Annotated in this window: 104 protein-coding genes, 5 tRNA genes and 12 pseudogenes (2 of these 121 running past the window's edge); 80 read left to right on the forward strand and 41 right to left on the reverse strand. The window is 63.3% G+C overall.

From position 1 onward, the window contains the following. Both HK436_RS14550 and HK436_RS14555 read left to right on the forward strand, forming a co-directional pair. Nucleotides 1-1,418, forward strand: partial view of a DUF3971 domain-containing protein gene (locus HK436_RS14550; RefSeq protein WP_173190867.1) — the 3' portion only. Its footprint begins 604 nt before the window's first position; 1,418 of the gene's 2,022 nt are visible here — the last part of the coding sequence; the start codon falls outside the window, past its left edge; the stop codon is at nucleotides 1,416-1,418. Continuing rightward, nucleotides 1,327-2,565, forward strand: coding sequence for an AsmA family protein (locus tag HK436_RS14555; RefSeq protein WP_173190869.1), 1,239 nt, complete (start codon nucleotides 1,327-1,329; stop codon nucleotides 2,563-2,565). The genes HK436_RS14550 and HK436_RS14555 overlap by 92 nt, the downstream gene beginning before the upstream one ends. Before the next feature lie 15 nt (nucleotides 2,566-2,580). Here HK436_RS14555 and tyrS read toward each other — a convergent pair. Then, nucleotides 2,581-3,836: pseudogene (gene tyrS / locus HK436_RS14560) on the reverse strand (tyrosine--tRNA ligase). A 104-nt stretch (nucleotides 3,837-3,940) separates the two neighbouring features. On the opposite strand from tyrS, the gene HK436_RS14565 reads away from it, so the two are divergent. Further along, a complete protein-coding gene (locus HK436_RS14565) occupies nucleotides 3,941-5,053 on the forward strand; it encodes an anhydro-N-acetylmuramic acid kinase (RefSeq protein WP_173190871.1) in 1,113 nt (370 codons plus the stop codon). A gap of 8 nt (nucleotides 5,054-5,061) precedes the next feature. Here the strand turns inward: HK436_RS14565 and radC are convergent, their stop codons facing one another. The 4 genes and pseudogenes from radC to HK436_RS14585 all read right to left on the reverse strand — a co-directional run bounded on the left by radC (nucleotide 5,062) and on the right by HK436_RS14585 (nucleotide 9,373). Next, the gene (gene radC / locus HK436_RS14570) at nucleotides 5,062-5,820 is read right to left on the reverse strand and encodes a RadC family protein (RefSeq protein ID WP_173190873.1); all 759 of its coding nucleotides are present in this window, start codon (nucleotides 5,818-5,820) and stop codon (nucleotides 5,062-5,064) included. A gap of 48 nt (nucleotides 5,821-5,868) precedes the next feature. Then, a complete protein-coding gene (map, locus tag HK436_RS14575) occupies nucleotides 5,869-6,696 on the reverse strand; it encodes a type I methionyl aminopeptidase (RefSeq protein ID WP_173190875.1) in 828 nt (275 codons plus the stop codon). A 54-nt stretch (nucleotides 6,697-6,750) separates the two neighbouring features. Further along, nucleotides 6,751-7,689 carry a 2-keto-4-pentenoate hydratase gene (locus tag HK436_RS14580; RefSeq protein WP_244648976.1) on the reverse strand — a complete coding sequence of 313 codons (939 nt, stop codon included), beginning with the start codon at nucleotides 7,687-7,689 and terminating at the stop codon, nucleotides 6,751-6,753. A 237-nt stretch (nucleotides 7,690-7,926) separates the two neighbouring features. Next, a pseudogene (locus tag HK436_RS14585) lies at nucleotides 7,927-9,373 on the reverse strand (aldehyde dehydrogenase family protein). A 216-nt stretch (nucleotides 9,374-9,589) separates the two neighbouring features. On the opposite strand from HK436_RS14585, the gene HK436_RS14590 reads away from it, so the two are divergent. Beyond that, a complete protein-coding gene (locus HK436_RS14590) occupies nucleotides 9,590-9,790 on the forward strand; it encodes a hypothetical protein (RefSeq protein WP_173190877.1) in 201 nt (66 codons plus the stop codon). A gap of 115 nt (nucleotides 9,791-9,905) precedes the next feature. Here the strand turns inward: HK436_RS14590 and HK436_RS14595 are convergent, their stop codons facing one another. The 5 genes from HK436_RS14595 to HK436_RS14615 form a co-directional block, all read right to left on the reverse strand. Next, nucleotides 9,906-10,274, reverse strand: a complete 369-nt coding sequence (locus HK436_RS14595) for a hypothetical protein (protein WP_173190879.1) — start codon at nucleotides 10,272-10,274, stop codon at nucleotides 9,906-9,908. 589 nt (nucleotides 10,275-10,863) lie between these two features. After that, nucleotides 10,864-10,939: transfer RNA gene (locus tag HK436_RS14600), tRNA-Glu, on the reverse strand. Between the two features lie 92 nt (nucleotides 10,940-11,031). After that, nucleotides 11,032-11,841 carry a YcbK family protein gene (locus tag HK436_RS14605; RefSeq protein ID WP_173190880.1) on the reverse strand — a complete coding sequence of 270 codons (810 nt, stop codon included), beginning with the start codon at nucleotides 11,839-11,841 and terminating at the stop codon, nucleotides 11,032-11,034. Between the two features lie 80 nt (nucleotides 11,842-11,921). Further along, nucleotides 11,922-12,227: a hypothetical protein gene (locus HK436_RS14610; protein ID WP_173190882.1), complete on the reverse strand. Its 306-nt coding sequence runs from the start codon at nucleotides 12,225-12,227 to the stop codon at nucleotides 11,922-11,924. A gap of 205 nt (nucleotides 12,228-12,432) precedes the next feature. Further along, nucleotides 12,433-13,107: an alpha/beta hydrolase gene (locus tag HK436_RS14615; protein ID WP_173190884.1), complete on the reverse strand. Its 675-nt coding sequence runs from the start codon at nucleotides 13,105-13,107 to the stop codon at nucleotides 12,433-12,435. 245 nt (nucleotides 13,108-13,352) lie between these two features. Here HK436_RS14615 and HK436_RS14620 point away from each other — a divergent pair, with 245 nt between their 5' ends. From HK436_RS14620 to sufA, 9 genes are all read left to right on the forward strand, one after another. Then, a complete protein-coding gene (locus tag HK436_RS14620; protein ID WP_173190886.1) occupies nucleotides 13,353-14,516 on the forward strand; it encodes a cysteine desulfurase family protein in 1,164 nt (387 codons plus the stop codon). 186 nt (nucleotides 14,517-14,702) lie between these two features. Next, nucleotides 14,703-16,214: a Fe-S cluster assembly protein SufB gene (gene sufB / locus HK436_RS14625; RefSeq protein WP_173190888.1), complete on the forward strand. Its 1,512-nt coding sequence runs from the start codon at nucleotides 14,703-14,705 to the stop codon at nucleotides 16,212-16,214. After that, on the forward strand, nucleotides 16,211-16,531 hold the full coding sequence (locus HK436_RS31450) for an antibiotic biosynthesis monooxygenase (protein ID WP_173190889.1): 321 nt from the start codon (nucleotides 16,211-16,213) through the stop codon (nucleotides 16,529-16,531). The genes sufB and HK436_RS31450 overlap by 4 nt, the downstream gene beginning before the upstream one ends. A gap of 12 nt (nucleotides 16,532-16,543) precedes the next feature. Further along, a complete protein-coding gene (gene sufC / locus HK436_RS14635) occupies nucleotides 16,544-17,299 on the forward strand; it encodes a Fe-S cluster assembly ATPase SufC (RefSeq protein WP_173190892.1) in 756 nt (251 codons plus the stop codon). An 8-nt stretch (nucleotides 17,300-17,307) separates the two neighbouring features. Beyond that, nucleotides 17,308-18,573: a Fe-S cluster assembly protein SufD gene (gene sufD, locus HK436_RS14640; protein WP_173193487.1), complete on the forward strand. Its 1,266-nt coding sequence runs from the start codon at nucleotides 17,308-17,310 to the stop codon at nucleotides 18,571-18,573. A gap of 191 nt (nucleotides 18,574-18,764) precedes the next feature. Next, nucleotides 18,765-20,006 (forward strand): cysteine desulfurase, encoded by a 1,242-nt coding sequence (locus HK436_RS14645; RefSeq protein WP_173190894.1) that lies wholly within the window; start codon nucleotides 18,765-18,767, stop codon nucleotides 20,004-20,006. 5 nt (nucleotides 20,007-20,011) lie between these two features. Further along, a complete protein-coding gene (locus tag HK436_RS14650) occupies nucleotides 20,012-20,404 on the forward strand; it encodes an SUF system Fe-S cluster assembly protein (RefSeq protein WP_173190896.1) in 393 nt (130 codons plus the stop codon). A 16-nt stretch (nucleotides 20,405-20,420) separates the two neighbouring features. After that, nucleotides 20,421-20,768 (forward strand): DMP19 family protein, encoded by a 348-nt coding sequence (locus HK436_RS14655; RefSeq protein WP_173190898.1) that lies wholly within the window; start codon nucleotides 20,421-20,423, stop codon nucleotides 20,766-20,768. A gap of 316 nt (nucleotides 20,769-21,084) precedes the next feature. Next, nucleotides 21,085-21,474, forward strand: a complete 390-nt coding sequence (sufA, locus tag HK436_RS14660) for a Fe-S cluster assembly scaffold SufA (protein ID WP_173190900.1) — start codon at nucleotides 21,085-21,087, stop codon at nucleotides 21,472-21,474. Nucleotides 21,475-21,482: 8 nt separating this feature from the next. On the opposite strand, the gene HK436_RS14665 is transcribed toward sufA, so the two are convergent. Further along, entirely contained in the window at nucleotides 21,483-21,920 is a 438-nt protein-coding gene (locus tag HK436_RS14665) for an Lrp/AsnC family transcriptional regulator (RefSeq protein ID WP_173190902.1), read from the reverse strand. 133 nt (nucleotides 21,921-22,053) lie between these two features. Here HK436_RS14665 and HK436_RS14670 point away from each other — a divergent pair, with 133 nt between their 5' ends. Next, entirely contained in the window at nucleotides 22,054-23,061 is a 1,008-nt protein-coding gene (locus HK436_RS14670) for a DMT family transporter (protein WP_173190904.1), read from the forward strand. Here the strand turns inward: HK436_RS14670 and HK436_RS14675 are convergent. Continuing rightward, nucleotides 23,002-23,499, reverse strand: a complete 498-nt coding sequence (locus HK436_RS14675; protein WP_173190906.1) for a GFA family protein — start codon at nucleotides 23,497-23,499, stop codon at nucleotides 23,002-23,004. The two genes, HK436_RS14670 and HK436_RS14675, sit on opposite strands and share 60 nt — an antisense overlap. Nucleotides 23,500-23,580: 81 nt before the next feature. Between HK436_RS14675 and HK436_RS14680 the strand changes: the two genes are divergently transcribed. Then, complete coding sequence (locus tag HK436_RS14680) at nucleotides 23,581-23,916, forward strand: TfoX/Sxy family protein (RefSeq protein WP_173190908.1); 336 nt, start codon at nucleotides 23,581-23,583, stop codon at nucleotides 23,914-23,916. A 204-nt stretch (nucleotides 23,917-24,120) separates the two neighbouring features. On the opposite strand, the pseudogene HK436_RS14685 reads toward HK436_RS14680, so the two are convergent. Beyond that, nucleotides 24,121-25,667: pseudogene (locus HK436_RS14685) on the reverse strand (DEAD/DEAH box helicase). 214 nt (nucleotides 25,668-25,881) lie between these two features. Then, a complete protein-coding gene (locus HK436_RS14690) occupies nucleotides 25,882-26,655 on the reverse strand; it encodes an NAD kinase (RefSeq protein ID WP_173190910.1) in 774 nt (257 codons plus the stop codon). 157 nt (nucleotides 26,656-26,812) lie between these two features. On the opposite strand from HK436_RS14690, the gene HK436_RS14695 reads away from it, so the two are divergent. Further along, nucleotides 26,813-26,887 (forward strand) — tRNA-Thr (locus HK436_RS14695). Between the two features lie 176 nt (nucleotides 26,888-27,063). Here the strand turns inward: HK436_RS14695 and HK436_RS14700 are convergent. From HK436_RS14700 to bcsN, 7 genes are all read right to left on the reverse strand, one after another. After that, nucleotides 27,064-29,796 carry a S8 family serine peptidase gene (locus tag HK436_RS14700; RefSeq protein WP_173190911.1) on the reverse strand — a complete coding sequence of 911 codons (2,733 nt, stop codon included), beginning with the start codon at nucleotides 29,794-29,796 and terminating at the stop codon, nucleotides 27,064-27,066. Between the two features lie 617 nt (nucleotides 29,797-30,413). Continuing rightward, on the reverse strand, nucleotides 30,414-31,727 hold the full coding sequence (locus tag HK436_RS31455) for a tetratricopeptide repeat protein (RefSeq protein WP_244648979.1): 1,314 nt from the start codon (nucleotides 31,725-31,727) through the stop codon (nucleotides 30,414-30,416). A 780-nt stretch (nucleotides 31,728-32,507) separates the two neighbouring features. Then, a complete protein-coding gene (locus tag HK436_RS14710; protein ID WP_244648981.1) occupies nucleotides 32,508-33,503 on the reverse strand; it encodes a family 8 glycosyl hydrolase in 996 nt (331 codons plus the stop codon). 47 nt (nucleotides 33,504-33,550) lie between these two features. Continuing rightward, nucleotides 33,551-35,419, reverse strand: a complete 1,869-nt coding sequence (locus HK436_RS14715; protein WP_173190921.1) for a cellulose biosynthesis cyclic di-GMP-binding regulatory protein BcsB — start codon at nucleotides 35,417-35,419, stop codon at nucleotides 33,551-33,553. Then, on the reverse strand, nucleotides 35,416-35,694 hold the full coding sequence (locus HK436_RS32430) for a cellulose biosynthesis cyclic di-GMP-binding regulatory protein BcsB (RefSeq protein ID WP_173190922.1): 279 nt from the start codon (nucleotides 35,692-35,694) through the stop codon (nucleotides 35,416-35,418). The genes HK436_RS14715 and HK436_RS32430 overlap by 4 nt, the downstream gene beginning before the upstream one ends. A 199-nt stretch (nucleotides 35,695-35,893) precedes the next feature. Further along, nucleotides 35,894-38,089 carry a UDP-forming cellulose synthase catalytic subunit gene (gene bcsA / locus HK436_RS14725; protein WP_173190924.1) on the reverse strand — a complete coding sequence of 732 codons (2,196 nt, stop codon included), beginning with the start codon at nucleotides 38,087-38,089 and terminating at the stop codon, nucleotides 35,894-35,896. A gap of 181 nt (nucleotides 38,090-38,270) precedes the next feature. Continuing rightward, nucleotides 38,271-39,122: a cellulose biosynthesis protein BcsN gene (bcsN, locus tag HK436_RS14730; protein ID WP_173190926.1), complete on the reverse strand. Its 852-nt coding sequence runs from the start codon at nucleotides 39,120-39,122 to the stop codon at nucleotides 38,271-38,273. 351 nt (nucleotides 39,123-39,473) lie between these two features. On the opposite strand from bcsN, the gene HK436_RS14735 reads away from it, so the two are divergent. Then, entirely contained in the window at nucleotides 39,474-40,082 is a 609-nt protein-coding gene (locus HK436_RS14735) for a glutathione S-transferase family protein (RefSeq protein ID WP_173190928.1), read from the forward strand. A 293-nt stretch (nucleotides 40,083-40,375) separates the two neighbouring features. Beyond that, nucleotides 40,376-40,552, forward strand: a complete 177-nt coding sequence (locus tag HK436_RS14740) for a hypothetical protein (RefSeq protein WP_173190930.1) — start codon at nucleotides 40,376-40,378, stop codon at nucleotides 40,550-40,552. Here the strand turns inward: HK436_RS14740 and HK436_RS14745 are convergent. After that, nucleotides 40,549-40,794: a hypothetical protein gene (locus HK436_RS14745; RefSeq protein ID WP_173190932.1), complete on the reverse strand. Its 246-nt coding sequence runs from the start codon at nucleotides 40,792-40,794 to the stop codon at nucleotides 40,549-40,551. The genes HK436_RS14740 and HK436_RS14745 overlap by 4 nt on opposite strands. Before the next feature lie 130 nt (nucleotides 40,795-40,924). Here HK436_RS14745 and otnI point away from each other — a divergent pair, with 130 nt between their 5' ends. Then, a complete protein-coding gene (otnI, locus tag HK436_RS14750; RefSeq protein ID WP_173190940.1) occupies nucleotides 40,925-41,734 on the forward strand; it encodes a 2-oxo-tetronate isomerase in 810 nt (269 codons plus the stop codon). Between the two features lie 6 nt (nucleotides 41,735-41,740). Here otnI and HK436_RS14755 read toward each other — a convergent pair whose 3' ends face one another. After that, nucleotides 41,741-42,556, reverse strand: coding sequence for a TrmH family RNA methyltransferase (locus HK436_RS14755; protein ID WP_173190942.1), 816 nt, complete (start codon nucleotides 42,554-42,556; stop codon nucleotides 41,741-41,743). A gap of 196 nt (nucleotides 42,557-42,752) precedes the next feature. Here HK436_RS14755 and HK436_RS14760 point away from each other — a divergent pair. Continuing rightward, nucleotides 42,753-42,837 (forward strand) — tRNA-Tyr (locus HK436_RS14760). A gap of 24 nt (nucleotides 42,838-42,861) precedes the next feature. Then, nucleotides 42,862-42,935: transfer RNA gene (locus HK436_RS14765), tRNA-Gly, on the forward strand. Nucleotides 42,936-42,990: 55 nt separating this feature from the next. Here the strand turns inward: HK436_RS14765 and HK436_RS14770 are convergent. From HK436_RS14770 to HK436_RS14780, 3 genes are all read right to left on the reverse strand, one after another. Continuing rightward, nucleotides 42,991-43,227 carry a DUF2188 domain-containing protein gene (locus tag HK436_RS14770; protein ID WP_376769165.1) on the reverse strand — a complete coding sequence of 79 codons (237 nt, stop codon included), beginning with the start codon at nucleotides 43,225-43,227 and terminating at the stop codon, nucleotides 42,991-42,993. Continuing rightward, nucleotides 43,227-43,388 (reverse strand): Thivi_2564 family membrane protein, encoded by a 162-nt coding sequence (locus HK436_RS14775; protein WP_173190944.1) that lies wholly within the window; start codon nucleotides 43,386-43,388, stop codon nucleotides 43,227-43,229. Before HK436_RS14775 ends, HK436_RS14770 begins: the two co-directional genes overlap by 1 nt. A 141-nt stretch (nucleotides 43,389-43,529) precedes the next feature. Beyond that, nucleotides 43,530-44,510 carry an AraC family transcriptional regulator gene (locus tag HK436_RS14780; RefSeq protein WP_244648982.1) on the reverse strand — a complete coding sequence of 327 codons (981 nt, stop codon included), beginning with the start codon at nucleotides 44,508-44,510 and terminating at the stop codon, nucleotides 43,530-43,532. 99 nt (nucleotides 44,511-44,609) lie between these two features. Between HK436_RS14780 and HK436_RS14785 the strand changes: the two genes are divergently transcribed. From HK436_RS14785 to HK436_RS14840, 12 genes and pseudogenes are all read left to right on the forward strand, one after another. Further along, a complete protein-coding gene (locus tag HK436_RS14785) occupies nucleotides 44,610-45,812 on the forward strand; it encodes an MFS transporter (RefSeq protein ID WP_173190947.1) in 1,203 nt (400 codons plus the stop codon). A 151-nt stretch (nucleotides 45,813-45,963) separates the two neighbouring features. Then, on the forward strand, nucleotides 45,964-47,139 hold the full coding sequence (tuf, locus tag HK436_RS14790) for an elongation factor Tu (RefSeq protein ID WP_173190949.1): 1,176 nt from the start codon (nucleotides 45,964-45,966) through the stop codon (nucleotides 47,137-47,139). Nucleotides 47,140-47,343: 204 nt separating this feature from the next. Next, nucleotides 47,344-47,419: transfer RNA gene (locus HK436_RS14795), tRNA-Trp, on the forward strand. Nucleotides 47,420-47,677: 258 nt separating this feature from the next. Further along, nucleotides 47,678-47,881, forward strand: a complete 204-nt coding sequence (gene secE / locus HK436_RS14800; RefSeq protein WP_173190951.1) for a preprotein translocase subunit SecE — start codon at nucleotides 47,678-47,680, stop codon at nucleotides 47,879-47,881. Nucleotides 47,882-47,908: 27 nt separating this feature from the next. Further along, nucleotides 47,909-48,449 (forward strand): annotated as a pseudogene (gene nusG / locus HK436_RS14805) (transcription termination/antitermination protein NusG). Nucleotides 48,450-48,613: 164 nt separating this feature from the next. Then, the gene (gene rplK / locus HK436_RS14810; protein ID WP_173190953.1) at nucleotides 48,614-49,042 is read left to right on the forward strand and encodes a 50S ribosomal protein L11; all 429 of its coding nucleotides are present in this window, start codon (nucleotides 48,614-48,616) and stop codon (nucleotides 49,040-49,042) included. Between the two features lie 4 nt (nucleotides 49,043-49,046). Then, the gene (gene rplA, locus HK436_RS14815) at nucleotides 49,047-49,745 is read left to right on the forward strand and encodes a 50S ribosomal protein L1 (RefSeq protein WP_173190955.1); all 699 of its coding nucleotides are present in this window, start codon (nucleotides 49,047-49,049) and stop codon (nucleotides 49,743-49,745) included. Between the two features lie 371 nt (nucleotides 49,746-50,116). Further along, nucleotides 50,117-50,635, forward strand: a complete 519-nt coding sequence (gene rplJ, locus HK436_RS14820) for a 50S ribosomal protein L10 (protein ID WP_173190957.1) — start codon at nucleotides 50,117-50,119, stop codon at nucleotides 50,633-50,635. Between the two features lie 56 nt (nucleotides 50,636-50,691). Then, complete coding sequence (gene rplL, locus HK436_RS14825) at nucleotides 50,692-51,075, forward strand: 50S ribosomal protein L7/L12 (protein ID WP_173190959.1); 384 nt, start codon at nucleotides 50,692-50,694, stop codon at nucleotides 51,073-51,075. A 202-nt stretch (nucleotides 51,076-51,277) separates the two neighbouring features. Next, nucleotides 51,278-55,411: pseudogene (gene rpoB / locus HK436_RS14830) on the forward strand (DNA-directed RNA polymerase subunit beta). Between the two features lie 121 nt (nucleotides 55,412-55,532). Further along, nucleotides 55,533-59,732 carry a DNA-directed RNA polymerase subunit beta' gene (rpoC, locus tag HK436_RS14835; RefSeq protein ID WP_173190961.1) on the forward strand — a complete coding sequence of 1,400 codons (4,200 nt, stop codon included), beginning with the start codon at nucleotides 55,533-55,535 and terminating at the stop codon, nucleotides 59,730-59,732. 436 nt (nucleotides 59,733-60,168) lie between these two features. Continuing rightward, complete coding sequence (locus tag HK436_RS14840) at nucleotides 60,169-61,167, forward strand: helix-turn-helix transcriptional regulator (RefSeq protein WP_173190963.1); 999 nt, start codon at nucleotides 60,169-60,171, stop codon at nucleotides 61,165-61,167. A 213-nt stretch (nucleotides 61,168-61,380) separates the two neighbouring features. On the opposite strand, the gene HK436_RS14845 is transcribed toward HK436_RS14840, so the two are convergent. Further along, nucleotides 61,381-61,662 (reverse strand): transcriptional regulator, encoded by a 282-nt coding sequence (locus HK436_RS14845; protein ID WP_173190965.1) that lies wholly within the window; start codon nucleotides 61,660-61,662, stop codon nucleotides 61,381-61,383. 465 nt (nucleotides 61,663-62,127) lie between these two features. On the opposite strand from HK436_RS14845, the gene rpsL reads away from it, so the two are divergent. The 38 genes and pseudogenes from rpsL (at nucleotide 62,128) to HK436_RS15035 (ending at nucleotide 87,855) form a co-directional block, all read left to right on the forward strand. Next, nucleotides 62,128-62,499 carry a 30S ribosomal protein S12 gene (gene rpsL / locus HK436_RS14850; protein WP_024585419.1) on the forward strand — a complete coding sequence of 124 codons (372 nt, stop codon included), beginning with the start codon at nucleotides 62,128-62,130 and terminating at the stop codon, nucleotides 62,497-62,499. Nucleotides 62,500-62,563: 64 nt separating this feature from the next. Continuing rightward, on the forward strand, nucleotides 62,564-63,034 hold the full coding sequence (gene rpsG / locus HK436_RS14855; protein WP_173190972.1) for a 30S ribosomal protein S7: 471 nt from the start codon (nucleotides 62,564-62,566) through the stop codon (nucleotides 63,032-63,034). Between the two features lie 31 nt (nucleotides 63,035-63,065). Next, nucleotides 63,066-65,155, forward strand: a pseudogene (gene fusA / locus HK436_RS14860) (elongation factor G). A 66-nt stretch (nucleotides 65,156-65,221) separates the two neighbouring features. Beyond that, nucleotides 65,222-66,397 carry an elongation factor Tu gene (gene tuf / locus HK436_RS14865; RefSeq protein WP_173190949.1) on the forward strand — a complete coding sequence of 392 codons (1,176 nt, stop codon included), beginning with the start codon at nucleotides 65,222-65,224 and terminating at the stop codon, nucleotides 66,395-66,397. A gap of 71 nt (nucleotides 66,398-66,468) precedes the next feature. Next, complete coding sequence (gene rpsJ / locus HK436_RS14870) at nucleotides 66,469-66,777, forward strand: 30S ribosomal protein S10 (protein WP_007066362.1); 309 nt, start codon at nucleotides 66,469-66,471, stop codon at nucleotides 66,775-66,777. Between the two features lie 103 nt (nucleotides 66,778-66,880). After that, on the forward strand, nucleotides 66,881-67,612 hold the full coding sequence (gene rplC / locus HK436_RS14875; protein WP_173190974.1) for a 50S ribosomal protein L3: 732 nt from the start codon (nucleotides 66,881-66,883) through the stop codon (nucleotides 67,610-67,612). Then, nucleotides 67,612-68,232, forward strand: coding sequence for a 50S ribosomal protein L4 (gene rplD / locus HK436_RS14880; RefSeq protein WP_173193493.1), 621 nt, complete (start codon nucleotides 67,612-67,614; stop codon nucleotides 68,230-68,232). Before rplC ends, rplD begins: the two co-directional genes overlap by 1 nt. Further along, the gene (locus HK436_RS14885; protein ID WP_173190976.1) at nucleotides 68,229-68,522 is read left to right on the forward strand and encodes a 50S ribosomal protein L23; all 294 of its coding nucleotides are present in this window, start codon (nucleotides 68,229-68,231) and stop codon (nucleotides 68,520-68,522) included. Before rplD ends, HK436_RS14885 begins: the two co-directional genes overlap by 4 nt. A gap of 10 nt (nucleotides 68,523-68,532) precedes the next feature. Then, nucleotides 68,533-69,365: pseudogene (gene rplB / locus HK436_RS14890) on the forward strand (50S ribosomal protein L2). Nucleotides 69,366-69,381: 16 nt separating this feature from the next. After that, complete coding sequence (rpsS, locus tag HK436_RS14895) at nucleotides 69,382-69,660, forward strand: 30S ribosomal protein S19 (RefSeq protein ID WP_173190978.1); 279 nt, start codon at nucleotides 69,382-69,384, stop codon at nucleotides 69,658-69,660. 2 nt (nucleotides 69,661-69,662) lie between these two features. Then, entirely contained in the window at nucleotides 69,663-70,052 is a 390-nt protein-coding gene (rplV, locus tag HK436_RS14900; protein ID WP_173190981.1) for a 50S ribosomal protein L22, read from the forward strand. Continuing rightward, a complete protein-coding gene (gene rpsC / locus HK436_RS14905; protein ID WP_173190983.1) occupies nucleotides 70,052-70,759 on the forward strand; it encodes a 30S ribosomal protein S3 in 708 nt (235 codons plus the stop codon). Before rplV ends, rpsC begins: the two co-directional genes overlap by 1 nt. Nucleotides 70,760-70,786: 27 nt before the next feature. Further along, nucleotides 70,787-71,200, forward strand: coding sequence for a 50S ribosomal protein L16 (gene rplP, locus HK436_RS14910; protein WP_148913241.1), 414 nt, complete (start codon nucleotides 70,787-70,789; stop codon nucleotides 71,198-71,200). A 13-nt stretch (nucleotides 71,201-71,213) separates the two neighbouring features. Next, nucleotides 71,214-71,414, forward strand: a complete 201-nt coding sequence (rpmC, locus tag HK436_RS14915) for a 50S ribosomal protein L29 (protein WP_173190985.1) — start codon at nucleotides 71,214-71,216, stop codon at nucleotides 71,412-71,414. A gap of 11 nt (nucleotides 71,415-71,425) precedes the next feature. Then, nucleotides 71,426-71,686 (forward strand): 30S ribosomal protein S17, encoded by a 261-nt coding sequence (gene rpsQ / locus HK436_RS14920; RefSeq protein WP_173190987.1) that lies wholly within the window; start codon nucleotides 71,426-71,428, stop codon nucleotides 71,684-71,686. Nucleotides 71,687-71,758: 72 nt separating this feature from the next. Then, a complete protein-coding gene (gene rplN / locus HK436_RS14925) occupies nucleotides 71,759-72,127 on the forward strand; it encodes a 50S ribosomal protein L14 (RefSeq protein ID WP_173190989.1) in 369 nt (122 codons plus the stop codon). A 13-nt stretch (nucleotides 72,128-72,140) separates the two neighbouring features. Further along, on the forward strand, nucleotides 72,141-72,455 hold the full coding sequence (gene rplX, locus HK436_RS14930) for a 50S ribosomal protein L24 (RefSeq protein ID WP_173190991.1): 315 nt from the start codon (nucleotides 72,141-72,143) through the stop codon (nucleotides 72,453-72,455). Further along, entirely contained in the window at nucleotides 72,448-73,002 is a 555-nt protein-coding gene (rplE, locus tag HK436_RS14935) for a 50S ribosomal protein L5 (protein WP_173190992.1), read from the forward strand. The genes rplX and rplE overlap by 8 nt, the downstream gene beginning before the upstream one ends. Before the next feature lie 24 nt (nucleotides 73,003-73,026). Beyond that, nucleotides 73,027-73,332 carry a 30S ribosomal protein S14 gene (gene rpsN / locus HK436_RS14940; protein WP_173191000.1) on the forward strand — a complete coding sequence of 102 codons (306 nt, stop codon included), beginning with the start codon at nucleotides 73,027-73,029 and terminating at the stop codon, nucleotides 73,330-73,332. 12 nt (nucleotides 73,333-73,344) lie between these two features. Beyond that, on the forward strand, nucleotides 73,345-73,743 hold the full coding sequence (rpsH, locus tag HK436_RS14945) for a 30S ribosomal protein S8 (protein WP_173191002.1): 399 nt from the start codon (nucleotides 73,345-73,347) through the stop codon (nucleotides 73,741-73,743). A 43-nt stretch (nucleotides 73,744-73,786) separates the two neighbouring features. After that, on the forward strand, nucleotides 73,787-74,320 hold the full coding sequence (gene rplF, locus HK436_RS14950; RefSeq protein WP_173191004.1) for a 50S ribosomal protein L6: 534 nt from the start codon (nucleotides 73,787-73,789) through the stop codon (nucleotides 74,318-74,320). An 86-nt stretch (nucleotides 74,321-74,406) separates the two neighbouring features. Continuing rightward, a complete protein-coding gene (gene rplR, locus HK436_RS14955) occupies nucleotides 74,407-74,766 on the forward strand; it encodes a 50S ribosomal protein L18 (protein ID WP_173191006.1) in 360 nt (119 codons plus the stop codon). Between the two features lie 79 nt (nucleotides 74,767-74,845). Beyond that, nucleotides 74,846-75,412, forward strand: a complete 567-nt coding sequence (gene rpsE / locus HK436_RS14960) for a 30S ribosomal protein S5 (RefSeq protein WP_173191008.1) — start codon at nucleotides 74,846-74,848, stop codon at nucleotides 75,410-75,412. Nucleotides 75,413-75,429: 17 nt separating this feature from the next. Further along, nucleotides 75,430-75,627: a 50S ribosomal protein L30 gene (gene rpmD / locus HK436_RS14965; protein ID WP_173191010.1), complete on the forward strand. Its 198-nt coding sequence runs from the start codon at nucleotides 75,430-75,432 to the stop codon at nucleotides 75,625-75,627. Nucleotides 75,628-75,646: 19 nt separating this feature from the next. Then, a complete protein-coding gene (gene rplO / locus HK436_RS14970; RefSeq protein ID WP_173191012.1) occupies nucleotides 75,647-76,120 on the forward strand; it encodes a 50S ribosomal protein L15 in 474 nt (157 codons plus the stop codon). Nucleotides 76,121-76,298: 178 nt separating this feature from the next. Next, nucleotides 76,299-77,639, forward strand: coding sequence for a preprotein translocase subunit SecY (gene secY, locus HK436_RS14975; RefSeq protein WP_173191014.1), 1,341 nt, complete (start codon nucleotides 76,299-76,301; stop codon nucleotides 77,637-77,639). Beyond that, nucleotides 77,636-78,235, forward strand: a complete 600-nt coding sequence (locus HK436_RS14980) for an adenylate kinase (RefSeq protein WP_173191016.1) — start codon at nucleotides 77,636-77,638, stop codon at nucleotides 78,233-78,235. Before secY ends, HK436_RS14980 begins: the two co-directional genes overlap by 4 nt. A gap of 197 nt (nucleotides 78,236-78,432) precedes the next feature. Continuing rightward, nucleotides 78,433-78,801: a 30S ribosomal protein S13 gene (rpsM, locus tag HK436_RS14985; RefSeq protein ID WP_173191018.1), complete on the forward strand. Its 369-nt coding sequence runs from the start codon at nucleotides 78,433-78,435 to the stop codon at nucleotides 78,799-78,801. A gap of 146 nt (nucleotides 78,802-78,947) precedes the next feature. Continuing rightward, nucleotides 78,948-79,337 (forward strand): 30S ribosomal protein S11, encoded by a 390-nt coding sequence (gene rpsK / locus HK436_RS14990; protein ID WP_173191020.1) that lies wholly within the window; start codon nucleotides 78,948-78,950, stop codon nucleotides 79,335-79,337. Between the two features lie 105 nt (nucleotides 79,338-79,442). Beyond that, nucleotides 79,443-80,453: a DNA-directed RNA polymerase subunit alpha gene (locus HK436_RS14995; RefSeq protein WP_173191022.1), complete on the forward strand. Its 1,011-nt coding sequence runs from the start codon at nucleotides 79,443-79,445 to the stop codon at nucleotides 80,451-80,453. A 35-nt stretch (nucleotides 80,454-80,488) separates the two neighbouring features. Beyond that, complete coding sequence (gene rplQ, locus HK436_RS15000) at nucleotides 80,489-80,920, forward strand: 50S ribosomal protein L17 (RefSeq protein WP_173191024.1); 432 nt, start codon at nucleotides 80,489-80,491, stop codon at nucleotides 80,918-80,920. A gap of 167 nt (nucleotides 80,921-81,087) precedes the next feature. Then, a complete protein-coding gene (locus HK436_RS15005; protein ID WP_244648984.1) occupies nucleotides 81,088-81,660 on the forward strand; it encodes an ankyrin repeat domain-containing protein in 573 nt (190 codons plus the stop codon). Between the two features lie 77 nt (nucleotides 81,661-81,737). Further along, entirely contained in the window at nucleotides 81,738-83,213 is a 1,476-nt protein-coding gene (locus tag HK436_RS15010) for a DegQ family serine endoprotease (RefSeq protein ID WP_173191026.1), read from the forward strand. Between the two features lie 6 nt (nucleotides 83,214-83,219). Then, nucleotides 83,220-84,530, forward strand: a complete 1,311-nt coding sequence (locus tag HK436_RS15015) for a replication-associated recombination protein A (protein WP_173191028.1) — start codon at nucleotides 83,220-83,222, stop codon at nucleotides 84,528-84,530. 187 nt (nucleotides 84,531-84,717) lie between these two features. Further along, nucleotides 84,718-85,095: a fluoride efflux transporter CrcB gene (crcB, locus tag HK436_RS15020; RefSeq protein WP_173191030.1), complete on the forward strand. Its 378-nt coding sequence runs from the start codon at nucleotides 84,718-84,720 to the stop codon at nucleotides 85,093-85,095. A gap of 37 nt (nucleotides 85,096-85,132) precedes the next feature. Then, nucleotides 85,133-86,118, forward strand: a pseudogene (locus tag HK436_RS15025) (RluA family pseudouridine synthase). Further along, nucleotides 86,115-87,035, forward strand: a complete 921-nt coding sequence (locus HK436_RS15030) for a DMT family transporter (RefSeq protein WP_376769166.1) — start codon at nucleotides 86,115-86,117, stop codon at nucleotides 87,033-87,035. The pseudogene HK436_RS15025 and the gene HK436_RS15030 overlap by 4 nt, the downstream one beginning before the upstream one ends. 28 nt (nucleotides 87,036-87,063) lie before the next feature. Next, the gene (locus HK436_RS15035) at nucleotides 87,064-87,855 is read left to right on the forward strand and encodes an ATP12 family chaperone protein (protein WP_173191032.1); all 792 of its coding nucleotides are present in this window, start codon (nucleotides 87,064-87,066) and stop codon (nucleotides 87,853-87,855) included. A 27-nt stretch (nucleotides 87,856-87,882) separates the two neighbouring features. On the opposite strand, the gene HK436_RS15040 is transcribed toward HK436_RS15035, so the two are convergent. From HK436_RS15040 to HK436_RS15050, 3 genes are all read right to left on the reverse strand, one after another. After that, nucleotides 87,883-88,242 carry a YggT family protein gene (locus HK436_RS15040; RefSeq protein ID WP_206680531.1) on the reverse strand — a complete coding sequence of 120 codons (360 nt, stop codon included), beginning with the start codon at nucleotides 88,240-88,242 and terminating at the stop codon, nucleotides 87,883-87,885. A 62-nt stretch (nucleotides 88,243-88,304) separates the two neighbouring features. Next, entirely contained in the window at nucleotides 88,305-90,122 is a 1,818-nt protein-coding gene (locus HK436_RS15045) for a sodium:solute symporter family protein (RefSeq protein WP_173191033.1), read from the reverse strand. A 9-nt stretch (nucleotides 90,123-90,131) separates the two neighbouring features. Next, nucleotides 90,132-90,392 carry a DUF4212 domain-containing protein gene (locus HK436_RS15050; protein ID WP_173191035.1) on the reverse strand — a complete coding sequence of 87 codons (261 nt, stop codon included), beginning with the start codon at nucleotides 90,390-90,392 and terminating at the stop codon, nucleotides 90,132-90,134. A 166-nt stretch (nucleotides 90,393-90,558) separates the two neighbouring features. Between HK436_RS15050 and HK436_RS15055 the strand changes: the two genes are divergently transcribed. Next, the gene (locus HK436_RS15055; protein ID WP_173191038.1) at nucleotides 90,559-91,230 is read left to right on the forward strand and encodes a hypothetical protein; all 672 of its coding nucleotides are present in this window, start codon (nucleotides 90,559-90,561) and stop codon (nucleotides 91,228-91,230) included. 88 nt (nucleotides 91,231-91,318) lie between these two features. On the opposite strand, the gene glnA is transcribed toward HK436_RS15055, so the two are convergent. After that, the gene (gene glnA / locus HK436_RS15060) at nucleotides 91,319-92,728 is read right to left on the reverse strand and encodes a type I glutamate--ammonia ligase (RefSeq protein ID WP_173191047.1); all 1,410 of its coding nucleotides are present in this window, start codon (nucleotides 92,726-92,728) and stop codon (nucleotides 91,319-91,321) included. 48 nt (nucleotides 92,729-92,776) lie between these two features. Next, nucleotides 92,777-93,115 carry a P-II family nitrogen regulator gene (locus HK436_RS15065; protein WP_173193501.1) on the reverse strand — a complete coding sequence of 113 codons (339 nt, stop codon included), beginning with the start codon at nucleotides 93,113-93,115 and terminating at the stop codon, nucleotides 92,777-92,779. 240 nt (nucleotides 93,116-93,355) lie between these two features. Between HK436_RS15065 and HK436_RS15070 the strand changes: the two genes are divergently transcribed. Further along, nucleotides 93,356-94,843 (forward strand): NAD(P)H-hydrate dehydratase, encoded by a 1,488-nt coding sequence (locus HK436_RS15070; RefSeq protein ID WP_173191049.1) that lies wholly within the window; start codon nucleotides 93,356-93,358, stop codon nucleotides 94,841-94,843. On the opposite strand, the pseudogene HK436_RS15075 reads toward HK436_RS15070, so the two are convergent. The 5 genes and pseudogenes from HK436_RS15075 to uvrA form a co-directional block, all read right to left on the reverse strand. Then, a pseudogene (locus HK436_RS15075) lies at nucleotides 94,838-95,655 on the reverse strand (DUF72 domain-containing protein). The gene HK436_RS15070 and the pseudogene HK436_RS15075 sit on opposite strands and share 6 nt — an antisense overlap. A 232-nt stretch (nucleotides 95,656-95,887) precedes the next feature. Beyond that, a complete protein-coding gene (locus HK436_RS15080; protein ID WP_173191051.1) occupies nucleotides 95,888-96,727 on the reverse strand; it encodes a hypothetical protein in 840 nt (279 codons plus the stop codon). A 135-nt stretch (nucleotides 96,728-96,862) separates the two neighbouring features. After that, nucleotides 96,863-97,639 carry a hypothetical protein gene (locus HK436_RS15085; RefSeq protein WP_173191053.1) on the reverse strand — a complete coding sequence of 259 codons (777 nt, stop codon included), beginning with the start codon at nucleotides 97,637-97,639 and terminating at the stop codon, nucleotides 96,863-96,865. Between the two features lie 247 nt (nucleotides 97,640-97,886). Continuing rightward, nucleotides 97,887-100,190, reverse strand: coding sequence for a hypothetical protein (locus HK436_RS15090; protein ID WP_173191055.1), 2,304 nt, complete (start codon nucleotides 100,188-100,190; stop codon nucleotides 97,887-97,889). A 693-nt stretch (nucleotides 100,191-100,883) separates the two neighbouring features. Then, nucleotides 100,884-103,807, reverse strand: a pseudogene (uvrA, locus tag HK436_RS15095) (excinuclease ABC subunit UvrA). 990 nt (nucleotides 103,808-104,797) lie between these two features. Between uvrA and HK436_RS15100 the strand changes: the two are divergent. The 4 genes from HK436_RS15100 (at nucleotide 104,798) to HK436_RS15115 (ending at nucleotide 106,603) form a co-directional block, all read left to right on the forward strand. Next, nucleotides 104,798-105,307, forward strand: a complete 510-nt coding sequence (locus HK436_RS15100; protein WP_173191057.1) for a single-stranded DNA-binding protein — start codon at nucleotides 104,798-104,800, stop codon at nucleotides 105,305-105,307. A gap of 9 nt (nucleotides 105,308-105,316) precedes the next feature. Continuing rightward, entirely contained in the window at nucleotides 105,317-105,919 is a 603-nt protein-coding gene (locus HK436_RS15105) for a GyrI-like domain-containing protein (RefSeq protein ID WP_173191059.1), read from the forward strand. 241 nt (nucleotides 105,920-106,160) lie between these two features. Beyond that, nucleotides 106,161-106,337 (forward strand): hypothetical protein, encoded by a 177-nt coding sequence (locus HK436_RS15110; protein WP_173191061.1) that lies wholly within the window; start codon nucleotides 106,161-106,163, stop codon nucleotides 106,335-106,337. After that, nucleotides 106,319-106,603 (forward strand): DUF4168 domain-containing protein, encoded by a 285-nt coding sequence (locus HK436_RS15115; RefSeq protein WP_173191063.1) that lies wholly within the window; start codon nucleotides 106,319-106,321, stop codon nucleotides 106,601-106,603. Before HK436_RS15110 ends, HK436_RS15115 begins: the two co-directional genes overlap by 19 nt. 75 nt (nucleotides 106,604-106,678) lie before the next feature. On the opposite strand, the pseudogene HK436_RS15120 reads toward HK436_RS15115, so the two are convergent. The 3 genes and pseudogenes from HK436_RS15120 to HK436_RS15130 form a co-directional block, all read right to left on the reverse strand. After that, nucleotides 106,679-107,214 (reverse strand): annotated as a pseudogene (locus HK436_RS15120) (AAA family ATPase). Nucleotides 107,215-107,327: 113 nt separating this feature from the next. Continuing rightward, nucleotides 107,328-107,957 (reverse strand): MarC family protein, encoded by a 630-nt coding sequence (locus HK436_RS15125; RefSeq protein ID WP_173191065.1) that lies wholly within the window; start codon nucleotides 107,955-107,957, stop codon nucleotides 107,328-107,330. Nucleotides 107,958-108,028: 71 nt separating this feature from the next. After that, nucleotides 108,029-108,979 (reverse strand): CPBP family intramembrane glutamic endopeptidase, encoded by a 951-nt coding sequence (locus HK436_RS15130; RefSeq protein WP_173191067.1) that lies wholly within the window; start codon nucleotides 108,977-108,979, stop codon nucleotides 108,029-108,031. A gap of 287 nt (nucleotides 108,980-109,266) precedes the next feature. Between HK436_RS15130 and gyrA the strand changes: the two genes are divergently transcribed. Beyond that, entirely contained in the window at nucleotides 109,267-112,074 is a 2,808-nt protein-coding gene (gyrA, locus tag HK436_RS15135; protein ID WP_173191069.1) for a DNA gyrase subunit A, read from the forward strand. A gap of 3 nt (nucleotides 112,075-112,077) precedes the next feature. On the opposite strand, the gene HK436_RS32435 is transcribed toward gyrA, so the two are convergent. Further along, nucleotides 112,078-112,209 (reverse strand): hypothetical protein, encoded by a 132-nt coding sequence (locus HK436_RS32435; RefSeq protein WP_280515710.1) that lies wholly within the window; start codon nucleotides 112,207-112,209, stop codon nucleotides 112,078-112,080. Nucleotides 112,210-112,382: 173 nt separating this feature from the next. Between HK436_RS32435 and coaD the strand changes: the two genes are divergently transcribed. Together coaD and HK436_RS15145 are read left to right on the forward strand one after the other, a co-directional pair. Next, nucleotides 112,383-112,883, forward strand: coding sequence for a pantetheine-phosphate adenylyltransferase (coaD, locus tag HK436_RS15140; protein ID WP_173191071.1), 501 nt, complete (start codon nucleotides 112,383-112,385; stop codon nucleotides 112,881-112,883). Between the two features lie 14 nt (nucleotides 112,884-112,897). Beyond that, nucleotides 112,898-113,097, forward strand: a pseudogene (locus tag HK436_RS15145) (peptidylprolyl isomerase) (it continues 378 nt past the right edge of the window).

The raw sequence follows: 113,097 nt of genomic DNA on the forward strand, positions 1-113,097 counted from the left end.
GGCAGGCGGCGTTGGACGCGGATGGCCAGACGATAAAGACGCTTGCCGTCCAGCTCACATCCCCCTTGCCGGATGGCGGCGAAGCCACAGCCAAGCTGTCGGGCTCCGAGTCGGCGGCCGGCGAACGGCTGGACATCGACGGGCGCGTTGCCGCGCTTACCATACCTTTCGGGCAGGACGGTTCTTTCATTGCCGATGTCGATGTTGCCGCGAGCATGGCGCGTGGAACCGCGAAGGTTGAAATCGAAAGGCTGGACATTGCCAGCGGTCGTTCGTTCTGGCGGTTCAACGGCGCGGTTGGCCCCAACCCGGCCTCCACGCATCCGACCTATCGCTTCGAACTTGTCAGCGACGGTTCCGCCGTCGCGCCGGAAGGCTCCCCGGAGCCGGCACTGCCCGTCGTTGCCCGTCTTGCCGGTTTGTGGGACCCGGAAGCCCGCCGCCTCAGCGTCGACGAGATGGGTGTCAGGTCTTCCCAAGGGGAGGTGGAAGGCCGCGCTGCCGCGATATTCGAACGGGGAAAGAGCCCCGGCCTTGAAATGGCTCTGGACGTCCGCGACATGCCCGTCGGCCAGGTCAAGCAGCTCTGGCCATGGTTTGCCGCGGGCGGCGCGCGCAACTGGGTATTGTCCAACATCTACGGCGGCCACGTCGAGACAGGGCGACTGGACCTCACGACGCCGCCTGGCCGTATCGGCAACGGCGTGCCGTTCGGCGCCAGGGAAGTCTCCGGCAGCTTCTCGATCAGAGGCACACGCTTCGACGTGGCCGGGCGGATTCCACCCGTGCGCGACGGCGTCGGCGCGGTATCGTTTCGCGGCTCAGATGTCGACATCTCGTTGGCAAGCGGCACCGTCTTCATGGCGGGTGGGCGCACCGTCAATGCCAGCAACGGCGAACTGACCGTGCGCGAAGCGCATGTGACGCCCGTGATCGGCAAGCTGCGCATCGACGTGGAGGGTGACGCGGGAAGCGTCCTCCAGCTTGCCAGCTACGATCCCATCAACGTCGGGCGTTTCATCGACCTGAAACCCGCGGATCTTTCCGGGTCCGTCAAAGGCACGGTGATCGCGGATATTCCCCTGCAACGCTCAATTCCCGTGGAAAGCCTCGATTGGAGGGTCGATCTCGACTACGAGAATCTATCGCTTGCCGAACCCTTTGACGGACAGACGATCACAGCCGCCAACGGAAACATCACCGTCGATCCGAGCAAGGCCGTGATCGACGCGCAGGCGCGCATGAACGGGTCACCGGCCACGCTCAAGCTCGTCGAGCCTCTGGGCGCGAAGCCCCATCGGGCGTGCGCGCAACATCGCACTCAAGATGGACGATGCCGCCCGCGAGGCCATCGCGCCGGGCCTCGACGTCTTGCTGTCGGGCGTGACCGAGGTCGAACTCGACGACGGATCGTCTGAAAGCCGTGGCATAAAGGCGAGCCTGCGGGACGCCACACTCACGATACCGTGGGCCGGGTGGAGTAAGGGCAAGGGCGTGCCCGCCACTGTTGCCTTCTCGCTGGCCACGGACGGCAACCGTGTAGACCTGCGCGATTTCAGTCTCTCGGGCGAAACGTTCAGCGCCAGTGGCGCGCTGTCCTTCACCGGCGGAGAAGTTGCGAGCGTGCGCTTGCCCAAGGCCCGGCTCAATCGCGGCGACGACTTCTCCTTCGATATGAAGGCGCAGGGCAAGGGCTACGCGATCACCGTGCGCGGCAAGAGCATCGACGCCCGCTCGGTCGTGAAGCTTTACGCCAAGGATTCCACTGGTGGCACGTCGCAGGGCGGCGCCGCGCCGGTCACGCTCGACCTTGAGGTGGACCGCGTCGTCGGCTTCCACGGCGAGGCGCTCAGCAATGTGAAGCTGAAATACAGCGGCACCGGCGCGCGCACCGACAGGCTCGAATTCTCCGGAACAACCGCCAGCGGCAGACAGGTGACATTCCGCGACGGGCGCCAGGGTGAGGCCCGCAACGTCGTCATGAATTCGGCCGACGCCGGCGCGCTGCTGCGTTTCCTTGACATATACGAACACATGGAAGGCGGAACGATCGCCATGTCGCTTGCAGGCGCCGGCAACGGGCCGCTGCGCGGGCAGGTCGATGCACGCGACTTCTGGATCGTCGACGAGCCGCGCCTGGGGTCGCTTGTCTCGAGCGCGCCGGCCAACGACGGACGCTCGCTCAATCAAGCGGTGCGCGGCGAGATCGACACGTCGCGCGTGCAGTTCGAGCGCGGCTTCTCGATGATCGAGAAGGGACAGGGATTCCTGAACCTGCAGCAGGGCGTGGTGCGCGGCCCGCAGATCGGCTCGACCTTCCAGGGCAGTTTCTACGATGCAGCGGGCAACATGGACATGACGGGCACGTTCATGCCCGCCTATGGCCTCAACCGGATTTTCGGCGAAATTCCGATCATCGGCCAGATCCTTGGCAACGGCCGCGACCGTGGCCTGATCGGCATCACCTTCAGGCTCGCCGGAAAAGCCGGCGAGCCGCAGCTTCAGGTCAACCCGCTATCCGTCATCGCGCCGGGCATCTTCCGCTCGGTGTTCGAATACCGGTGAGCGTCGGGCTGGACCCTAAGCGGGCCTGACGAGGATGTGCTTCTTGCGGCCCAGCGAGAGTTTGATGACGCCTTCCGAAGTGAGGTCTCCAGCGCCCAGTACGCGCTTTTCGTCCGTAACCTGCTCGTCATTGACGCGCACCGCGCCGCCCTGCACATGCCGGCGCGCCTCGCCGTTGGAACCGGCAAGCCCGGCTTTCACGAAAAGCGCAAGCACGCCGATGCCCCCCCCTCAATCTCGGCCTGGTCGACCTCCACGGTCGGCAGGCTCTCGGCCAGTGCGCCTTCCTCGAAGGTCTTGCGAGCCGTCTCGGATGCCTGGTCGGCCGCCTCGCGTCCGTGCAGCATGGCGGTGACCTCGGTGGCCAGCACCTTCTTGGCGTCGTTGATTTCAGAGCCGCCGAGCGCCGCAAGCCGCGCGATCTCGTCCATCGGCAGGATCGTGAACAGCTTGAGGAAGCGCTCCACGTCGGCATCCTCGGTATTGCGCCAGTACTGCCAGAACTCGTAGGGCGACAGCAGGTCGGCATTCAGCCATACGGCGCCGGAAGCCGATTTGCCCATCTTGGCACCGGACGACGTGGTCAGCAGCGGCGAGGTCAGGGCATAAAGCTGCGGCGTTCCCATGCGGTGGCCGAGATCGATGCCGTTGATGATGTTGCCCCACTGGTCCGAGCCGCCCATCTGAAGCCGCGTGCCGTAGCGCTTGTTCAGCTCCACGAAATCGTAGGCCTGAAGGATCATGTAGTTGAATTCGAGGAAAGACAGCGACTGCTCGCGGTCGAGGCGCGTCTTCACGCTGTCGAACGAAAGCATGCGGTTGACCGAGAAGTGCCGGCCGACATCCCGCAGGAATTCGAGATAGTTGAGCGGGCGCAGCCACTCGGCATTGTTGATCATCAGCGCCGCGTTGCTGTCGCGATCATAGTCGAGGTAGCGCGAGAAACAGGCCTTGAGCGAGGTGATGTTGTCCTCGATCATCTCGACCGTCATCAGCTTGCGGGCTTCCTCCTTGAAAGAAGGATCGCCGACCATGCCTGTGCCGCCGCCCATCAGCGAGATAGGCCGGTGGCCCGTCTGCTGAAACCAGTGCAGCATCATGGTCTGCGTGAGATGCCCGACATGCAGGCTCGACGCCGTCGGGTCGTAGCCGATATAGGCCGTCACGGTTTCCTTGGCGAGGAGGTCGTCGAGACCGGTTTCATCCGAGATCTGGTGGATGAAGCCGCGTTCTGACAGCGTGCGCAGGAAGTCGGACTTGAAGGCGGACATGATCGTGCTTTCCATGGAACATATTTGGCCCGCACTGCGAATGGCGCGGGAACCCGCGCGGCTTTAGCATCAAGCATGCGAGAATCACAAGAACGGCGGCGGAAATGACGCTGACATGCGCGATCGGCCTGATGAGCGGCACATCGATGGACGGTACCGACCTTGCCGTTGTTACCACGGACGGGCGCGGCGACGTGCGGCGCGGCCCTGCGGGCTTCGTCGCCTACGAAGCGGCCTTCCGCCATCGTATCGAAACCGCGCTGGGTGAGGCCAGGGGTATTTCCGCACGCGAGGAGCGGCCGGGAGACCTTGCGGCGCTGGAGCGTGAGATCACGCTGCGCCACGCGGATGCGGTAAAGCGATTCCTGGCAGAGCACGGCGACATCGCCCCTCAACTGATCGGCTTTCATGGTCAGACGGTACTGCACAGGCCGGAGAAGGCCCTGACGGTGCAGCTCGGCGACGGCGCTTTGCTCGCGCGCGAAACGGGCTTGCCTGTGGTCCACGACATGCGCGCCAACGATATGGTGCATGGCGGGCAGGGCGCACCGCTCGTGCCGGCCTACCATGCCGCGCTCGCCGCTTCGCTGCTGCAGGACCTGCAGCGATTTCCGGTGGCGTTCGTCAATATCGGCGGGATTTCCAATGTCACCTTCGTGCCCGCCGCCGGCGATCCCGTCGCCTTCGACAGCGGGCCCGGCAACGCCTTGATCGACCAATGGGTGTCGGGCGAGGGCGGCGTGCCGTTCGACGCCGACGGCATGATCGCCAGCGAGGGCGGCGTGATACGCCCCGTCGTCGACCGTTACATGCAAAGCCCGTTCTTCGAGCGCGCCGCGCCCAAATCGCTCGACCGCAACGATTTCACGCTCGATCTCGCCGCCGGCCTGGAACTCGCCGATGGCGCGCGCACGCTGGCAGCCGTCTCGGCCGAGGCGATCCTGGCGGCCGCCGCACACATGCCGGCCCGGCCGAAGCTCTGGATCGTCTGCGGCGGCGGGCGGCGCAACCCCCACATCGTTGCGGATCTGCGCGCCGGCGTGCCGGCCGGGGTCGAGGTTCTTTCGGCCGAGGATACCGGTCTCGACGGTGACGCCATGGAGGCGGAGGCCTGGGCCTATCTTGCCGTCCGCGCGTTGAACGGCCTGCCCCTGACCTTCCCGACAACGACGGGCTGCCGGGAGCCGGTAACGGGCGGCGTGCTTAGCCTTCCCTGATCTGCGATCTAGATGAGCTGCATGCCCTTCAGGCTCGCATGGCCGTTGCGGCCCACAATGATGTGGTCGTGAACGATCACGCCGAGCGGCTTTCCGGTCTCAATGATCGTCTTCGTCATCTCGATGTCGGCGCGCGAGGGTGTGGGATCGCCGGACGGATGGTTGTGAACAAGGATGATCGCCGTGGCCGAGAGTTCGAGTGCGCGGCGCATGACCTCGCGCGGATAGACCGGCGTGTGGTCCACCGTGCCCGACGACTGCTGCACCTCGTCGGCGATCAGGACGTTCTTCTTGTCGAGAAACAGGATGCGGAACTGCTCGCGTGGCTCGAACGCCATCGCCGCGCGGCAATAGTCGATCACTTGCGCCCATGAGCCGAGCACGGGCCGGCGGCCGATCGCGCCCCTGGCCATGCGGCTCGAAGCGGCGGCAATCGTCTTGATGTCGAGCGCGACAGCATCGCCCACACCCTCCACCTCGCGCAGCAAATGTTCAGGCGCGCCAAGCACTTCCGCGAACGAGCCGAATCGATTGATGAGCGTCTTGGCGAGCCCCTTGGTGTCTGCGCGGGGGATCGACCGGAAGAGCAGCAGTTCCAGCAACTCGTAGTCGGACAGCGCGCCGGCGCCCGCTTCCCGGAAGCGGGTTCTCAGCCTTTCGCGATGTCCGAGATAATGCGGTTTCTCCGCCGCAGCTTTCGCCGCGCGTGGCGCAGGTAGCGCTCGTTCCGCGAAGAAGCCGCGTTCGTCGCCATCGTCACCCTGCATGTTCAACTTTCCCCACCCCAGCTCAGGGCACAGGATAGGCGAACCGTGTCAGGCGGCAAGCCCCGGCCTGTCCAGACCGGCGGGAGAAAGCGTGAAGACCTCGCAGCCGTCGGCCGTCACGCCGACCGTGTGCTCATACTGCGCCGACAGCGACCGGTCGCGCGTCACCGCGGTCCAGCCATCGGAGAGCACCTTCACATGCAGGCGGCCGAGATTGATCATCGGCTCGATGGTGAAGATCATGCCTTCGCGCATCTCCACGCCTTCGTTCGGGCTGCCGTAATGCAGGATATTCGGCGCGTCGTGGAAGAGCCGCCCGACGCCGTGTCCGCAGAAGTCGCGGACGACCGAGCAGCGCTCGCTTTCTGCATAGGTCTGGATCGCAGCACCGATCGCGCCCGTGCGCACGCCGGGTTTCACCGCCGCGATGCCACGCGTCAGGCACTCATGGGTGACTTCCAGCAGCCTCTCGGCGGCGCGCTTGATCTGTCCGACCGGATACATGCGACTGGAATCGCCATGCCATCCGTCGAGAATGTAGGTGACGTCGATGTTGACGATGTCGCCCTCGCGCAGCGGCTTGTCGTCCGGAATGCCGTGACAGACCACATGGTTGATCGAGGTGCAGGTCGACTTTGTGTAACCGCGATAGTTCAGCGTCGCCGGCAGAGCACCGTGGTCCATGCCGAACTCGAAGACAAAGCGGTCGATCGCGTTCGTCGTGACGCCCGGCGCGACCATGCCCGCCAACTCGTCAAGGCAGCGTGCCGTCAGGTTGCAGGCCTTGCGCATGCCCTCGAAGGCCTCGGGTCCGTAGAGCCTGATCTGCCCCGTATTGCGCTGTGGCGCGGCGTCCGCGTCGAGATAGGTGACCATCGTCTTCCGTCCGTTGGATGCGAACCCACCATGTCGCATCGAAGCGGCTTCGCTTCAAGAGGAAGGGCGCGACTTCCACGAATCGGCCAGTGTCCGAACTTGCTCCTCGACGGCTGTCATCGCGTCGGCAAGGCCGGCCCGGTCTCGCAGGAGAAGGCGGGAGAGCGCGGTCTCTGCGGCGATGCTCGTCGTCACAGCCTGTTCGTGTTCGGCCGCACTCTTGCAGGCATCGGGGTTCTCCATGCGAAACCGGGCCTGCGCCGCCTGCTCGATCAGGCGCGTCAGCCGCTCCTGCAGGGCTGGCAGGAAATGCAGCCGCGTGCCGGGCAGGGGCAACCCCTCCACCCGCGTCGACCATGTCTCGTCGGCCTCGACCGGGAAGGCTCGCGTCACGGTGCCGGTGGTAACCACATCGCCGGGTTCGATGCCGCGTCGCAGCGGACGTTCTTCGAGCCCGGCGACGAAATGGCGAAACGCGGCAAGCGGCCCGTCGAGCACATTGCGCGCGGAACCGCGATCGACCTCGACATCGTTCCTGAAAAGGACGATCTCGAACGATGCCAGTCGCTCGATCCAGTCAGTCGCCGCGTCATGGTCGATGGCCATCATCGGGCCATGCAGCAATGCGCCGTGCATGGCGGCTGCCGCGACGGTGTCGGCTGCGGTAAATCGCCAGCCGGGGTAGATCGACTGCACGACCTCGAAACCGTGTGCGACAGCGTCGATACAGGAAAGCAGTTCCCGGTCGTCCATATCCGCGCGCGGCGGCCGCGCGACGCGGAAGACAATCTCGGGCTCTATGCGGGGTTCCACAAACGCTGAAATGTCGAGTTCCGCCTGACCTTGCTCCGGGTCGAACCCGTATGTCGAGGTGTCGTAGGTCGGCCCCCAGATAGGCGCGCGCACGCTGTACTCGTCCCAGATCGTGCGGTTGGTGAAGCCGATCTTCCAGCCTACCGGATGCTCGCCCCTTGCGATGCGCGCCCCGATCACGGCGTCGGCGGCTGCATAGGCCGCATCGAGGTCTAACGACGGATCGCCGTCGCTGAACGGTTCGATCTGCCGGCGCTCATCCAGCGCGGCAAGGATGGTCGTTCGATGTCTTTCATGACGCCCCCTTACCCTGCGTTAGGCCATGATCGAAAAGGAATGTCCAGCGCTTCGCCGGCCATCGCAAACGCAAAGGGCGACGCAATGCGCCGCCCTCTCGTCATCTAGGGAAACCCGGGTTCACCCCTCGGCCGGCCATCCGGCCACGGCCTTGACCTCCAGAAAGTCTTCCAGCCCGTATTTGCCGCCTTCGCGGCCAAGGCCCGACTGCTTGTAACCGCCGAACGGGCTTCCCGCGCCGCGACCGGCACCGTTCATCTGCACCATGCCGCTGCGAAGCTGCCGGGCGACGCGGCGGGCCCGCTCGGGATCGCTCGTCTGGACGTAGCTCGACAGGCCGTAGGGCGTGTCGTTGGCGATCTCGATCGCCTCTTCCTCGGTCTCGAACGGGATCATGGCGAGCACCGGGCCGAACACCTCCTCGCGTGCTATCGTCATGTCGTTGGAGACATCGGCAAACACCGTCGGGCGAACGTAATAACCGCGATTGAAGCCCTCGGGACGGCCCGGGCCGCCGGCCACGACCCGCGCGCCTTCCTTGATCGCGATCTCGATCAGGCCCTGCACCTTGTTGAACTGGGCCTCCGAGACGAGCGGTCCGATATGATCGCCCTGTTCGGCCGGATTGCCGACCTTCACGGTCGCGGTGTGCCGGCCGGCGATCTCGACCGCCTGATCGTAGACCGGGCGTTCGACCAGCATGCGCGTCGGCGCATTGCACGACTGGCCGGTATTCTCGAAGCAGTGGTTAAGGCCGCGCACCACTGCGGCTTCCAGGTCGCTGTCGGCGAAGACGAGGTTGGGCGACTTGCCGCCGAGTTCGAGCGTAACGCGCTTGACCGTGTCGGCCGACGACTTGGAGACGGCGATGCCGGCCCGCGTCGAACCGGTGAACGACATCATGTCGATGTCGGGATGCCGGGACATCGCTTCGCCCACCGACGGCCCGTCACCGTTGACCATGTTGAACACGCCGGCCGGCAGGCCCGGCCGCGTCGACGATCTCGGCAAAAACGATCGACGAAAGCGGCGCGATCTCGGACGGCTTCAGCACCACCGTGCAGCCCGCCGCGATCGCCGGCACGACCTTCAGCGTCACCTGGTTCATCGGCCAGTTCCATGGCGTGATCAGGCCGCAGACGCCGATCGGCTCGTGAACGATACGGTCGTTCGGGTTGCGCTCGTCGAGCGGGTGTTCGAAGACGAAATTCTTCAGCGTCCGGATGAACGTCTTGATGTGGTAGGCACCCACGGACGCCTGCGATTCCGTGGCCAGCTTGATCGGCGCGCCCATCTCGTCCGAGATCGCCTGGGCCATGTCGTCCATGCGCGCATTGTAGGCCTCAAGCAGCCGCTCCAGCGCTTCCACGCGTTCCTCGCGGCTGGTGCGCGACCATGCGGGGAAGGCGCGCCGTGCCGCTGCCACGGCCTTGTCTACATCCGCCTGCGCGCCCAGCGAGATGACCGCGAAAGGCTGTTCGTCGGCGGGGTTGATCACCTCCAGCTCGCGCGCGGCGACAGGCGCCGTCCATTTGCCGTCGATGTAGAATTCGGTCTTGCGCAGCATTTCTGTCTCCTGGTCGATGGGCTCGTGACTGCTTAATACCGCGAGCCGCCCGGCTCCAATACCACGGAGGCGACGTCGTTGGGGCAGGGCGGTCACGTGGGCCGGCTGGGGATATCCGCACATTCATGTGACATCGCTAAAATGCAATCGAATCCTTTGGCGGTTCCGAAAGGCGGGAGTGTGCAGATCGTGGGAGAGGGGCGAAAGGAGGTATCCGTGAGGCCCAGTTATTCCGCCGCCCGCCACAATCTCGAAGAAGCCTATCGGCTGCTGCCGGGAGACGACGAGCTGAGCGTCAAATCGCGCCAGGCGCTGTCGATCCTGATCGACGCAATGCTGGCGCAGGAGTTTGCTGTCGATGGCGAATCCGCAAAGGTGATCGAGTTCCCGCGCCGGATGCGCTCCGGCACGGGATAGGTTGCGTTTCTCGGACCTGCTTCGGATCAGAACGTCCCACGTCGACTGAACGACGTGAGGCGTCTGGCGGTGCGCGGCCGCCTTTCTTGAGGAGCAGGCGGCAAGCGGCCAGCGTTCATCCCACGGTGGAAAGGCAGGTCAGCAAGGCGCCCTTCTTGTCGGAGAAGCCGATGGTGGCTTCCTGTCCCCCGCCGAGAAAATTTCCCGTCGCGGCGAAGGCATCCTTCAGCGGGCCGCCTTCGGGCAGCAATTGTGTGCCGTCGATGCTGTAGGTGCCCGCGCCGTTCTGCGGGAGGCTCGGGTCGGCTGCCCAGTCCGCCGTGCTCGTGCCGATGATCTGGTAGGTGCCTTGCCCGTCCAGTAGCAACGTGCCGAACGGCGCCATGCTGGTGTCGTGACAGCGGAAGATGCCTACGGGGGCATCCTGCGCGAGTGAAGGGTTGGTTGAGAAAGCAACAAGGGCGAGGGTGGCGGCAAGGCGCATGTCTGCATCCATCTGAGCGTTGAGAAGGCGCGCAGATTAGTCAGCCTCGGCACCTCCGGCGACGCCGCAAGATGATGAGGAAGCGCATTTCGCTATGGGCGCGGGCCATCGCGGCTTGCGGGCAAAGGAACTCGGCCTCGACGCATGATGGCCCCGGATAGCCCATTGGAAGTCAAACACGGTGGCCGTTAGCCTCGCAGTTCGCCGCTGGCGCTGTTGACTGGTATCGGTAGGCCGGATGCGCCGGCGTCGCGCAAGCGGGTCGCCAGGAAAACGACGTGCAGAGGCGCGGCGCTGTCTGCGTTGCTGAGGGGCGTGGACTCCTGAGGCGGTTTCTAGACCCCAGGGTGAGGCTCGGCCATGGGAGGCTGCCAGTGGCAAGCCGAGCCTCCAACCCCGCTGACCCCCTCGTCAGCAATCAAAGGCTGACACTCTCGGTTGAGTCGCGCAATCAGGTTTCGCGTCAATCAACAGCTTCCGGCGTGGAGCGGCCGGCGGGAAACCACGATGGCTTCGCGCTCAGATCCGTACCGCCAAGACGGCATATTTCACGCATTAGGGGAGAAGTGCACCAAGTGCTTGAATTTTCTGGCACGCCCAACGGGACTCGAACCCGTGTTTCCGCCGTGAAAGGGCGGCGTCCTAGACCGCTAGACGATGGGCGCTTGCCAGAACGAGGTGGCTTATAGTGAGCATCGCAGCAACGGGCAACCCATCTTTGCACGGCAAACAGGAAAATTTCGCGTTTTGCCTGCGGCTATTTGCGCCGGCGGCAACGCCAGTTCCAGTCGCGCTCGGGGCCGACGTCGATATGAACGGAATTCGTGTGGCAATAGGTGCCGACGCCACCGCGACCAGGCATGCTGCGAAGGAACTTCGCGAGTTCCCATTTGCCAACGCCTGCCACCTGCACGTCAGCCGCCGCGCAATACATGTGCAGCGAGTTGCGGGCGCCGCGGGCGCGACGGTTGCGCTCGGGATTGCGGTAGCCTGACGTTACAACGACCTTGCTGCCGTAGTGCCGCTCGACGGTCTTGAGCACACGCACGAGAGAGGGCTTCAGGCAGGCGACGTCCACGCTTTCCGTCTGCTTGGTCAAGCCGTTGGGGGCGAGCCGGGCAAGACCGGCCGCCGAAGCGACCTGGTATGGCTCTTCACCCTCGTGCAGATCGATATCGCTGGTGTCGTCCATGCCGGAACGGCGCGAAATCTCGAACAGCGAATCGGGGCGTACGCCCGGCAGCGCTTCGCCATTCTGTGGAATGATGGGCGTCGACGCGGAAGCGTTGGCCGACGCAAGCTGAACGATTGGTTTGGAAGCTGCCGGCTCGATCTTGGGGGAGGCGGTGGCGATCAGCGGCTTGGGCGCCGGCGGCGCGGATGCGGCGCGTGCATTGGACGTGCCGAAGAAAGCTGCAAGGAAACCGCGTTTTTTAGGTTCTGCCGCCGCAACCTGCGGAGGCGGGCCGTTTTCAAGGAACTGTGTCGCCTGCTGTTTCGGCGGCTCCTCGGCTGCGGCCGGTTGCGCGGCCTCGGTTGCCGGTGCGGCGGCCGCCACAAGTTCCATATCGGCCTGCTGTGCATCGGCGGTTGCGACCTGCGGCGCGCCTGCCGGAACTTCAGGCGCCTGCTGTTCGGTACTTGCTGTTACAACCTCGGTTTCGGAGCCGGGGCGATCGTAGGGGCTGCACCCACTGCATCCGGCAGCGAAGGGTCGTTCTCGTCCATGACGAAAGCTTCCGCCGCGCTGGCTGTCTGGTCGCTGGTAAATGTGGCGCCGGCGAAATCGTCAGCAGCCTGTGCCGTGAGAGCGGACTGATCGGATGGATTGAAGCCGAAGAAGGTTTCTTCGTTGCCGGATGTGGCAGAGCAGGAAGCGAGGAGCGTGGATGCAAGCGCTGCGATGACAGCGCGCCGTCCTCCGCGTGCGAAGCGCGTTCCCTCGACCTTCAATGCAAACCCCTTCCTAGAACCGGGACGAAACTGGAATGCGGACTTCACAAAAACCTACGAAATCAGCACTTTCCCCCATGCCCGGGAACGAGACGTAACGAATCCCGAACCAAACCGCAACTATCCGGCTAGGGATGAATTGAGGCAAGATCATGATTTCCGCCGCCAAATTGCCGCGTTTTCCCGCGCTTTGAGCGGGGTCTGGTCAGCGAAGGCGCTTGGGGCGCGGGTCCGCGAGTTCGCCGGCAAGGCGCCGGTCGAGATAATCCGCGCACTCGTCAAGCAGCAGCTCGGCATCGTTCGAGAAGAAGTGGTTCGCGCCTGGCAGCGTCTTCTGCGTGATCGTGATGCCCTTCTGCGTATGGAGTTTGTCCACCAGACCCTGCACGTCCTTCGGCGGCGCGACCTTGTCGGCGTCGCCGTGGATGATCAGGCCCGAAGACGGGCAGGGCGCGAGGAACGAGAAGTCGTAGATGTTCGGCTGCGGTGCGATCGAGATGAAACCCTCGATCTCCGGGCGGCGCATTAGAAGCTGCATGCCGATCCATGCGCCGAACGAATAGCCCGCCACCCAGCACGTCTTGGAATCGGGATGCAGCGACTGCACCCAGTCAAGCGCCGAGGCGGCGTCGGAGAGTTCACCCGTGCCGTGGTCGAATTCGCCCTGGCTGCGGCCGATGCCGCGGAAATTGAAGCGCAGCGTCGTGAAATCCCGCTTCTGGAACATATAGAACAGGTCGTAGACGATCTTGTTGTTCATCGTGCCGCCGAACTGGGGATGCGGATGAAGAATGATCGCGATGGGGGCGTTCTTTTCCTTCGAGGGCTGGTAGCGGCCCTCGAGACGACCTGCGGGACCTGCAAAAATGACTTCGGGCATACTTACTCCACTTCACGCCGCATGCTGCGGCCTCGTCTCGCGCGTCAGAATCAGGGCAATCCCGCCCCTCGGTCTTGACGGGACAGGGCCGTCACCCTAGAAGCTAGTTTAGAACAATTCAAAACTGGCGGCGAAAGATGCCTGCCGGTTCGCAACGCGGGTAAATAGGACGGCTGACCTTGCAATTTCAAGGAAAAACGCCGACCTGACGCAGCGATGCCGAGCCAAGGAGATTGAAACCCGTAATGGCGGCGAGCCGCGCCTATCTCGACCACAATGCCAGCGCACCGCTGTTGCCGGCTGCGCGCGCCGCCATGCTGGCCGCGCTGGAGGTCGACGCGAATCCGTCATCCGTTCATGCCGACGGCCGTTCTGCCCGTCGCATGGTTGACGGGGCGCGACGCGATGTGGCGGCGCTGGCAGGCGGCAAGCCGGAGCATGTGGTCTTCACCTCGGGCGCGACGGAAGCGGCATCGATGTTCCTGTCGCCGGACTGGCGCATGGGCAAGGCGCCTGTGCGCATGGCGCGCCTCATCGTCTCGGCAGCCGACCATCCCTGCATTCTGAATGGCGGCCGCTTTGCGCCGGATGCGGTCACACGCGTCGGCGTGGATGCTGACGGCATTGTCGATATGGCATCGCTTGAGCGCGAACTGGCCGGCCACGACCGCGCGCAAGGACTTGTGCTTGTGGCGATCCATGCCGCCAACAACGAGACGGGCGTCATACAGCCAGTGCGCGACATCGCTGCGCTGGTGAAAGCTCATGGTGGCGTGCTCGTGATCGACGCGGTGCAGGCTGCCGGCCGCATTCCACTCGACATCTCCGATGGTTATGGCGATTTCCTGATTCTGTCGTCGCACAAGATCGGCGGGCCCAAGGGGGTGGGCGCAGTGGTCGGCGTTTCCGACCTGATGATGCCGGTGCCCCTGGTCTCCGGCGGCGGCCAGGAAAAGGGGTTTAGGGCAGGCACTGAGAACGTGCCGGGCATCGCCGGCTTCGGCGCAGCCGCGCGGGCCGCTTTGGCGGGTCTTTCGGTTGTCGATGGCATTCGGGCCATGCGCGACGCGTTCGAGCAGGTTGTGGTCGAACTCGCCCCTGACGCAACGATCTTCGGAAACCGTACCGAGCGGCTTTGCAATACGTTGTTCTTTGCGGTACCGGGCCTCAAGGCTGAAACCGCCCAGATCGCATTCGACCTTGCTGGTGTTTCGCTGTCGGCGGGATCGGCCTGCTCCTCCGGCAAGGTTGGTCCGAGCCACGTGCTCAAGGCTATGCGGCATGGCGAGGCGGCGGGCGCGCTGAGGGTCTCGATCGGACCCGAGACGGGCGAGGCTGAATTGAAAGCGTTCGAGCAGGCGTTGCGCGCGCATCTGGCGCGGCGCGACGGGCGAGAACGGGCTGCCTGAGGCGGCGGTACGAAAATCCGGGCTTTTTGCCCGGCAAAACATGTGTGCGTTGCAAATGCAGCCCGTTGGCGGGGTGCATTTTTGCCAATGGCACACTACATGAACCGCATACCGCGATATATGCGCGGAAATATATGCGAATCGACAACTGCCGGGCCTTGAACCTGGCAAGGATGGAGAGCGCCGATGCCTGCTGTGCAGGAAACGATCGAGCAGGTCCGCAAGATCGATGTGGACCAGTACAAGTACGGATTTGAATCGTTTATCGAGATGGATAAGGCCCCCAAGGGCCTGTCTGAGGACACGATCCGTTTCATCTCGGCCAAGAAGGACGAGCCGGAGTGGATGCTCGAATGGCGTCTTGGCGCGTTCCGCCGCTGGCTGACGCTTGACGAGCCTAACTGGGCGCGCGTCTCTTATCCGAAGATCGACTTCCAGGACATCCACTACTACGCCGCGCCGAAGAACCAGTCCGGCCCGAAGTCGCTCGACGAGGTCGATCCGGAGCTGCTGCGCGTCTACGAGAAGCTCGGCATTCCGCTACGCGAGCAGGAAATCCTGGCCGGCGTCGAGAAGGATGCGGACGACGAGGGCGCCAACGACAACGTCTACAAGTCCGGCCGTGTGGCCGTCGATGCCGTGTTCGATTCGGTGTCCGTCGTCACCACCTTCAAGGAAGAGCTTGCCAAGGCGGGCGTGATCTTCTGTTCGATCTCGGAAGCCATCCGCGAGCATCCGGAGCTGGTGCAGAAATATCTCGGCTCCGTCGTGCCGACGACCGACAACTATTATGCGACGCTCAATTCGGCCGTCTTCACCGACGGGTCTTTCGTCTACGTGCCGAAGGGCGTGCGGTGCCCGATGGAGCTGTCGACCTATTTCCGCATCAACGAGAAGAACACCGGCCAGTTCGAACGCACGCTGATCATTGCCGAGGAAGGGGCCTACGTCTCCTACCTTGAGGGCTGCACGGCCCCGCAGCGCGACGAGAACCAGCTTCACGCGGCCGTGGTCGAACTGGTCGCGCTCGACGATGCCGAGATTAAGTATTCGACCGTGCAGAACTGGTATCCCGGCGACGCGCAGGGCAAGGGCGGCATCTACAACTTCGTCACCAAGCGCGGCGATTGCCGCGGCAAGAACTCGAAGATTTCGTGGACGCAGGTGGAGACCGGCTCGGCGATCACGTGGAAGTATCCTTCCTGCATCCTGCGCGGCGATAATTCGCGCGGCGAATTCTATTCGATCGCCGTCTCCAACGGCCACCAGCAGATCGACAGCGGCACCAAGATGATCCATCTCGGCAAGAACACGTCGAGCCGCATCATCTCGAAGGGTATTTCGGCCGGCAAGTCGAACAACACCTATCGCGGCCAGGTCTCCGCCCACCGCCGCGCCGAGAACGCGCGCAACTTCACCCAGTGCGATTCTCTGCTGATCGGCAACGAGTGCGGCGCGCATACCGTGCCCTACATTGAGGCGAAGAACTCGACCGCCAAGTTCGAGCACGAGGCGACGACGTCGAAGATTTCGGAAGACCAGCTCTTCTACGTGATGCAGCGCGGCATTCCCGAGGAGGAGGCGATCGCGCTGATCGTCAACGGCTTCGTCAAGGAAGTCATCCAGGAACTGCCGATGGAATTCGCCGTCGAGGCACAGAAGCTGATCGGGATTTCACTCGAGGGGAGCGTGGGATGACGGTCAAGCGGGTCTGGCACGGCTGGACGACGCCAGAAAATGCCGACACCTACGAGAAGCTGCTGCGGGAAGAGGTGTCGGTGGGCATCGAGGCGATGGAGATTAAAGGGCTGCGGCGCTTCGAGATGATGCGGCGTCCCTTGGCTGATGAAGTCGAGTTCGTAACGATCATGGAGTTCGACGACATTGACGCGGTAAAGGCCTTTGTCGGTGACGACTACGAGAAATGTTACGTCCCGCCGGCTGCCAGAGCTGTTTTGAAGAGATTTGACGAGCTTTCCGCCCACTACGAGTTGCTGGAAGCGCGTACCTATTGAACGGAAGATATCATGCTTGAGATCAAGAACCTTCACGCCCGCATAGCCGAAGACGGCACCGAGATCATCCGTGGGCTCAACCTGACCGTCAACAAGGGCGAGGTTGCCGCCATCATGGGGCCGAACGGCTCCGGCAAGTCTACGCTCTCCTACATCCTCGCCGGCCGCGACGATTACGAGGTGACAGAAGGCGACATCCTCTACAACGGTGAATCCATCCTCGAGATGGACCCGGCCGAGCGCGCGGCTGCCGGCATCTTCCTGGCCTTCCAGTATCCGATGGAGATACCGGGCGTTGCCACGATGGAGTTTCTCAAGGTCGCCATGAATTCGCAGCGCAAGGCGCGCGGCGAGGAAGAGCTGAAGATTCCGGACCTGCTGAAGCGGGTCAAGGAAGCGGCGGGCTCCCTTAACATCGACATGAACATGCTCAAGCGTCCGCTCAATGTCGGCTTCTCCGGCGGCGAGAAGAAGCGCGCCGAAATCCTCCAGATGAAGCTGCTTGAGCCCAAGCTCTGCGTGCTCGACGAGACCGATTCCGGCCTCGACATCGATGCCCTCAAGATCGTGTCGGACGGCGTCAACGCCCTGCGTTCGCCGGACCGAGCGATCGTGGTGATCACTCACTACCAGCGCCTGCTCGAGCACATCGTGCCCGACAGCGTGCATGTGCTCTACAAGGGGCAGGTCATCAAGTCGGGCGACAAGAGCCTGGCGCTCGAACTCGAACAGAACGGTTACGCCGGCGTGATCGACGAAGCGGCCTGAGGCAAATGATGAACATCCATGCTTCTCCCACACTGACACCGGCGGAATCCGCGCTGGTCGAGGCGTTTTCGGAACGCGTGTCCGATCTGCCGGGCGATGCCGCGGTGACGGTCATGCGTGACGACGCCGTCGAGTTGCTGAAAGGCGGCCTGCCTACCCGGCGCATCGAGGCCTGGCACTATACGGACCTGCGCCGGCTGCTGACCGCGGTGCCTGCCTTCGAGCCGTCCGCGAAGCCGGACTTGCTGCGGCCGCTGATCGACGGCTCGGCCGTGCTGCGCGTGGCCAATGGCAAGGCGGAGAAAGCTTCGGAGATAGAGGGTGTAACGGTCCGCCGTTTCAAGGACATGTTGCTGGCGGGTGACGGCGATGCCGCGCTTGCGCCCGTCGATGAGACGGATGCCGTTGCCGCTGTCAACACGGCCTTCGCTTCCGACGGCTTCGCCTTGACGATCGCGGAAGGCGCGCAGCTCGACGCGCCGATGGAGTTGCAGAACCTTCAGGCCGGCGGACAGGTGCATGCCCGCTTCCCCGTCGTCGTCGGCGCTGGCGCCAGGGCAACGATCGTCGAGCGCCAGACGGGAGCAGGCGCGGCACTGGCAAGCTCGGTGTCGACACTGGACGTCGGTGACGGCGCGGACGTGGTCTGGGTGCTGGTGCAGGAGCAGCCGGCAACCGTCACGCATCTCGGCCAGATGAGGATTCGCATCGGCAAGGATGCCAAGCTCACGCTCTTCATCATGAATGCCGGCGGTAAGCTGGTCCGGCAGGAAGTGCGGGTCGACGCGGCCGGCGAAGGGTCTGATTTCAAGCTGCGCGGTATCAACCTGCTGGGTGGCGATACGCATTGCGACGTCACCATGGTTCTCGACCATTCGGCGCCTGATACGACCTCGACCGAGATCATCCGCAACGTGGTGACAGACAGGGCCCATGGCGTCTTCCAGGGGCAGATCCGCGTCGCCGCGATCGCCCAGAAGACGGATGCCAAGATGGCGTGCAACACGCTGCTTCTGTCCGACGATGCAGAATTCTCGACCAAGCCCGAGCTGGAAATCTTCGCCGACGACGTTGCCTGCGGCCATGGCGCGACGGTGACCGAGATCCATCCCGCGCACCTGTTCTACCTGATGGCGCGCGGCGTGCCGGAAAAGGCCGCGCGCGGTCTGCTCATCAAGGCCTTCCTCGCCGAGATCATCGAGGAGCTGGACGACGAGGCGCTTGTGGCCGCTCTGGAGGCAAAGCTCGACGGCTGGTTCGCCGAGCACGGGTAGAATTGTGGTGCGTCCTTCGAGGCTCGCCCTGGAAGGACGCAGCGAACCCGCAAAAGGGACTTGCGGGCTCGCACCTCAGGATGAGGGAGGGTCGATCGCCCCATTTTGCGGTGAGCTCGATGCCCAACAGTCCTCATCCTTAGGTGCGAGCGAAGCGAGCCTCGAAGGACGCACAATAAGGCACGTTGCAAATGGACCAGAAAGTCGAAAACCCACCTTACGACGTTGAGGCGATCCGGCGCGACTTCCCGATCCTGTCGCGCGAGGTTTACGGCAAGCCGCTCGTCTATCTCGACAACGGCGCTTCGGCACAGAAGCCGCAGGCGGTGATCGAAGCGATCTCGCACGCCTACAGCAACGAATATGCGAACGTGCACCGCGGCCTGCATTTCCTGTCTAATGCGGCTACCGACGCCTACGAGAAGGCACGCGAGACGGTGCGCGGCTTCCTCAATGCCGAAAGCATCGACGAGATCGTCTTCACCAAGTCGACGACGGAGGCCATCAACACCGTCGCCTATGGTTGGGGCATGCCAAACATCGGCGAGGGCGACGAGATCGTGCTCTCCATCATGGAGCACCACTCCAACATCGTGCCGTGGCATTTCATCCGCGAGCGTCAGGGCGCGAAGCTCGTCTGGGTGCCGGTCGACGATGACGGGGCCTTCCACCTCGAGGATTTCGAGAAGAGCCTGACCGAGCGCACCAAGCTCGTGGCCATCACCCATATGTCGAACGCGCTCGGCACCGTCACGCCGGTCAAAGAGATCTGCCGCATCGCCAGGGAACGTGGCATCCCGACATTGATCGACGGCAGCCAGGCCGCCGTCCACATGCCGGTCGACGTGCGCGACATTGGCTGTGACTGGTACGTGTTCACCGGCCACAAGGTCTACGGCCCGTCGGGCATCGGCGTGCTTTACGGCCGCAAGGAAATGCTGGCCGCCATGCGTCCCTTCCAGGGCGGTGGCGAGATGATCGAGAACGTCACCGAGGAAACGGTGACCTATAACGACCCGCCGCATCGCTTCGAGGCCGGCACGCCGCCGATCGTTCAGGCGATCGGCCTGGGCGCTGCGCTGCAGTACATGCAGGGCATCGGCCGCGAGCGCATCGCCGCGCTTGAGGCCGAACTCACCGCCTACGCGCATGAGCGCCTGCGCGGCATCAACGCGATGCGCATCTTCGGCAACGCGCCGGGGAAGGGGGCCATCGTCTCGTTCGAGCTCGAAGGCATCCACGCGCATGACGTCTCGATGGTCATCGACAGGGCGGGCGTGGCGGTCCGCGCCGGCACTCACTGCGCCCAGCCGCTGCTCAAGCGTTTTGGCGTGACCTCGACATGTCGGGCCTCGTTCGCCATGTATAACACGAAGGCCGAGATCGATATCCTGGCCGAGGCGCTGGAAAAGGCGCGCACATTCTTCGGGTGATGATGATGGACGAAACGGCAGCACACACGGAAAACAGCGAGGCGCAGCCTGCGAATGACGCGACTTCCAGCTCCTCCATTCCCCAGGACGAGCTGGCGCGGCTGACGGACGACATCGTCGGTGCGCTGAAGACGGTCTATGATCCGGAGATCCCGGCCGACATCTACGAGCTCGGCCTGATCTACCGCATCGACATCGAGGACGACCGCTCGGTCAAGATCGACATGACGCTGACGGCGCCCGGCTGCCCGGTCGCGGGCGAGATGCCCGGCTGGGTAGAGAATGCGGTCAGCTCCGTGGAAGGCGTCTCCGGCGTCGACGTCAAGATGGTGTTCGACCCGCCCTGGACCCCCGACAGAATGTCGGAAGAGGCCCAAGTGGCGGTAGGCTGGTATTGAGTTTCGATTGGGGGTGATGTCAAACGAAGGCAATATTCCTCCTTCGGCCGCAGTCGTGGATCGCTGGGGCGATGACATTCTGGAATCTCTCGATGAGCCGGCTTCATATCATCGCGCGATAGCGGCCGTCCCGGATGCAATTGCTAATGTGATCTGCGTCGAACTACTGGATTGGCAGGTTCGCAACGGCGGGTTCCACCAGTATTTCTACAATTCGTACGGCATAATGATCCACCGGGCCATCCAGGGGTTCGAAGCCATTGGGTTGCTGGAGTGCGCAACAATAGCGCGTTCCGCACGCGCGCAGTTCGGCGATCATTTCCCGAATCCAGGAGTCGCGCATTCCGGTAGTTGGCCCGATTGATGACGAGAAAATGAGCTTCGATGCTGCAGATGACGCCTACTACGCCATCGGCATGGGAGAAATGCACGCGGTGCTGGATGCTTACGCCGAAGCCGCAATGAAGGATATGTGGCAATAAAGGATATGTGATTGTTGTTGTGCCAGTATGCACTGAATCTAGAGAAGGTGGCTGCTAGTGCCTTAATGTAAAAACTTCCGCCGCCGGTGCTATTTTCGCATATACGGCGACGGGGTTGCGGTGGGGTCCAATCTTCACCATCTTCGGGATAGGACAATCATTCCGCCGGCCTTGAACCGGCGCGCAATGGAGAAGGAAATGGGCAGATTTCAGGTGATGACGATGACCGACGCAGCCGCAGGCCGCGTGCGCGAGATCGTGGACGCCCGTGACGGCGCGCAAGGCATTCGTGTCGGCATCAAGAAGGGTGGTTGCGCGGGGATGGAATACACCATCGACCTAGTGACCGAACCGGAGGCGAAGGACGACCACGTTGAGCATGGCGGCGCCCATGTATGGGTCGCGCCGGAGGCGGCTCTCTTCCTGCTCGGCACAGAGATGGATTTCGAGAAGACCACGCTACGCACCGGCTTCACCTTTCGCAACCCGAACCAGTCGTCTGCCTGCGGCTGCGGTGAATCCGTCGAACTGAAGCCTGCCGACCTGAAGGCGCTGGCAGAAGCCCGCGCGGCAGCCGACGCGGCCTGAGGCGGCAATTACGCCAGGGGCGGCAGCCTTCTCCGTACCGGCTGTGCTTTCACGATGGCTGTGTTGGTTTCCGCTTTTTCGGCGATCCGGTCGAGAATCCTGTCCAGATGCTCCATGGAGCGGATGTAGAGCCGCGCGATGAAGCAGTCGTCGCCCGTGACCTTGTCGCACTCGACGAGTTCGGCGACCTGATCCAGCAGGTTCTGAACGATATGCAACTGGCCTGGCAGCGGCCGGATACGCACGATCGCCTGCAGCGTATAGCCGAGAGCGCTGGGGTCGACATCCAGTGTGAACGCGCGGATCACTCCGCGCTCCTCCAGTCGTTTCAGACGCTCCGAGACGCTGGGAGCCGAAAGATTGACGCGCTGGCTCAATTCTTTGAGCGACAGCCTCGCATCATCTGCAAGCGCCATCAGGATGTTGCGGTCAGTCTCATCGATCATTTTTTGTTCCTTAGGCAATAGCCAAACGCGACACGAAAATATTAGGCGTTTGCCGCGATTTGCCTTCCAGATAGCATATAAAATCCCCGACGGCAGGGGCATCCTCGGTGGCAGGTTCATTGAGGCACTCCCCATGCAAGACCCCATCCTCCAAGGCTCCGCGAAAATGACGGCGGCCATGCTGATATCCGGAACCATTGGCTGGTTCGTGCTCATGTCAGGACAGGGCGTCACCAATGTGGTGTTCTGGCGCTGCGTGTTCGGGGCAGCCACGCTGTTCGTGGTGTGCCTGGCACTGGGCCTCTTTCGCCGTGATGTTCTCTCCTCGCGCGTCCTCGTTCTCGCCATGCTCGGTGGTGTCGCGATCGTATTGAACTGGCTTTTGCTGTTTGCGTCCTATTCGCGCGCCTCGATTTCCATCGCCACGGTTGTCTACAACACGCAACCTTTCATGCTGGTCGCGTTCGGCGTCTTCCTGTTCCGGGAACGGATTACATTCGACAAACTGGGCTGGCTGGGGCTCGCATTTGCAGGGATGCTACTGATCGTGCAGGCGAGGGGTGGCAGCGCCTACGCCGCCGGCACGGACTATCTTGCCGGCGTGGCACTGGCGCTTGGTGCCGCCTTTCTTTATGCGATCGCCGCGGTCGTCGCGAAATATCTGAAAGGTATCCCGCCGCACCTGATTGCGTTCATCCAGGTCAGCGTCGGCGTGGTTCTTCTGGCGCCGCTTGCCGATTTCGCGGCGCTACCTGCAGGTGGCGTCGAGTGGTCGAGCCTTGCCGCGCTCGGCATAGTTCATACCGGGCTGATGTATGTGCTGCTTTACGGTGCGATCCAGCAGCTTCCCACGAGCCTGACCGGCGCGCTGTCGTTCATCTACCCCGTTGCCGCGATCGCGGTGGACTATCTTGCCTTCGGGCATGAGCTCCAGGGCATTCAGCTTTTCGGGTCGGCCGCAATATTGCTCGCGGCCGCAGGCATGAACCTCGGATGGTCGCTGCCTCGTCCGTCCAAGGGCAAAGGCACCGCCGACCCGATCGCGGCTGGTCGCAGTGAACCTGACGCCACGCAGGCAGGCTTAGTCCACCCACAAGCCACGCTTCCTGTGCCAGTCCGCGATCGACTCACTGGGGAATAGCTCGAACGTTGCATCGCCCTCGCGAATGTCGGGCTCGACCCATGACGCCTTGTATTTCAGCATCAGATGGACGCGCTCGGATGCTGAAGGCAGGTCGGTATCGATGGCTGAGGCGAAGGGGTGAACCAGGTCCGGCCAGGTGGGATCGTAGAGCCACAGCGCCGTCCCGCAGTTGCGGCAAAAGCGGCGCTCGCCTGTCGATGTCTCGCAATGCGGCCGTTCGTCGTCCTGGATCTCGGCACGATAAAGCCCGAGATGTTCTTCGCCTTCGATTGTGAGCGTGCGCGCGTCTGCGCCGAGGTTGATCGCATAGCCGCCACCGCCCTGCTGTTTGCGGCAGATCGAGCAGTAGCAAAGCTGGTAGGGTACCGGCGTATGGCTCTGCACCTCGAAGCGGATCGATCCGCAACGGCAGGAGCCTTTCAGGAGCATAGGCATCGCGGCTTTTCTCCGTGTCGCGTTTGCTGCACTCTAACGCCGCGGTAAGATTTTTGTTTCTCTCGACGTGTGGACCCGGGCATGGACAACGACGCGATCGCCGACCTCTTTTCGGGGCTCGGCCGGGTGACGATCCGGCGCATGTTCGGCGGCAAGGGCATTTATCATGAGGGCCAGATCGTCGCGCTCGAGGTGGGCGGCGACATCCTGCTCAAGGCGGATGCGGTGAGCGCGCCGGACTTTGCGGCGGCCGGGTCATCCCAATGGGTCTATGAGGGCCATATCAGGAAAGGGCCGGTCGCCATGCCGTACTGGTCGATTCCCGACAGCGCGCTCGACGATCCCGAAGAGATGACGCATTGGACGCGCAAAGCCTACGAGGCGGCGCTGCGTTCGCGCAAGAGCGGGAATAAGTAAGCCGCGCTCTGAGGCGTTCGCCTGTCGGCTATGGCGTCATGGACAGGCGTAGGGCCAATTCCGGGCCTTAGTCGCGGGTGACGAGTGCAAGGCAACTGCACATTACCGCATCGGCGGTGGGCTTGCACTTTCCTGCCTTCGTCATCCTCGGGCTCGACCCGAGGATCCATTCAGGGACGTTGAGCCCATTGCCAGCCGTTGAAATCAGACCCGTGCGGGGATCTTCATGAACGCCGGCATATCGTCGCCGAAGCCGATCGGCGAGGGCTCGTCGTCTTCGCGCCGCCAGTTGTTGTTGCGGCCGCCGCGCTCGCGCCGATTGTCGTCCTCGCGCTGGCGCGGCTGTTCGGGCTTCGCCTTGCGCTCGGCATTGTCCGCCTTGATCGCATCGCGGCGCGCCTGCTTGTCTTCGGCAGGCGCTTCCTCGGTCACTTGGACGGGTTCGGCCACGGCTTCTTCTGCTTCGTCACGGCGGGCGCGCTTTTCGCCGCGCGGCTTGCGCTCGCCGGATGAGGCCCTGCCGCGCTCGCGGCCCTTGCCGCGGTTGCGGCGCGGCGCTTCATCTTCTGCGTCGTCCTGCGCAACGGTCGATAGATCTCCGTCCATCCACTCGATATCCTTGCCGATCAGTTTCTGGATCGCATCGAGATACTTGCCATCGGAGCGTGTCACGATCGTGAAGGACTTGCCCGAACGGCCCGCGCGGCCGGTGCGGCCGATGCGGTGGACATAGTCCTCGGCATGGATAGGCACATCGAAATTGAAGACGTGGCTGACATCGGGGATATCGAGACCGCGCGCGGCGACGTCCGAAGCCACCAGCAGCTTCAGCTTGCCTTCGCGGAATGCCGCCAGCATGGCCATGCGCGCGCGTGGTCCATGTCGCCGTGCAGTGCGCCGGCATCGAAATCATGCTTCACCAGCGAGCGGAAGAGCTCGGAAACGTCGACCTTGCGATTGCAGAAGATGATCGCGTTCTTGAGTTCATCTTCCTCGGCGCGGATCAGCTTGCGCAGGGTTTCGCGCTTGTCCCAGCCCTTCGACTTCGACTTCACGAGCCGCTGGACGATGTTGACCCCGGTGGAAGCGGCCTTCGAGACCTCGATGCGCACCGGCGCCTGCAGGAACTGCTCGGTCAGCTTGGTGATCTCGGGCGGCATCGTCGCCGAGAAGAAAAGCGTCTGCCGAGTGAACGGTATAAGCTTCGCGATCCGCTCGATGTCGGGAATGAAGCCCATGTCGAGCATCCGGTCCGCCTCGTCGATGACGAGGATGTCGACACCGGTCAGCAGCAGCTTGCCGCGTTCGAAATGGTCGAGCAGGCGACCGGGCGTCGCGATCAGCACGTCAGCGCCGCGCTCCAGCTTCTTTTCCTGCTCGTCGAAGGACACGCCGCCGATCAGCAGCGCGATGTTGAGCCGGTGGTTCTTGCCGTATTTGACGAAGTTTTCCTCGACCTGGGCCGCAAGCTCGCGGGTCGGCTCGAGGATCAGCGTGCGCGGCATGCGGGCACGGGCGCGGCCCTTTTCGAGCCGGGTGATCATCGGCAGGACGAAAGCGGCCGTCTTGCCGGTGCCAGTCTGAGCGATGCCGAGCACATCCTTGCCCTGGAGCGCATGCGGGATCGCACCGGCCTGGATCGGTGTCGGGTTCACATATCCGGCGTCGTGGACGGCGGACAGAACCTTCTGGGAGAGGCCGAGATCGGCAAAAGTGACCTCAGGAGCCTCGACTGTGGTTTCGGCTTGAATGTCGGTCTGGTTGTCTGATGACACGTTATGGCTGTCTTTGCTGGTTCGCGAGTTTGGGACGCCGCCGCACAATGCGTCCATCAAATCCGGCGCACGGCGCTCGGATACCTGTCGGTGGCGTTAAGGCGCGATTGCCGCAATGTCAACGGCGGCAGCCGGAAAAGGCCCGGGAATGGCGGCTTTTGGCGAGATATGATTAAGTGTTGGGCAGATTTCAATACCGAAACTGCTCCGTGAGGATGCGCTCGTCCCAGGAATGGCTCTCGTCGAAGAGAAGCGTGACCGTGGAGCGGCGCGACTCGCGTACGCTGACTGAGGTCACAGATTTGACCTCGACATGGTCGGCGACGGCGTTCACCGGGCGCTTGTCGGCTTCCAGAATGTCGAAGCGCACATTCGCATGGTTCGGCAGCAGCGCCCCACGCCATCTGCGCGGGCGAAACGGGCTGACCGGCGTGAGCGCGAGCAAAGGCGCGTCGAGCGGCAGGATCGGCCCGTGCGCCGAGAGGTTGTAAGCGGTGGAGCCCGCAGGCGTGGCAACCATCACGCCGTCGCAGATCAGTTCGTCGAGCCGCACCTTGCCATCGACCGTGATGCGTATCTTTGCGGCCTGCGCCGATTGCCGGAACAGCGAGACCTCGTTGATGGCGCGGCTCGTCCGTGGTGCACCGTCGGCGGTCTCGACGTCCATCACAAGCGGCCGGATCGTCTCGGGCGTGGCTGCGGCGATGCGTGCGAGCAGGTCGACTTCCGAATATTCGTTCATCAGGAAGCCGATCGTGCCGCGGTTCATGCCGTAGATCGAGCGACCGGAATCCATGTTGTCCTGGATCGCCTGCAGCATGAAACCGTCGCCGCCCAGCGCCACGACGACGTCTGCATCCTCAACCCGGCTCTGGCCATAGAGCGCTGCAAGCCGCGCGGCCGCTTCGCGCGCGTCGTCGCTTTCTGCGGCGATGAAGGTGAGGGCGATGTTTTCGTCGGGCATGGATTTCCGGCGGATAAGAGCCTGCGATGGAGGCGGGTGCGGGAGGCGTAGCACGGCGCAGGCACCGAAGAAAGCGGCACGGACGCAGCGGCATATTCCGTGCCTCGCGCACATTCCACTTTACTGCTTGGCAATTTATGCTACCCCGCTACGCAATGCCCTTGTAGCTCAGTTGGTAGAGCACCTGATTTGTAATCAGGGGTCGGCGGTTCGAGTCCGTCCGGGGGCACCATCTTTTCCGATCCGCGACAAGCTGACTTTCAGGGTCAATCTGGTGGCGGCGTTTGTTCCCCACTCTCCGGCCTCCAATACCCGCCAGCGCTGCTGCCTTATCATGCGATCGGCCGCCGCGACGTTCGATGTCGCGGCGGCCGATCTTGTTTGAGCTCCGTGTAAAGTGGAGTGACCTTACTGGGCGATGTCTGCCAGGCTGGCCGATTGGCGCGGACCGGCTTCGCAGCCTTCCTTGCCGATGGTGCAGACCGATACGCTGGCGGTGCCAACAACCGTCGAGCCCTGGCGGAAGTGCACGTAGAGCCGGGTGGCGGGATCATAGGCGATCTCGCTGCCCTGATGGTCCACGAACGCCGCGAAGGTGACTGGCATGTTCGAGGCGGCCTCGAAGCTGACCGAGCTTGCCCGCGCGCCGATGCAGGTGCTGGTCGCCGGGTCGGTCCGGCAGATCGACATGCCCGCAGGCAGTGCCGAAGCCGCACCGGCAACCGGCGATAGCGACAGCTCGGCCGTCAGTGTCGCATCCGCGCCGGCATTGTTCACCGCGACAGTGGTGAAGCTGCCGCCGCCTGCGGGGACCCGCAGCACGCCATCGTTGCTCGGTGTCACCACGGCGGAGACGAGCTCGACGCGGTTGCTGCCGACCAGTGCTGCGGCAGGCTGAGACACCTGCTGCGAACCGGCCGCAACCGTGACATCGCCTGTATCGCCGGACTTGGTCGCCGAAGCGCCGGCCGACGTAGCCTGCTGCAGCGCTACAGGTGCTGCTGCCAGGCGCGCCGGGGACGGCGTGTCCGATGCGTAGGTGGTGACGCTTGCGGCAGAGGCTATCGGCTCGACCGGTGTTGCCTCAACAGAGTTTGCGCCGACCGCATAGGTGCCGCGACCCGGCTCGCCGCCCACGATGTTCAGGCGGATGTTGCCGCTGCGGTTGCCGTAGCCGGCGATCGCGATCTGGTACTGGCGGCCAGCGATCGCACGGAAGTGAACCCGCGACTGGCGGCCGAAGCCCCGATAGTCCTTGTTGGAGGCGATCTCGGTCAGGTGACGCAGGGAGCCACGGACATAGACTGCGAGGATGGTGTCGAAATCACTGCCCCTGGTGTCGATGACCACACGGCCGGTGCTCTGCGGCGTAAAGCGGTACCACACGCTGTTGCGGGCGTTTCTCCAGCCGGCGTGGTAAGGCTCGAAACGCTGGGCCGTCGCATAGTGGTTGGTTGACGTAACCGTCCGCCTGGAGCCGACACGTGACGGCGGATAAACGTTCCGGCGCACCTCGAAATCATCGTGCGGAGGACGATCCGTAGACGCAGCGCCACCCGTGACGTTGAGGCGTACGTTGCCGGTAGCGTTGTCATAACCCGCAACCGCGATCTGGTACTCGGTGCCGGCCGCCCCGATGAACGTCACTTCCGACCGAAGGGTGCCGCCACCGGCATCGTCGTTCGAAGTCACTGAACTCAAGGCGTCGACCGAAGAGCCCGTATAGATCGCGAGAACGGTATCGAAGCTGCTGCCGGCCGTCGTGATGGTGATCGGACCTGAACTGTATGGCGTGTAGCGCCACCAGACACTGGTCCGCGCACTCGGACTTCTTGCATGGAGCGGCTCTCCGGCCTCCGCCGTCGCGCCCACGTTCGAGCCCGTCACAGTGCGAGTGGATCCAGCAACCGACACAGCCACGGCGATCCGGTTGGCGAAGTTATCATTGGCCGGACCGGTCGGATCCGGATCCGGATCCGGGTTGCTGGCCAGGACGAGCCGGGCGCGGTTGACGTTGATGCGCTTCTTCGCGAGCTTCCCGTCGGTGATGTTCGCACCCGTGCTTTGCAACGCGGCGAGAATTTGGTTCACGGTTGCATTGGGAAAGGCGGAGCGGAGCGTCGCCCAGGCGCCTGTCACGTGCGGTGCGGCCATCGACGTGCCGGACAGATAGGCGAAGTGGCCGTGGCGATTCTGGTCGACGTATGACGAATATATAGACGTTCCCGGCGCCACGAGATCGATGAGCGGTCCCCAGTTGGAGAACCACGAACGCGCATCGCTTTTCGTGGACGAAGCCACACTGATCGCCGAGGAAATGCACGCCGGAGCACTGACCGACGAACTGTAGGCCTCATTGCCCGCCGAAACGACTGTCGCGATGTTGGCCGCCTTGAGCTGGTCAATGATCGGCTTGCGTGAATCGTTTTCGCAATAGCTGTCATGCTGCCCGCCGCCCAGGCTCATGTTCACTGCGGCGATATCGTAGGTGTTGCGCAGGGCGTAGACCCGCTCCAGGCCTTTGATCTGGTCACTCGTGTAGGAGAGGATGCAGCTCAGGAAACCGGACGGCAGATTATCGCATCGCTCCTCTGGAAACTCGGAAAAGACGTTGATCGAGATGATCCGCGCGTCGCGGGCGACCCCGTTGGTAGGGGGCTGTGGTTGGAACGCCGCATTGAAGCCTGCGGCAATGCCCGAGACGTGCGTGCCGTGGCCGCAACCGTAGAGGATGGAAACCGTGCAGTCGTCGCCCGATCCCGGCTCCGTCGTGTCCTGACCGCCCGGACAGGCGTTCACCGAACCATCCTCGGGAACGCTTGAATTGTAGCAGGCTTCCGAAACGATCCGGGAAGACAGGAAGGTGTGGGAGGACAGCCCACCCGTATCGATGATCGCGACGTGGAAACCGTCGCCCGAAGCTCCGGCCGCATACATCGCGGGCATCTCGATCAACGGAAGCGATTCCACCAGATGTGGCGCGTCGACCCCGTCTGCCTGGATCATGATGACGTTCGGATCGGCAGCAAATCTGGCGAGGTCTTCGGCGTTGGCAAGAATGCCGAACATCGGCGAGAAATCCATGCGCTTGAGATTGAGCGCATCGGTTGCCTGAGCGGAGGAAAGCTTGTCCGAAGGCAAGACTGCACCCAGTATCTTGTCCTGAACGGCGTGGATTGCCTTGGTCTGCGCTTCGTCGGCCGCCGCGGGCTGGCAAAGCTCGCGACATCCGGCAATGCGGGCATCGCAAAGCGCACGATCACCGGCGCTCGCGCCTCACGATCGGCGGTCAGTCTCGCCCACAGCGCCTCATGCTCCTGCACTTTCTGAAGAACCGCAGCAGGCGCCGCGTCGGCAGCGAGCGATCCCGTTGCCGTTACTCCGCATGCGAGCAGCAGGCCGGACGCAATCGCCCCCAGCAGCCGCCTTCGCCAAGCAACCGTATTCCCCTTCATTTCAACCCCCTTCAAATGTCCACCCGCAGGAGACAAATGATCGCGCCCTTTTTGCCTAGCGATCCGTGCCCGCTGCTACCATGAGTAGAAGACGCCAGTTCGGGTATCGGAATTGTTTTCGAGTATGTCAATCAGAAGATCTTTGATGTCTTCAAAGCATAGGAACTGTTGGTCCAAATCCTGTTTGAAGCAGACGAAGCGATTTGCTCGATCTTCCGGAAGACTGGTGAGTCGGTAGGGCGTTTGTGGGGGGAGCGCGCTATCGCGATGGCGTCAGCGCGTCGCGCACCTCGGCAAGCCCTTTCACGCCTTCGCGCGAGCCGGTCGCGGCCAGAGCTTCGAAGACGCGTTGCGCGTCATTGATCCGTCGTAGATTGAGGTAGGCGTAGCCGCGCAGCACCATGAGGTCGAGGCGCTCAGGTGCGATGCGGGCGCGCTCGTCCAGCGCCAGCAGCGTCTCGACATAGCGGCCGCGTTCGAATGCGCCGGCGGCGCGCTGGGCGAGGATGGATCTTTGCAGCTCGTTGGCGCGGCGCGCATCCTGTGGCTGCGCCGTGGCCGCAACCGCTGCTTCGTCGACCAGTTCCACCCGCAGATAGGCAAGGCTCTGTCCCCAGGCGGCATCGCGGCGCGTCTTTTCCGAGCTCCCCCGAGTGCCACCGCGAAAGCGTCCACGGCCTCCATCGGCCGGTTTGCGTCCATCAGGCACCAGCCACGCTGGAGCGCGGCTTCCGCCGAAAGGTGACGCGGATCGGCGTGGCTTGTGCAGGAGCGCCGCGGTGGCGCCGCCGTGCGCGGCTGTGCCGCCGCTTGTGGCGCAGCCGCAGCCTCCGACGGCTGAGACCCGCTCTCGCTTCTTCGCGGTGTCGCTGTCGGCGCACGGGGCAGGGTGGGTGCCGTCGGCGCGGGCTCGACCCTGCGGTCTCCGACGTCACGGATGCGGTCGGAGCGTCCCGCCCATATGCGCTTTATTTCAGCAAGTCCGGCGGTGTCGCCGAGGAGATGGCGGGTCAGCGCAAGCCCATAGGCGGAGGGTTCGTCGTCCGGGTCCCAGCGCAACGCCGTGGAAAACCACTGCCCGGCTGTCTGGTGCTGCTCCCACGCGCGGGCATACCATCCGAGCTGTCGCGCGCCTGGCACGTCGCGCGCGGCAACAACCTCCGCAACGATGCGGCCTAGCACGTCTTCCGACAGCGTCGGGCGCGGGTCCGTGCCAAGGAGGTTCGCTGCGGCGGCAAGATAGACCGCGCGGATCTCGTCGCTTTCGTCGCGCCAGCGATAGGTGATCGCTTCGGCTTCCTCGTGCTGGCCGCGCGCCATCAGCGCAAGCGCCAGTCCCTGCGAGGCTTCCGCCGAATCCTCGCGTTCGCGCGCCATCCGGAACCATGTCTCCGCCTCGGCATGGTTATCGCGCACCAGGTAGTACCACCCGAGGAGCCGCGCATCGGATGCCGCATTGCCCTGCCTGGCAAGCTGCTCGACCCGCGCCAGTTGCTCTGCCGGAACGGTCGCGGTTGCATCGTCGCCACCGCGCGCTACCGCGTCGCGGGCAAGGTCGTCGCGGACCGGCTCGAATTCGCCGACGCCACCATCGGCCGTGCGTTCGAGCGCCAGCAATTCGTCGAGCAGGGGGCGTGAGTTGGCGGCTTGCGTTCTGGATTGTAGCCAGGCGTTCCTGCTGGTTGTCGCAGTTGTCCAGAATATAGCGATAGGCGTCGCGGGCGCGCGTTTGGCGATCTGTCTGGGCAAAGGCTTCGGCGACGCGCCATAGCACGTCGACTTCTCCGCAGGTCAGAAGCTGCGGGTTCTCCGAGCCCATGCGGATCACTGTTGCGTATTGATCGATCTCCGAAGCGTTGACGAGCCTTTCGCGCGCCTCCGCCAGCGCAAGCCGATCGAGAAGATCCTGCGGCGGCTGCCAGTCCGGCTCCTCGCTGCGGCGGTCGGCGATGGCCTCTCGAGCGGCCGCGAGGCGGCCTTCCGAATAAAGCTGCCACATCGCTTCCAGCTTTTCGTCGACGTTGACAGGCACTGCAAGCGGGTCGGCCGGTGGCGTCCATTGCGGATAGAGAGCCCGTAGGCGTGCGATTTCGATCTCGAGCCGCTTCGTGTCGCCCTGGCGGGCGAAATAGCGCAACGCGGACTCGTCCACCTTCTGCGGGGCGTCAGGCGCTGGGGCGGCCCCACTGGCCTGAGCCTGAACCAGTGCCGGCGGCATCTGTTCGGCGGCGGTGGGAACGTCCTGCACGGGGAAGGGCGCAGCCACCGTGTCTGTGGTTTCGCCGGAAATGTGGTCATCGTTGATTGGCCAATGGTGCTGCGCATGCGCGATCGCCGCCCCGCCAACCACGGCAGCGATGAAGCCTGCGAGGCATGCCCTGCCAAGTACGCGAGCGGCTACAGGCATTGCTGCTGTTCCTCTCTCGCATAGGACAGCCCGAGCAGATGCAATGTCGAGGGGTAGTAAGCAGTCGGCGCGAACTGCTTCAGCTCGGCGGGCAGGGGCGTGCCGTCGAGCACACAGTCGGCAAGGGCGGGGATGATCCGGTAGCCCACGTCCATCAACTCTTCCTTAACTTCACCACTTCTCACATCAACGAGCGCGAGGCCCCCGTTGGCACCGGCGATTCCCTCCCGAAAACGTCTCAGCAGCGCCGTGTCGTCCAGTCCTGCGCGCATCAGGTACAGCGGGATTCGCACTGCATTATAGCTGAATTCGGCGGGGAATCCCTCGGCAGGTTGCGCCTCGTCTGCGATGGAAATCCAGTCCGATGGCAGTTTGCGCGCGCCGAACCCGGCTTCCCTGGCGAGATCGAGCCCGCCGCGTCCGAGGGCTTCCCAGTCGACGGCTGGCACCAGTTCCGCCAGCACTGGAAAGGCCTCGAAGACCCAGTAGGAGAGATTGACGACCGGCCCATCCGGCCGATCATCGGCTCCGAACCCAACGACGCCGGGGCGCAACATGAGGCGGTCGTTTTGCTCGAAGACAGCTTCGTCGGCAAGCGCCGTCGCAATCTGTCTCGCCGCGTCGGTGAAGCGGGCATCGTTCCATTGGGTGCCCGCTCGCGCCAGTGCATATGCGATCAGCAGGTCGCCGTCGGACGCATTGTTGGGGTCGCTTACATGCGGCTCGGCATCGGGGTCCCATTTCCACACGGCAAGCCCGTCGTCGCGCAGCAGCAGCCTTGTATTCGTGAACGTCCATATCCGTGCAAAGTCAGCCCGGTCGTTGGCCAGCAACGCCAGAAGCAGCCCGTATCCCTGGCCCTCGCTATGCGAAATGCGGCCGTTGGCGTCGTCGATGACGCGCCCGTTCTCGGCGACGAAACGCTCCTTGTAAGCCACCCATTCCGATTCCTGGATGGTCCCGTTCGTCTCTTGTGCATGTGCCATGGCGGGCAGAGCTCCCAACAGCAAAAGCACTTGGAGGATTTGCCGGATCATCGCCGTCTCCCGAGCCGCGATAGAAGGGCGGAGGTCGCAATTCCAAGCAGAATGCACGCAAGCACGAGCAGGAGGGAATACGATAATATGTTTGCCGACAGCCAGTTCGCAGCGATCAGCCGATAGTTCGTGAATGAGGGCGCCAGTGTCTGTTTGAAGGACGTCGAGGCTGCGGGCTCGATGGCAACCGTTTCCATATCCGTCTTCAAGGTCGCGATGCGGCCAGCCAGTTTTTCCCACATCCCGTGCTTGGAAAGGACTGCACTTCCCCTGGCCAATGTGCCGCCGTCCGGAGCGGTAAAGACCGTCCACACCCCGCTGTTTCCAGGGTTGGCACCCTGGACGGTAAGGAACGCGTCGTCCTGCCGGGGCACGAAGGCCGCCTCGCTTCTCGGCGCGAAACGCAACATCTCCGGAGTGATGCCGAAGGTTTCGGAAAACCAGGTCTCGACATCCCTGATCCAGGCCATGAACCGGCTGCCCTGAACCTGCTGGCTCCAGTCGTCGATGTCGACGCGGGTCTCGCCGCTGGCGTTGGACCGGCCGGCCGCCGGCATCCATGCGGTTCGGCTTTCCTCCGTTACACCGACCTGGGCAAGAACGCCGGCCGGAATACCATTTATCGCACCCACGAAGATGGCGTCCTGCTCACGGGCGGCATCAGCCGAAGTCGTCAGCGTGAAGGCAACGGGCCGCCCGGACACGATCGCCACGCGGGCCAGAACATTGGCAGCGGCAGAGAGGCTGGCCGGATCGTCGCGTTCGATTACGAGGGCGACGGGAGTGCTTCCGAGACCATAGGGGTAACCGGTCCCTCCGATCGCCCCCAGATTTGGCCACTGCGCGATACGCCCGAAATCGGGGACGACAAAGCGGGACGTGTCGAAGATCGCAAAACGCGGCGTGTCGCTTGCAGGCGCACCGGGCAGGCAGGCCTCGTCCTGTTCGGTCAGAAGTTCAGCTTCCAGCCTTATCTGGTTCAGCCCCGGCCTGAAGTGCCTCATGGTAACCTTGACCGGAAGCTGGCGATATATGGCCCCGTTCCGGGAGGTGAGGGGCAACGACGCGGCGATGTTGTCGTTGACGTAGACGTTGATGAGGCTGCCCGGCTTCACGGTCGCGGCGAACGCCGCATCCAGCAACAGCCGGGCTTCGCCGTACGAGCCGGCGTAGAAGTCCGGCGGGATCGCAAACTGGAAATCGGCGGTGAACCGGCGTCCCGAAAACTGCGCCGAGCGGATGCCTAGATCGCCAAAGGAAAGGCTACGGCGGTCGTAGATCATAGGCGCGTTGGGCAAGTGCCATGGTTCGGTAATGAGGGCGTCGCGCCGTGTGCCCGGCGGCCGGTCGACGGGGCGAAGCATCTGTTCAATGGCCGCTTGCCAGTCCTGACGATTGCGGCCGCTGACGACGAGCGTGGGAAACCCGTCGCCATTTGCCGCCATGAAGGCCGCCACGGGTCCGAGAGTGGCGCCGGCCGGCAGCGCGCTTCCCGCCATCTCGGAAAGTTCGTCCGCCGAGCCCAGAAGGACGCGAAGCGACTGCCGGTCAGGGCTCTGGTCGAGGGTAGCTGCGACCGAAAACGCGAGATTGGGCTGAACGGAATGCAGGGCGATGGCCTGTGCAAGCCGCAGGATATCGGCGCCCATGTCATTTCGGTCCATCGCCGGCGCGACGATGGTGATGCGCGTCTGGCCCTGCGCATCGGCCGAAAGGGCGCGCAGGTCGCCGAAGCTCGAATACGTCGACGCGGCCGGATCGGCGAACGACATGAACGTGCCGCCGGCTTCGATTTCCGTCCATAGCTCGTAGGTGGACTGGATCGTACAGTCGGTGCGGTGGCGCTGGCGAACCCGCACCGTCATCTCGTTGCGGCCGGCCTGCAGCAGATCGTCGGGAATCTCGATATCGAGTGTCGTGAAATCGGCGGCCGATTGCGTCGATCGTCGATGACCACGACATCGTTGAAAAGCACCTGAAGCCGCGATGCTTCCGGCGCGACGACCACCGCGTTGCGGTAGCGCAGAAGCAGCCGCGCAGGCGCCGCGGCCTGCACCGCGGTGAGGTTGACCGCCCAGCTTCGCATCGAGCTTTCTCCGAAAAGCTGGATGTTGCCATCGGGCAGCAGGTACCGTCGCACTTCGGATGGCGGCGCAGCTCCTGCGGAACCGGTTTCTGGGGTTCCTCCGCGGGCGCCGGGCGCGGATCGTCTTCGCTCATGTCCGGCAAGGGTGCCGCGTCCTCAACCGCAGGGCGTTCCGGCGTCATGTCGAACGGGGCCGGTTGCGCGGAGGCCGCGGCGAGGCCAAGCGCCGTCAGCAACGTTGCGAGAACAAGCCTCATGCCCGCGCCCCGCTGGGCATCGAGTTTTGAGTCTTTTCCGGGGAGCGCCCGCTGCCCCGGAAAAGATATACGAGCCCCCGCCAGGTCTGGAACAGCGCGAGACGCAGGAACCAGAGCGTACCGACGACCACGCCGAGATTACGCCTCCGCGACTGCTGGAATTCCGTCCATTGCTCGGCATTGGCGAAGATCAGGTCGGCGACGGCACGATGGTGCTCGGGCGCGGAGCGCAAGTACTGGCACCCGACAGCGACCCCGTCGCCTTCCTTCTCGCTGTTCCTGATGTTGACGGGCAGCGTGGCGGGCTCGCCGCCGGACAATGTTGCGAAGCGGATGTTTGCCTGCCCCAATGCGATGAGTTCCGACGCCTTGCCGCCATGGACCTTGATGCGTGCTCCGTTCACCGAAACATCCTCGATCATCGCCGGAAGCCATAGCCCGTCGTGGCCGAAATCGCACCGCCGGTTGACCTTGACGCGCCGCGTCGCGGTGCGCTGGCGACGCTCGGAGACGACGCCGAGCGCGCATCCCGCGAGGATCAGGTTGAGCAGGTTCCAGCCGCCCACGACCAGTGTCACGTCCGATTTCCATGGCTCGGCGTAGATCCGCCAGGCACTGACCGCAACGCCGACCAGCAGCACCGCAAAGATGACGAAGAACGGCCGGCTGAGCTCGGACAGCCGGCTGATGGTGATGGACTCGTCCTTGGCGGTGACCTTGAAGGTCGGCTTGCGCGGATTGAGCATCACCGACACCACGGCGGGCAGCAGGTGCACCGTCTGGATGTATTCGTAGAGTTCGGAAATCCACGGCCAGCGGAACCGGCCATAGAGATAGTTCTGCATCATCAGGTTCACGACCATGTAGCTGAGCGTGTAGGCGAGGAACTCACCACCTGAGGCCGTGAAGATCTGCAGGTCGAAGAACAGGTAGAACAGGGGCGCGAACAGGAAGATGGTCCGCGGGAAGGGAAAAAGCCAGAACAGCGTCGACGACATGTAGCAAAGGCGCTGCGGCAGGCTGAGGCCGCGCTTGAGCGGGGGAAACCGGAAGCGCAGGATCTGCATCATGCCCTGCGCCCAGCGGCTGCGCTGGCCGATGAAGCTTGCGAAGGTGGCCGGCTGCAGGCCCGCAATCAGCGGCTTGTCGACATAGACGCTGTTCCAGCCGCGCGAGTGGAGTTCGACCGCCGTCTCACAGTCTTCCGTGATGCTGATGCCCGAAAAGCCGTCGGTCTCCTCCAGTGCCTCGCGGCGCAACACCGCGGCAGAGCCGCAGAAGAACGAGGCGTTCCACTTGTCGAGGCCCCGCTGGATGATGCCGTAGAACATCTCGTTCTCGGACGGCATCGTATCGAACGTCTTCAGGTTCCGTTCCAGCGGATCGGGATTGAGGAAGAAGTGCGGCGTCTGCACAAGAAAGAGGCGCGGGTCCTCGGCGAAATAGCCGACCGTTTCGCGCAGGAAACTGCGCGCCGGCGCATGGTCGGCATCGAACACGGCCACGAGCTGTCCCGTGGAATTTGCGAGCCCGTTGTTGAGATTGCCGGCCTTGGCATGCTCGTTGCGCTCGCGGGTCAGGTAGTTTGCGCCGAGATCCGCGCAGAGCTGCTTCAGTTCCTCGTGGCGTTCACCCGCCGCCTGGGCTTCGATGATGTTGACGGCGTTGCGCTTCTGGACGGTTCCGCCGTCGTCGAGCAGCCATACGGTCAATCGCTCCTGCGGATAGTCCATCGCCTTGGCCGCCGCGATGGTGTCGGCAAGCAGCGCCGGCTCCTCGTTGTAGCTGGGTATGAAGACATCGACGAATGGGAGGTCGGCATCGTCTATCGGGCTCGCCGCGCGCGAGGGAAGTGGCTTCGCGACGATGAACAGGCTGAGCGCCAGCATGAAGACGCTGTACATTTCGGCGAGATAAAGCAGTAGCCCCGGTATGAAGTTCTCGAGCTGGCTGACCGGTGGGATCGTGCTGGTCGTGCGCCAGTAGACGTAGCGCAGCACGATTGCCGTACCCAGCGCGAGCGCGATCAGCCGCCATGTTCCGCCGGGCCGCAGAATTTTCAGCGTCATCATCATCGTCAGCACGATCGCGCCGGCGATGAGGTGGGTCTGAAGGTTGATCGGCAACGCGACGATGAAGATCACGCAGGCTGCCACGATTGCCCAGACCAGACCGAGGAGGAGTTTGCTCATGCCGTACGCCTTCGGTAACTCGAATTACTCAGGCGCGTCACCAGGTCCATTGTCCAAGCAGACATGCCGCCTTTGCAGAACAAGGCGCGATTGTTCGGCATTTCTAGGATCGCGCGCGCTAAACCTCTGATTCTGCTTAATCCTTGGTAACGTGTCAGTCGCATTCAGGTTGCAGGGCCGCCTATTGGGTTGGTGGTGGCGGCACGATGGGCGGCGCGCTTTGCTGGGCATCGCCGGGAGGTGGCGGCACGACTGGAGCACCCGGCGGAGGTGCGGGGATTTCCTGTCTTGCCGGCGCCGGCGCCCGACGCCGCACCGGTGGAGGCGGCGGGGCAGGAGGCGCTTCCAGAGTGGCCTCGAACCCGAAGGGCCCGTTCGGCTGGATCGGCTGGCCGGTGTTTCCGAGACGCGGGTCTGCCGGCGGCGGCTTCCCATAGGGGTTCCACGCCGTCGCGGCGAAAGAGGTGTTTACAGTGTAGCCGTACATGACCGCCAGCAGCGATTGCTCGCTCGCGCCGGCCTGACACAGACGCAGCCTGATCTGGACCGTACCCATATTGGCAAACGGCGCGCCGCTTTTGCTGCCGGTAATGCGCTGCCATGCATAGAGGCAAAGATCGCGCGCGCCCCTGCGACCGAGCGCGTAGCCGAAAGGCCCATAGCTGTTCTGCGTGTAGAGAGGCGAGCGCTGCATGGCAATGCCCGGCAATGCCCGGCGCATTTCCCGGCCGATGCCTGCCTCCGAAAGCGGGGTGTCCGGCAATCGCGTGTCGCCACCCTCGGCCCCCACCGGACCGAATATCTGTACGCGCAGAAGATTCTGCCCGGGCACGGCCGAACTGGTGGCCAGGGCGATGTCCTGCTGGATTGCATTCGCGTAGCGCCGCTCGATCACGCCGACGATCGCAGGACCACCCGGCGCCGGCAGGATAATGGCCTGCTGCGCCTCGACGTCGTTCGCCAGCGAAGAGCGATCGAGCCGGCTGTCCGTCTGCGAACAGGCTGCAAGGGCAAGACCGAAAAGAGGGAGCAAAATCCGGGCAACAGAAATCCGCTTGCCCAAGGATAAATTGCCAGCCGGAGTGTGAGCTCTGGTTGCTGTCATAAAATCGAATCGCTCGGCCCGCCACCGCGCCTAACCACTAACGCGTCGACGGGCCGAGCGGAAGGCGGATCGTTTGGCGGTGGAGGGAATCCACCGCAAATGTGGCCGCGCACCCGTTGTCACGGGGAGATAGCTTTCGCGGAACCGGTTTAGCGGATCGAGAGATTTAGTATTATTTTAAAATTAGAAAGTTGCTTTTTGATACGAATTGAGCTTTCATGCATCCGCCGGTTGCAGCGCAATGGTCGCGGGCAGCGCTATTCGAGGAAGGGATTGCAAATGAAGCTCTATTTCGCCGAGACGATGAATTCGTACAAAACCTGCGCTGTCGCACGCTATGTCGGTCTCGATGTCGACTTCCGCCGCGTGGACCTCAAGAAGGGCGAGCAGCGCGCGCCGGAGTTTCTGGCCATCAACCCCAATGGAAAGGCGCCGGCTCTGGTGGATGGAGACCGCAGCCTTTGGGAGTCCAACGCGATCATCTGCTATCTGGCGATGAAGGCGGATTCAGACATCTGGCCGCGTGACGAGCGTCAGGTGGAGATCGTCAAATGGTTCAACTGGAGCGCCGACCACTTCTCGCGCTTTGCGGGCCAGCTCTATTTCGAGAACATCATCCGCGCCGAATTCGGAATCGGGCAACCGGACCCCGATGCGGTGAAGGAGGCGACGGGCTATGTCCGTCGCTACGCGGGCATATTGAACGACCACCTGGCGGATCGCCGCTACCTGCTCGATGACCAGCTTACCGTCGCCGACTTCGTAGTTGCGACCACGCTGCCATATGCGAGCCGCGCAGGCATCCCCATCGACGAGTTTCCGGTTGTGGAAAGCTGGCACGATCGCCTGATGGAATTGCCGGCCTGGCGATCGCCGTTCACGGGCTGAATGGCACCGCCACGGAATTGACCGCGCTGCTAGACCGGCGCGGTCAACAAGTAAGCGCAAGCCAGCATCAGCACGATGATGAGGCCCGCATGATTGGCATATCTGCGTAACATCTTTTCCGCCCGTCCCGGCCGATACCTAGTTCGGTATCACCTGCGGTTGAAACTACCGTTCGGTAGTCTCGTTGCATTTCAGCAATACGACAGCGGCATTTTTGGCGATTAAACACTTCTTGTGCGGGCAGTCGCACCCCATATTCCAGTCTGGAGCTTCCGCCGGAACGGAGTTGATGGATGTTGAGGATCGTCGTCGTGGTGTTTGCGCTGATCGCGGCGGCCTATCTTCTGCTGCGACTGGCGCGGGAACTCGGCAAGGCCGATATGGACTGGCGCGGCATAGTCTTCGTCGCCGGATTTGTGGTGCTTGCCTTCTATCTGCGACACGTCACCGAGATCGGCGGGCTCGGCTAGACGTCGCCGCGTCGAGCCCGCAGAATGCCGCGAATGACGGTGACGCCGAAGAACAGCGCGAAGCCGAAGATGGCGCCGAGGGTCAGGTTGATCCAGATATCGAGCTGGCAGACGCCGGCACCGCCGGGCGCACACCTCGGATCGCGGTAAAGCACCAGCAGCATGAGCGAATAGATCGCAGCCGGTCCGACGAGCAGGCCGGCGAAACCCCAGCCAAGCGCGCGGGCGATGATTTCCTTCATGTCACGGCGCTCCAACCGGTCCCGGTATTTCCTTCTAGAAGCACAGCGGCGTCGCGTCCACCGACGGATTGCCGTTGGATGCGCCGCGCCACCGTCCTATCGTGCGTCGCGACTCGAGCAAGGGGCCGACATGCCGCGATTTTCCGCCAATCTGTCGATGCTGTTTCAGGAACATGACTTCCTCGACCGTTTCGACGCGGCTGCACGCGCCGGCTTCGAAGCTGTCGAGTATGTCTCGCCTTACGAATACCCGGCCGACGAGATCGCCGCGCGGCTCGAACGCGCGGGGCTGGAGCAGGCGCTGTTCAACCTGCCCGTAGGTGACTGGGCAGCAGGCGAGCGCGGGTTGGCCGTCTTGCCGGATCGGATCGACGAGTTTCGCAGCAGCGTGGATACGGCTACACACTACGCTCAGGCGCTCGGCTGCCGGCAGGTCAACTGTCTTGCCGGCATCGGCCTCAAGAATACTGCGCCGGCGGAGCTGGAAACGGTCTTTGTCGAAAACCTGCGTTATGCCACCGACAGGCTCGGCAACGCTGGCATCCGCCTGCTGATCGAGCCGATCAACGACAGGATCGACATGCCTGGTTTTTTCCTGACAAGCACGCGTCAGGCGCTCGACATCATCGACAAGGTCAATTCAGACAACCTGTTCCTTCAATACGACATCTATCACATGCAGGTCATGGAAGGAGACATCGCCCGCACGATCGAGGCAAACCTCCCGCGCATCGGCCACATCCAGGTCGCCGGCCATCCCGGCCGCCACGAGCCCGACATCGGCGAGATCAACTATCCCTTCCTGTTCGATCATCTCGACCGGATCGGCTATCGCGGCTGGGTCGGCGCCGAATACAGGCCGCGCGGCCTCACCGAGGAAGGGCTGGGGTGGATGTCTGGCTTCAATGGTCGTGCAACCGGGAAGGCGGAAGCGGGTTAGGGTGCTTCAGGCGCCTAGATGTTTGCGCGCCGCGTACATGGCCACGGCCGCTGCGTTCGAAACGTTGAGCGAGCGGATGACGCCGGGCATGTCGAGACGTGCCAGCGTCGAAACGGTCTCGCGCGTCTTCTGCCGCAGGCCCTTGCCTTCCGCGCCCAGCACCAGCGCGATCCTCGGCTCTGAAAAACTCTTCTCGATCTCCGCCGGCCCTTCCGAATCGAGGCCGATCGTCTGGAACCCGGCCGCATGCAGTTCGCCCAGCGCATCGGCAAGGTTGCGCACTTCGATATGATCGATGTGCTCCAGCGCACCCGATGCGGATTTGGCCAGCACGCCAGTCTCGGTCGGGCTGTGACGGGCGGTGGTGATCAGCGCACCGGCGCCGAAGGCTACCGCCGAACGCATGATCGCGCCGACATTGTGCGGATCGGTAACCTGATCGAGGACCAGGATGAGGTTCGTATCGCCCAAAGCCGAAAGCGGCTTGGGACGCAGCGGTTCCGCCTCCAGAAGCGCACCCTGATGCACGGCGTCGGGTCCGGTCAGCCGGTCGATTTCGCGCGGTTCGACGATTTCGGCCGGAAAGGGCAGGGAGAGCGGTTCGGATAGATCAAGCCGGGCAAGCGCGTTGCGTGTCACCAGCAGCCGCCGCGCCTTGCGGGCAGGATTGTCCAGCGCCGCACGCACTGTGTGCAGCCCGTAGAGCCTCACCAGCCCATCATCGGGGCGCTCGCCTTCCTCGCGCGTGCTTTCGCGATGCGCGCGGCGCAGGCGCGCATAGTGGCTGTCCTTGGGGGTTCCGGTCTTTCGGTCGCTGCTCATGCGGCCTCTATAGCTGCGCAAGAACCGCTTGGATATGGCAGCAAGCACCCGATGGGAAATTCGTCTGAAATTGCTGCGCCACGCGGTTGACAGTCAACGGCCATGCCGCCATAAGGCGCTTCGCGGATTTCGGCGGCGGTCTCGACCACCAAAGATGATCCCGCATGTGCCACGTCGCATGGCTCCGGCGCAGAACGGAGGGATGCCCGAGTGGTTAAAGGGGACGGACTGTAAATCCGTTGGCTATGCCTACGTTGGTTCAAATCCAACTCCCTCCACCACTGCGCATCGGACGCCATGATCAGGCGGGTATAGCTCAATGGTAGAGCAGCAGCCTTCCAAGCTGAATATGCGGGTTCGATTCCCGCTACCCGCTCCAGACAAGCCACAAAGATTTGGTGAGAGCGAACGGCGGCGTGCGCCGTCCGCAATGCTCAGTCCCTGACTTCCGTATCTGGGCGATCCTGGCCGGAAGCGAGTTCCTCGTGCCAGGTTCCGTCAGAGGTTTCATACTGAATGCCACGGGTTTCGCCGGCAACCCGCTGTTCGCCAGCAGCCCGTCGCGCTGCCGCCAGGGCAGCGTCGTGCGACGGAAAAGTCTCGGAGAACACGTCGCCGACCTTGTAGGCCCAGCCGCCGTCGTGCTCGACAACCCGATAGATGACCTTCATCAGAAGACTGCCAGATAGCGCAGCAGCGACACGACGCCGATGATGATCACGACAATCCGCGCGATCTGTTTTGCCCGACCGTCGATCGGCAACATACCGATCAGGTAAAGCACCAGCACAATAACGAGAAAAGTGATCAAAAGACTGATCAGTATGCTCATGGCAATAGCCCCTCAGTTGCAGTCAGCGGTTAACTCGCGGGGTCGTGCAAAGGTTCCATGAGCCAACTGCAACGAGCGTTGGCGCGACCGCGCTGAGACCTTCGGGGCGGGGCGGTTTTGGCTGACTACCCGCTCCAGATATCAGAGCGCGGCGCTGACCCCATTCTGGCGTGGCGGGGCCGATGAGCGGGCTTTGCCGGGCGGCTGGCCCATCATTCGCTTGTAGGCCCTGCTGAACGCCGCCTGCGAGCCGTAGCCGAGCCGGCGGGCGACCGCGTCGATCGGCATCCGGTCCCGTCCGAGCCATTGCGCGGCGAGCCGCATCCGCAGTGCAGCCAGATAGCGTTGCGGAGTCGTCCCCGTCACCGTCGTAAACCGTTCGGCGAAGACCGAGCGCGAGCTCCCCATCTCGGCCGCCATCTCTGCGATGGTCCAGTCACGGCACGGTTCGCGATGAAGGGCGGCGATGACGCGGCCGAGGCGCGGGTCGCGCAGCGCCTCGATCCAACCGGAGGCCTCGCCGCAGCCGCATTCGACCCAGCCGCGCACGATGGTTGCCGCGACCACGTCGGCCAGCCGCGCCAGAATGCCGGCAGTGCCGGCACGCTCCGCAGCCATCTCGCGTTCCATGGCCTCCAGCAGCGGCACGATCTCCGGCTGGCGGCCCATCAGGCTGCCGACCGACATCACCTTCGGCATCAGCCCGACCAGCGGGTGCAGTGTGTCGAGCTCGAACTCCATGCGGCCCGTGAAGACCAGCACGTCCTTCGTCCGGCAGCTTCCTTCTTCCAGCGCCGTCACCGCGCAGACGTTGGAGCAGAGGGGCATTCTGTCGAAGCTTTCGACCGGCCTTGGCCGCACGCCCGGCGCGGAGACAAGCGCATGCGCGTCACCCCGCGGCAGAAGCACGGCATCGCCGCACCCCAGTGTGAAGGTTTCGCCGGTACCCGATTCGAGCAAGAGGTTGCCGGCGGCTACGAAATGGAAACGCGCGTCTTCCGTTGCCTCGAAACTCACGCCGCAGGGCGGCGATAGCCGCAGCTTGCCGTAGCTCGCGCCGCGCAGGCGCATGCCCATCAGAAGTTCGCTGACGACGTCTCCGCCCGGCAGATTTTCTTGCATCTCGGTGTTTCGATCAAACATTCAGGAGAATATGGCATGGATCATCCGGCCGTTCCACCCATCTGCAGGGAACTTTCTTTTCAAGCGAGAGGTCTGCAGATGCAAGAGTCGACTGTTTTAGGTGAATCGGGAGAGGGCGAGGGCAAGCCGGCCTGGCTGGCGGTGGTGTCCATGAGCCTCGGCGTGTTCGGGCTGGTGGGCGCCGAGTTTCTGCCCGCCAGCCTGCTGACGCCGATGGCCGCCGAACTGGGCGTGACGGAGGGCATGGCGGGGCAAGCCGTTACCATCACGGCCGCCGTTGCGCTGGTAACCAGCCTCTGCATAACCACGGTGGTGCGCAGCTTCGACAGGCGCAGGGTCTTGCTCGCCTTTTCGTTCCTGCTGATCCTCTCCAACCTGCTTGTCGCGGCCGCGCCGAACCTGCCGCTGCTGCTTGCCGGTCGCATCCTGCTGGGCGTCGCGCTCGGCGGGTTCTGGACGCTGTCGGCGGCAACCATGATGCGGCTGGTGCCCGAGCGCTACGTCGCGAGAGCCCTCTCGATCATGTTCTCCGGCGTTTCGGCGGCGACGATCTTCGCCGCCCCCGTCGGCAGCTATGTCGGCGACCTCGCCGGCTGGCGTGCGGTCTTCGTCGGCGCTGCCGGATTGGGTGTGCTGGCGCTCGCGATACAGTTCGCCGCGCTGCCGTCGCTGCCGCCGCGCGGCGCGACCCGCTTCGGCACGATGCTTGAGGTTCTGTCGCGGCGCAGGGTGGGGCTCGCCATGGCGGCGATCCTGATGGTCTTCACCGGCCATTTCGCCTTCTTCACCTATATCCGGCCGTTCCTCGAAACGGTTACCGGCGTCGGGGTGACGGGCGTCTCGACGGTTCTGCTCGGCTTCGGCATCGCAAACTTTCTTGGCAACTATCTCGGCGCCTTCCTGCTGGAGCGCTCGATGCGCCTGACGCTCGTCATCATGCCGCTGACCATGGGCACGCTCGCCGTGGCGCTGGCGGTCGTTGGCGGCAATCTCGCTGCCGACGCTGCGATGGTCGCGCTCTGGGGGCTTGCCTTCGGCGCGGTGCCCGTGGCGTGGTCGACCTGGATCACGCGCGCCGTGCCGGACGAGGCCGAAAGCGCCGGCGGGCTTTTTGTCGCCGCGATCAACTTCGCGATTGCGACTGGTGCGGCGGCCGGAGGACTGATCTTCGACGTCAGCGGAGTCGGCACGGTCTTCCTGCTCAGCGGTGCGGTGCTGGTCGTGGCCGCGATGACGATATTGACGGGTGTCGAAACGCGTCCGGCGGCCAAAGCTGCCTGACCGCATCGGTGGATTGAGCGCGACACCGGTGCCGCCCATGCGGTGGTACCGGTACACCGCTTCAGACAAAAGACTTGTGTTTTGCGGCGTCAGTCGCTAATCGCCCGCCATCCGAAACTGACACGCATCCACGCGCCAAAGGGAAGTTACAATGGCCAAAGGTAAATTTGAGCGTAATAAGCCGCATGTGAACATTGGCACGATTGGTCACGTTGACCATGGCAAGACGTCCCTGACGGCGGCGATCACGAAGTTTTTCGGCGAGTTCCGTGCTTATGACCAGATTGACGCCGCTCCTGAGGAGAAGGCGCGCGGCATCACGATCTCGACGGCTCACGTCGAGTACGAGACGGAGAACCGTCACTACGCGCACGTCGACTGCCCCGGCCACGCCGACTATGTGAAGAACATGATCACGGGTGCGGCGCAGATGGACGGCGCGATCCTGGTTGTGTCGGCTGCCGACGGCCCGATGCCGCAGACCCGCGAGCACATTCTGCTTGCCCGTCAGGTTGGCGTTCCGGCGATCGTGGTGTTCCTGAACAAGGTCGACCAGGTTGACGACGCTGAGCTTCTCGAGCTTGTCGAGCTTGAGGTTCGCGAGCTTCTGTCGGTCTACGAGTTCCCGGGCGACGATATTCCGATCATCCCGGGTTCGGCGCTGGCTGCCCTGGAAGATTCCAACAAGGAGATCGGCGAGGACGCGGTCCGCAAGCTGATGGCCGAAGTCGACGCCTACATCCCGACGCCGGAGCGTCCGATCGACCAGCCGTTCCTGATGCCGATCGAGGACGTGTTCTCGATCTCGGGTCGCGGCACGGTTGTGACGGGTCGCGTGGAGCGCGGTGTTGTCAAGGTTGGCGAGGAAGTCGAGATCGTCGGCATCCGTCCGACCTCGAAGACGACGGTTACGGGCGTCGAGATGTTCCGCAAGCTGCTCGACCAGGGCCAGGCTGGCGACAACATCGGCGCGCTGATCCGCGGCGTTGGCCGTGAGGACGTTGAGCGTGGCCAGATCCTGTGCAAGCCGGGTTCGGTTAAGCCGCACACGAAGTTCAAGGCCGAGGCCTACATCCTGACGAAGGAGGAGGGTGGCCGTCACACGCCGTTCTTCACCAACTACCGTCCGCAGTTCTACTTCCGCACGACGGACGTGACGGGCATCGTGACGCTGCCGGAAGGCACGGAGATGGTTATGCCTGGCGACAACGTGACGGTCGACGTGACGCTGATCGTGCCGATCGCGATGGAAGAGAAGCTGCGCTTCGCCATCCGCGAAGGCGGCCGCACCGTCGGCGCCGGCATCGTCGCTGCCATCACGGAATAAGGCTCTCTGGAGCCGAAGGGGAAGGGCGGCTTCGGCCGCCCTTTTTCGTTGTGCCGGCGTTGCGTGATTCCGGGCGACCGGTCTTGGTCGCGGCGTGAAGTGATATTGATCGCCTATGGCCTGTCGAAGCCGTGCGAAATCTCTTTACAGGCGTCGCCGAAGCCCTTAGGAAGCGCCTGCCCGGCATGCACAGCATCCGGATTTAGGGGTATAGCTCAGTTGGTAGAGCGGCGGTCTCCAAAACCGCAGGTCGCAGGTTCGAGCCCTGCTGCCCCTGCCAGCGCCCGACGGGCCTTTCCGGCATCAGGCAGAAACATCCCACTTGCAAGCGCGGGCAATCGGTTCTATATCGAGCCGACAGACGCGAGGCGCGTGGAGCTGGGATTCGGCTCAACGCGCCTGAATTGCATGGCCGAAGATATGTCTTGAAGCTTGGTGATTCGTGCGTGGCTGCGGGCGGGCAACCCCGGTTGCCTCGTTCCGGCGAGGTCAGATTTCATGCCCCGGATGACAAGGGGCAACGATAAAAGAGCGGCAGATGGCGTCCAAGACCACCAATCCCTTTGTGTTTCTGCAGCAGGTGCGCACCGAGACCGCCAAGGTCACGTGGCCCTCGCGGCGGGAGACGATGATCTCCACGGTCATGGTTATGGGATTTGCGTGTCTGGCTGCGATCTTTTTCTTTGCCTCCGATCAGATCATCGCCTTTGCGGTTGAGCTGATCCTGGGCATTGGGCGCTAACACCGGCGACTACGGAGAGTTCAGAACATGGCAGCGCGGTGGTACATCGTCCACGCTTATTCGAATTTCGAGAAGAAGGTCGCCGAGGATATCGAGAACAAGGCCAAGCAGAAGGGCCTGAGCGACCAGATCGAGCAGATCGTGGTGCCGACCGAAAAGGTGGTCGAGGTTCGCCGCGGCAAGAAGGTCGATGCCGAGCGCAAGTTCTTTCCCGGCTACGTGCTGATGAAGGCGAACCTGACCGATCAGGTTATCAGCCTTGTCAAGAACACCCCGCGCGTCACCGGTTTCCTGGGGGAGGATCCGCGCACGGCCAAGCCGGTGCCGATCTCCGAAAAGGAAGCTGAGCACATCCTGCACCAGGTGCAGGAGGGTGTGGAGCGGCCGAAGCCGTCGGTCACCTTCGAGATCGGCGAGATCGGTGCGTGTCGCCGACGGTCCGTTCGCCTCGTTCAATGGCTTCGTTCAAGAAGTCGACGAGGAGCGTTCGCGGCTCAAGGTCGAGGTGTCGATCTTTGGGCGTGCCGTGCCGGTCGATCTGGAATTCGGTCAGGTCGAAAAGGGCTGACCGGAAAACCCCGTCCGGCCATATGCCGGTGGGGGCGCGGGGCGATTTCGATCGCCCCCGCGGAACTGGTGGAAGGAGGAGGTGGCTTTAGCCGGCCGCAACGTCTCCGCACCACCGACTGCAACCGCCGGAGGTTTCCGGCATGATGAAAAGGCAGACGAGCAATGGCTAAGAAGATTGCAGGCCAGCTCAAGCTTCAGGTTCCCGCGGGCTCGGCGACGCCGTCGCCCCCGATCGGTCCTGCGCTTGGTCAGCGTGGCATCAACATCATGGAATTCTGCAAGGCGTTCAACGCGGCCTCGCAGGAGATGGAGAAGGGCTCACCCATCCCCGTCGTCATCACCTATTATCAGGACAAGTCGTTCACCTTCGCGATGAAGACGCCCCCGGTGACGTACTTCCTCAAGAAGGCGGCCAACCTGAAGTCGGGCTCCAAGGAGCCGGGCAAGGTGACGGCCGGCACGATCGCTCGCGACAAGGTACGCGAGATCGCCGAAGCGAAGATGAAGGACCTGAACGCGAACGACGTGGACGCCGCCATGCGCATGGTTGAAGGCTCCGCCCGTTCGATGGGCCTGGAAGTGGTGGGCTGAACCAATGGCTAAGATTGCAAAGCGCATTGCCAAGGCGCGTGAAGGCATCGACCCCAACAAGCAGTACGAGTTGGCCGAGGCCATCAAGATGCTGAAGGATCGCGCCACGGCTAAGTTCGACGAGACCATCGAAGTCGCGATGAACCTCGGCGTCGATCCGCGTCACGCCGACCAGATGGTTCGTGGCGTCGTCAACCTGCCGAACGGCACCGGCCGTACGGTGCGCGTCGCCGTGTTCGCCCGTGGCGACAAGGCTGACGAGGCGAAAGCCGCCGGCGCCGACATCGTTGGCGCGGAAGAGCTGGTCGAGACCGTGCAGAAGGGCGAGATCAACTTCGACCGCTGCATCGCGACCCCCGACATGATGCCGCTCGTCGGCCGTCTGGGTAAGGTGCTCGGCCCGCGCGGCATGATGCCGAACCCGAAGGTTGGCACCGTCACCGCCGACGTTGCTGCGGCCGTGAAGGCCTCCAAGGGCGGCGCCGTCGAGTTCCGCGTCGAGAAGGCTGGCATCGTGCACGCCGGCGTCGGCAAGGTCTCCTTCGACGCCAAGGCGCTCGAAGAAAACGTCAAGGCGTTTGCCGACGCGGTCATCAAGGCCAAGCCGACCGGCGCCAAGGGCAACTACGTCAAGAAGGTGGCGATCACCTCGACGATGGGCCCGGGCCTCAAGCTGGACCCTGCGACCGTCACGGTCGCCTGAGTTGGCTGAGCGGTGACCTTCGAGTCGCCGCATTGAAGAATTCCGGACCCCGCTTGCGGGGTTCGGGTGCCGGAAGCGGGAAACCGTTTCCGGTTATCCTGTCCGAGATTGCAGGCGGTTGGGTTCGTCTCGACCTTAATTCGAATGAGCCTGCATGAGACGGGTAAGAGCGGACAAAGGGACTTGCGTTCCGATGAAAGTTCTAACCGTGTTGGCCTTTTGTCTGCGCGCCCGAGGGTATCCGAAGGCGTGGCGAAGGGGGACAGGATCCTCGAGCGTCGCTCGGGCGGTCCCTGCAAAGGAAGCGCTCCGCGCGGCAAAAGGCAACCGATGACCGTCCGGAAACGGCGGTTGTCAACTGGAGATAGGCAGTGGATAGAGCGGAAAAGCGCGAATTCGTCACGGGCCTGAACGGGGTGTTCTCGAACACCGGTTCTGTCGTCGTGGCGCACTATGCCGGCCTCACCGTCGCGAACATGAACGAGCTCCGCTCGAAAATGCGCGCTGCGGGCGGGACCGTCAAAGTCGCGAAGAACCGCCTCGCCATCATCGCTCTTCAGGGCACGGAATCCGAAGGCATGAAGGATCTGTTCAAAGGACAGACCCTGATCGCCTACGCGGATGATCCGGTCGCGGCTCCCAAGGTCGCAGCCGATTTCGCCAAGGCGAATGACAAGCTTGTCATTCTCGGTGGCGCGATGGGCTCGACTGCACTCGACGCCGACGGTGTGAAGGCTCTCGCCACCATGCCGTCGCTGGACGAGCTCAGGGCCAAGATCGTCGGCATGATTCAGACGCCGGCAACCAGGATCGCCGCGGTCGTCAATGCACCGGCGGGCAATCTCGCCCGCGTGTTTGGCGCCTATGCCCGGAAGGACGAGGCGGCGTGAGGCCGTTCCTCAACAACCATCACAACACGTGTTTGAACTTTAAAGGAAACTGAAAAATGGCTGATCTCGCCAAGATCGTTGAAGACCTGTCGAGCCTGACCGTCCTCGAGGCGGCCGAGCTCTCGAAGATGCTCGAAGAGAAGTGGGGCGTTTCCGCCGCTGCTCCGGTGGCTGTTGCTGCCGCTGGCGGTGCTGCTGGTGGCGCTGCTGCCGAGGCTGCGGAAGAGAAGACCGAGTTCGACGTCGTTCTCGCCGACGCCGGCGCTCAGAAGATCAACGTCATCAAGGAAGTCCGCGCCATCACCGGCCTGGGCCTCAAGGAAGCCAAGGACCTCGTCGAGGGTGCGCCCAAGCCTGTCAAGGAAGGCGTCTCCAAGGACGAAGCCGAGAAGATCAAGGCTCAGCTCGAAGGTGCTGGCGCCAAGGTCGAACTGAAGTAAGACCGTTTGCGGTTCGGCAGGCGGGGCGATAGTCCCGCCTGCCGGTCCCTCACGGGGCGCATACGAAAACCTCTTTCCTGTGGGCCGGCGGCGGCCTTCAGGAAACGGGTTTTTACCCGTTTTTGATGGACCGCTTATCGGTGGCGGTCGGTAAGTTTGGCGCTAAGCCAACACGAAGCCAAGAAGGCAGCAAGGAGCGACGATGGCCCAGACCCACACGTTCAATGGTCGCAGGCGCGTACGCAAGTTCTTCGGAAAGATTCCGGAAGTTGCGGAGATGCCCAACCTCATCGAGGTTCAGAAGGCATCCTATGATCAGTTTCTCATGGTTGACGAGCCGAAGGGCGGCCGTCCCGATGAGGGGCTGCAGGCGGTGTTCAAGTCGGTGTTCCCGATTTCCGACTTTTCGGGCGCCTCCATGCTTGAATTCGTCAAGTACGAGTTCGAGCTGCCGAAGTTCGACGTGGACGAGTGCCGCCAGCGCGACCTGACTTTCGCAGCGCCGCTCAAGGTGACGCTGCGCCTGATCGTGTTCGATGTCGATGAGGATACCGGCGCGAAGTCGATCAAGGACATCAAGGAGCAGGACGTCTACATGGGCGACATGCCGCTCATGACGTCCAACGGCACCTTCATCATCAATGGCACCGAGCGCGTCATCGTTTCCCAGATGCACCGTTCGCCGGGCGTCTTCTTCGATCATGACAAGGGCAAGTCGCACTCGTCGGGCAAGCTGCTCTTTGCCGCTCGTGTGATCCCGTATCGCGGCTCCTGGCTCGACATCGAGTTCGATTCCAAGGACGTCGTGCATGCCCGCATCGACCGCCGCCGCAAGATTCCGGCGACCAGCCTGCTCATGGCGCTGGGCATGGATGGTGAGGAAATCCTGTCGACCTTCTACGACAAGCTCACCTACATCCGCGCCAAGGACCATTGGCGGATTCCGTACAACGCCGATCGCTTCCGTGGCCTCAAGGCCGTGAACGACCTCGTCGACGCCGACACCGGCGAAGTGGTGGTCGAGGCCGGCCGCAAGATCACCGCGCGCCAGGCCAAGCAGCTCGCCGAGAAGGGCCTCAAGGCCATCAAGGCGACCGAGGACGATCTGTACGGCGCCTACCTTGCCGAGGACATCGTCAACCACGCCACCGGCGAGATCTATCTCGAAGCCGGCGACGAGATCGACGAGAAGACCCTCAAGGTTCTGCTCGAGGCCGGCCAGGAAGAGATCCAGATTCTTGACATCGACCATGTCAACGTAGGCGGCTACATCCGCAACACGCTGGCCGTCGACAAGAACGAGAGCCGCCAGGACGCGCTGTTCGACATCTATCGCGTGATGCGTCCGGGCGAGCCGCCTACGCTCGAGACCGCCGAGGCGATGTTCAACTCGCTGTTCTTCGATCCGGAGCGCTACGACCTTTCGGCCGTCGGCCGCGTCAAGATGAACATGCGTCTGGAGCTCGACGCCGAGGACACCGTGCGCGTGCTGCGCAAGGAGGACATCCTGGCCGTGGTCAAGACGCTGGTCGAGCTGCGCGACGGCAAGGGCGAGATCGACGACATCGACAATCTCGGCAACCGCCGCGTGCGTTCGGTCGGCGAGCTGATGGAGAACCAGTATCGCGTCGGCCTGCTGCGCATGGAGCGCGCCATCAAGGAGCGCATGTCGTCGATCGAGATCGACACCGTGATGCCGCAGGACCTGATCAACGCCAAGCCGGCGGCTGCCGCAGTGCGCGAGTTCTTCGGTTCCTCGCAGCTCTCGCAGTTCATGGATCAGACCAACCCGCTTTCGGAGATCACCCACAAGCGTCGCCTCTCGGCGCTTGGACCCGGCGGTCTGACCCGCGAGCGCGCCGGCTTCGAAGTCCGCGACGTTCACGTCACGCACTACGGCCGCATCTGCCCGATCGAGACGCCGGAAGGCCCGAATATCGGCCTCATCAACTCGCTCGCCACCTTCGCGCGGGTCAACAAATACGGCTTCATCGAGAGCCCGTACCGCAAGATCGTCGACGGCAGGATCACCAGTGAGGTGGTCTATCTGTCGGCGATGGAAGAGGCCAAGCACTACGTCGCGCAGGCGAACGCCGAGCTCGACGCCGAAGGCGGCTTCACCGAGGAGTTCGTGATCTGCCGTCACGCCGGCGAGGTCATGATGACCCCGCGCGAGAACGTCGACCTGATGGACGTGTCGCCGAAGCAGATGGTTTCGGGCCGCGGCGCTCATTCCGTTCCTCGAGAACGATGACGCCAACCGCGCGCTCATGGGCTCGAACATGCAGCGCCAGGCCGTGCCGCTGGTTCGCGCCGAGGCGCCGTTCGTCGGCACCGGCATGGAGCCGATCGTCGCCCGTGACTCGGGCGCGGCCATCGGGGCACGCCGTGGCGGCATCGTCGACCAGGTGGACGCGACGCGTATCGTCATCCGCGCGACGGAAGATCTCGATCCCGGCAAGTCGGGCGTCGACATCTACCGGCTGATGAAGTTCCAGCGTTCGAACCAGAACACCTGCATCAACCAGCGTCCGCTCGTGCGGATGGGCGACCGGGTCAACAAGGGCGACATCATCGCCGACGGCCCATCGACCGATCTGGGCGATCTGGCGCTGGGCCGCAACGTGCTCGTCGCGTTCATGCCGTGGAACGGCTACAACTACGAGGACTCCATCCTGCTCTCCGAGCGCATCGTCGCCGACGACGTCTTCACCTCGATCCATATCGAGGAGTTCGAGGTCATGGCGCGCGACACCAAGCTCGGACCTGAGGAGATCACGCGCGACATTCCGAACGTTTCGGAAGAGGCTCTGAAGAACCTCGACGAGGCCGGCATCACCTATATCGGCGCGGAAGTGCAGCCGGGAGACATCCTGGTCGGCAAGATCACGCCGAAGGGCGAAAGCCCGATGACGCCGGAAGAGAAGCTCCTGCGAGCGATCTTCGGTGAGAAGGCCTCGGATGTTCGTGACACCTCCATGCGGATGCCGCCCGGCACGTTCGGCACCGTCGTCGAGGTGCGCGTCTTCAACCGCCACGGCGTGGAGAAGGACGAGCGCGCCATGGCGATCGAGCGCGAGGAGATCGAGCGTCTGGCCAAGGACCGCGACGACGAGCAGGCGATCCTCGATCGCAACGTCTACTCGCGCCTTGCCGACATGCTGACCGGCAAGCAGGCGATCGCTGGGCCGAAGGGCTTCAAGAAGGGCGACGCGCTCACCCGTGACGCGCTGACCGACTACCCGCGTTCGCAGTGGTGGCAGTTCGCCGTCGAGGACGAGAAGATCCAGGGCGAGCTCGAAGCGCTTCGTGCACAGTACGACGAGTCCAAGAAGGCGCTCGAGCAGCGCTTCATGGACAAGGTCGAGAAGGTGCAGCGCGGCGACGAGATGCCCCCGGCGTCATGAAGATGGTCAAGGTCTTCGTCGCGGTGAAGCGCAAGATGCAGCCCGGCGACAAGATGGCCGGCCGTCACGGCAACAAGGGCGTGGTTTCGCGCATCGTTCCGGTCGAGGACATGCCGTTCCTCGAGGACGGCACGCATGCCGACATCGTGCTCAACCCGCTGGGCGTGCCGTCGCGCATGAACGTCGGCCAGATCCTGGAGACGCATCTTGGCTGGGCCTGCGCCGGTATGGGCAGGAAGATCGGCCAGCTCATCGAGGCCTATAAGGAGAACGGCGACATCAAGCCGCTTCGCCAGACCATCGAGAGCGTGATCCCGGCCAACGACCGCAACGAGCCGGTTCGCGACTACGACGACGACTCCATCGTTCGCCTCGGCGATCAGATGAAGCGCGGCGTCTCCATCGCGACCCCGGTCTTCGACGGTGCGCACGAAGCCGACATCAACGAGATGCTGGAACAGGCGGGCCTGCATTCGAGCGGCCAGTCGACGCTGTACGACGGACGCACGGGCGAGCCGTTCGACCGCAAGGTGACGATGGGCTATATCTATATGCTCAAGCTGCACCACCTGGTCGACGACAAGATCCACGCCCGTTCGATCGGCCCGTACTCGCTCGTGACCCAGCAGCCGCTGGGCGGCAAGGCGCAGTTCGGCGGCCAGCGCTTCGGCGAGATGGAGGTCTGGGCGCTCGAGGCATACGGCGCAGCCTACACGCTGCAGGAGATGCTGACGGTGAAGTCGGACGACGTGGCCGGCCGTACCAAGGTCTACGAGGCGATCGTGCGCGGCGACGACACCTTCGAGGCAGGCATCCCCGAGAGCTTCAACGTTCTCGTCAAGGAGATGCGTTCGCTGGGCCTCAATGTCGAGCTGGAAAACTCCGTCGCGGACGACGCTCCGGCTCGTCTGCCCGACGCGGCCGAGTAAAGGCTATCACGCGCCGCGGGGCAGGGCTCCGCGGCGCGCCCGAGATAATTACGGCGGCGATGCGGCCCATCCAGTCGCCACGATCAAGATGAGGGGTTTCGACCCCGACAAGGAGAACGGCATGAACCAAGAGGTCATGAATCTCTTCAATCCTCAGGCGCCGGCGCAGACTTTCGATTCGATCCGGATTTCGCTTGCGAGCCCTGAGAAGATCCAGTCCTGGTCCTTCGGCGAGATCAAGAAGCCGGAGACGATCAACTACCGTACGTTCAAGCCCGAGCGTGACGGCCTGTTCTGCGCGCGCATCTTCGGCCCCATCAAGGACTACGAGTGCCTGTGCGGCAAGTACAAGCGCATGAAGTACAAGGGCGTCATCTGCGAGAAGTGCGGCGTCGAAGTCACGCTGTCGCGTGTGCGCCGTGAGCGCATGGGCCACATCGAGCTGGCCGCGCCCGTCGCGCACATCTGGTTCCTCAAGTCGCTGCCCTCGCGCATCGGCACGCTGCTCGACATGACGCTCAAGGACATCGAGCGGGTTCTCTATTTCGAGAACTACATCGTGACCGAGCCGGGCCTGACGGCGCTGAAGGAGCACCAGCTTCTCTCGGAAGAGGAATACATGATCGCCGTCGACGAGTACGGCGAGGATTCCTTCACGGCCATGATCGGCGCCGAGGCGATCCACGAGCTTCTGTCCGGCATGGAGCTGGAGAAGATCGCGGGCGACCTGCGTTCGGAACTCGCCTCGACCACGTCGGAGCTGAAGCAGAAGAAGCTTCTCAAGCGCCTCAAGGTCGTCGAGAACTTCATGGAGTCCGGCAACCGTCCGGAGTGGATGATTATGAAGATCATCCCGGTCATCCCGCCGGACCTGCGTCCGCTGGTGCCGCTGGACGGCGGCCGCTTCGCGACGTCGGACCTGAACGACCTGTACCGCCGCGTCATCAACCGTAACAACCGTCTGAAGCGGCTGATCGAGTTGCGCGCGCCGGGCATCATCATCCGCAACGAGAAGCGTATGCTTCAGGAAGCGGTCGATGCCCTGTTCGACAACGGTCGTCGCGGCCGCGTCATCACCGGCGCTAACAAGCGTCCGCTGAAGTCGCTGTCCGACATGCTTAAGGGCAAGCAGGGCCGGTTCCGCCAGAACCTGCTCGGCAAGCGCGTCGACTATTCCGGCCGTTCGGTCATCGTGACCGGTCCGGAGCTCAAGCTGCACCAGTGCGGCCTGCCGAAGAAGATGGCGCTCGAACTCTTCAAGCCCTTCATCTACGCCCGTCTCGACGCCAAGGGTTACTCCTCCACCGTCAAGCAGGCCAAGAAGCTGGTCGAGAAGGAGAAGCCGGAAGTCTGGGACATCCTGGACGAGGTCATCCGTGAGCATCCGGTTTTGCTGAACCGGGCGCCGACGCTGCACCGTCTCGGCATTCAGGCCTTCGAGCCCACCCTGATCGAAGGCAAGGCGATCCAGCTTCACCCGCTGGTCTGCACGGCCTTCAACGCCGACTTCGACGGCGATCAGATGGCCGTTCACGTGCCGCTGTCGCTCGAAGCGCAGCTTGAAGCACGCGTGCTGATGATGTCGACCAACAACATCCTGCACCCGGCTTCGGGCGCACCGATCATCGTGCCGTCGCAGGACATGGTTCTCGGCCTCTACTATCTCTCGATCGTCAATCAGAACGAGCCGGGAGAGGGCATGGCGTTCGCCGACATGGGCGAGCTGCACCATGCGCTGGAGACCAAGGCTGTCACCCTGCACACCAAGATCAAGGGCCGTTTCAAGACCGTCGATGCCGAAGGCAAGCCGGTTTTCAAGATTTACGATACGACGCCGGGCCGCATGATCATCGGCGAGCTTCTGCCGAAGAACCACAACGTGCCGTTCGAGACCGCCAATCAGGAGATGACCAAGAAGAACATCTCCAAGATGATCGACACGGTCTATCGTCACTGTGGTCAGAAGGAGACGGTGATCTTCTGTGACCGGATCATGGCGCTCGGCTTCGGCCATGCCTGCCGCGCCGGCATCTCGTTCGGCAAGGACGACATGCTGATCCCGGATGCCAAGGAGAAGCTGGTTGCCGATACCGAGGCGCTCGCCAAGGAATACGAGCAGCAGTACAACGACGGCCTGATCACCCAGGGCGAGAAGTACAACAAGGTGGTCGACGCCTGGGCCAAGTGCTCGGAGAAGGTCGCCGACGAGATGATGGGCCGCATCAAGGCGGTCGAGTTCAACGATGACGGTCGTCAGAAGCCGATGAACTCGATCTACATGATGTCGCATTCCGGTGCGCGTGGTTCGCCCACCCAGATGCGTCAGCTTGCCGGTATGCGCGGCCTGATGGCCAAGCCTTCGGGCGAAATCATCGAGACGCCGATCATCTCGAACTTCAAGGAAGGCCTGACCGTTCTCGAGTACTTCAACTCGACCCACGGCGCACGTAAGGGCCTGGCCGACACCGCGCTCAAGACAGCGAACTCGGGTTACCTGACCCGTCGTCTCGTCGACGTGGCGCAGGACTGCATCGTCAACGCGACCGACTGCGGCACCGACAAGGGCCTCACCATGCAGCCGATCGTCGATGCCGGTCAGGTCGTGGCTTCGCTGGGTTCCCGCGTTCTGGGCCGCACGGCGCTCGACGACGTGATGCATCCGGTGTCCGGTGACCTGATCGTCAAGGCTGGAACGCTCATCGACGAGCGTGACGTCGACGCGATCGAGAAGGCCGGCATCCAGACGCTGCGTATCCGTTCGGCGCTGACCTGTGAGGTCCGCACCGGCGTCTGCGCGGTCTGCTACGGACGCGATCTGGCCCGCGGCACGCCCGTCAACCAGGGCGAGGCCGTCGGCGTTATCGCGGCGCAGTCGATCGGCGAGCCGGGTACCCAGCTCACGATGCGTACCTTCCACATGGGCGGAACGGCGCAGGTCGTCGACTCCTCGTTCCTCGAGGCGTCATACGAAGGCACGGTTGCGATCCGCAACCGCAACGTTGTGCGCAACTCCGACGGTCACCTCGTGGTGATGGGCCGCAACATGGCGGTTCTGATCCTCGACGAGGCCGGCAAGGAGCGCGCGGTGCACCGCGTCACCTACGGTTCGCGTATCTTCGTGGACGATGGCGACAAGGTGAAGCGTGGCCAGCGTATCGCCGAGTGGGACCCCTATACCCGTCCGATCCTCACCGAGGTCGGCGGCAAGGCGGCCTTCGAGGACCTGGTCGACGGTATCTCCGTGCAGGAAACCGCCGACGAGTCGACCGGCATCACCAAGCGTGAGGTCATCGACTGGCGTTCCACGCCGCGTGGTTCCGACCTCAAGCCGGCAATCACCATCCTTGACGACAAGGGCAAGGTTGCCAAGCTCGGCAAGGGCGGCGACGCACGCTTCATGCTCTCGGTCGAGGCCGTACTTTCGGTCGAGCCGGATGCCACTGTGCAGCCGGGTGACGTGATTGCGCGTATTCCGATGGAAAGCGCCAAGACGAAGGACATCACGGGCGGTCTGCCGCGCGTGGCGGAACTCTTCGAGGCGCGTCGTCCGAAGGACCACGCCATCATCGCCGAGATCGACGGTACGGTTCGGTTCGGGCGCGACTACAAGAACAAGCGTCGCATCGTGATCGAGCCGCATGACGAACAGGTCGAGCCGGTCGAATACCTGATCCCGAAGGGCAAGCCGTTCCACCTCCAGGAAGGCGACACCATCGAGAAGGGCGACTACATCCTCGACGGCAACCCGGCGCCGCACGACATCCTGGCGATCAAGGGCGTGGAGGCTCTTGCGAGCTACCTCGTCAATGAAATCCAGGAGGTCTATCGTCTGCAGGGCGTTATGATCAACGACAAGCACATCGAGGTGATCGTGCGCCAGATGCTGCAGAAGGTGGAAATCACCGTGCAGGGGGATTCGACCTATATCCCTGGCGACCATGTCGACGTGATTGAGCTCGAGGAGATCAACGACCGCCTGATCGAGGAGGGCAAGAAGCCCGCCGAAGGCCAGCCGGTTCTGCTCGGCATCACCAAGGCGTCGCTGCAGACGCCGTCGTTCATCTCCGCCGCCTCGTTCCAGGAGACGACACGTGTGCTGACCGAGGCAGCGGTTGCCGGCAAGACCGACACGCTGCAGGGTCTGAAGGAGAACGTGATCGTCGGCCGTCTCATCCCGGCGGGCACCGGTGGCCAGATGAGCCAGATCCGGCGCATTGCGACCTCGCGCGACGAGCTCATCCTCGACGAGCGTCGCAAGAACTCGGGCGTCGAGATGGCCGAGCCGATGCTGGCCGACATGACCGGAGACGCAGCCGAATAGGTCGCCCGAACCGGACATTGACGAACTGAAAAGCCGCCGGCATGCGCCGGCGGCTTTTTTGTTCGCGCCTGTAGCACCGCTGTTGAAGTTTCTTCAGGAGGAGCAGCGAACATTGTGCCATTGCGCGACGTCCCAAGCAGTTGGGTGTAGGCGCCTACCTCTTTAGCGGTATGACGTCAGCCGGATGAAGTCGGCGGAATGCAATTTTCCGAACGAGACCACGGATTTATTCAAGCTTAGGTAGCGGCCTCATGTTCAGGCTGCTAATGCTTGCTGGGGCTTGTGGGAGAAGCGTGTCATTCGGGGTGACGACTTTGTAAAGGGCGCAGTCGCGGAACTGTCCGACCGTTTACGTGATGCGGCTTGGGGACGGACTGACTGGGTAGAAATTTGCCGGCACCTGGAAGATTTGCTTCCTGGCTCAGCTCCGGCAATTATGAACTACGACCTGCCGCGCGGACTTATCAACGCCAGCTTTGTTGAGGGTATCGACGAGGAGTATGTCGAAACCTATCGCACCCACTACGCGGCGCTGAACCCGTGGCTCGACTACTGGGCTGCGTCTCCGTCGGGAGAAGTGCGGATTTCAGAGCGGGACAGCCCGTCTTCGGAGTTCCGCAAGAGCGAATTCTACAACGATTGGCTGGCGCCGCAGGGGAACATGACGGCTGCGGTCGGACTGCGGCTGGACGTCGATGCTCACAACATCATCCACGTCGCATGGCACTACAGTGAGTCAAATGCCGCGGACTATGATGAGCCGGCCGCGGCGATCCTCGACAATGTGAAAGGCACCTTCGCGGATGCCGTGCGAGCCGCCGCACTGCTGCGTGACGGTGTCGAGCATCGGCTGCGTTTCGGCGCCGTGATCGACAGGATCGACGGTGCGGCGTTGCTGGTTGAGCGCGACAGGCGAATTCGTGAGGTGAATGCCGAGGCGATCGCCGGACTGCAGGCTGGAGACGTGTTCAGCGGGGCAGGGGGCATGCTCCACCTGCGCGACGCCGGTGCCCAGCGCTGGCTGGAGGAAAACATATCCCGGCTTATCGGCGGCCTGCCGGTCACCGCCGCCAGCACGGTCATCAGAAACGAGGAACGAATTCTGCGCGTCAGCCTCACGGCCGCGCCGGACCATGTTGAGCGTGGGTTCCCGGCTCTCGTGCACCCGCGGCCGGTTGTGCTGGTCGTTGTCCGATTACTGGCGGGCGGCGAGGCCCGTATTGACGACACCAGTCTGCGCTTCGCCTTCGGACTGTCCACGGCCGAGGTGCGTCTGTGCGAGGTTCTGGCCAATGGTCATTCGCTTGCCGACGCTGCCGAGATGCTCGGCATATCGGAAGGCACGGTGCGGCAGCGCGTAAAGGTCGTCTTCCAGAAGACCGGCACCCACCGCCAAGGTGAGTTGATCGCCATGCTCGGACGATTTCGCCTTTGAGATTAACAGCTTGTTGATGGACTAAGCGGATTTCTCCCCCAAATGGGAGTAGGTGGGCGCCCCCAAATCACGTTAACTAAACCGGCCGTTGCGTAATCCGACACGTTCGGATGCCGGACCGGCAAGACGGTTGTGGTTCAATTTCGGGATCGCATACCATTGACCGCCTGGTCGGAGGCCCCTGGCCGGGCGGTCTTTTTTCTGGCGCTGCGCTCAGAAAATCTCGTCGAACGTGACGATGGACACCTCGCCTTCGAGCGCGCCCTGGTAGGCCGACATGTGCGGCTCGTCATCCGGCGCATCCTGCATGTCACCGATCTGGTCCAGCTCCGCTTCGGCGTAGCCCTCGCGCGCCAGGGCCTCCAGCGCCATGCGCACGGCCGAATCGTCATCGGGTGCGACCAGCATCACATGCACGCCTTCCGACTCGCCGCCCTTCTTGCGCCAGACTCGGCCGACGATGATCGTCACCGGCTTCTGCTCGTTGTCATTCATGACGTGATTCCCTATCTGTGGCGGCGAGACTGACACCGAGCGGCTGTTTCGCACATTTCGGATGGCCGAAACAGGTCGGAAGGGCTCATGAAATGCCGGACTGGCGCGTAATTGGGTAATTTTCTTGCTTGGCGCGCACGTTGGTGCCCGTAAGCGCCGAAACCGCGCGATTTGCCGGCATGCGGGGTTGACGATCCGCGGCGTTGGGGGTAGAAGCCGCCTCGTCTGAGCCGATGTGAGGCTTTCTTTTTCGGGACGTCGCGTCCTGGAGCAGGTCTCAAACAGGGTTCGTTTTACGAGCGACTTTACATTTCCGGCTTGCATGAAGCGGCTTCCGCTTCCTCTGCGTTTGTTCGGGCAAGACCGCCCTAAGCGGTTGTTGCTCGAATTGCTGTATGGAAACGCCGCTCCAGACGGCCCTGTGAGGGGCTTGAGACACCGGTTTTGAGATAGAAGGAAGGTTTGATGCCTACCGTCAACCAGCTGATCCGCAAGCCGCGCATAGCGCCGGTGAAGCGCAACAAGGTTCCGGCCATGCAGGCCAACCCGCAGAAGCGGGGCGTATGCACGCGCGTCTACACCACGACGCCGAAGAAGCCGAACTCGGCACTGCGCAAGGTTGCGAAGATCCGTCTCGTCAACGGCTTCGAGGTGATTGGCTACATTCCTGGCGAGGGTCACAACCTCCAGGAGCACTCTGTTGTCATGATCCGAGGCGGCCGCGTGAAAGACCTTCCGGGTGTGCGATACCACATCATTCGTGGCGTGCTCGACACCCAGGGTGTGAAGAACCGCAAGCAGCGCCGCTCCAAGTACGGCGCAAAGCGTCCGAAGTAAGGGTTTCCCCGGCTTCGGCGCTTTTGTTTTAAGCCCTGGCCGACGATCGTGAGAGACGAAGAATATGTCCCGACGCCACAGTGCAGAAAAGCGCGAGATCAATCCGGACCCGAAGTTCGGTGACCTCGTTGTTACCAAGTTCATGAACGCTGTCATGCTTCACGGCAAGAAGTCGATCGCCGAGACGATCGTCTACGGCGCGCTCGATCAGGTTGAAGCCAAGACGAAGCAGGAGCCGGTCACGGTCTTCCATCAGGCGCTCGACAATGTCGCGCCGCACGTTGAGGTCCGCTCGCGTCGCGTTGGTGGTGCGACCTACCAGGTCCCGGTCGATGTCCGTCCCGAGCGCCGTCAGGCCCTGGCGATCCGCTGGCTGATCACGGCTGCACGCAAGCGCAACGAGACGACGATGGTCGATCGCCTGTCCGGCGAGCTTCTGGACGCGGCCAACAACCGCGGTACCGCCGTCAAGAAGCGCGAAGACACGCACAAGATGGCTGAAGCCAACCGCGCCTTTGCGCACTACCGCTGGTAATCCGGCGAGCAGGGATACAAGAGGCACCACCATGGCCCGCGAATACAAGATCGAAGACTATCGCAATTTCGGCATCATGGCGCACATCGATGCCGGCAAGACGACGACGACCGAGCGCGTCCTGTTCTACACCGGCAAGTCGCACAAGATCGGCGAAGTCCACGACGGCGCCGCGACCATGGACTGGATGGAGCAGGAGCAGGAGCGCGGCATCACCATCACGTCGGCCGCGACCACGACGTTCTGGCGGGGCCGCGACGGCAAGAAGCGCCGCTTCAACATCATCGACACGCCCGGCCACGTCGACTTCACCATTGAGGTCGAGCGTTCACTGCGCGTTCTCGACGGTGCGATCGCGCTGCTGGACGCCAATGCCGGTGTGGAGCCGCAGACGGAGACCGTCTGGCGCCAGGCTGACAAGTACCACGTCCCGCGCATGATCTTCTGCAACAAGATGGACAAGATCGGCGCTGACTTCTATCGCTCGGTCGAGATGGTCGGTTCGCGCCTCGGTGCGCAGGCCGTCGTCATGCAGCTCCCGATCGGTGCGGAAAACGACTTCGCCGGCGTTGTCGATCTCATCGAGATGAACGCGCTCGTCTGGAAGTCCGAGAACCTGGGCGCCGAGTGGGATATCGTCGAGATTCCCGCCGACCTCAAGGATCGCGCTGAAGAGTACCGTGAGAAGCTGATCGAAGCCGCCGTCGAGATGGACGAGGCTGCGCTCGAGGCTTACCTCGATGGCACCATGCCGTCGAACGACGAGCTGCGCGCGCTGATCCGCAAGGGCACCATCGAGGTCAAGTTCTTCCCGATGTTCTGCGGCTCTGCCTTCAAGAACAAGGGCGTGCAGCCGCTGCTCGACGCTGTCGTCGACTTCCTGCCGTCGCCGATCGACGTGCCGTCGATCAAGGGCATCGACCCGAAGACCGAAGCCGAGATTAGCCGCAAGTCGTCCGACGACGAGCCGCTGTCGATGCTCGCATTCAAGATCATGAACGACCCGTTCGTCGGCTCGCTGACCTTCGCACGCATCTATTCGGGCAAGCTCACCAAGGGCGTCTCGCTCGAGAACACCGTCAAGGGCAAGAAGGAACGCATCGGCCGTATGCTGCAGATGCACTCCAACTCGCGTGAGGACATCGAAGAGGCATTTGCGGGCGACATCGTCGCGCTGGCTGGCCTCAAGGACACGACCACTGGCGATACGCTCTGCGATCCGCTGAAGCCGGTCATTCTCGAGCGCATGGAATTCCCCGATCCGGTCATCCAGATCGCGATCGAGCCCAAGACCAAGGGCGATCAGGAGAAGATGGGCCTCGCGCTCAACCGTCTGGCTGCCGAGGATCCGTCCTTCCGCGTCAAGACCGACGAGGAAAGCGGCCAGACCATCATCGCCGGCATGGGCGAGCTTCATCTCGACATTCTCGTCGACCGCATGAAGCGCGAGTTCAAGGTCGAGGCGAACGTAGGCGCGCCGCAGGTTGCATACCGTGAGACGATCACGCGTGCCGCCGAGGTGGACTACACCCACAAGAAGCAGACCGGCGGTACGGGCCAGTTCGCCCGCGTCAAGCTGGTCTTCGAGCCGAACCCGGAGAGCGAAGAGTTCGTCTTCGAGTCCAAGATCGTCGGCGGCGCTGTTCCGAAGGAATACATCCCAGGCGTCCAGAAGGGCATCCAGAGTGTTCTGTCCTCCGGTCCGGTTGCGGGCTTCCCGATGCTCGGCGTCAAGGCGACGCTGGTTGACGGCGCCTTCCACGACGTCGACTCCTCGGTTCTGGCGTTCGAGATCGCCTCGCGCGCTGCCTTCCGTGAAGGTGCGCAGAAGGCCGGCGCGCAGCTCCTCGAGCCGATCATGAAGGTCGAGGTCGTGACGCCGGAAGATTACGTCGGCAGCGTCATCGGCGACCTGAATGGCCGCCGCGCCAGATCCAGGGCCAGGAAGCACGCGGTGTTGCCGTGGTGATCAACGCCATGGTGCCGCTCGCGAACATGTTCAAGTACGTCGATACGCTGCGTTCGATGTCGCAGGGCCGCGCCCAGTACACGATGCAGTTCGACCACTACGAGCCGGTTCCGACCGCGGTCGCCCAGGAAATCCAGAAGAAGTACGCGTAACCGGAAGCCGGACGCGAGAAGCAGAACTAGCAGCCTGAACAGGCGCACAGGAAATGGAGAAGTCACATGGCCAAAGGTAAATTTGAGCGTAATAAGCCGCATGTGAACATTGGCACGATTGGTCACGTTGACCATGGCAAGACGTCCCTGACGGCGGCGATCACGAAGTTCTTCGGCGAGTTCCGGGCTTATGACCAGATCGACGCTGCACCGGAAGAGAAGGCGCGCGGCATCACGATCTCGACGGCTCACGTCGAGTACGAGACGGAGAACCGTCACTACGCCCACGTCGACTGCCCCGGCCACGCCGACTATGTGAAGAACATGATCACGGGTGCCGCGCAGATGGACGGCGCGATCCTGGTTGTGTCGGCTGCCGACGGCCCGATGCCGCAGACGCGCGAGCACATTCTGCTTGCCCGTCAGGTTGGCGTTCCGGCGATCGTTGTGTTCCTGAACAAGGTCGACCAGGTTGACGACGCTGAGCTTCTCGAGCTTGTCGAGCTCGAGGTTCGCGAGCTTCTGTCGGTCTACGAGTTCCCGGGCGACGACATTCCGATCATCCCCGGTTCGGCGCTTGCCGCGCTTGAGGATTCCAACAAGGAGATCGGCGAGGACGCGGTCCGCAAGCTGATGGCCGAGGTCGACGCCTACATCCCGACGCCTGAGCGTCCGATCGACCAGCCGTTCCTGATGCCGATCGAGGACGTGTTCTCGATCTCGGGTCGCGGCACGGTGGTGACTGGCCGCGTGGAGCGCGGTGTGGTCAAGGTCGGCGAGGAAGTCGAGATCGTCGGCATCCGTCCGACCTCGAAGACGACGGTTACGGGCGTCGAGATGTTCCGCAAGCTGCTCGACCAGGGCCAGGCTGGCGACAACATCGGCGCGCTGATCCGCGGCGTTGGTCGTGAGGACGTTGAGCGTGGCCAGATCCTGTGCAAGCCGGGTTCTGTGAAGCCGCACACGAAGTTCAAGGCCGAGGCCTACATCCTGACGAAGGAGGAGGGTGGCCGTCACACGCCGTTCTTCACCAACTACCGTCCGCAGTTCTACTTCCGCACGACGGACGTGACGGGCATCGTGACGCTGCCGGAAGGCACTGAGATGGTGATGCCGGGCGACAACGTGACGGTCGACGTGACGCTGATCGTGCCGATCGCGATGGAAGAGAAGCTGCGCTTCGCCATCCGCGAAGGCGGCCGCACCGTCGGCGCCGGCATCGTCGCCGCAATCACGGAATAAGAAGATCAACAGGGTCTGTCGCGGGCGCGGTTGTTGCCCGCGCCCGCGGAAGACTTGAAGGAATTGACTAGATGAACGGGCAAAACATCCGCATCCGCCTCAAAGCGTTTGACCATCGCGTACTTGATGCGTCGACGCGCGAGATCGTATCGACGGCGAAACGCACCGGGGCCAACGTTCGCGGGCCCATCCCGCTGCCGACGCGGATCGAGAAATTCACGGTGAACCGCTCGCCGCACATCGACAAGAAGAGCCGCGAGCAGTTCGAGATGCGCACGCATAAGCGCCTCCTGGACATCGTAGACCCGACCCCGCAGACCGTCGACGCTCTTATGAAGCTCGACCTGGCCGCCGGCGTCGACGTCGAGATCAAGCTCTAGGGGCTTAAACATGAGCCGGCCGGGTTCGCCCGAAAGGCTCCTCTGAGAAACAAGAGGCTGGAGGGGCTGGTCCCCGACAGGGAACTCTGAAGGAAGACAACCGATGCGTTCAGGTGTTATCGCACAGAAAATCGGGATGACGCGCGTCTACAACGACGCTGGTGAGCATGTGCCGGTCACGGTTCTCCGCATGGAGAACTGCCAGGTCGTTGCTCAGCGTACCCAGGAAAAGAACGGCTATACGGCGCTGCAGCTCGGCGTCGGGCTTGCCAAGGTGAAGAATACGACGAAGGCGATGCGCGGCCATTTCGCGACTGCTTCCGTCGAGCCGAAGGCCAAGCTCGCGGAGTTCCGCGTGTCGCCGGACAACCTGATCGACGTCGGTTCGGAGATCACCGTCGAGCATTTCGTCGCCGGCCAGAAGGTCGACGTGACGGGCACCTCGATCGGTAAGGGTTTCCAGGGCGTCATGAAGCGCCACAACTTCGGTGGTGGCCGCGCGACCCACGGTAACTCGGTCTCGCACCGCTCGCACGGCTCGACCGGTCAGCGCCAGGACCCGGGCAAGGTGTTCAAGGGCAAGAAGATGGCCGGTCACATGGGGGCCACCCGCGTGACGACGCAGAACGTCGAGGTCGTTTCGACCGACGCCGATCGCGGCCTGATCCTGATCCGCGGCGCGGTTCCGGGTTCCAAGGGCGCCTGGATCATGGTTCGCGACGCCGTGAAGGCACCGCTTCCGGACAATGCTCCGAAGCCGGGCGCCGTCCGCGCCGCCAAGAAGGTAGATGCTCCGGCGGCGGAAGCTGCTCCGGCGGCTGAGGGAGCCGAATGATGGATATCAAGATCACCACTCTTTCCGGCAAGGCTGCCGGCGAGGTGAAGCTCTCCGACGAGATCTTCGGCCTCGATCCGCGTGAGGACATCCTCCAGCGCGTCATTCGCTGGCAGCTCGCCAAGAAGCAGCAGGGTACGCACAAGGCCAAGGGCCGCGCGGAAATCTCGCGCACCGGCGCCAAGATGTACAAGCAGAAGGGTACGGGCCGCGCCCGTCACCACTCCGCTCGCGCTCCGCAGTTCCGCGGCGGTGGCAAGGCGCACGGCCCGGTCGTTCGCAGCCACGAGCACGATCTGCCGAAGAAGGTCCGCGCGCTTGGCCTGCGCCACGCGCTTTCGGCCAAGGCGAAGGCTTCGAACCTGATCGTCGTCGACGAGCTGGCGCTGAAGGATCCCAAGACGAAGGCTCTGGTGGCGGATTTCGCCAAGCTGGGGCTGACCAACGCGCTGGTGATCGGCGGTGCCGAGCTCGACCAGAACTTCAAGCGCGCTGCGTCGAACATTCCCAACATTGACGTGCTGCCGATCCAGGGCATCAACGTCTACGACATTCTGCGCCGTGGCACGCTCGTGCTGTCGAAGGCCGCAGTCGAGGCTCTGGAGGAGCGGTTCAAATGACTGATCTTCGCCACTATGACGTGATCGTCTCGCCGGCGATCACCGAGAAGTCGACCATGGCTTCCGAGTACAACCAGGTGGTCTTCAACGTTGCCCGCAAGGCGACGAAGCCGGAGATCAAGGCGGCTGTCGAGGCGCTGTTCGGCGTCAAGGTCACCGCTGTCAATACGCTCCTGCGCAAGGGCAAGGTGAAGCGGTTCCGCGGCACCATCGGGCGCCAGAGCGACGTCAAGAAAGCCGTCGTGACGCTGGCTGAAGGCCAGTCGATCGACGTCGCGACCGGACTGTAAGGACGGAACGATGGCACTGAAGAAATTCAATCCGATTACGCCGAGCACGCGCCAGCTCGTGATCGTCGACCGTTCGGGTCTTTACAAGGGCAAGCCGGTGAAGGGGCTGACCGAAGGTCTGACCAAGAACGGCGGTCGCAACAACACCGGTCGCGTCACCAGCCGCTTCATCGGCGGCGGTCACAAGCGCACCTACCGCATCATCGACTTCAAGCGTCGCAAGTTCGACGTCGGCGGTACGGTGGAGCGTCTGGAGTACGATCCGAACCGCACCGCCTTCATCGCGCTGATCAAGTACGATGACGGTGAGCTTGCCTACATCCTGGCGCCGCAGCGTCTGGCTGCCGGCGACCGCGTGGTGGCCGGTGAGAGCGTCGACGTGAAGCCGGGCAACGCGATGCCGCTGGGCTCGATGCCGGTCGGCACGATCGTCCACAACGTCGAGCTGAAGCCGGGCAAGGGCGGCCAGATCGCCCGTTCGGCAGGTGCTTACGTGCAGCTCGTCGGTCGCGACCAGGGCATGGCGATCCTGCGCCTCAACTCGGGGAGCAGCGCATCGTGTCCGGCGCATGCCTGGCCACTGTCGGTGCCGTGTCCAACCCGGACCACGGCAACATCAACGACGGCAAGGCAGGTCGTACCCGTTGGCGCGGTAAGCGTCCGCACAATCGCGGCGTGACCATGAACCCGGTCGACCACCCGCACGGCGGTGGTGAAGGCCGCACATCCGGCGGCCGGCACCCGGTGACCCCGTGGGGCAAGCCGACCAAGGGCAAGAGAACGCGGTCCAACAAGGCGACCGACAAGTTCATCATGCGCTCGCGCCACCAGCGCAAGAGCTAAGGAAAGGTAGTCAGACGTGACCCGTTCAGTTTGGAAAGGCCCGTTCGTCGACGGCTATCTGCTCAAGAAGGCGGATAAGGTTCGCGAGGGTGGCCGTAACGAGGTGATCAAGATGTGGAGCCGTCGCTCCACCATCCTGCCGCAGTTCGTCGGCCTCACCTTCGGTGTTTACAACGGCCAGAAGCACGTCCCGGTCAATGTGACCGAGGAGATGGTTGGCCACAAGTTCGGTGAGTTCTCGCCCACCCGTACCTATTACGGCCACGGCGCGGACAAGAAGGCAAAGAGGAAGTAACGATGGGCAAGGCCAAAGCTCCGCGCAGGCTCGCCGACAACGAGGCGCGCGCCGTACTGCGCACGATCCGCGTCAGCCCGCAGAAGCTGAACCTCGTTGCCGCGCTGATCCGTGGCAAGAAGGTCGGCACTGCGCTCGCCGATCTCGAGTTCTCCCGCAAGCGCATCGCCGGCACCGTCAAGAAGACGCTGGAGTCCGCGATCGCGAATGCCGAGAACAATCACGATCTCGATGTCGACGCACTGGTCGTCGCCGAGGCCTATGTCGGCAAGTCGATCACCATGAAGCGCTTCCATGCCCGCGGGCGTGGCCGTGCGAGCCGGATCGAAAAGCCGTTCTCGCACCTCACCATCGTGGTGCGCGAAGTTGAAGAGAAAGTGGAGGCCGCCTGATGGGCCAGAAAATCAACCCGATCGGTCTGCGTCTCGGCATCAACCGCACCTGGGATTCGCGCTGGTACGCGAACACCGGCGAGTACGGCAAGCTGCTGCATGAGGATCTGAAGATCCGCGAGTACCTCGAGAAGGAACTCAAGCAGGCCGCGGTGTCGAAGATCGTGATCGAGCGCCCGCACAAGAAGTGCCGCGTGACCATTCACGCCGCGCGTCCGGGTCTCATCATCGGCAAGAAGGGCGCCGACATTGAGAAGCTGCGCCGCAAGCTGACCGAGATGACGAAGGCTGAAACGCACCTCAACATCGTCGAGGTCCGCAAGCCTGAGATCGACGCCAAGCTGGTCGCTCAGTCGATCGCACAGCAGCTCGAGCGCCGCGTCGCGTTCCGCCGTGCCATGAAGCGCGCCGTTCAGTCGGCCATGCGCCTTGGCGCCGAAGGTATCCGCATCAACTGCGCGGGTCGCCTGGGCGGTGCGGAAATCGCACGCATGGAGTGGTACCGTGAAGGCCGCGTGCCGCTGCATACGCTGCGCGCCGACGTCGACTACGGCACCGCCGAAGCGCAGACGGCCTACGGCATCTGTGGCGTCAAGGTGTGGGTGTTCAAGGGCGAGATCCTCGAGCACGACCCGATGGCGTCCGAGCGCAAGGCAATCGAGGCCGACAGCCACGGTGGTGGTCCGCGTCGCCGCGAAAACGCCTGAGAAGCATAGGGATTTTGGAGAAGAACGATGCTGCAGCCAAAGCGCACAAAGTTCCGCAAACAGTTCAAGGGCCGTATTCACGGCGCTGCCAAGGGTGGCACCGACCTGAACTTCGGCGGCTTCGGCCTTAAGGCGCTCGAGCCCAACCGGGTCACCGCGCGTGAGATCGAGGCGGCTCGCCGCGCGATCACCCGCCAGATGAAGCGTCAGGGTCGCGTCTGGATCCGGGTGTTCCCGGATCTGCCGGTCACCTCGAAGCCGACCGAAGTCCGCATGGGTAAGGGCAAGGGCTCCGTCGATTATTGGGCGGCGCGCGTCAAGCCGGGCCGCGTCATGTTCGAGATCGACGGCGTGTCCGAGGAGATCGCCCGCGAGGCGCTGCGTCTCGGCGCTGCCAAGCTTTCGGTGCGCACGCGCTTCGTGCAGCGCATCGCAGAATAGGAAGGGCCACGAGATGAAAGCCTCCGACGTGAGGGCCAAGACCCTCGACGAGCTGAACGATGAACTGGGTTCGCTGAAGAAGGAGCAGTTTAACCTGCGCTTCCAGAAGGCCACCGGTCAGCTCGAGAAAACCGCGCGCGTCAAGCAGGTCCGCAAGGACATCGCGCGCATCAAGACGATTGCGGCGGAAAAGTCCGCCGCCAAGAAGGCTTAAGGACGAAGAAAATGCCGAAGCGCATCATGCAGGGCACTGTCGTCAGCGACAAGAACGACAAGACCGTTGTCGTCAGGATCGAGCGCCGCTTCACCCATCCGGTGATGAAGAAGACGGTTCGTCAGACCAAGCGCTACAAGGCGCATGACGAGAGCAACGCCTGCAAGGTAGGCGACTTCGTCTTCATCCAGGAGGCGGCTCCGATCTCCAAGGACAAGCGCTGGGTCGTGATTCAGAACCAGACGCAGGAACAGGCGGCGAAAGCCGAGTAACAACGAATTTTGGACAAGCCGGGCAGGGCGCCGCGAGCGCACTGCCGGAAATGAAGAAGAAGGCGGCCAGTCATGATTCAGATGCAAACAAACCTCGACGTCGCGGATAATTCCGGCGCGCGTCGTGTCATGTGCATCAAGGTGCTGGGCGGCTCGAAGCGGAAGTATGCCTCGGTCGGCGACATCATCGTCGTTTCGGTCAAGGAAGCCATTCCGCGCGGCCGCGTTAAGAAGGGTGACGTGATGAAGGCGGTCGTGGTTCGCACGGCCAAGGACATCCGTCGTTCGGACGGCAGCGTGATCCGTTTCGACAAGAACGCGGCCGTTCTCGTCGACAACAAGAAAGAGCCGATCGGCACCCGTATCTTCGGACCGGTTCCGCGCGAACTCCGCGCCAAGAGCCACATGAAGATCATCTCGCTCGCGCCTGAAGTGCTCTAAGGAGGCCGGTGAAATGCAGAAGATTCGCAAGGGCGACAACGTCGTCGTACTCGCCGGCAAGGACAAGGGCCGCACCGGTGAGGTGCTGCGCGTCATGCCCAAGGACGACAAGGCGCTGGTGCGCGGCGTCAACATGATCGTGCGCCATCAGAGGCAGTCGCAGACCCAGGAAGGTGGGCTCATCCGCAAGGAAGCGCCGATTCACCTGTCCAACATCGCAGTTGCCGATCCCAAGGACGGCAAGACGCCGACACGCGTCGGTTTCGAGGTCCGCGACGGCAAGAAAGTGCGCGTCGCGAAGCGCTCGGGAGAAGTCATCAATGGCTAATCAGTACGAACCGCGGATGAAGGCGCTTTACCGCGACCAGATCCGCAAGGCTCTCCAGGAGCAGTTCAACTACGACAACGAGATGCAGATTCCGCGTCTCGACAAGATCGTCATCAACATGGGTGTCGGCGAAGCCACGGCGGATTCCAAGAAGCCGTCGGTCGCTGCCGAGGACCTTGCGCAAATCGCCGGCCAGAAGGCTGTCGTGACCAAGGCGCGCAACTCGATCGCCGGCTTCAAGGTTCGCGAGAACATGCCGATCGGCGCCAAGGTTACGCTCCGCAAGGACCGCATGTACGACTTCGTGGATCGCCTGGTCACGATCGCGCTGCCGCGCGTTCGCGATTTCCGCGGTCTGAACGCGAAGAGCTTTGATGGCCGCGGCAACTTCGCCATGGGCATCAAGGAACACATCGTGTTCCCCGAGATCAACTACGACAAGGTCGACCAGATCTGGGGAATGGACATCATCGTTTGTACGACCGCCAAGACGGACGACGAGGCCCGGGCTCTGCTCAAGGCCTTGAACTTCCCCTTCCGGCAGTAACGGCAGCGAACAAAGGAACCTGAAATGGCAAAGACCAGCTCAGTCGAGAAGAACGAGAAGCGCCGCAAGCTCGTCAAGCAGTACGCCGCGAAGCGCGCGGAGCTCAAGGCGATCATCATGGATCAGGACAAGCCGATCGAGGAGCGCTTCCGTGCGCAGCTCAAGCTTGCCGCCCTGCCGCGCAACTCGGCGAAGAACCGTATCCGCAATCGCTGCGAAGTGACCGGCCGTCCGCGCGCCTACTACCGCAAGCTCAAGATGAGCCGCGTTGCGCTGCGCGAACTCGGCAACAACGGCCTAGTTCCCGGCCTCGTCAAGTCCAGCTGGTAAGGAGGACATCAAATGTCCATGAGTGATCCTCTCGGCGATATGCTGACCCGCATCCGCAACGCCTATGGCCGCCGCAAGAACAAGGTGACGACGCCGGCTTCGAGCCTGCGCGCCCGTGTTCTCGAAGTGCTGAAGTCCGAAGGCTACATCCGCGACTACGCCAAGGTCGACTACGACAATGGCAAGTCGGAGCTGGAGATCGAGCTGAAGTACTACGAAGGCACCCCGGTGATCCGCGAGATCGCCCGCGTCTCCAAGCCCGGTCGCCGCGTCTACGTGTCGGTCAAGTCGATCCCGTCGGTCGCCAACGGCCTCGGCATCTCGATCCTGTCGACGCCCAAGGGCGTGATGGCAGACCATCAGGCCCGCGAGCAGAATGTCGGCGGTGAAGTGCTCTGCCAGATCTTCTGATCGGGCCGGCTGACTGAAGAACAAGAAGGACGAGGACAGCAACATGTCTCGTATTGGAAAGAAACCGGTCGCTGTTCCGCAGGGCGTCACCGCCAGCGTCGACGGCCAGACCGTTACCGCCAAGGGCCCCAAGGGCGAGCTCAAGTTCGTCGTCAACGACGAAGTTCTGGTGAAGCTGGACGACGGCGCGATCGCCGTCGAGCCGCGCGACCAGAGCAAGGACGCCCGCTCCAAGTGGGGCATGTCGCGCACGCAGATCGAGAACATCGTGACCGGCGTGAAGGAAGGTTTCGAGCGCAGGCTCGAGATCACCGGCGTCGGCTACCGCGCGGCCATGCAGGGCAAGAACCTGCAGCTCGCTCTTGGCTTCAGCCACGACGTGGTCTATGAGGCGCCCGAAGGCGTGACGATTTCCGTGCCGAAGCCGACCGAAATTGTGGTCAATGGCATCGACAAGCAGGTCGTCGGCCAGGTTGCGGCGGAGATTCGCAAGTATCGCGGTCCCGAGCCCTACAAGGGCAAGGGTGTCCGTTATGCCGGCGAGCGCATCGTCCGCAAGGAAGGCAAGAAGAAGTAAGAACTGCAACGCCACGGGGTGTGGTCGCGGGAAGCCCAGCTTACCGCATATGGCCAGCCCCGTTTTACAAGGCAAGGAATCAGGCCATGGCCTCCAAGGAATCCATCCAGCGCCGCGCCCAGCGCGTGCGTCGTCAGTTGAAGAAGGTTGCCGGCGAGCGTCCGCGCCTGTCGGTCTACCGTTCTTCGAAGAACATCTACGCCCAGGTTATCGACGATTCGAAGGGCCACACGCTGGCTTCCGCGTCGACGCTGGAGAAGGACCTGAAGGGTTCGCTCAAGACGGGTGCGGACGCTGCCGCTGCTGCTGCCGTCGGCAAGCTGCTTGCCGAGCGCGCCGCCAAGGCCGGTGTAAAGGAAGTCGTATTCGATCGCGGACCTTACATCTATCACGGCCGCGTCAAGGCACTCGCCGACGCTGCTCGCGAAGGCGGCCTCAGCTTCTAAATTCGCCGCCGCCCGCGCATGACGTCGTGGCGGCATTTCCCATCAACCGTGCTACCGGAAAAGAATAAGGATCAGGGCAATGGCACAGGAACGTAGGGACGGCGGTCGCGATCGCCGTGACCGTGAAGAGCGCGACAGCGAATTCGTCGACAAGCTCGTTCATATCAATCGCGTCGCCAAGGTGGTGAAGGGTGGTCGTCGCTTCGGCTTCGCCGCGCTCGTCGTCGTCGGCGACCAGAAGGGCCGCGTCGGCTTCGGCCACGGCAAGGCCCGTGAAGTGCCGGAGGCCATCCGCAAGGCTACCGAAAGCGCCAAGCGCGACATGATCTTCGTGCCGCTTCGCTCGGCCCGTACGCTGCATCACGACGTCGAGGGCCGCCACGGTGCGGGTCGCGTCCTGCTGCGCGCCGCCAAGGCCGGTACCGGCATCATCGCAGGCGGCCCGATGCGCGCTGTCTTCGAGACGCTGGGCGTGCATGACGTCGTTGCCAAGTCGATGGGTTCGTCGAACCCGTACAACATGGTGCGCGCCACCTTCGATGCGCTGAAGAGCCAGATGCATCCGAAGGACATCGCTGCGCAGCGCGGCATCAAGTATTCGGCCCTGCAGGCGCGCCGTGGCGCCGCCGCGACGGCTGAAGAATAGGGCAGGGATTTGCGATCATGGCCAAGAAACAGGGCAAGACGCTGACGGTCGAACAGATCGGCAGCCCAATCCGCCGCCCGGTCGAACAGCGCGCGACGCTGATCGGCCTGGGTCTCAACAAGATGCATCGTCGCTCGACGCTGGAGGACACTCCCTCCGTGCGCGGCATGATTGCGAAGGTGCAGCATCTCGTCCGCGTCGTGGACGAGGCATAGCACCGCAGGAGCGCTAACGATGAAACTCAACGAATTGCGTGATCGCGACGGCGCCACGAAGTCCCGCAAGCGCGTGGGCCGTGGCATCGGCTCCGGTTCCGGCAAGACCGGCGGCCGCGGCGTCAAGGGTCAGAAGTCCCGCTCGGGCGTGTCGATCAACGGCTTTGAGGGTGGCCAGATGCCGCTCTACCGCCGTCTGCCGAAGCGTGGCTTCAAGAACATCTTCGGCAAGGACTATAACGAAGTCTCGCTCGGCCGCATTCAGGCGGCGATCGACGCCAAGAAGCTCGACGCCAAGGAGACTGTGACGGTCGAGGCGCTCGTCAAGGCCGGCGTCATCCGCCGCGCCAAGGACGGCGTGCGCCTGCTGGGCGGCGGCGAGCTGAAGACGAAAGTCAACTTCGACATCGCCGGTGCTTCCAAGCCGGCGCTCGAACAGGTTGAGAAGGCCGGGGGATCGGTGAAGCTGCCAGAAGCAGCCGCAGCCGAGTAACGGGCTTCCACGAGGCGGCGGCCTGCCCATGCTACAGCCCGGTTGAAAACCATCAATCGGACGAAAGCATGAGCAGGCCGCCGCTTGCATCTTTGCCGGCCGGAGCCTATCTCGTGGCTTCGGCGACACGCGGTTCGCGCTGGCGAACATCCTCGCGTGACGAAGCGGAGAATTTTCCATGGCATCGGCAGCGGAACAGCTAGCTTCAAACCTCAACTTTGCGGCCTTCGCGAAGGCCGAGGACCTAAAGAAGCGCATCTGGTTTACGCTGGGCGCACTTCTGGTCTACCGACTCGGCACCTACATTCCGCTGCCTGGCATCAATCCTGATTCATTCGCCCAGGCCTTCCAGCAGCAGTCGGGCGGCGTGCTCGGCATGTTCAACATGTTTGCCGGCGGCGCCGTCGAGCGCATGGCGATCTTCGCGCTGGGCATCATGCCCTACATCTCCGCATCCATCATCATGCAGCTCATGACGTCGGTCGTCCCGACGCTCGAGCAGCTGAAGAAGGAAGGCGAGCAGGGCCGCAAGATCATCAATCAGTACACCCGCTACGGAACGGTGCTGCTTGCCACCGTGCAGGCCTACGGCATTGCCGTGGGGCTGGAGAGTGGCGCCAACATCGTGACGGATCCGGGCTGGTTCTTCCGCGCATCCGCGGTCATCACGCTCGTCGGCGGCACCATGTTCCTGATGTGGCTCGGCGAGCAGATCACCGCGCGCGGCATCGGCAACGGTATCTCCCTGATCATCTTCGCCGGCATCGTCGCAGGCCTCCCGTCTGCGCTTAGCGGTACGCTCGAGCTCGGCCGCACCGGCGCGCTATCGACCGGCCTGATCCTGGCGATCCTGGTGCTCGCGCTTGTCCTGATCGCGGTGATCGTGTTCTTCGAGCGCGCGCAGCGCCGTCTTCTGATCCAGTATCCGAAGCGCCAGGTCGGCAACCGCATGTTCCAGGGCGATACCTCGCACCTGCCGCTGAAGCTCAACACCGCCGGCGTCATACCTGCGATCTTCGCGTCGTCGCTGCTTCTGCTGCCCGCCACGCTCGCTGGCTTCTCCGACACGACGGCGCTGCCCGCATGGGCCAATTCGGTGCTGGCGACGCTCGGCCACGGTCAGCCGCTCTACATGTTCCTCTACGGCGCGATGATCGTCTTCTTCGCGTTCTTCTACACCGCCATCGTCTTCAATCCGAAGGACACGGCCGACCAGCTCAAGAAGCATTCCGGCTTCATTCCGGGCTACCGGCCCGGTGAGCGTACGGCCGAATATATCGACTACGTCCTGACGCGCATCACGGCCGTCGGTGCGCTCTATCTCGTGATCGTCTGCCTCATCCCCGAATTCCTCATCTCGGCGACTGGCGTCCCATTCTACCTTGGCGGCACCTCGCTGCTCATCGTAGTGAGCGTCACGCTCGACACAGTCGCGCAGGTTCAGGGCCATCTGATCGCGCATCAGTATGAGGGGCTGATCAAGAAGTCTAAGCTGCGTGGAGGAAAGAGGGGACGATGAGGCTTATTCTGCTCGGGCCGCCGGGAGCGGGGAAGGGGACGCAGGCCCAGAGGCTTGTCGAGAAACACGGCATACCGCAGCTTTCGACGGGGGACATGCTGCGCGCTGCCGTTGCCAACGGCACCGAGGTCGGCAAGCGCGCGAAAGCCGTCATGGATGCCGGTGAGCTCGTTTCGGACGACATCGTCAACGCGATCGTGGCCGAGCGTATCGACCAGCCCGACTGTGCCGATGGCTTCATACTGGACGGCTATCCGCGCACGCTTGCGCAGGCTGACGCTGTCGAGGCGATGCTGGCCAAGCGCGACCTGAAACTGGATGTCGCCATCGAGCTCGTCGTCGACGACAAGGCCCTTGTCGGCCGGATCGTCAAGCGTGCCGAGGACGCAAAGGCCGCTGGCCAGCCGGTGCGCAAGGACGACAACCCCGAGGTGTTCGACGAGCGGCTGCGCGAGTACTACAAGAAGACCGCACCGCTGATCGGCTACTACTACGCCAAGGGGCTGCTGAAGGGTGTCGACGGCATGGCCGACATCGATGCGGTAACCCGTCAGATCGACGCGTTGCTCGATCAGAAGGCGCTCGCCGCGCAATAATTCCGCCAGGTGTTGACTGTCGCCGCTTTCTGGACTAAAGCGGCCCGTCTTCCATCCAGGCACGGTGCCGCCGGTCCTTCCGGACTGCGCGGTCGCTTTGATGAGAAATCCCCGCAAGGGCCGGCCTCCACCGGACGCGGGAAAACAAGAACGCGCCGGTTCGACGTGAACGTTGGCCGGCCTACATGGAGAAGAGAATGGCCCGTATAGCAGGCGTCAATATCCCGACCAACAAGCGCGTCGTCATCGCGCTGCAGTACATTCACGGCATCGGCGCGAAGTTCGCTTCCGAAATCGTCGAGAAAGTGGGCATCCCGGCCGACCGCCGCGTGAACCAGCTCACCGACGCAGAGGTGCTGCAGATCCGCGAAGCCATCGACCGCGACTACCAGGTCGAGGGTGACCTGCGCCGCGAAGTCTCGATGAACATCAAGCGCCTGATGGATCTTGGTTGCTACCGCGGCCTGCGCCATCGTCGTTCGCTGCCGGTTCGTGGCCAGCGCACGCACACCAACGCCCGCACCCGCAAGGGGCCGGCAAAGGCGATTGCTGGCAAGAAGAAGTAATTCGAGGGGTAGGCAAGCCCGCGCGGTGTAGCGATTTCGGATAGCGGCCAGCCGCTTTCCTTATGCCACGCGCCGATTGCCCTACTGCCATCGAGGTGTAGCCGCTGGCACTACGGCGGCGTTGATATCAACTGGAAGGAAACTACATGGCCAAGGAAGCCGGGCGTATTCGCCGTCGCGAACGCAAGAACATCTCGTCGGGCGTTGCGCACGTCAACTCGACGTTCAACAACACGATGATCACCATCACCGACGCGCAGGGCAATGCGATTGCCTGGTCGTCGGCGGGTGCACAGGGCTTCAAGGGGTCGCGCAAGTCGACGCCGTTCGCCGCTCAGGTTGCTGCCGAGGACGTCGCCAAGAAGGCGCAGGACCACGGCATGCGCATGCTTGAGGTTGAGGTTTGCGGACCCGGTTCCGGTCGCGAGTCGGCGCTGCGCGCTCTGCAGGCCGCCGGTTTCACCATCACCTCGATCCGCGACGTTACGCCGATCCCGCACAATGGCTGCCGCCCGCGCAAGAAGCGCCGCGTCTAGGCCGAAGCAACATACCCTGACGAGCTCCACCACGGCGCTCCTCTCTCGGTTTCCAGATTTGCCCGCCACGATTGGATGGTGGCGGGAAACGGAAGGAAAACCTGAATGATCCAGAAAAACTGGCAGGAACTGATCAAGCCCAACAAGATCGAGTTCTCCTCCAAGGGCAAGACGCTCACCACGCTCGTGGCCGAGCCGCTGGAGCGTGGCTACGGCCTGACGCTCGGCAACGCGCTGCGTCGCGTGCTTCTGTCCTCGCTGCGCGGCGCTGCCGTGACGGCGGTGCAGATCGACGGCGTGCTGCATGAATTCTCCTCGATCGCCGGCGTGCGCGAGGACGTGACCGACATCGTGCTCAACATCAAGGAAATCGCCATCCGCATGGAAGGCGATGGCCCCAAGCGCATGGTCGTGCGCAAGCAGGGCCCTGGCGTCGTCACGGCAGGCGACATCCAGACCGTTGGCGATGTCGAGATCCTGAACCCCGACCACGTGATCTGCACGCTCGACGAGGGCGCGGAAATCCGCATGGAGTTCACGGTCGATACCGGCAAGGGCTACGTGCCCGCCGATCGCAACCGCGCCGAGGATGCGCCGATCGGGCTCATCCCGGTCGACAGCCTCTACTCGCCGGTCAAGAAGGTCTCCTACAAGGTCGAGAACACCCGCGAGGGCCAGGTTCTCGATTATGACAAGCTGACGATGACCATCGAGACCAACGGTGCGGTCACCGGTGAGGACGCCGTGGCTTTCGCTGCGCGCATCCTTCAGGACCAGCTCGGCCTCTTCGTCAACTTCGACGAGCCGCAGAAGGAAGTTGCTTCGGAGCAGGTTACCGAGCTCGCCTTCAACCCGGCGCTGCTCAAGAAGGTCGACGAGCTGGAGCTTTCGGTCCGTTCGGCCAACTGCCTGAAGAACGACAACATCGTCTACATAGGCGACCTGATCCAGAAGACGGAAGCCGAGATGCTGCGTACGCCGAACTTCGGCCGCAAGTCGCTCAACGAGATCAAGGAAGTTCTGGCCGCCATGGGCCTTCACCTCGGAATGGAGGTGCAGGACTGGCCGCCGGAGAACATCGAAGACCTCGCAAAACGCTACGAAGATCAATACTGAGGCTCGGCCTCGGACCAAACTGAAGGAGAGGGCCAATGCGCCACGGAAAATCCGGCCGCCGGCTGAACCGTACCGTTAGCCACCGCAAGGCGCTGTTTTCGAACATGGCCGCCTCGCTGATCGAACACGAGCAGATCACCACCACGCTGCCCAAGGCCAAGGAGCTTCGCCCGATCGTGGAGAAGCTCGTGACCCTCGGCAAGCGCGGCGACCTGCACGCACGTCGTCAGGTGATCTCGGCGATCGGTTCGGACGTGCTTGCAAAGCGTCTGTTCGACACCATTGCGCCGCGCTACGCCACCCGCAACGGCGGCTACCTGCGCATCATGAAGGCGGGCTTCCGTCACGGTGACAACGCCGCGATGGCCGTGATCGAGTTCGTCGACCGCGACGTCTCGGCCAAGGGCGCCGCCGACCGCGCGCGCGTCGAAGCTGAGGAAGCCAATGGCGAGGCCGAGGCCGCGTAAGACCGGCCCCGATCTTGATTTGACGGGAAGGGGGCCTTGCGCCCCCTTTTTCGTTTATGGGGAGGTGTGGCGTGATGCCCTGCCATAAAGGCTGGCGCGTGATGGCTGTTGCAGTCGGCATCTTGGCCGCCATGCTGGGCCATGGATTCGCTGGAGGAGAGAGACCCATGCTGCGGGCCGTGGAACAGGGCGATCTCGCGCGCGTGAACGCGATGCTGGTCGCCGGTGAAGAGCTGGAGCAACGCGACCCGGCGCGCCGCACGCCGCTCCTGATTGCCACGCGGCTCGACCATGTCGATATCGCGCTGGCCCTGATTGCTGCCGGCGCCGACGTCAACGCCAGGGACAACATCCGCGATACGCCATTCCTGTATGCGGGGGCCGAGGGTCGTAATAAAATTCTCCGTGCGATTCTGGCATCGGGCCGCGCGGATATGGCGAGCACCAACCGCTACGGCGGCACCGCGCTGATCCCGGCGGCCCATCACGGGCATCCGGAAACGGTTCGCATCCTGCTGGCTACCGACATCGACATAGACCACGTGAACCGTCTCGGCTGGACTGCGCTCATGGAGGCGGTGATCCTTGGCGACGGCGGCACTGTTTACCAGGAGATCGTCGGCGATTTGGTCCGCGCCGGCGCGCGCGACATTCCTGACAATGATGGCGTTTCGGCTCTGGAGCATGCGAGACGTCGCGGCTACACGGAAATAGCAGAGCTGATCGCGTCGGCTGGTTGACGCAACGCGCGGCCCCGGCCTTCCAATTTGCACAATCATTCGCACAATGTGCGCGCCTGCCACTGAAGGGAGTCGTCATGCACCGAGCCTCACCGCTGTCCACCGTGTTCGCCGCAATTGCCATCTGCGTCTTTAGCGCTCCCGCATTGGCGCAGGATGCCGGCGGCAAGGGTCTGGCGGATGCGTTGAGCGATCTTCTGCGCGGTGGCGAGACGCAGGTACCCGCCCGTCGAGTGCCGTTTGGCCAGCAGGAGATGCAGCTTTCCTTTGCCCCGCTCGTCAAGGCGACCGCGCCCGCAGTCGTCAACGTCTATGCCTCGCAGCAGGTCTCTGTGCGCTCGCCATTCGCTGGCGATCCCTTCTTCGAGCAGTTTTTCGGGCGGCAGCAGATGCCGCCGCGCGTCCAGTCCTCGCTTGGGTCGGGGGTGCTGGTCGATCCGTCCGGCTACGTCGTGACCAACAACCACGTCATCAGCAACGCGGACGAGGTGCGCGTCGCGATGTCCGATGGGCGCGAATTCACCAGCAGTATCCTGCTCAAGGATGAATCGCTGGATCTTGCAATTCTCAAGATCGATGCGCCGGAGCCTTTCCCGATCGCGCCGCTGGGCGATTCCGACGCGCTGGAGGTCGGCGATCTTGTGCTGGCTATCGGCAACCCATTCGGGGTTGGCCAGACCACGACGAGCGGCATCGTCTCGGCGCTCGCGCGCACCCACATCGGCGTCAACGATTTCGGTTTCTTCATCCAGACGGATGCGGCCATCAATCCCGGCAATTCCGGCGGAGCGCTGGTCAACATGCGCGGCGAGGTGATCGGCATTAACACCGCCATCTACAGTCAGTCGGGCGGCTCGATCGGTATCGGCTTCGCCATCCCTGCCAACATCGTCCGTGCAGTCGTGGATGCCGCCAAAAACGGCCTCGACTATTTCGAGCGACCGTTTGTCGGCGCCACCTTCGAAAACGTCACGGCCCAGATGGCAGAGGCGCTTGGCATGGCCAGCCCGACCGGAGCCTTGGTCAAGTCGGTGGCACAGGGCGGACCGGCGGAAAACGCGGGTCTCAAACCCGGCGACGTGGTTCTGGCAATGAATGGTGCGTCGATCGAGCACCCCGACGCGCTTGGCTACAGGCTCGCAACCCAGGCCATCGGCAGCGTGGCAACGCTCGACGTGCTCAGCCAGGGAAGCGAACGGCAAGTGGAAATCGAGCTGATCCGCGCGCCAGAAGGCCAATCGACGGCCGAGATCATAATCGACGGGCGCAGCCCGTTTGCCGGCGCGAAGGTGGCTGAGCTTTCGCCACGTCTCGTCCAGAGGCTCGGCATCCGCGGTCAGGCGCGCGGCAAGGGGGTGGCGATTGTCGAAGTCGATCGCAATTCGCCCGCCGCAAGGTTCGGTTTCCGTCCGCGCGATATCGTGCGGGAAGTGAACGGCGAAGAGATCGATACGCCGGAGAAGCTGCGTGACGTCGCAATGAGCAATTCGCGCTGGTGGCGCTTTACCGTCGAGCGCGACGGCCGCGTCACCAACCAGATCCTGCGATACTGATACGCAATGGCAGACCTCTTTGAGCCCGACACTCCGCGCGCCGAGCCGCCGGGCAGGCCGCTGGCCGATCGGCTGCGGCCGACGACGCTTGCGCTCGTCGTCGGACAAGAGCATCTGACGGGACCTGACGGTGCATTGACGCGGATGATCCGTTCGGGCTCGCTCGGATCGATGATCTTTTGGGGACCGCCCGGAACAGGCAAGACCACGGTCGCGCGCCTGTTGGCCGGTGAAACCGGACTGGCCTTCGAGCAGATTTCGGCGATCTTCTCCGGCGTGGCCGATTTGAAGAAGGTGTTCGAGACGGCGCGCATGCGCCGTGCGAGCGGTCGCCAGACCTTGCTGTTCGTCGACGAGATCCATCGTTTCAACCGCGCCCAGCAGGATAGTTTCCTGCCTGTGATGGAAGACGGCACCGTCATTCTGGTCGGCGCGACCACCGAGAACCCGTCCTTCGAGCTGAACGCCGCGCTTCTATCGCGCGCACGCGTGCTGACCTTTCGGTCGCTCGAGCCGGAGAGCATTGGCGCGCTGCTGGAACGTGCTGAGGCGGAGGAGGGCAGGCCGCTGCCGCTCGACGACGAAGCCCGCGCTGTCCTCATCCGCATGGCCGACGGCGATGGTCGTGCTTCGCTCGCATTGGCCGAGGAGGCATGGCGAGCGGCCGGGGAGGACGAGGTTTTTGACGCCGAGGGGCTGCAGCGCATTGTCCAGCGCCGCGCACCGATCTACGACAAGAGCCAGGACGGCCACTACAATCTGATCTCCGCCCTGCACAAGGCCGTGCGCGGCTCCGATCCCGATGCGGCGCTCTACTATCTGGCGCGCATGTTCGACGCCGGCGAGGACCCGCTCTATCTCGGCCGTCGCATGGTTCGCATGGCCTCCGAGGACATCGGCATGGCCGATCCGCAGGCGCTCGTGATCGCGAACGCGGCCAAGGATGCCTACGACTATCTGGGCTCGCCGGAGGGTGAACTGGCGCTGGCCCAGGCCTGCGTCTATCTCGCCACCGCGCCGAAATCGAACGCGCTCTACACCGCCTTCAAGTCGGCCATGCGCACGGCCAAGGAGCATGGCTCGCTCGCACCGCCGAAGCACATTCTCAATGCGCCCACGAAGCTCATGAAATCGGAGGGCTACGGCACCGGCTACCGCTACGACCACGACGAACCGGATGCGTTTTCCGGCCAGGATTACTTTCCAGAAGCTCTCGGCCGCCAGAAATTCTACGATCCCCCGGATAGAGGGTTCGAGCGCGAGGTCAGGAAGCGGCTGGATTACTGGGCGAAGTTGCGCAAGGAACGCGGCAATTGATTCATTGTGTCCTTCGAGGCTCGCTTCGCTCGCACCTCAGGATGAGGAAGGTTGGTTCTCGAAACCACCGCACTGTTGGCTGGATGCACAACATCCCTCATCCTGAGGTGCGAGCGAAGCGAGCCTCTAGGGACGCGCGAAGACGACCGACCGCATCTCTGAACTATTCCGGTTTCAGGAGACGTTGATGTACCATCTTGTCCTCGTTGCGGCTGGCGGCGCCGTTGGGGCGGGGCTGCGCCACCTCGTGAACCTTGCGACGCTGCGCCTGTTCGGATCCGGCTTTCCCTGGGGCACGTTGACCGTCAATGTGGTTGGCAGCCTGGCCATGGGGCTGTTCATGGCCTGGCTTGTGCGCCGTACAGGCAGTTCGGCGGAACTCAGGCTGCTGGTGGCGACCGGATTGTTCGGCGGGTTCACGACGTTTTCGGCCTTTTCGCTCGATTTTGCCGTGCTTTACGAGCGCGGCGCGCTCATGCAGGCGTTTTCGTATGTGGCCGCCAGCGTGCTGCTCTCGATCGGCGCGCTGTTTGTCGGATTGTGGGTCGCGCGAAACCTCGCCTGATGCTATCTGGCGCACGCGACACAGAGATTGGAGAAGAATGGCAGGCGTAGAGCAGATAACGGTTGAAGCCGGCGAAGCGGGCATGCGGCTCGACCGCTGGTTCAAGACCCATTTCCCCGGCCTTGGCTTCGGTCATTTGCAGAAGCTGCTGCGCTCCGGCCAGGTGCGGGTCGATGGCGGCCGCGCCAAGGCCGATACGCGCGTCGAGCCGGGGCAGGTGATCCGCGTGCCGCCGCTCGGCGTCGATCGCAAGGGCAGCGAGCCGTTGACGGCGCGCACCATGCGCGGTCAGGACGACGGCGCCGTGCTGTCGAAGATGATGCTCTACGAGGACCCCGCCGTCTTCGTCTTCAACAAGCCGTCCGGCCTCGCCGTGCAGGGAGGGTCGGGCGTCAATCGCCATGTCGACAACATGCTGGAAGCCTTCCGTAGCAAGAAGGGCGAGAAGCCGCGTCTTGTCCACCGCCTCGACCGCGATACGTCGGGCGTATTGGTGGTTGCCCGCACGCGTCTTGCCGCGATGAAGCTGGCCGAAGCCTTCGCGGCCGCGACGCGAAGAAGACCTACTGGGCGCTCGTCAAGGGCGTGCCTAAGAAGCGCGAGGACAAGATTTCGACCTGGCTGGTGAAGGAGCAGACGCTCGACGGCGACCGGATGCGCGTTGCCCGTCACGGCGAACCGGATTCGGACCATGCCGTGTCCTATTACCGCGTGGTGGAGCAGGCCGGACAAACCATGTCCTGGCTTGAGATGGAGCCCTATACGGGCCGCACTCACCAGCTTCGCGTCCACGCCGCGCACATTGGCTGCCCGATCATCGGCGATCCGAAATATTTCGAGGCAGACCAGAACTGGGAATTCCCCGGCGGTTTGCAGAACCGCCTGCACCTGCATGCACGCCGCATCGTGATACCGCATCCCAATGGCGGGGTGATCGACGTCACCGCGCCGATCCCGCCGCATATGCGCCAGAGCTGGAACCTTCTCGGCTTCGACGAGCAGAGCGCTGAGGACGACGCGTGAGCAACGCGCCGGCCGCGACACTCGAGAGACCGGCGATCGACAGTTTCGCCGCCGCCCTGATGATCGGCCTCACCTTCTCGTGGGGCCTGAACCAGGTGGCGGTGAAGTTTGCCAACACGGGCTACAACCCGATATTCGCCGCACTGCTGCGCTCGGCAATCGCCTGCGCGCTAGTCTGGCTTTGGTGCCGCTATCGCAGCATTCCGCTCTTCGAGCGCGACGGCACGCTCTGGGCTGGCATCGCGGTGGGGGTGCTCTTCGGAGCCGAGTTTGCGCTGATCTTCCTCGGCCTGGATTATACGAGTGCTGCCCGGGCCACGCTGATGGTCAACACCATGCCTTTCTGGGTGCTGATCGGCGGCCATTTCCTGCTCGGCGAACGCATCACGATGCAGAAGTTCTGTGGTCTTGCGCTGGCCTTCGGCGGTGTTGCGCTGGTGTTTTCAGACAAGCTCAGCCTGCCTGGCCCCGAGGCGCTTCGCGGCGATCTCATGTGCCTGGCGGGCGGCGTGCTGTGGGCCGCAACCACGCTGGTCATCAAGGGTTCGAAGCTTTCGGTCGCGAGCGCCGAGAAGACCTTGCTCTATCAACTCGTCGTTTCAGCGGTCTTCCTCATACCCCTGGTGCCTCTGGCGGGGCCGCTGCTGCGCGACGTGACGCCGCTGGCCACCGGCGCACTGCTGTTCCAGGCGGTCTATGTCGTCGCCTTCACCTATCTGCTGTGGTTCTGGCTGATGCGGCGTTATCCCGCGTCCGGTTTGTCCAGCTTCGCCTTCCTGACGCCTGCTTTTGGCGTTCTTTGCGCGGGGCTGGTGTTGAACGAGCCGCTCTCCATGCGCATCTTTGCGGCATTGATCCTGATTGCGGTCGGCCTGCTGCTCGTCAACCGGCCGTTACGGCGCACCCTGCCGGGCTGAACCCGGCCTGAAACTCGAAGGATTTACGATGCGCGATCTGCTCGGCGATCTCGATAGCGGCAATCACCTGTCCGACCCGGACCCCGTGCGCCGCGCCCAGATACAGATGCGGCAGCCTCTGCCGAAACGCTTTTACAAGCTGGCCGAGGTGGCCGAAGTGCCCGAGGGCTTTGCGGTGCGCCTCGACGGCAAACCGGTGCGCACGCCCGGCAAGGCGGTGCTGGCCCTGTCAACTGCGGCGGCTGCTGAGCTGGTCGCGAGTGAGTTTTCCGCGCAGGGCGAAACCATCGATCCGGTCTCGATGCCGATCCTGCGGCTGGCAAACACGGCCATCGATGGCGTGGCAAACGAAATGCAGGCGGTTCTGGAAGACGTGATGCGTTTTTCCTCGTCCGACCTGCTCTGCTACCGCGCGGATGCGCCGGAGCGGCTGGTCGAAAGGCAGGCCGAGCTTTGGGACCCGGTACTCGACTGGGCGCAGGCCACGCTCGGTGCCCGCTTCTTCCTGGCCGAAGGCGTCATGCACGTCGAGCAGCCGCGTGAATCGGTTGCCGCCGTCGGGCTCTGGCTGCGCCAGAGAGCGGAGCCGTTCCGGCTGTCCGCGATCCATCTGATGACGACCCTGACCGGGTCGGCACTTCTGGCGCTTGCGGTCGAGGCCCGGATGCTGGAACCGGATGCTGCCTGGGCTGCCGCCCACGTGGACGAGGACTGGAACATCGCCCAGTGGGGCGAGGATGCGGAGGCAGCCGAGCGCCGCAAGGCGCGCCGGCGCGACTTCGACGCCGCTGTGGCACTCCTGCGCGCTCTCGACGACTGATCGTTCGCCTCGGCCGTCAGATAACGATCACCACTGGCCGAAGATCTCGTAGAGCCCCTGCGCGACGCTGCTTTCCAGCGGGAACGACAGCATGCCCATGACGGAATAGCCGAGCAGCCAGGGCATCAGGTAGAAGCGGACCATAAAGAAGAACCAGGCGACGAAGAGTGGCACCAGCGGCTCGATCAGGAAGCCGGGGATGATCGGCCGGAATACCGCGATGATCGGATTTGTCGCCCGGACGAAGAAGCGCATGAAGAAGAAGTCGGAATCCTCGGGCAGGAAGATGTTCATCGCCGCACGACCGATCAGCGTCCACATCACCAGGCCGAGCAGATAGTCGAGCACGATCACCCAGAGCGGGTGAAGAAAAATCAGATCTTCCAAGCGAATGCCTCCCACGAGAAAGGGGCGGGCTGGAGCCCGCCCCCTGTCTGCATTAGTCCCAATCAGTGATGGGAAGCAAGGATCGGCTTGCCGCTGGGGATACGGACTTCGTCGACCATATCCTGGATTTCCTTGCTGGGCGCCGGCGTGAGCAGGCTCACGACGACCATGCACACCAGGCTGACCGGCATGCCGATAATGCCGAAGCGGATGTGGTCGATACCCCACCAGGGCTCCATCAGGCCGTTATAGACCATGTAGAGGTACCAGGAGCCGGCAACGAAACCGCCGATCATGCCAGCGATCGCGCCTGCCGTGTTGGCGCGTTTCCACCACACGCCGAGCACAAGCGGGAAGAACAGGCCGGAACAGGCGAAGTCGAATGCCCATGCCACTGCGCCTAGAATGCCCGTCAGCTTCAGCGATGCCACGACCGCACCGGCAGCACCGATGAAGATCAGCAGGATACGGGCAACGATGAGACGCCGTGCGGTATCCGCCTTCGGGTCGATGATCTTGTAGTAGAGATCGTGCGACAGCGCGTTGGCGATGGCGAGCAGCAGGCCGTCCGCCGTCGACATGGCGGCGGCAAGACCGCCCGCAGCCACGAGACCGGAGATCACATAGGGCAGGCCCGCGATTTCTGGCGTTGCGAGCACGACGATGTCGGGCCGCATGAAGAACTCGTTGAGCTGCAATATGCCGTCACCGTTCTGATCGGCCACCGCCAGCATTCCCACCGAACTCCAGTGCTTGATCCACTCGAGATTGGCGACATCCTCGAACGACTTGCCGATGATCGACGTCGCCAGGTTAGGATCGAGGAGCTGCAGCTTCGTCAGCGTGGCAAGCGCCGGCGCCGAGAAATAGAGCAGGAAGATGAAGGTGAGCGACCAGCCGACCGAACGGCGAGCCGAACGGACGGAAGGCGTCGTGAAGTAGCGCATCAGGATATGCGGCAGCGATGCCGTGCCGGCCATCATACAGATGGCGAGCGAGACCATAGCCCAGCCCTGTCCCGTCGGCGCGTTCTGCGGTGTCGTCAGAACCGATACGCCGGGAATGGCTTCGGCCGCCGGCGCAAGGCCATACATGGCCTCGAGTTCGGCGATCCGTCCTACCGCGTCACCATAGGAGAAGTGCGGGATGATGCCGAAACCCTGCTTGTTGGACATCCAGATGATCGGCACGAGATAGGCGATGATGAGCACGATGTACTGTGCCACCTGCGTCCACGTCACGCCGCGCATGCCACCCAGCATCGAGCAGATGAAGATGCCTGCCAGACCGAGCCACACGCCGAGCTCGAACGGAATGCCAAGTGTCTGGGCCGCGATCGTACCTGTCGCGTTGATCTGCGCCGTCACGTAGGTGAAGGACGCCACCACCAGCACGACGACAGCGCACAGACGCGCCGTGTTGCCGCCGTAACGTGTGCCGATGAAGTCCGGTACGGTGTAGCATCCGAATTTGCGCAGGTAGGGCGCAAGCAGCGAGTTCACGAGCACATAGCCGCCCGTCCACCCGACGATGAAGCCGAGATAGGGGTAGCCACCGAAGTAGACGCCGCCCGCCAGCGCAACGAACGATGCGCCGGACATCCAGTCCGCCGCCGTCGCCATGCCGTTGTAGAGCGCCGGCACTTCGCGGCCCGCCACGTAGTATGCGTCGACTTCCGCGGTGCGCGAGAGCCAGCCGATGATGGCGTAGATGCTGATGGTGAAGATGAGAAAGCCGATGCCGATCGCCTGGGCCCCCATGCCCATGCGTTCGAGGATCGCCATGAACGCGAAGAACGCCAGAAAACCCAGCGTGTAGAGCGCATAGACCTTTCCGAGATTGTCTATGAAACGCCCGCTTTTTGCTTGTTCGACTGCCATCGCGCCCTCCTATTCGTCGACGCCGAATTCGTCGTCGATCTGGTCCTGACGGTAGTTCTGGATCCAGATGATGGCGACGAAGGCGATGAGCGAACCCTGGACACACATGTAGTAGCCAAGCGGGAAGCCCAGGAAGCTGATGGAGTTCAATGGGCCGGCCATCCAGGGAATGATGATGGCGAAGATCACCCAGAGAATCATGACCAGCGTATTGAGATTTCTGGTCTTCTCCCAGTGACGTTCCCTGGCGCCAGCGTCTGTGCTGGACATGGAAATTCCTCCCCTCGATTGTATGCGGGCAGGATGCCCGCAATCCTCCACGCCGGGTCTCCTTGGATGGAATCGGCGCTGAACGATGATTACAGACAGTCATCAAACGCGAAAATACTGCTATGGTAGCATTCAGAAGCGCGCCCGGATCGGTCATCTGGTTCTCATGAACGACTTTGCAAAGCAGATTTCCGAGGCGGTTGGCTGGCTGCGCGATGCGGCCTCCAAGCTCACCTTGCGCCGCGACCGCGCACCAATTGCCACGGTCGCGCGGGTCGATCACTTCGCGCGGTCACGCGCCGCGCTGATCACGCAGAAGAAGCTCTACGGCTATCTCAAGGAGCGCATCGGCACGCGTTACCCGAAGATGTTCGACGACGAGCTCTTCGCGCAGTCGATCAATGTCGCGAAGATGCATGTCTTCGCCGCGTCGCTGTCCGATATGACGATTTATGCGGTTGCCCAGGTCAGCGCCGACGGCAGGCTCGAGGGTGTGGACCGTCGTGAATGGGCGTTGGCCTGCTATCGCGCCGGACTGGCCGACAATGCCGACCAGATGACGGACGCCCATGATGCGGAAAGCTGGGTCGGCGCGTTCATCCAGCGTATCGAGGCGACGCTGTGGGAGAATGTAGCCGTTGGCGGGCGTGCATTTACGGAAAGCCCGAAGGCGCTCATCAAATGGGCGCCCATCGCCGATGAGCTGAAGATGCGCGACCGGGAGATCGTGGAAAATTCCATCCGGTTCGCATGGAACGAGGTGATCCGGGATTTTCGCGCGCGGCTCGATGCCGATGCCGCGGCGGTCGACTGGCGCAGCCTGCATTCCCGAAACTGAGTTTGCGCCAAAGCCGCTGGCCGCCGATAATCAAAGATCGAAAGAAAAACCCCGGCCGGAGCCGGGGTTTTTGTATCATGGGTCCGTATCAGACCGAGTAGTACATGTCGTACTCGACCGGGTGCGGCGTCATCTCGAAGCGCATCACCTCAGCCATCTTCAGTTCGATATAGGCGTCGATCTGGTCGTCGTCGAACACGCCGCCGGCCTTCAGGAAGCCGCGATCCTTGTCGAGCGACTGAAGCGCTTCGCGCAGGCTGCCGCAGACGGTCGGGATCTTCTTGAGTTCCTTCGGCGGCAGGTCGTAGAGGTCCTTGTCCATGGCCTGACCGGGATGGATCTTGTTCTTGATGCCGTCGAGGCCGGCCATGAGCATCGCGGCGAAGGCGAGGTACGGATTCGCCGTCGGGTCGGGGAAGCGAACCTCGACGCGCTTGGCCTTCGGGTTGGAGCCGAACGGGATGCGGCAGGAAGCCGAGCGGTTGCGCGCCGAATAGGCGAGCAGCACCGGAGCCTCATAGCCCGGAACCAGACGCTTGTAGGAGTTGGTCGACGGGTTGGTGAAGGCGTTCAGTGCCTTGGCGTGCTTGATGATGCCGCCGATGTAGAACAGGCACGACTCCGAAAGACCCGCATACTCGTTGCCCGCAAAGGTCGGCTTGCCGCCCTTCCAGATAGACTGGTGGACGTGCATGCCCGAACCGTTGTCGCCGAAGATCGGCTTCGGCATGAAGGTTGCGGTCTTGCCGTATGCGTTGGCGACCTGATGCACGGCATACTTGTAGATCTGCATCTTGTCGGCGTTGCGGATCAGCGTGTCGAACTTGATGCCGAGCTCGTGCTGGGCTGCAGCTACCTCATGGTGATGCTTCTCGACGACGACGCCCATCTCGGAGAGCACCGTCAGCATCTCGGAGCGCATGTCCTGGAGGGAATCCACCGGCGGGACCGGGAAGTAGCCGCCCTTGACGCGCGGACGGTGGCCGAGGTTACCGGTCTCGTAGTCAGTGTCGTCGTTGGACGGCAGTTCCGAGGAATCGAGCTTGAACCCGGTGTTGTAGGGGTCAGCCTTGTACTTGACGTCGTCGAAAACGAAGAACTCGGCTTCCGGACCCACGAAGACGGTGTCACCGATGCCTTCGGACTTCATGTAGGCTTCGGCCTTCTTGGCGGTGCCGCGCGGGTCGCGGTTGTAGGCTTCGCCGGAAACCGGGTCGAGGATGTCGCAGACGATCACCATGGTTGACTGCGCGAAGAACGGATCCATGTGAGCCGTCTCGGTGTCGGGCATCAGCACCATGTCGGATTCGTTGATGGCCTTCCAGCCGGCGATCGAGGAGCCGTCGAACATGACGCCATCGGCGAACATGTCTTCATCGACTGCCACGACGTCCATCGTCACGTGCTGGAGTTTGCCTTTCGGATCCGTGAAGCGGAGGTCGACGAACTTAACGTCGTTGTCCTTGATCTGCTTCATGATGTCGTTTGCTGTCGTCATTTCATATTTCCCTGTGATGACATTGCGAAATTGAGTGCGGCGTGGCAGTCAGATCGCGTCGACGCCGGTTTCACCGGTGCGGATGCGCACGACCTCCTCGACGCTGGATACGAAAATCTTGCCATCGCCGATGCGACCGGTCTGTGCGGCCTTGCGAATGGCCTCGATGGCGGCCTCGACATGATCGTCGGCGAGAACGACCTCGATCTTCACCTTAGGCAGAAAGTCAACGACATATTCTGCACCGCGATAAAGTTCGGTATGGCCTTTCTGGCGTCCGAAACCCTTGGCCTCGGTGACGGTTATGCCCTGGAGACCGACCTCCTGAAGGGCTTCCTTCACCTCGTCCAGCTTGAAGGGTTTGATGATCGCCTCGATCTTTTTCATGCGATAATGGCCTCCGGTAAGATAGGACGGGGTGATATGAGCCGCTTCGGCATTAACGAAAGCATGAACCATGCCAGATGCGGCTGCTGGATCGCCGAAAGCGTAAATCGGGAGATGACGCAGGGCAATTCGGTGGTTGGAGAGCTCCTCCTGCGATTCCATGCCGCCGCCGCCCGCGCAACGTGCAGCGGCCATACTGAGGGCTGATGAAAAATTATGCAATCTGCATATGAAACGGGCATGCCCCCTGAGCTTCTGACGCCGCAGGAAATGGCAGAAGCCGACAGGCTCGCCATCGCAGCGGGCCCTCACGACGGCCACGCGCTTATGCGCAACGCCGGTGCTGCCGTTGCCGCGGAAGTGCTGCGGCGTTTTCCGGATTTTGCGCGCATCGCGGTCCTATGCGGCCCCGGAAACAATGGCGGCGACGGTTACGTGGTCGCGCGATTGCTGCGCGAGGCGGGCGTTGCCGTCCGCGTTTTCGCGCAGGTCAAACCGCGCGATGGCTCGGACGCAGCGCTGGCGGCGAAGGAGTGTCCCGTCGCGGGCGAACCGCTCGAAGCGTTCGAACCGGCGGTGGACACGCTGGTGGTGGATGCGTTGTACGGCGCCGGCCTTGCCCGGCCGCTCGATGGGCCAGCGCAGGCCGCTGCCTTGCGTTGCCGCAACGCAGGCGCGACCGTCGTCGCCATCGACCTGCCGTCGGGTGTCTCGGGGGCGAGTGGCTCGACCTGGGAGCGCTCGTTTGAAGCCGCGCTGACCGTCACCTTCTTCCGCCTCAAGCCCGGTCACCTGCTGGAGCCCGGCCGCGCGGCGTGTGGCGAGACGGTTGTGGCCGATATCGGCATACCGGCCTCGGTGCTCGACGAGATCGCCCCGAAGACCTTCGCCAACGTGCCCGATCTCTGGCGCAAAACCCTCCCCCAACCGGCGCGCGCCCAGCACAAATATTCGCGCGGCCATGCGTCGGTGTTCTCCGGTGGGCCGGCCTCCACGGGTGCGGCGCGGCTGGCAGCGATCGCGGCTGCGCGGGTGGGGGCAGGGGCGGTGACCGTGCTGGCGCCGGGCAACGCGCTGGCGGCCAACGCGGCGCACCTCACCTCGATCATGCTGAAGCGTTTGGACGACGATGACGAGGGCGAAGCGTTTATGGCGGCGCATGCGCCCGACGCATTCGCGCTCGGCCCCGGCTACGGGCTGGAGCGGCCGGTGCGTGGGCGGGTGCTGGCGCTGCTGGCGAGGATGGAGCGCGGGGCGCTGGTGCTCGACGCCGAAGGCATCACCGCCTTCCGCGATGCGCCCGAGCGCTTGTTCGATGTCGCGAAGGAGGCCAGGGCCGCGCTGGTGCTGACGCCGCATGAAGGCGAGTTCGGCCGGCTGTTCCCTGACCTCGCCGGCGACGACGCGCTGTCCAAGCTCGAAAGGGCGCGTGCGGCGGCGGGGCGGGCGGGAGCGGTGGTGGTGCTGAAGGGCCCCGACACGGTGATCGCCGCGCCCGACGGCCGTGCGGCGATCAACTGCAACGGCAGCCCGTGGCTGGCGACGGCGGGGTCGGGCGACGTGCTCGCCGGCCTGATCGCCGGGCTGGCCGCGCAGAGGATGCCGGCCTTCGAGGCGGCGTGCGCGGCTGTCTGGCTGCACGCCGAGGCCGCGACCCGCTTCGGCCCCGGCCTGATCGCGGAGGACCTGCCGGGGCTGGTGCCGTCGCTGCTGCGCGAACTCCTATGAATCCACCCGTTTCTGCAGCGCCATCGCGCCGAACGGCGCGCGCACCTTGCCCTCGGTGATGAAGTAAACGAACACGTCGCGCGGCGTCTTGTCGGCCTTGGTGCCGGCGTCGACATAGGGCAGGTCGTCCGGCTGGCCACCCTCGGCCCAGACCTTCGCGCGCTTCGCCCAGCCGTCCAGTTCCTTCTCTGTGTAGCAGGCCTCGTTGTCGTCGCTGCCGCGCTGCAGCCGCGCATAGACGAAGTCGCCGGTGACGTCGGCGATCTCGGGATATTTTTCGTGGTGCGCATAGACGATGGCTGCATCGTATTTGCGGGCGAGTGCTGCGAATTCGGGGACGGCGAAGCTGTCGTTGCGCACCTCGAGCGCATGGCGCAGCCTCACGCCGTCCTGTTTCTCCGGCAGGAGCTTCAAAAAGCCCTCGAAATCGTCGGGATCGTATTTTTCGTCGGCGCGAACTGCCAGACGATCGGTCCCAGCTTGTCGCCGAGCTCGGAGACGCCCGAGCCCAGAAAGCGCTGCACCGACTCGCCGGCCTCCGCCAGCACGCGGCGGTTGGTCGAGAAGCGGATCGCCTTGAGCGCGAAGATGCAGTCGTCGTCGGACTCCTTCGCCCATTTGGCGAAGGTCGGCGGCTTGAAGGTCGAATAATAGGTGCCGTTGACCTCGATGGCCCTGACCTGCTGCGAGGCATAGGCAAGCTGCTTCGCCTTGGCGAGCTTGTCGGGATAGAAGGTGCCTTCCCACGGCTCGAACGTCCAGCCGCCCATGCCCGCCCGAACCTGGCCGGCGCCGCTTTTTCCGGATTGCATCGTGTCGTTTCCTCGTTTGCCCCGGGAAAATGCGTCCGCCCGACGGCTTTGTCCACCCGATCCCTGCGCGCTCCTGACAGGTTTGCCCGTCACTATCGCTGCGGGCGCTGGCCGCGCGAAAGGCCCGTTCGGGGGCTCGCCATGGCTTTACGGCAGCAGGGATCGTCGCCACGCTGCGCGAATCCGCCCTGGCCATTGATGATTATCGCGTAAGCCGGAGACTGTCGCGCGGTCATGAGGTGTCGGCGGGCTCCAGCACCCACAGCGCGAGGCCGTGAACGTCGTCCAGCACGGTGTGGACCGGATGGTCGGGCTCGCGGCTGCGCGCCGGTCGCTGGCCGTGCGGCCGGCCGGGGCGCAAGGGCCAGATGCGGCGCACGCGGGTGGGAGCCTTCGCCAGCCTGCCTGCGGCCTCGCCATTGTTGCGCGGCGGAGCGGGCGCAGCGATGCGGGCCTGCCAGAGCGCAAAGCGACGGGCCGCAACCGGCAGGTCGTCCAGCATGCGGGCGAGTGCGGCGAGCCGCAGGGCAAGGCGCGTCGCATCGAGCGGGTCGAGCGGCGAGGGCGGGGCCGGAACGGGAAACGGCGCGGCAATGCCGGGCACCGAAATGCGCGGCACGCCGCTCGCCACCGGCCGCCGCGGGCGCCAGCGGGGCAAAGGATCGAACAGGGGCAGGGCTAACATCTGCGGCCGTCCGCGACCTAGGTTTCTCCCCTGCGAAGCGGGGGAGGGGGACCACGCAAAGCGCGGTGGAGGGGGCGTTGGTGTGCCCCTCCTGGGCGCCTGCGGCGTCACGACCAGCCCGCGCGCGACGACGATCACCAGCCGCCGCACCGCCGCCTCGGCGGGACGCAGCAGGCGCAGCACGGCGCGGTGGAGATGGCGCGGCAGGGTGGGGCGGTCGGCAATTGGCGATGGGCAATCGGTCGGACCAACGGCGGACTGTACGGGTTCCGGCTGCTGGCCGGTGATTGCCGTCTGCTCGTTCCTCAGTCCGGCCATGGCAACAAGCATCGCCAGAATGCGAGTCAGCGCCGCGCGATGATGCTCGATCGCAGCATTCCAGTCCATCGCCACCTCCGTTCGGTCAGGGCGGCGGGATTGTGCGGCCGGGATTGGCGGGGGTGGATAGGCGGAGATGGATGGCAGTTTTGCGCCCCCAAGTTGGACATAGGGTGGTGCTTCACCGTTGATTGACAGCCGACATCACTCGAACCGATTGTTGCGCTCACGGTCTTCTTCCTGTTCGCTTCGCCGTTCAGCATCAATTCTGGCTCGCAGGCTCTTTTTCGCCGCCTCCAGCGGTTCTTCGAGAGCTGGGTTGCCGGCCCCGCGCAGACTGTCCAATAGCTTGAGGCGCCCCTCTAGCTTGCTCGCAAGCGATCCGCTCCAGCTTGAGGGCCGGAGACGATTTACGATTTCAGTCAGGACGAGGCGTGGCTCAGGTGCTTTTTCCAAGAGCTGCTTCGCCAGCGGCGTCCATTCGTGAGGCGCGCCGTCCTTCGGTCGCTTGAACAGCAAAGCCACGGATGCCGCGAGAGGATAGCGCACCGACGGATCGCGGTCACACCAACTGATTACGGTTTCGTCCTCGAGCACAGCAAGGACGTCCTTGTGAAAGCGTAGCAGATCGTTGAAAAACCACACACTTGCCCGCTGCGATTCTGGATCACCCGAAAACATCTCATCAAGTGTGACGAACGGCTGGACCTTCAGCAGGCCCTTCACCAGATCATTGTAATCGTGCCCACTGATATGATGGCTCTTTGTTGCGACCATCAGCTTGCGGCAAAGCGCTTTCGCGACAAGAGCGCCTTCCTCTCCGATGAGAGAGGCCGCGACGACAGCGCCGAGCTCGTGGTCCTTGCGCGTCGTACGTTCGTCCCGTTTCTGAAACTCAAACGCTGCGATCACGAAGAGTCCCGCCTCCCGTACCTCAGGGAGCGGCTCACGCTTCTCGCTGCGGTCCGAATGCAGTCGCATCGAGACCATCTCAAGTCCGACCGCGCAGCCGCCGGTTGCCGCGCAATGGCGATTATCAGATCACGGAATTCGGGCCCCGGTACGCTGTCGGACACACGACCATACGCGAGACTGTAGTAAGTGGTGATTTGTGCCATGCCGAGCTCGATCGAAGCGGTGCAGTCGCGCTAGAGCAGACGGATCAATTTCAACACTGCTCTGAAGGATCGGGAACCACGCAGCAAGGGCCGGGTGCTCCAATGCTTCATCAAGAAGAACGCCCGTGAGCGCTACATCCCGGCCCATAAGCCCCCTCAAGTAGCCGCCTAGCAGTTGTAGACCCGCGTTCTCGGTCACGGCAAACTGTCCCACGATGGCGTACCAAATTGTGCGCGGACTTTCCGCGGCCCCCGCCAACGCTTCGCCGAGCAGAGCCACCCTCGGATTCCCCCATCAGCTCGGCAAGCACTGTCTCGAGCGCGTCCTCATCCGCTGCAAGGTCTTGTCCCAGGTCACGTATTGCCGCTGCTGAGCGTGCGGCACGTTCCGCATAGCCCGCAGTGAAGTCGCTCCCACCTTCTTCCTCGTCCTCCTCATCGTAAAAGTCATCCAGGTCGAGGCTTCCGGCGCGGTCACCGATGACGAGCCCGCGCACTTTGCTGAGGAGATCCTTGGGCCGAAGGAATTCCTCCAAGTCCGTCAAACGTCGACGGAGCTCAGTGTCCATGTCCTTGCCATCAAAAATGCGCGTCTGGCGAGATGCGATCCAACCGTCGCGCCAGAACGAGCTCGCAGCAATCGCGCGCGCGAGCTGGTCCAACTGCTCCGCCTGGCCGGAGTAGCTCCACAGCCCCCTAAATTCCCGTGCGACCGCTTTATGTACTTCCGCGGCTATGGGATTGTCCGACAGGGCAAACCTCCTCGCTAACTTCAACACGCTATCAAACCATGCGCGCACCTGCGCGCCGTCTGCTGGGTAGTAGCCGTAGTCCCGCGAGCGCGCGCCGAAGTCGAATTCGTAGTGCGAGGTGAAATGCCCTGTTTTCAACAGCGCCTCGAGTGCCTTGACGCCGAGGCGACGCAGCGCCTCTTCATCGGAGTCGAGCAGCGCTTCCGCAGCCCTGACGCGCATCTCGACCGGTGCATGTGTGCCCGATAAAACAATGTGAAAGAGCGATTCCACGACCTGGATCGCCTCATTGTCATTGGTCTCGCCGCTTGGACGCGCAGCAAATTTCGCCAGCAAAGCCAGCGAGCGTACGAAGAAGCCAGGCTCGTACGCCAGCGAGCGCAGGAGCCGAACAAAATGTCCGCAACGGCCGAGTACGGCTTCGTTGGCGCCGCTCAAGGCAGTCTCCAGCGCCGCCAAAACCACTTCCGGTGCCACCGGTGCGACGTTGGTAAATATCGCGCGACTAAGCTCGGTAAAGTTCGGCAAGTCGTTGAGCAGACCACCTGGCGCAAGCCACGCCTTCACGATGCTCTGCGCCTCCTTGCTGTCATCGAGATAACCCAGACGCCGCGAGAATGAGCGGAGGATGCGTTCGGGCGCATTGTCAACAAGCACCGACTTAACCTTGGCCGGCGGAATGCTTTGGAGTGCCCTCTTGGCGAGGCGATTGGCAACAGCGTGTGGCAGCACCGCGCGCCATTTTGCTCGCGCCTGAACGAGGTCCCGCTGCTTGAGTTCTGCCACTCCCGCATACATCTCGTCCATTGATTTTCCAATGAGGTGGCCCAGAATGGGAAGCTCCGCTTCGGCACCGTCGAACGTCTCTCCATCGAACGAGTAGACCAGTGAGCAGCTCTGCGCGACCAACAGGAGAGAAGGATCGGGATCGTGGCGCTGCTGAAATAGACGCCTAAACAGCTCCTCCTCGTTCAGGCCCGCGACGGTTTCCGTTTTCTCAATCCGCGATGCCAGTGCGAGGGCAACTCGGGCGTTGCCGCCCGAAAATTCAGCGATGGTGCGCGCGTCGATCTGCGACAGATGGGGATATCGGCGTTCTACCAGTGTCTCGATCAGCGACACGGAGGACGTGTCCAGCACAAAAACGTCGGTGCCCTCCGGTTGGTCCTCCCGGATGTCGTATTCGACAGTGATCACGCTGATCGTCGAACTGCTCGACCGCGTGATCTCGGAAATCCGCCGGTGCAATTCGGGTGTGCAATTGTCGACCACGAGAATTGCTCTCGTCTGAGCGGCGATCAGGTCCGAGGCAAGCCCAGCCGGAGGCGGATTTGGCCCGTCGGCTTCGTTGGTGTAAATGGCAAGCGAGGGATCGAGCGCTCCATCTCCAACGCTGGCGTCAAATAGCGCTTCGACCAGCCGCGTTTTGCCGACACCGGAGAGCCCGACAAGGCGCACCACATGCCCCGGAGTGGCCAGTACTTTCCGGATGCGGTTGATCCCTTCCGTCGCAGAGACCCCATCGCCTTCATGCCTGTCGCCCGTGAGGATTCGCGCCTGATCATCGGCGATGTAGCCTGAGTCGACCCCGCGGGCGCAAGCGACCAAGAGCCGTAAGACTGCCAGCCTGGCATTGCCTTGCCGATCCGCGCGCGGAGCCACGGAATTTGCCCGGGGTGATCCCGAACCCACGTCGCGATTCGATTGCGGTCATAGAAATCCACCGTGAGTTTGCCCTCAGCGGGCGTGCCCTTGATAGCGTCGGCTATGGCCTTGCGGCGGTCCGCTAGCGCCGAGTCGGATGTTGAGCCCGTAGAACTCACGATGACGTAAGCGCCGCCGACAGTCGCGAGCTCGTTGATGACGGGTCGTACGGTCCCCTTCGGCTTCATCTCTTTCAGAATCGCCGCACGCGGCATGTCGGGCTTCTTCACCTGGAAGCCTGTTGATAGCTTCGGTATGAAGCCACCGATCGCCGTGTCGGTCGGAAGCGCAACGCGAACATCGAGACCACCATCCTTGGCGTCTTGATTCCCACCGTAGGTAACTGCGGATACGGGCAGGCCCCTTCGACGCATCTCAGCCTCGCATAGGAGTCCGATCAGGGTGCGCAAATCCGCGTCGCTGAGCGCGGCGATGTCGTCGCCTGTGATTTCAAACATCGGGGCAAGCTAGGAAGCGTTCGATTGGCCGTCAATCTCGATCACACCAGAGGTTACAAGCCGCAAGTGGTGCTTTCGATATCGGCATTGCCTGCCAGAACTTCACATGGTGGAATGTCCGGTGTCTCTTCTGCCAAGCCAGAAGCCGCCAGTCTGCAAGCGGCCCCTTTTCGACACTACAACCCCAACCCCGCTACTCCGCCGCCTCGCGCTTCTTTAGCCCCGGTCTTCTTTCGAGCAGCTCTTTCAAGAACTGCCCTGTATAGCTCCGCTCTTCAGCGACGATGGCTTCCGGCGTGCCGGAGGCGACCAGTTCGCCGCCGCCGTCGCCGCCGTCGGGGCCGAGGTCCAGGATCCAGTCGGCGGTCTTGATGACTTCGAGGTTGTGCTCGATGACGACCACGGTGTTGCCCTGCTCGACCAGCTCGTGCAGGACTTCGAGCAGTTTTGCCACGTCGTGGAAGTGGAGGCCGGTGGTGGGCTCGTCGAGGATGTAGAGCGTCTTGCCGGTGGCTTTTCGCGAAAGCTCCTTGGCGAGCTTGATGCGCTGGGCCTCGCCGCCCGAGAGCGTGGTCGCCTGCTGGCCGACCTTGATGTAGCCGAGGCCGACCTTGTCGAGCGTCTGCAGCTTGTCGCGCACGGCGGGCACGGCGGCGAAGAAGTCGACGCCTTCCTCGACCGTCATGTCGAGCACGTCGGCGATCGACTTGCCCTTGAACAGGACTTCTAGCGTCTCGCGGTTGTAGCGCTTGCCGTGGCAGACGTCGCAGGTGACGTAGACGTCGGGCAGGAAGTGCATCTCGATCTTGATGACGCCGTCGCCCTGGCAGGCCTCGCAGCGCCCGCCCTTGACGTTGAAGGAGAAGCGGCCCGGCTGGTAGCCGCGCGCCTTCGCTTCCGGCAGGCCGGCGAACCAGTCGCGGATCGGCGTGAAGGCGCCGGTATAGGTGGCCGGGTTGGAGCGCGGGGTGCGGCCGATGGGCGACTGGTCGATGTCGATCACCTTGTCGAGGAATTCGAGGCCCTCGATGCGGTCATGCTCGGCCGGGTGCTCTCTTGAGCCCATGATGCGGCGCGAGGCGGCCTTGTAGAGCGTCTCGATCAGGAAGGTCGACTTGCCGCCGCCCGACACGCCGGTGACGCAGGCGAACGTGCCCAGCGGGATTTCGGCGGTGACGTCCTTCAAATTGTTGCCGCGCGCGCCGACGACCTTGATGCGCTTGCCCTTCTTGCCGGGGCGGCGCTCGGCCGGCACGGCGATGCCCATCTCGCCCGACAGGTACTGGCCGGTGAGCGAATTGGGATTGGCCATGATCTCGGCCGGCGTGCCGCGCGCCACCACCTTGCCGCCATGGATGCCGGCGGCGGGGCCGATGTCGACGACATAGTCGGCCGTCAGCACCGCGTCCTCGTCATGCTCGACGACGATGACGGTGTTGCCGATGTCGCGGAGGTGCTTCAGCGTCTCGAGCAGGCGGGCATTGTCGCGCTGGTGCAGGCCGATGGAGGGCTCGTCCAGCACATAAAGCACGCCCGTGAGGCCGGAGCCGATCTGGCTTGCGAGCCGGATGCGCTGGCTCTCGCCGCCCGACAGCGTGCCCGACTTGCGCGACAGGGTCAGATAGTCGAGGCCGACATCGTTGAGGAAACGCAGCCGCTCGCGGATCTCCTTGAGGATGCGCACGGCGATCTCGTTCTGCTTGTCGTTCATCGCGCCCGGCAGGTCCTCGAACCAGCCATTGGCGTTGCGGATCGACATCTCGGTGACCTGGCCGATGTGGAGGCCGCCGATCTTCACGGCGAGCGCCTCGGGCTTCAGCCGGTAGCCGTTGCAGGCGGGGCAGGGGGTGGACGACATGAAGCGCTCGATCTCCTCGCGCATCCAGGCCGATTCCGTCTCCTTCCAGCGGCGCTCGAGGTTGGGAATGACGCCCTCGAAGGTCTTGGTCGTCTTGTAGGAGCGCAGGCCGTCGTCGTAGCCGAACTCGATCTTGCGATCGCCGGTGCCGCGCAGGATCGCGTCCTTCGCGTCCTCCGGCAGGTCGCGCCAGCGGTCGCCGATCTTGAAGCCGTAGGCCTTGCCGAGCGCTTCGAGCGTCTGCGTGTAGTAGGGGAAGTCGACTTCGCCCACGGCGCCACCGCGCCCTCGCGCAGCGAGACGTGCTCTTCCGGCACCACCAGCATCGGGTCGATGGCGCGCTGGGTGCCGAGCCCGTCGCAGGTGGGGCAGGCGCCGAAGGGGTTGTTGAACGAGAACAGCCGCGGCTCGATCTCGGGGATCGTGAAGCCGGAGACCGGGCAGGCGAATTTCTCCGAGAACAGGATGCGTTCGTGAGTCTCGTTCTTGGACTTATTGACCGCGTCCTGGCCGGTCTGGCTGGCATCGAGCGGCTTGTCGGCGAACTCGGCGACCGCGATGCCCTCGGCCAGCTTGAGCGCGGTTTCGAGCGAGTCGGCCAGCCGCGCGGCGAGGTCCGGACGCACCACCACGCGGTCGACCACCACGTCGATGTCGTGCTTGTATTTCTTGTCGAGCGCCGGCACCTCGCCTATCTCGTAGAACTGGCCGTCGACCTTGACGCGCTGGAAGCCCTTCTTCTGGAGCTCGGCCAGTTCCTTGCGGTATTCGCCCTTGCGCCCGCGCACGATCGGCGCGGTGATGTAGAGCCGCGTGCCCTCGTCGAGCGCCAGCACGCGGTCGACCATCTGGCTCACCGTCTGGCTCTCGATCGGCAGGCCGGTCGCCGGCGAATAGGGCACGCCGACGCGCGCAAAGAGCAGGCGCATGTAGTCGTAGATCTCGGTGACGGTGCCGACCGTCGAGCGCGGGTTCTTCGACGTCGTCTTCTGCTCGATCGAGATGGCCGGCGACAGGCCGTCGATCTGGTCGACGTCCGGCTTCTGCATCATCTCGAGGAACTGCCGGGCATAGGCCGACAGGCTCTCCACGTAACGCCGCTGCCCCTCGGCATAGATGGTGTCGAAGGCGAGCGACGACTTGCCCGAGCCGGACAGGCCGGTCATGACGATCAACTGGTCGCGCGGCAGGTCGAGATCGACATTCTTGAGATTGTGCTCGCGCGCGCCGCGAATGGAGATGAATTTCTGGTCCGCCATGGTCCCGTGTGCCGCCTTACATCAGAACGGCCGGCGTCGTAGCCGGCCAGACCCCGGATATGGTGTTGTTGGTGCCGTCCGTCGAGGCCGGCGGCCTCCGGAAAACCGCCTCTGGCTTTTCACGCGTTTTCGCACACAGGGCAAGCAGAAAGAACAGAGAGCGAACAGCTCCTGACAATCCGTTGGCAGGAGGACGCGGCCACTGGCGATCACGAATTGTTGCCGTGCCGGCGTCGACGGTTGACGTTGGGGCAGGGTGGAGTCATGCTCTCCCGGTCAGATGAAGCTCGCCTCGGCGGTCGTCCTGGTACGCCCAAGGGGTGTCGGAAACACGGCAAGGCTTGAGCGCGTCTGCGACAGGAGAAACTGCAAAGGGAGATGAGGCATGACCCCGCCGGACAGTCCCAGCAGGCTCCACCACGGTGTGGAGCCACGATAACCTGAAGGCCCGGGCACGTCGCGGCCTCGTTATCGATCAACCTACAATTTGACAGATAGTCGGATCATCGGGCGACGACCCGAGACGCATCCGAAGAACGTGCCGGTAATCCATTCCCGGCAACAGAGCAAAGGCTCTCAACGGCCCCGACCACGTCCCGAACGTGGCGGGGTCTTTCATGTCAGGGGCTTGAAAGGCTCCGAACGCGGGTTAACGGAGGGAGCCTTCATCCCGTCATTCTCGGGCTTGTCCCGAGAATCCGCCGTTATGGCGGGTTTTGCTGCATTGGTGCGGCCACGTTGCAGACGCCTGGAATCTCCCATCTGCGCAGATTCTCGGGACAAGCCCGAGAATGACGCAGGCGGGGTTCACTGCCGTGGGCGATGCGCGGGATTGTCAGGAAGCGCATTCTCTTGTAAGGAACAAATAAAGAACACGAAAGCTGTGGACGATGTCGCCAGGCGGGCGGCCGGCGGGGCGAATCCGCGAGGGCGTTCGGATAGTGTGCCGCGACATCGATTTCAGGCTTAGGACGAGCGCAGGAGAGCGTCATGGCGGGTAGCGTCAATAAGGTCATTCTGGTGGGTAATCTGGGCGCCGATCCGGAAATCCGCCGGCTCAATTCCGGCGACCCGGTCGTCAATCTTCGCATCGCCACCTCCGAGACATGGCGCGACAAGCAGTCCGGCGAGCGGCGCGAGAAGACCGAGTGGCACAACGTCGTCATCTTCAACGACAACCTTGCCAAGGTCGCCGAGCAGTATCTGAAGAAGGGCGCGAAGGTTTATCTCGAAGGTCAGCTCCAGACCCGCAAATGGCAGGACCAGCAGGGACAGGATCGCTACACGACCGAGGTCGTGCTGCAGAAGTTCCGCGGCGAGCTGCAGATGCTCGATACACGCGGCGAGGGCGGCGGCGGCCAGGTCGGCTACGATCGCGGCGGCTCGCAGGGCGGCGGGCGCGGCTCCGATTTCGGCCAGTCCGGACCAGGCGATCAGGGTCGCGGCGGCGGCGGTGGCGGCGGATACTCGCGCGACCTGGACGACGAGATCCCTTTCTAAGGCTCTCCCATGTGCCTTCTGTGCAGCGAGGCCGCAGCGGCGGATCAGGGCATTGCCCTGACCGAGCGGCCCGCGCACCGGCTTTGCGGCCTTCATTGGCAGGGCACCTACGGGGAAGCGGCGCGAGGGGCGATCCATTCCGTCATACGGGATGTACAGGCCTTCGCCGCGCGACGTGAAAGCGGCTGGCGCAGTCCGATCGTCGGGCTGTCGTGGAACGACCGGCCGGACGGTTTCCGCTACTTCGTCGGCATTGCGATGGATGACGCAGGCGAACTGCCTGAGGGGTTCGGATCGCTTGTTCTGCCTGAAATGACGCTGGCGAGTTCCTGGCATGGAGGCGGCGACGGCGAGGTGGTTGCGCATTATGTGCGGATGATCGACTGGCTGCAGGCCGGGAGTCTTTCCTGGGACAAGCGTCACTTTCACCACCGGGAAGAATACCCGCACGATGTGGACCTGACGAAACCGCCAGCGCTGCGGTGCTCATTCCGGTCTCGCCTGCATAAACCGGCACGGCTTAACCCGCTTTCCAGCCAAATAGGTTCGTTGGGCGCTGCGAGATTGCGGCCGGGAAAACCCGGGGCGAAACGGCCGGGCTGCGTTCGGTGACAGAACCCGCAGCACGTGCCCAGCCGGAACGCTGATTGCAGCGCCCGCCGGCAGGCGCAGTAAAGAAATGTCTCTTCCGTTCGGACAAAGTGACCGTGCTGCCGCGTCATTCGGCTGAGCTTGCCACAGTCTTGGCAGCTTCGCGCGCTTCGTTCCGCGGCGGGGTTCCGTAACCCGACCGGAGAGTCGGTGCTGCGAGGGTCTTTTCCCGTCCGCACGGACCAAGAAGAGGAATTGAAACATGAGTTTGAACAGGATCTTGCTGTCGGGCCTTTCCGCGCTCGCCATCGTCACCGGCACTGTGCTTGGCGCTGCCAACGCCCAGGATGCCGCGCCGCAAACACCACCGCCGGCGGAAGCCGCGCCGCAGCAGAAGCACCTGCCGCTGCCGCACCTGCGATGGACGAGACGAAGCTGAAATCCTTCGCCGTCGCCTTTCTGGAAGTGACCAAGGTCACCGAGAGCTACAAGCCGCAGATCGAGGCTGCAGGCACCACAGAAGACCAGCAGCGCCTTCAGCAGGAGGCGGGTGAAAAGATGGTCGAGGCGGTCAACAACGCCGACGGCATTTCGGTCGAAGAGTACAACACGATCATCCAGGCGGCACAGACCAATCCCGACCTGGCGCAGCAGATCAACGGCCACATCACCGAAGCGGCCGGAGCCCAGCAGCCGGCACAATAAACGCCGGGGCAGAGTCGTCCCGGCTGTTCTCCTTGCGGCCGGGACGGCGACTTCGGGCCTTTCGCCCGACTTTCGTCAGGACAGTCGATACGCTCCACTTTGCAGGGCGACTGTCACGCTCGAAGCAGCGCTTCCCTATCGAGGTCTCTCGTGTCGAGCACGTGTTTCTCGAGGGAATCGAGCGTGGAAAACTGGCGATGCAGAGCTGTGATGGGTTCTGGATCGGCCAGGGTGTTACCTCCGCGCTCCCGGCAGCGCGCGATCGCGGTTTCAAGCGGTGGACGAAGAACGACATAGTGTGTGGGAAGCCCGGCCATTCTGAAGGCATCAAGGAACCACGGGCCGATAATACCGTCTAAGATGACGAAAAAGCCTCCCCTGGCGTAGCCGGCTGCTGCGTTCGCCAGCACATCACGCACGACCCGGTTTTGGCGCTCGGCTTCGGCGAGATAGGGCTGGATCATGCCGTGCCTTATGAAATGCCAGAAATCGTCGGAATGCAGATGTACCTTTGCCGATCCACCCAAAGCGGCCAAGGCTGCGGCTGTTGTGGTTTTCCCTGCGCCGGGCGTGCCGGTCAGTATCAGAATTTCACCGCTGTGATCGACCATTCGCGATCGTCTCCCGTGTCATGCGAATTGGCCGTTGTCCGTATGGCCGCGTGACAACCCGAACTGTGTGCCTTGCCAACTACCGATGGGTCGCTTGGCGGCGGCAGCGGGCGCTACGCCGCTATCAGCGCCTTGATGCCGTCGGCGACGAACTGGACGGCCAGCGCCGCGAGGATGACGCCCAGAAGTCGCGTCAGGATCGAGCGGCCGGTCTCGCCCAGGAAGCCGTCGACCCGCTCTGCCGCGACAAATGTCAGCCAGGTCAGCGCGATACAGGCGGCGATGATCGCCACCAGCATCATGTGCCCTGCGGCGCCCGCGAAAGTTCCCGACAACAGAACGGTTGCCGAGATGGCGCCGGGGCCGGCGATCAGCGGGATTGCCAGCGGGAAGGCAGCGATGTTGCGGATGTGGTCCTTCGTGACTGCCGTATCGGCGCTCTTTTCCTTCCGCTCCTGCCTGCGCTCGAAGATCATCTCGAAGGCGATGTAGAACAGAAGCAGCCCGCCTGCGACGCGGAAGGCGGGCAGCGTGATGCCGAAGACCGACAGGATCGCGGCGCCTGCCAGCGCGAACAGCGCCAGAACCCCGAAGCCGATGATCGACGAGCGGATCGCCACCTGCTGGCGCTCTGAGCGATTCATACCCCCTGTCAGCGCCAGGAACAGAGGCGCGAGCCCCGGAGGGTCGATCGTCACCAGGATCGTGACGAAGGCATTGAAGATGTGGTCCAGGCTCGGCATCGGTGAAGTCCCTCGGTGTCATCGGCAGCCTTGCCCGCTATCGGACGCGACAAGGCAGTGCCGGCTGGAGGCTATACGGTCGAGGGGCTGTTCGCCAGCAGCGGCGCTTCGGGGCGAACCACCGAAACCGGAGATCGCGGATGCAAAAGCAGCGCGAGCTGCAATATCGAAACCGGAATCGTCGCGACCACCATCACGCCAATGGCGGCTGGCGTCCATGCAAGGTCGGTCAACGGGGGCAGGTGAAAGAGCGCCATCGGGCCCAGATCGTCATCAATGCCGACGAACTGAAGCGCCACCATGTTGTTGCCCCAGTGTGCGCCGCTGGCCGCTGCGATCCGGCCCGTGCGGATGACGAGGATCATCATGGCGATCGCGAAGATGGCAATGGAAGCCACGATGCTCGCATTTTTCCAGAGCGGAAGGTCGTGTCGCCAGTGAATTGCGGCGAAGAGCAGGGTTGGCAGGCCAAACCAGATCCAGCTTGCCAAGCCTCGTGACGCCAGTATCTGCGGGAAATAGCCGCGAAAAACGGCTTCCTCCGCCGAGGCCTGAATCAGGATGATGGCGGCGAAGGGCAGGAAGAGCAGAAGCCAGCTCTCCAGGGCGATTTCCGCCCGCACGGGTATCGGCCCTATCGGCAAGGTGGCAAAACCCGCGGCAAGTGGGACGAAGAGGCCGACCAGAAGGCCGCACGTCAGGTCTCGCCGTCCGGCCCAGCCATCGTGCCCTACGACCGTGGCAAGGCGCCGACGATGGAAAAGTCTCAGGACGATCCACAGGCTGATCCACATCCAGCCGACTGAAAGGAGCGTTGCAGCAAGCCCCAGAGGCGTGGCCAATGCAGCGTCGAAGGCCTCCGGCGTCTGCCACACCTCGGACGGGGCTATCGCGACGAAGAACACAGCGCCGGCCAGCACGTAAAGCACCGCCAGTGTGACGAACGCCAGGAAAAACCGCAGCCAGCTATTCGCGCCGTGGCGGGCAAGATCAACGTATCTTTCGAAGAAAACGGTTCGCATCCCGATGCCTTTCCGAGGAATGTTGGCAACGCTAGCAGGGCGTACGCGCTGCATCCAGCGGTTGTGTTTGTGCCACGAATCGGCCGGCGGCGAGGCTGTCTTCAATGTCGATTTTTGCAGCGATGCGGTTAATTACGCGATGCAGGATGACGCGGCAATTCGCTTCACCTCGTATCTAGTTGAAAATGCTTGATAAAACGGCTTTGGAAAACGGCGCTCCGCGTTGGAATCGTCGGCGCGCTTCCTATATAAGGGGACAGTGATTCCCAACATGATCGTGACTGCAATTGACTGACCAGACCACGCCGCGCGGCCCGGGCGAACTGCCCGAAGGTATCGAACCCATCTCCATCATCGAGGAGATGCAGCGCTCCTATCTCGATTATGCGATGAGCGTGATCGTGAGCCGCGCGTTGCCCGACGTGCGGGACGGCCTGAAGCCCGTCCATCGGCGCATTCTCTACGCCTCGCATGAGAGCGGCTATCACTGGAATCGCAAATATGTGAAGTCGGCGCGCCCCGTTGCCGACGTGATGGGTAAATACCACCCGCACGGCGACGCCTCGATCTATGACGCCCTGGTACGCATGGCGCAGGAATGGTCGATGCGCGTGCGGCTCATCGACGGTCAGGGCAATTTCGGCTCGATCGATGGCGATCCGCCGGCTGCGATGCGTTACACCGAGGCGCGCCTGACCAAGGTTGCCGAGGAGCTGCTGGAGGATATCGACAAGGAAACCGTCGATTTCCAGGACACCTACGATTCATCGGGCAGCGAACCGAAGGTCTTGCCGGCGCGGTTCCCCAACCTGCTGGTCAACGGCTCCGGCGGCATCGCCGTCGGCATGGCGACCAACATTCCGCCCCACAACCTTTCCGAGCTTGTCGACGGTTGCGTCGCCCTGATCGAAAACCCGGCCATCGAGCTGCCAGAGCTCATGGAGATCATTCCCGGCCCCGATTTCCCGACCGGCGGCATCGTTTTGGGGCGTGCGGGCATCTACAACGCCTATTCGACCGGGCGCGGCTCCATCGTTATGCGCGGCCGCGTGCATGTCGAGGAAATCCGCAACGAGCGCGAGGCTATCGTCGTCACCGAGATTCCGTATCAGGTGAACAAGGCCTCGATGATCGAGAAGATGGCCGAACTGGTGCGCGACAAGCGCATCGAGGGCATCTCCGACATCCGCGACGAGAGCGACCGGCAGGGCTATCGCGTCGTCGTGGAGCTGAAGCGCGACGCCAATGCCGACGTGATCCTGAACCAGCTTTATCGCTATACGCCGCTGCAGACCTCGTTCGGCGCCAACATGGTGGCGCTGAACGGCGGCAAGCCGGAAGTGATGACGCTGCTCGACATGCTGCGCGCGTTCGTGTCCTTCCGCGAGGAGGTGATCAGCCGGCGTACCAAGTATCTCCTGAAAAAGGCGCGCGAGCGGGCGCACGTGCTCGTTGGCCTGGCAATCGCGGTCGCCAATATCGACGAGGTGATCCGCCTGATACGGCATGCGCCGGATCCGCAGACGGCGCGCGAGCAGTTGATGGAGCGGCGCTGGCCGGCGACCGACGTCGAGGCGCTGATCCTGCTGATCGACGATCCGCGCCATCGCATCAACGAGGACGGCACCTACAACCTGTCGGAAGAGCAGGCGCGCGCGATCCTCGAACTGCGCCTGCAGCGCCTGACCGCGCTCGGCCGCGACGAAATCGCCGACGAGCTGAACACCATCGGCGCCGAGATTTCCGACTATCTGGACATCCTTTCGTCGCGCGCGCGTATCCAGCAGATCGTGAAGGACGAACTCATCTCGGTGCGCGACGAGTTCGGCACGCCGCGCCGCACGGAGCTGACCGACGGCGGCGCCGACATGGACGACGAGGACCTGATCCAGCGCGAGGACATGGTCGTCACCGTCACCCACGAGGGTTACATCAAGCGGGTGCCGCTCTCGATCTACCGGGCGCAGGCGCGGGGCGGCAAGGGCCGCTCGGGCATGTCGACCAAGGACGAGGATTTCGTCACGCGGCTGTTCGTGGCCAACACGCACACGCCGATCCTGTTCTTCTCATCGCGCGGCATCGTCTACAAGGAAAAGGTCTGGCGCCTGCCGATCGGTACGCCGCAGTCGCGCGGCAAGTTCCTGCGCAACATGCTGCCGCTGGAAGAGGGCGACCGCATCACCGCGATCCTGCCGCTCCCGGACGAGGAGGAGTGGGGCAAGCTCGACGTGATGTTCGCCACCACGCGCGGCACGGTGCGCCGCAACAACCTGTCCGACTTCGCCGACGTGAAGCGCAACGGCAAGATCGCCATGAAGTTCGACGAGGAGGGCGATGCGATCCTCGCCGTCGAGACCTGCACGGACAATGACGACGTACTGCTCACGGCCTCGAGCGGCCAGTGCATACGGTTCCCGGTGTCGGCCGTCCGCGTCTTTGCGGGGCGCTCCTCGCAGGGCGTCAGGGGTATTTCGATGGGGGCAGGCGACCGCGCCATCTCCATGACCATTCTCGAACATGTCGATGCCTCGGCAGGCGAACGTTCCGCCTATCTCAAGCGCGCCGTGGCGGAACGCCGTGCGGCGCTAATTGGCGAAAACGGCGATGGGGAAGATGAGGTCGCGCTGACCAATGAAGAGATCGTCGAAGACGCCGACCTGAGCGAGGAGCGCTATGCGTTCCTCAAGGAACACGAGCAGTTCGTGCTGACCGTCACCGAATACGGCTACGGCAAACGCTCATCGTCCTACGATTTCAGGGTGATCGGGCGTGGCGGCAAGGGTATTCGCGCAACGGATGTGTCCAAGGCCGCGGAAATCGGCAGCCTGATCGCGGCATTCCCCGTCGAGGACGGCGACCAGATCATGCTGGTGTCGGATGGAGGTCAGGTGATCCGCGTGCCGGTGCACAACATTCGTTTTGCGAGCCGCACCGCTAAGGGCGTGACGATCTTCAATACCGCGGAAGGCGAGAAGGTCGTGTCGGTCGAGAGGATCTCGGAACCGGAAGCCGAGGCTGAAAGCGCGCTGGCCGAAGCGGTAGAGGCGGAAGCGGACGGCGCACAGGGAACGCCGCCCGCTCCACTGGAGGAATAGGGATCAGAAACGGTTACGAACGGTGCGACGACGGGATTCGAGGCGCACAGTCTGCGCTTCGTTATGCAGTCCGAAGGCCGTTGCGATCAGCATGGCCAAGGTCATGGCGGCTGCGAGCATGAAGATCATCATCATCGTATCTCCTTCTTGCCTCAACAACGAGTGAAGCTCGAATTGGTTTCATTTCGGTGCCTTTCTTGAAGGATGACGTTTGAACCGAGCCTGATCCGACCGTTCATCTACCGTTCATGAAAGCAACATGCGCCGCTCAATTGCCTTTGTCCGTTTCGACCGCTAGAAGCGCTGCCATGACGACGCGCATCGCCTTCTACGCGGGCTCCTTCGATCCGCTGACCAACGGCCACCTGGACGTGCTGAAAGGCGCGCTCACCATCGCCGACGAGATCATCGTCGGCATTGGCGTGCAGGCCTCCAAGCAGCCTCTGTTCTCATTCGAAGAGCGCGTGACGCTTATCGAGGCATGGGCGAAGGAAGAGCTGGGCGAGGGCGCCTCGCGGCTGCGCATCGTCTCGTTTTCTGGCCTGCTGGTCGATGCGGCACGCAACGAGGGCGCGTCGATCCTGATCCGCGGCCTGCGCGACGGCACCGATCTCGACTACGAGATGCAGATGGCCGGCATGAACGAGACGATGGCCCCGGAACTGCAGACGATCTTTCTGCCCGCAAGCCCCTCCGTGCGCACCATTACCGCCACACTTGTCCGCCAGATAGCGTCGATGGGCGGCGACATCAGGCCGTTCGTTCCGGCCGTGGTCGCGACCGCGCTGGATGCCAAGTTCAAATCCTGAAACAGGAGTCGTTCATGCAATTTCTGAGGGTCGCCTCGTCGCTGATCTTGCCGCCGGCGTGCTTGCCGGCTCCGCAGCCCTGGCTGCCGAGCCCGAGAACACGATGATCATCGAGCTCAAGGACGGCGAGGTGGTGATTGCGCTGCGCCCCGACCTTGCGCCTAAGCATGTCGAGCAGATCAAGGCGCTGGTGCGTGCCGGTGAATACAACAAT

The organism is Neoaquamicrobium sediminum (assembly GCF_013240295.1).
In the GTDB taxonomy this organism is placed as follows: Bacteria; Pseudomonadota; Alphaproteobacteria; order Rhizobiales; family Rhizobiaceae; genus Aerobium; species Aerobium sediminum.

Coding starts and splice junctions, on each gene's coding strand:
- rplF (WP_173191004.1), top strand. CDS start 73,787: ATGTCTCGTATTGGAAAGAAACCGGTCGCTGTTCCGCAGGGCGTCACC.
- secY (WP_173191014.1), top strand. CDS start 76,299: ATGGCATCGGCAGCGGAACAGCTAGCTTCAAACCTCAACTTTGCGGCC.
- HK436_RS14690 (WP_173190910.1), bottom strand. CDS start 26,655: ATGCCCGACGAAAACATCGCCCTCACCTTCATCGCCGCAGAAAGCGAC.
- tuf (WP_173190949.1), top strand. CDS start 45,964: ATGGCCAAAGGTAAATTTGAGCGTAATAAGCCGCATGTGAACATTGGC.
- HK436_RS14680 (WP_173190908.1), top strand. CDS start 23,581: ATGGACAACGACGCGATCGCCGACCTCTTTTCGGGGCTCGGCCGGGTG.
- secE (WP_173190951.1), top strand. CDS start 47,678: ATGGCGTCCAAGACCACCAATCCCTTTGTGTTTCTGCAGCAGGTGCGC.
- HK436_RS15130 (WP_173191067.1), bottom strand. CDS start 108,979: ATGCGAACCGTTTTCTTCGAAAGATACGTTGATCTTGCCCGCCACGGC.
- rplD (WP_173193493.1), top strand. CDS start 67,612: ATGGATATCAAGATCACCACTCTTTCCGGCAAGGCTGCCGGCGAGGTG.
- HK436_RS14840 (WP_173190963.1), top strand. CDS start 60,169: ATGAACTACGACCTGCCGCGCGGACTTATCAACGCCAGCTTTGTTGAG.
- HK436_RS14665 (WP_173190902.1), bottom strand. CDS start 21,920: ATGATCGATGAGACTGACCGCAACATCCTGATGGCGCTTGCAGATGAT.
- rpmD (WP_173191010.1), top strand. CDS start 75,430: ATGGCCAAGAAACAGGGCAAGACGCTGACGGTCGAACAGATCGGCAGC.
- HK436_RS14745 (WP_173190932.1), bottom strand. CDS start 40,794: ATGAAGGAAATCATCGCCCGCGCGCTTGGCTGGGGTTTCGCCGGCCTG.
- rplE (WP_173190992.1), top strand. CDS start 72,448: ATGGCTAATCAGTACGAACCGCGGATGAAGGCGCTTTACCGCGACCAG.
- HK436_RS14780 (WP_244648982.1), bottom strand. CDS start 44,510: ATGCAAGAAAATCTGCCGGGCGGAGACGTCGTCAGCGAACTTCTGATG.
- HK436_RS14615 (WP_173190884.1), bottom strand. CDS start 13,107: ATGCCCGAAGTCATTTTTGCAGGTCCCGCAGGTCGTCTCGAGGGCCGC.
- HK436_RS31450 (WP_173190889.1), top strand. CDS start 16,211: ATGACGGTCAAGCGGGTCTGGCACGGCTGGACGACGCCAGAAAATGCC.
- coaD (WP_173191071.1), top strand. CDS start 112,383: ATGACGACGCGCATCGCCTTCTACGCGGGCTCCTTCGATCCGCTGACC.
- rpsL (WP_024585419.1), top strand. CDS start 62,128: ATGCCTACCGTCAACCAGCTGATCCGCAAGCCGCGCATAGCGCCGGTG.
- HK436_RS15045 (WP_173191033.1), bottom strand. CDS start 90,122: ATGGCAGTCGAACAAGCAAAAAGCGGGCGTTTCATAGACAATCTCGGA.
- HK436_RS15110 (WP_173191061.1), top strand. CDS start 106,161: ATGAGTTTGAACAGGATCTTGCTGTCGGGCCTTTCCGCGCTCGCCATC.
- HK436_RS14645 (WP_173190894.1), top strand. CDS start 18,765: ATGGACCAGAAAGTCGAAAACCCACCTTACGACGTTGAGGCGATCCGG.
- HK436_RS14775 (WP_173190944.1), bottom strand. CDS start 43,388: ATGAGCATACTGATCAGTCTTTTGATCACTTTTCTCGTTATTGTGCTG.
- bcsA (WP_173190924.1), bottom strand. CDS start 38,089: ATGAGCAAACTCCTCCTCGGTCTGGTCTGGGCAATCGTGGCAGCCTGC.
- rpsG (WP_173190972.1), top strand. CDS start 62,564: ATGTCCCGACGCCACAGTGCAGAAAAGCGCGAGATCAATCCGGACCCG.
- rplK (WP_173190953.1), top strand. CDS start 48,614: ATGGCTAAGAAGATTGCAGGCCAGCTCAAGCTTCAGGTTCCCGCGGGC.
- HK436_RS14670 (WP_173190904.1), top strand. CDS start 22,054: ATGCAAGACCCCATCCTCCAAGGCTCCGCGAAAATGACGGCGGCCATG.
- map (WP_173190875.1), bottom strand. CDS start 6,696: ATGGTCACCTATCTCGACGCGGACGCCGCGCCACAGCGCAATACGGGG.
- HK436_RS14555 (WP_173190869.1), top strand. CDS start 1,327: ATGGACGATGCCGCCCGCGAGGCCATCGCGCCGGGCCTCGACGTCTTG.
- HK436_RS15100 (WP_173191057.1), top strand. CDS start 104,798: ATGGCGGGTAGCGTCAATAAGGTCATTCTGGTGGGTAATCTGGGCGCC.
- rplP (WP_148913241.1), top strand. CDS start 70,787: ATGCTGCAGCCAAAGCGCACAAAGTTCCGCAAACAGTTCAAGGGCCGT.
- rplV (WP_173190981.1), top strand. CDS start 69,663: ATGGGCAAGGCCAAAGCTCCGCGCAGGCTCGCCGACAACGAGGCGCGC.
- otnI (WP_173190940.1), top strand. CDS start 40,925: ATGCCGCGATTTTCCGCCAATCTGTCGATGCTGTTTCAGGAACATGAC.
- HK436_RS14845 (WP_173190965.1), bottom strand. CDS start 61,662: ATGAATGACAACGAGCAGAAGCCGGTGACGATCATCGTCGGCCGAGTC.
- HK436_RS14740 (WP_173190930.1), top strand. CDS start 40,376: ATGTTGAGGATCGTCGTCGTGGTGTTTGCGCTGATCGCGGCGGCCTAT.
- HK436_RS14655 (WP_173190898.1), top strand. CDS start 20,421: ATGTCAAACGAAGGCAATATTCCTCCTTCGGCCGCAGTCGTGGATCGC.
- rplQ (WP_173191024.1), top strand. CDS start 80,489: ATGCGCCACGGAAAATCCGGCCGCCGGCTGAACCGTACCGTTAGCCAC.
- HK436_RS14620 (WP_173190886.1), top strand. CDS start 13,353: ATGGCGGCGAGCCGCGCCTATCTCGACCACAATGCCAGCGCACCGCTG.
- HK436_RS15035 (WP_173191032.1), top strand. CDS start 87,064: ATGCGCGATCTGCTCGGCGATCTCGATAGCGGCAATCACCTGTCCGAC.
- HK436_RS15105 (WP_173191059.1), top strand. CDS start 105,317: ATGTGCCTTCTGTGCAGCGAGGCCGCAGCGGCGGATCAGGGCATTGCC.
- HK436_RS15005 (WP_244648984.1), top strand. CDS start 81,088: ATGCTGCGGGCCGTGGAACAGGGCGATCTCGCGCGCGTGAACGCGATG.
- rpsE (WP_173191008.1), top strand. CDS start 74,846: ATGGCACAGGAACGTAGGGACGGCGGTCGCGATCGCCGTGACCGTGAA.
- HK436_RS15085 (WP_173191053.1), bottom strand. CDS start 97,639: ATGCGACTGCATTCGGACCGCAGCGAGAAGCGTGAGCCGCTCCCTGAG.
- rplC (WP_173190974.1), top strand. CDS start 66,881: ATGCGTTCAGGTGTTATCGCACAGAAAATCGGGATGACGCGCGTCTAC.
- HK436_RS15080 (WP_173191051.1), bottom strand. CDS start 96,727: ATGGACTGGAATGCTGCGATCGAGCATCATCGCGCGGCGCTGACTCGC.
- HK436_RS14650 (WP_173190896.1), top strand. CDS start 20,012: ATGGACGAAACGGCAGCACACACGGAAAACAGCGAGGCGCAGCCTGCG.
- HK436_RS15065 (WP_173193501.1), bottom strand. CDS start 93,115: ATGAAAAAGATCGAGGCGATCATCAAACCCTTCAAGCTGGACGAGGTG.
- sufC (WP_173190892.1), top strand. CDS start 16,544: ATGCTTGAGATCAAGAACCTTCACGCCCGCATAGCCGAAGACGGCACC.
- tuf (WP_173190949.1), top strand. CDS start 65,222: ATGGCCAAAGGTAAATTTGAGCGTAATAAGCCGCATGTGAACATTGGC.
- rpsJ (WP_007066362.1), top strand. CDS start 66,469: ATGAACGGGCAAAACATCCGCATCCGCCTCAAAGCGTTTGACCATCGC.
- sufD (WP_173193487.1), top strand. CDS start 17,308: ATGAACATCCATGCTTCTCCCACACTGACACCGGCGGAATCCGCGCTG.
- rpsM (WP_173191018.1), top strand. CDS start 78,433: ATGGCCCGTATAGCAGGCGTCAATATCCCGACCAACAAGCGCGTCGTC.
- rplX (WP_173190991.1), top strand. CDS start 72,141: ATGCAGAAGATTCGCAAGGGCGACAACGTCGTCGTACTCGCCGGCAAG.
- HK436_RS14770 (WP_376769165.1), bottom strand. CDS start 43,227: ATGAAGGTCATCTATCGGGTTGTCGAGCACGACGGCGGCTGGGCCTAC.
- HK436_RS14995 (WP_173191022.1), top strand. CDS start 79,443: ATGATCCAGAAAAACTGGCAGGAACTGATCAAGCCCAACAAGATCGAG.
- rpsC (WP_173190983.1), top strand. CDS start 70,052: ATGGGCCAGAAAATCAACCCGATCGGTCTGCGTCTCGGCATCAACCGC.
- HK436_RS14565 (WP_173190871.1), top strand. CDS start 3,941: ATGACGCTGACATGCGCGATCGGCCTGATGAGCGGCACATCGATGGAC.
- HK436_RS14675 (WP_173190906.1), bottom strand. CDS start 23,499: ATGCCTATGCTCCTGAAAGGCTCCTGCCGTTGCGGATCGATCCGCTTC.
- HK436_RS14980 (WP_173191016.1), top strand. CDS start 77,636: ATGAGGCTTATTCTGCTCGGGCCGCCGGGAGCGGGGAAGGGGACGCAG.
- rplO (WP_173191012.1), top strand. CDS start 75,647: ATGAAACTCAACGAATTGCGTGATCGCGACGGCGCCACGAAGTCCCGC.
- rplL (WP_173190959.1), top strand. CDS start 50,692: ATGGCTGATCTCGCCAAGATCGTTGAAGACCTGTCGAGCCTGACCGTC.
- sufB (WP_173190888.1), top strand. CDS start 14,703: ATGCCTGCTGTGCAGGAAACGATCGAGCAGGTCCGCAAGATCGATGTG.
- HK436_RS15125 (WP_173191065.1), bottom strand. CDS start 107,957: ATGCCGAGCCTGGACCACATCTTCAATGCCTTCGTCACGATCCTGGTG.
- HK436_RS14605 (WP_173190880.1), bottom strand. CDS start 11,841: ATGGAACTTGTGGCGGCCGCCGCACCGGCAACCGAGGCCGCGCAACCG.
- radC (WP_173190873.1), bottom strand. CDS start 5,820: ATGCAGGGTGACGATGGCGACGAACGCGGCTTCTTCGCGGAACGAGCG.
- HK436_RS14715 (WP_173190921.1), bottom strand. CDS start 35,419: ATGACGGTGCGGGTTCGCCAGCGCCACCGCACCGACTGTACGATCCAG.
- glnA (WP_173191047.1), bottom strand. CDS start 92,728: ATGACGACAGCAAACGACATCATGAAGCAGATCAAGGACAACGACGTT.
- rpsK (WP_173191020.1), top strand. CDS start 78,948: ATGGCCAAGGAAGCCGGGCGTATTCGCCGTCGCGAACGCAAGAACATC.
- rpsH (WP_173191002.1), top strand. CDS start 73,345: ATGTCCATGAGTGATCCTCTCGGCGATATGCTGACCCGCATCCGCAAC.
- HK436_RS32435 (WP_280515710.1), bottom strand. CDS start 112,209: ATGATGATGATCTTCATGCTCGCAGCCGCCATGACCTTGGCCATGCTG.
- HK436_RS15015 (WP_173191028.1), top strand. CDS start 83,220: ATGGCAGACCTCTTTGAGCCCGACACTCCGCGCGCCGAGCCGCCGGGC.
- HK436_RS14785 (WP_173190947.1), top strand. CDS start 44,610: ATGCAAGAGTCGACTGTTTTAGGTGAATCGGGAGAGGGCGAGGGCAAG.
- HK436_RS14735 (WP_173190928.1), top strand. CDS start 39,474: ATGAAGCTCTATTTCGCCGAGACGATGAATTCGTACAAAACCTGCGCT.
- rplR (WP_173191006.1), top strand. CDS start 74,407: ATGGCCTCCAAGGAATCCATCCAGCGCCGCGCCCAGCGCGTGCGTCGT.
- HK436_RS15055 (WP_173191038.1), top strand. CDS start 90,559: ATGAACGACTTTGCAAAGCAGATTTCCGAGGCGGTTGGCTGGCTGCGC.
- rpsN (WP_173191000.1), top strand. CDS start 73,027: ATGGCAAAGACCAGCTCAGTCGAGAAGAACGAGAAGCGCCGCAAGCTC.
- HK436_RS15115 (WP_173191063.1), top strand. CDS start 106,319: ATGGACGAGACGAAGCTGAAATCCTTCGCCGTCGCCTTTCTGGAAGTG.
- HK436_RS14755 (WP_173190942.1), bottom strand. CDS start 42,556: ATGAGCAGCGACCGAAAGACCGGAACCCCCAAGGACAGCCACTATGCG.
- HK436_RS15070 (WP_173191049.1), top strand. CDS start 93,356: ATGCCCCCTGAGCTTCTGACGCCGCAGGAAATGGCAGAAGCCGACAGG.
- rpoC (WP_173190961.1), top strand. CDS start 55,533: ATGAACCAAGAGGTCATGAATCTCTTCAATCCTCAGGCGCCGGCGCAG.
- rpmC (WP_173190985.1), top strand. CDS start 71,214: ATGAAAGCCTCCGACGTGAGGGCCAAGACCCTCGACGAGCTGAACGAT.
- HK436_RS15010 (WP_173191026.1), top strand. CDS start 81,738: ATGCACCGAGCCTCACCGCTGTCCACCGTGTTCGCCGCAATTGCCATC.
- HK436_RS15050 (WP_173191035.1), bottom strand. CDS start 90,392: ATGTCCAGCACAGACGCTGGCGCCAGGGAACGTCACTGGGAGAAGACC.
- HK436_RS14885 (WP_173190976.1), top strand. CDS start 68,229: ATGACTGATCTTCGCCACTATGACGTGATCGTCTCGCCGGCGATCACC.
- HK436_RS14595 (WP_173190879.1), bottom strand. CDS start 10,274: ATGCGCCTTGCCGCCACCCTCGCCCTTGTTGCTTTCTCAACCAACCCT.
- crcB (WP_173191030.1), top strand. CDS start 84,718: ATGTACCATCTTGTCCTCGTTGCGGCTGGCGGCGCCGTTGGGGCGGGG.
- rplN (WP_173190989.1), top strand. CDS start 71,759: ATGATTCAGATGCAAACAAACCTCGACGTCGCGGATAATTCCGGCGCG.
- rplA (WP_173190955.1), top strand. CDS start 49,047: ATGGCTAAGATTGCAAAGCGCATTGCCAAGGCGCGTGAAGGCATCGAC.
- rpsQ (WP_173190987.1), top strand. CDS start 71,426: ATGCCGAAGCGCATCATGCAGGGCACTGTCGTCAGCGACAAGAACGAC.
- HK436_RS14710 (WP_244648981.1), bottom strand. CDS start 33,503: ATGGCACATGCACAAGAGACGAACGGGACCATCCAGGAATCGGAATGG.
- sufA (WP_173190900.1), top strand. CDS start 21,085: ATGGGCAGATTTCAGGTGATGACGATGACCGACGCAGCCGCAGGCCGC.